Raw genomic sequence first — 115,343 nt, forward strand, 5'->3', positions numbered from 1 at the left:
GTTCCTCCCCTGCCGGAAGCTTGCCCCCGTGATCGGCCTTGTAGCGGTTCACCTGACGCTGGACATCATTAACCTTCTGTACAGTGACGAGATCCATCAGCTTCACAACAGGAGCAGTTTCCTCATCGAGAATCAGAAAATAGGAATTTCCGCCCTTTTCAAAGGCAGCTGACGGAATTTCCTCTAAATACCCCTGCTGGCGCAGTTTTTCAAGGTCAACCACGAACTTCTCATAACGCGGTGTGGCCTCATCGCTATTAAGAATAGGCAGCAGCCCTTCCACCTGCTGATAATCATCAACAGCCGCCTGAACGCGCCTGACGCTCTCCCTGCTGCTGCTTCCCGGCTGCATCTGCTCTTCGGGATACATGCAGCCTGCCAGTACAGAAAGCAGCAGGATGATTCCTGCAAGCAGCCCTAGTCTTGCTCCTTGCCTATTCACTCTCCTGGCGAGTTTCACAGCTTCCGCCCCCCGTCGTTCAATCGCTGAAGGCTCCAATCTTCAGCATCTTATCAGTTACTACCATAGCTCGTCCCTTTCACCACGGCGTGCAGCTTCCAGCCTGCGGCGTACAGCCGCTTTGAGCGGGTCTTCGGGAACACTGACGCTCAAATCGCTGCAGACGGCAGCCTGGCAGGCCAGACGGACGCCTTGCTCCAGCAGGCTGCCCAGCTTGCGCCGTTCGGCCTCACCGGGTGGGCGCAGCGCTCCGGATTCCTGCTGTTCCACAGTCACCTTGCACATCAGACAGGCGGCTTTACCTCCGCAGCGTGTAGGCAATACCACTCCGGCCTTGCGGGCAGCCTCCAGCAGCGATGTCCCATGCTTAACAACCGCTATTCGTTCCTCGGGCAGAAAAGTAACCTTATATCCATTTTGCAGCTTCATCCTACAGCTTCCTTCCCTAGCTATGTTTCAGGCATTGCATTTTTGTAAATGCTTACATAATTGAAGCCGCTCCGCTGAGCAGGCCGATTAACATGATAACAAAGGCAACTATGGACAAAATGGCTCTAAGCACGCCTTTCGTCTTGCTGCGGGCAAAGGTGATCAGAAACACAGATACTCCCATGATAAGTATCGCAATAAGAGATAACCACATCTTCGTCATCGGATCCATAGCTGAGCCGCCTCCTGCCGTTTATCTTTAATTGCGAATATTATAGCATGAACATTATATCAAGAAACCTATAAAGTCCATCCCACAGCAAAAAAAGAGCAAAGACCCTGGAATCTGCTCGGACTCCAGGTCGTTTGCTCTCCGCAATATGAAGAGAAATACTATTTTTTCATTAACATTTTCATCAAAGACTCCATTGTGCCGGAGTTTGTGCCGCCTTTTTTGACAGCACTAATAATCTCCTGCACAGTAGCCTCGCTGACCGGCACCTTCGCCATGGCTGATACCTGCTTGATTAACTGGCGGAGCTGGGCTTCATTCTGCATGGTTCCCGGCTTGACCGTACTGGCCAGCTTTTTAACCGCACCCGGCGTTATATTCTTGCCTGCCTTTTTGTTGATGGCATTTAATGCATCTTTGGAAAAATCTCTGTCCACTCTTCTTCCCTCCTCCGTCAATCCCCATTACAACATATGAGAATCGCCGGCAAAAGGTGAACAGGATCAGGAATGCCACTGCTCCCAGGTTTCTTGTGAGATGGCTTCCATCTCCGTCTTGCGGTCACGGCCCATCAAGGCTTCTACTGCGCTGCGGGGTGTTCTTCCCTTGAACAGCACGTGGTAGATCTGGTCGGTAATCGGCATCTGCACGCCCAAATTCAATGAAATCGCATAGGCCGCCTCCGTCGTACGGATTCCTTCTACAACCATGCCCATGGAATCCAGTACTTCAGCAAGCGGTTTACCTTGTCCCAGCATCCAGCCTGCACGCCAATTACGGCTATGCTGGCTCGTTGCCGTCACGACCAGGTCACCGAGTCCAGCCAGACCGGAGAAGGTCAACGGGTTCGCCCCCAGCTCGACACCGACGCGGGAAATTTCAGCGAGTCCGCGGGTCAGCAGCGCTGCTTTGGCATTATCTCCGAAGCCCAGACCATCTGACAAACCGGCGCCAAGGGCGATAATATTTTTTAGAGCTCCTGCCAGCTCTACCCCCAGCTGATCGCGGTTGGTATAGACACGGAAATCGTTGTTAATGAACAGTCCCTGCGCGATGGCAGCCCGTTCTTCATCAGCCGATGCGACAACAACCGTTGTCGGACAGAGACGGACCACTTCCTCGGCATGACTGGGTCCGGAGAGGACCACAATCTGCCCTTCACTGCACCCCAGCTCTTCGGAAATTACTGTCGACATCCGCTTCTTTGTTTCTGTCTCAAAACCCTTCGTGGCATGAATACAGAGCATATCTTCCTTCCAAAAGCTCTTTAAGCTGCGCGCTACTTGACGCATACCGGATGACGGTGCAACAATTACTACCGCTTTGGAACCGTCCACTGCTTTTTCCATGTCTGTAGTGGCAATGATGTTCTTTGGTAAAGACACTCCCGGTAAAAAGTGTTCGTTCGTATGCGCCTCATTAATCTCGGCAGCTTGCTCAGGCCTACGTGTCCATAGATAAACTTCCGAGTGGTTAGCCGCCAGCACAGATGCCAGCGCAGTTCCCCAACTGCCCGCGACCAGCACGGTTACTTTATCAGACAACGCGATTCCCCTCCTTGACTTTGGAGCCGATTTTATTCTCTCTTCCCTGAGAGATCTTTACAATATTGCTGCGGTGCCGCCAGAAGGCAAACACAGCGATAATCAGGCTGCCCCAAAGCTCAGGAGCTGTAAATCCGGTAAACAGCAGAAAGACCGGAGTAAGCGCCACAAAAATAAGTGAGCCGAGAGACACATAACGGGTGAACACAATAGCCAGGATTGCAATAATGCCGGCAGTCAGCGCAGGCCAAAAGCAAAGTGTGGCCATCACGCCGATGGTCGTTGCAATCCCCTTTCCTCCGCGGAAGTGAAAATAAAGCGGCCAATTGTGCCCGATAATGGCAGCAATACCGCAGGCGACGGCCACCCAGCCTCCCCAGCCGCCAGCCCAGGTTCCGAGCCAGACCGCAGCAATTCCCTTCAGTACGTCCAGAACCAGCACCAGTATGGCCGGTCCTTTCCCCATCACTCTAAGTGTATTAGTAGCTCCGGCATTCCCGCTTCCATATTGGCGGATGTCAATCCCCTTGAGCAGCCGGGCAAGCAATACACTGAAGCTGACAGAGCCAAGCAAATAGCTTACAACGATAACCAGAAGTTCAAACGCCACTACTCTTCTCCCCTAACCTTCGTTTTCGGATTTGCGCCGCGTAAAGAGACGGATCGGTGTACCTTCGAAATTGAACGCTGCACGGATTTTGTTCTCCAAATAACGTTCGTAGGAGAAATGCATCAGTGACGGATCATTTACGAACACAACAATCGTCGGCGGCTTCACCGCAACTTGGGTTACGTAGTTGATGCGCAAACGGCGTCCTTTGTCCGTAGGCGGAGGGTTAATCGCTACAGCATCAGATACTACATCATTAACCAGATGCGTCGTAATCCGCAGGGCATGCTGCTGGGCAACATGCTGTACAACCGGAAGCAGCTTCTGAAGACGTTGTTTCGTAAGTGCTGACAAGAAAACAACCGGAGCATAGGTCATAAACAGGAAATGGTCGCGGATCGTGTTCTCAAAGTTCTGCATCGTCTTATCGTCCTTCTCGACGGCATCCCATTTATTCACTACGAAGATCGAAGCTTTCCCTGCATCATGGGCATAACCGGCAATATGCTTGTCCTGGTCGATAATGCCTTCCTGGCCGTTGATGACAACAAGTACTACATCAGCCCGCTCAATCGCACGCATGGCACGCATGACACTGTATTTCTCTGTAGTTTCATATACTTTGCCGCGTTTACGCATACCCGCTGTATCAATCAGGACATACCGCTGTCCATCCCGTTCAAAAGGAGTATCGATCGCATCGCGTGTAGTTCCGGCAACATCACTGACTATAACGCGTTCTTCACCGAGAATAGCGTTCACGAGCGAGGATTTCCCTACGTTCGGGCGTCCAATTAAAGCAACACGAATCACATCTTCATCGTATTCTTCATCTTCCTTTTCCGGAAGCTTTTCAGTAACCGCATCCAGCAGATCGCCGATTCCGGTACCATGGCTGCCGGAAATACCGATCGGATCGCCAATTCCGAGGCTGTAGAATTCATAGATGTCTTCCGTACGCTTCATATTATCCACTTTGTTGATCGCCAGTACGATCGGCTTGCCGGACCGGAACAGAATCTGCGCTACCTCTTCATCTGCATTCGTAAGACCGCTTTTCGCCTCACACATAAAGACGATGACATCCGCTTCCTCGATCGCCAGCTCCGCCTGAACGCGGATCGATTTCAGAATCGCATCTTCACCGTCAATCTCAATTCCTCCGGTATCAATTACACTGAAGGATTTACCGTTCCAATCGGAAACGCCATAAATCCGGTCACGGGTAATCCCCGGTTTATCTTCTACAATGGCCAGTCTATCACCAATCAGCCTGTTAAATATCGTCGATTTCCCGACGTTAGGCCTGCCGACAATGGCCACAACGGGTCTTGCCATATTCATTCCTCCTGTCTTCCTTACGTATTTCATCATAGCAAAAAACAATTCAATTGGAAAACACAATCGGCGAACCCCCGAATGAGGGCCCGCCGATTACTTTACCCGGTATGACACCAAATATAAGACACATAAGTCACCCTATGCGGTATCCTTATATTTCTGTGTAAACATAAATTAAGGGATTAGTTATTGCCCTTGAATTTGTCCAGCTTGTCGCCGAAACGTTCAGCCAGAGTGAAGCTGAGGCCTTCGTTGCTGAGCGAAACGTTAGGATTGTTCAGCACTTCTTTAGGCGCTCTGTCTCTGCTCTCTCTGCGTTCAGGTCTAGCCGTAGGAGCCGGAGCTTCTTCGGTTTCCTTGATGCTGAGGCTAACACGCTTCTCGGATGGATTGAAGTCCAGAACCTTCACTTGAACTTCTTGTCCTTCTTTGAGAACTTCATGCGGAGTGCCGATGTGCTTGTGGGAGATTTGCGAGATGTGCACAAGGCCTTCTACGCCTGGAAGCAGCTCAACAAATGCGCCGAAGTTTACAAGGCGTTTAACTTCACCTGTTACTACATCGCCAATGTTGATTTTGCCGGCAGCGGAATCCCAAGGTCCTGGAGCAGCCGCTTTGATGCTGAGGCTGATTTTGCCTTTTTCAGGGTCCACTTTAAGGACTTTAACGCGAACTTTGTCGCCTTCAGATACAACATCAGATGGTTTTTCCACGTGGTTCCAAGCGATTTCGGATACGTGAACCAGACCGTCAACGCCGCCTACATCAACAAATGCGCCGAATTGAGTCAGACGTTGTACTGTACCTTCGATGATTTGTCCTTCGGACAGCTCGGACATAATCTTTTGTTTGTTGGCTTCGAATTCTTCTTCCAGCACTTCTTTGGCAGACAGAATAACCTTGCTGTTCTCGCGGTCCAGTTCTTTCACTTTCACGCGCAAGGTGCGGCCTTTGTAGTCGCTGAAATCTTCTACGAAGTGACGTTCAACCATGGATGCAGGAATAAATCCGCGAGCGCCAACGTCAGCCACAAGGCCGCCTTTGACAACATCAGCCACAGTAACTTCGAATGCATCTTGGGAAGCAAAATACTTTTCAAGATCTTCCCATGATTTTTCGCTGTCAACCGCACGTTTGGAGAGCACAAGGCTTTCCTTGTTGTCGTTGATGCTGACTACTTTGCATTCCACTTCTTGTCCAACTTCAACCGCTGCAGCAGCGTTGTCCAGCTGTACGGAAGAAAGTTCGCGAATCGGAATCACACCGTCGTATTTATATCCAATGCTTACATAAGCTTGGTTATCTTCGATTTTGACGATTGTTCCTTTCACGGTATCGCCTTTTTTCAGAGAAATGATTTCCAAACCTTCTTGGCTAGTCACTTCTTCTTCATTGCTGGCAACAGGCACAGTGGATTCCACAGTTTCCGTTGCTTCTACGGTTTCGTTGTTCTCAACATTAGCCGCAGCTTCCTGATTTCTTGTTTCTTCAGACATGTGATTACCCTCCTCGATTCAAAACCCCATTTATTTAAACCCGCGTAGCGCAGAGTTCAAAACAATCATTACATGTAATACCACTTGTATTTTTAAGTTAGTATGTTCCAAAAAATAGCGGTTATGCCGTTATTCCTCAGCATTCGTAAAAAGCTCAAAGCTAACGGATTTATTTCGTACTGGGCCTGCCGGTCTTACTCATCTCATGGATCCGTCCCATAATTACGTCGGTAACTTCTTCAAGAGATTCGCTGCCTGCTCCGGCAAATGAGCTGAGATCAATGGGTTCCCCATAAATAACGGTCATTCGGCGGAATGGCTTATAAGAACCGATAATAGCGGCCGGAACAACTGCTGCGCCGCTGCGAAGCGCAAAGCTTGCTGCGCCTTTCTTAGCAACGCCGGAATCAGAGTTACGCGTTCCTTCCGGAAAAATGCCCATAACATGTCCGCTGCGAAGCGTATTAAGGGCCGTTTTAATGGATTCTTTGCTTACGCCGCCACGTTTGACAGGAAAAGCGCCCAGTTTGTCTATGAGCCAGCCCAGCACCGGAACCTTGAATAGTTCGGCCTTGGCCATATACTTGACCTGACGTTTCAGCTTAATCCCAATCGTCATCGGATCGAGCAGGCTGATATGGTTCGCGCAGAGCAGTACCCCGCCCTCCTTTGGCACATTTTCTTTCCCCACAATCTTGAGCGGGAACAGGATGGCATAAATCAAGCGAAGCAATCCACGGCAAATAACATAAATCATGAATGATTTCTCTCCCCGTTAACATGAGATCTGCAGTGGGAGACAATAGCTTCCACGGCTTGATGGATATCCATATAGGTCGTGTCAAGAAGAATAGCATCCTCTGCACGGCGCAGCGGCGAAATCTCCCGTCCTTCATCAAGACGGTCACGGGCTGCAATATCGTGTTCAAGCTGCTGGAGAGTCACTGTTTCCGCATCTTTCAGCTCCTTGTAACGGCGGAGGGCACGTTCCTCCACACTTGCCGTCATGAAAATCTTCACTTCGGCATCCGGCAGTACGGTCGTACCGATATCGCGGCCGTCCATGACTACCCCTTTGCGGAGTGCCATCTGACGCTGCAGATGACTGAGTCTGGATCTTACGCCTTCGAGTTTCGAATACTGCGATACTTGACCGCTGACCTGAAGACTGCGGATATGTGGGGTTACGTCTTCCCCATTAATAAGCACCTTCTGTACATCTTCCTCCGGAATAAGCTCAATCACCATATCGCGGACGAGTTCATCCACCTTATCATGGGCTTCCGGCGGTATGCCTTCACGGAGCATATACCAGGTAATTGCGCGGTACATAGCACCCGTATCAACATAAATGTAAGACAGCTTGCGTGCTACCAATCGGGCTACAGTACTCTTGCCTGCCCCGGCAGGTCCGTCGATGGCGACGTTAATTCTGTCGTTAGTATGTGTCCCCTGCCTATCCAACGGGGCATTCCTCCTCAAACACTCTTTCGTCCGGAAAAACGGCAAAGCCGCATATTTCCAGGGACTTACTGATATTATCAAGAAAAAAGCAGGCATTGCCTGCGACTTATAAAATTATACCACAGTTTGGAACACAGTGCAAAACAGCATATGCCGCTAAACGCATACAAACATCCGGTAAAAGGGTCAGCGGTTGCGGAAATCAAACTGCCGTTCAAAGCAATAGCGGATAATTTTTTGCCGTTCAGCATCAGAAATGGACAGGAACTTCAGCATAACGAGACTGCGCCCGTTTTCCAGCGGCTTCATCCGCACAATTTCCCCTTCAAAATTCGCATGCTCCATGCTGCCGTTGCGGTAAGGAAGGAGCAGCCAGCAGCTGAGCTTGTCGGAAACCGCAAGCTTAACCTTGGCGTCGCTGAGAAATGAAGTTCCCCCGCCCCCGATATCATCGGTCCGGACGAGAAAACGGCTGCCTAGTGCATCTTTCACAGCGAGCTCAAGCTCAGCGTTAACGCGCAAAAAACTGCGGCGCTGAATTTTGAAGATGGATTCCGCTTCCGGCTTGCGAATCCGGACCATACGGATCACATCTTCTTTAAATCCGATAACATGAGTATTGAAATAATTCTTAATCCCGCCTTCAGTAATAAAGTATACGGAGAGCTCGTCACCCATAAACAGCTTTTTAAGCCGTCCCTTATCCACCTGCATCGGAATTTCAATCAGAAAAGCATCATCTTCCATATCCGCGATTCTGGATCGGTATTCGATCTCCGTTTCCGCCGGGTCACTGGAAGCTACCTGTATGTATAGATGTTCATTAATTTTGGGATACAAACCTGTCACCGCCACAAAGTTAGTAAGTTAATCTGTTTTTGATTATAGCATGGCCTTTTGACACCGGGTTAGTAAATATTATAAAATTTCAGAATTTAAAACAAAAACAGGAGGGGCTCCTCTAGGGAACTGACCTCCTGTTTAATTAGAACTTATTTATCCTGTGCTCCAGAGGAAGTACGCACCTCTTCCACTGCCTCTTCATTTCCATCCGCAGCATTCAAATAAATCCGGTATTGTGAACCGTTGATTTTGCCCCCGAATTCATACGTAAGAAGCTCCACAGCATCTTCATTTTCAATCCAGGCCAGACGGTGATAAAGCTCTTTGAATTCCGGGTTCAAGTGTTTTCTGGCCTCTGCAAGCGATAGGCCGGGTTTGGGGATTTCGCGCTTTTCCTGATGTTCTTTGACAAAGTCGCTCGCCTGGAAACCAGTAGGATCCCCCGTATCCAGTGCAACCCGCACCGTCATTTTCTCAGGATAGATCAGCACACCGTTCTGGCTGCTCACAAAAGTCAGGTTCCCGAGATTATCATAACGGTCCGCACTGACTGCGGTCATTCCCGGATAACCCTTTTTTTTCAGGAATTCGCCTGCTTTGGTTACCGCCTGTTTCATCGAGACTTTGGCCGGTCCGACCTCGCGGTTATCATTATACGAAATCAGCAGCCCGCCTTCTCTTGTAAAGTCCATGCTGATCGGCTGCTGATGATCGGGGCTAGACACCATAGCCGTAAATGAAGCCCACTCGGTGCCTTTTCCGTTCTCACGGACATCCACCTTCTCATTACCGCCGATGTCGGCAAACTTCACGGCTTTTGCTTTGATTTCCTCTGCAGTAACCGGCTTGCCCCCGAGTTTCTTCACGGAACGTTTGTCATAAATGCTGGCCACGGATGGCCCCCAATCCAGTTCGGGATAGGCTGCAACCCGTTTATCCACTGTTTTAAAACCGTCAATAATCGTATTATCCTCGGCTTTTTCCTCAGTCGCGAGTGCAGACTCCACATCCATCCAGCGCAGCTTATTGCCAATAACCTTCTGTTGCACTTCCTGCAAATCCTTGGAGATTTCGCCGGAATTTTTATAGAGCGCCTTGAGGTTTCCCAATTCGGCTTCTGTCAGCGGCTTTTTCGTGAAGTCACGGACAGCAGCTTTATAAGAGAAGTTGGCGATCTTCGAAAGAAATTCCTCCGTCTCACTGAACGGCAACAATGTAAGCGGAAGCTGGTTGATCTCATTCTGTGCCTCACTGGTTAACCGCCATACATTAACGAGGCCTTTGCGGTGCATTCCGTTCGAGGAAGAGTTCACTGCAAGGGTATTACCGAGTTCACCATGAAGCCGCTCCACGTGAAAAGAAAGATCATGGAAGGCTCGCTGATACTGATTCTCCGCTTTGATTAGAATTGAGTTTTTCTCCTGGTTCTCCTGATATCCCCAGACCAGCGCTCCTACCAGCAACAATGCGGTAAGCGGGAACATTATGGCACTTAATCTTTTGTACATAGGGCTGCAAGACTCCTTTCGGTAGCTTATTGCCGTTAGTTTGACAATAACTGAGAAGAGTTATGCACCTTACTGGCCCCCAAAAAAAAGAGAATACTTCCAGAGCCTCCGGTTCAGGCCCGTTCTTCAATCTCAAAACCGCTGCTGCTGCTGCACAGGCACTGCTTGAAGCCGGTCTGTATCACTCCGTGCTCCTTGTTACCTCTTAATATGTAGGTTTCACCACACTGCTTGCAGACAATCCGCACTTTTACACGCAAAAAAGACACCTCTCTCCTCTCTGGAATTCCTTGCTTACGGAACTTTCCGGGTAAGATTAAGTGTGTCCATCTCATTTATAGGTTAACCTCTTCCTCACGCTTCAAAAAACGGAACGGGGAGCGGCTGTTGGCCAGCGCCACCTTTCCCATGCCTCCATACCATAATACAGCCATCAGAGGCACGATAAACCATATCCAGTAATTCGCTGTAGTACTTAGTATAAAGTCATAGATTCCATGCCACAGCCAAGGCAGCAAGAGCGAGACTAGCAGGACTCCCCGCGTTCTGTTCCCCCTCGAGAACTTGGCTCTGCCCATGTGATATCCCATAATAACTCCGAACATCGCATGTCCCGAGACCGGCAGCAATGCCCTCATAAACATTGAACCGATAGAAGCATGGCTGTACCAGGCATACATTATATTCTCAATTGTTGCAAAGCCTAGCGAAATCGCTACGGCATATAGTATTCCATCATATGGCTCGTCAAATTCGGTATGATTGTAAATCATATGGTACAGCACAAACCACTTCAAGCATTCCTCCACTCCTGAAGAGATGAGGAAAGAATCGACATAGGGACCACCACTCAGCCCCAGCACCATGCCCCTCTGAATGATCATAACCGGAAAAACAATCAGCAGGCCGAGCAAAAATACCTTTATGACCATATGCAGCGGTTCCTGATCATACTTATCTTTCAGATAGAAAAAAGTCAGCAGCGCAAGTCCCGGTGCCACTGCCGACGTAATGACCGATAACAAAAGCACCGAATAACCTCCCCGAGCTTATCTCTCCTATCTGTTACCGCTGAACCCGGCGGTACACAGGAAAGTCATATTTCAAAACTAGAGGAAAGGGCCGGGCGCAGGCCCGGGCTCTCCTCAACCGCTTATTCCTGGCGCTTAAAATGAGTGCACAATAACTGGATTGCATTCTCAGCCATTACGGTCTTTCCGTATTCATCCAGAACAGCTTCTGTAACAGGGGACGAATCCCCGAACTCCGACAATACGGCTACAATTCCCGTAAGGACATTCTCTTCATATTCCTTCGGATCGAAGTAGAGGTACCATTTATCGTTATAAGAATACAGTTTTCCCTGGGAAGTAATATTGCCGATGAGCACATGAGCCGCTTCAACCAAAACTTCAAAATCGCGGAATGCATACACAATGGAGTCGCTTTGTTCTAGAGTAACTTCCATTTCGTAAATCTCTTCAGGCATTTCTTCTTCCCCGGCTCCACCGTACTGATGGTGATCATATTTCCCCCGGGTCACAATAACGACCATACCTTGCGCGGGCAATGCGAACACTTCCACGGCAAGCGGACCTGTAGCGTCAAAACCAAGTTCACTGTACGCCTGGTCCATCATTTCCGTAAAAAGGTCATGCACCTTGGGAACTTCCTGCCACATATCTTCCTTCTGGATGCCCCGCTCGCTCAGGTCGTCAAAAGTGAGGAAAATCCGTATCTTATCTTGACCTAATCGCTCTATTCTCATGACAGGATCCTCCTTTTGCAAGCTCATTTAATATTAATGTATGATGAGTCCCGAGTAATGAGCCAAAAATGGTTACTATGTATGTATGTTATCATTTTGGCGCTGTAAATGCACGTAAATAAATATTTTTATGACCCATTTATTCGCGCTGTCTGATAAAAAAAGAATCATTTTGCGGATGGAATCATCCCCAAAATGATTCTGCAATGTTGCTTTGCGGTTACAAACCGGGTATTGCTGTATGAGTTTCTTTAAGAATTTGCTCTACTTCATGTTTTACATCAGGGTTACTGCGGATGAAATCCTTCAGCAATTTAAGATTGGATTCCTTGGATTTAATCGCAGACTCCTTCTGGTCGGCATTGCTGGCAGCCTTATGCTCAGCTTTCTCATTGGCGCCGTCCGTTTGGGTGCTGCCGAATCCGGTCATCGCCATACCCATAATTTTGTCCCGTGCCTTCTCCCCTGCCCCCTGCATCTGGCCGCCCGGCTGCAGGAGCGAGGACATCATGGTACTGCGTTTTTTGGACATCATCATACTGGCGGCTGCACCCAGCATCACTCCGCATAGAAATGACGAAGTATTCATATCTCTAACCTCCTTGTATGGTAAAATCATGCTTAGTGTTCGCGGAAAGATTCCGGCTCATACAGCCAAACAACAAGAAAGCGAGATGAAAAAAGTGGGTAAAGCAATATCAGCACTCCTACTGGCAACCCTACTGCTGTCTGCTTGCAGCGGCGGGAAGAACGGGGACACTACAGGGAGCAGTGTAATGCCATCTGCCAGCGCTAACCAGGAAGCCTCAGCAGCACCAGCTGACCAGGGTAAGAGCCCTGCAGCACCAAGTCCTTCTCCTTCTCCAACCTCTGAAGGTACCGGAGGAAATGAAACAGCAGCCGCAACGGCTACTTCCGAAACAGGCGCAACGGCCCAGCCCAGTGAAGAACCGGCTTCAGCAGAAATCCCACTGCTGTACCATATGAACAAAAATTACGACATTGTCCCAAATGAAGAAGGAACAAATAAAAAAGTGGTCCTGCTTACCTTTGATGACGGTCCTAAGGAAGCGGATATGATTAATTCACTGATCGACACGCTGGATAAACATCAGGCGAAGGCAATCTTTTTCGTGAACGGCTACCGGGTGAAGGAGCATCCAGAACTGCTAAAGCTGATCCACGACCGCGGTGGCATTCTTGGGAACCACAGCTGGGATCATATTGTCCTGAAAGATAAATCGTACAGTGAAGTAAAGAAACAGATCGAGAATGTGCAGACTATCGTGAAGCAGGTAACCGGCGAATCCCCGGTATTCTTCCGTCCGCCGCACGGTGCAGGCGGGGATGTCGGTAAAAAGGTAGCTGCGGAGAACGGCCTGCTTTATATGACCTGGTCTGTCGGATCGCTGGATTGGGAAATGAAAGAGAAGGAACAGGGAAAAACCGATACACTGATTAAAAATGTGACAGGTCAGCTTCACTCCGGCAGCAATATACTGATGCATGAGCTTCCATGGACTGTAGAGGCACTTGACAAGCTGCTTACCACCCTGGAAGGCAAAGGATACAGCTTTGTCGACCCGCGAAGCATTGAGCTGAAGATGCGCTAAAAGCATAAAGTACTTATACTCCCCAAAAAAAGGGATCCCAGGCACTATTGCCCGGGATCCCTTTTTTACGTTTACATTAGGGTATGAACAAAACTCGTTGAAAGGGGAACACCCAATTTATTCATAAAATATATGGCTCAAGGCTTCAAGTTCAAGCCCTGTCCTGTCCTAGACGCAGCGTCAGCACATGAATTTCTGCAGGACTGCGCCAGCGGATCGGGAGATGTGCTGTACCGAAGCCGCGGCTGATCAGTAGCTTGGCATCAGCTCCGGTTCCATCTTCCCGGGGAATGCTGTATTTGCCGGCATTATATGTACGATAGAACGGATCGGTATGCATTTGCAGGCCAAACGGAAGAACAACCTGGCCGCCATGCGTGTGCCCGGCAAGGACAAGGTCTGCAGGAACGGAGGACTGCTTCGAGAGCCACAGCGGATCGTGCACAAGGATGATCCTGCAGTATGGTACAGCAGATAAAGGAGCAAGCGGTAGTGGGGCATACTTTCTCTTGCCCCCCTGCTTAGGGAAATCCACACCTGTCAGCAGCAGCTTCTGCCCTTTCCGTTCGAGAAAGACGTTCTCATCCATAAGCAGTCTGGCTCCGCTGCCGCGGATAATATTATCTACAAGTAGCACCTTTGCCTTATAGTCATGATTGCCATGAACGGCATATACAGGAGCAATGGAACATAGTAAGTTCATATTATCAGAAAGACGGCTTAGCGAATTCCCTTTCTCAGTGATGTCGCCGCCCAGGAATACGGCATCGATCTCCCCGCCCAGGGACGCCTGCAAGGCTTTGGGAAGCAGTCTACGGTGGATATCAGTAATAAACAAAATACGGAAGCCGTCAAATCCTGGGGGCAAAGCATCCAGGACTATTTCCTCGGCAATAATTCTATGCCTGAAAGCGGCAGCTAACATTATTGATCCAAAGATGCAAAGCGCAAGAACAGCAGCTGCCGCTATAGCTGTCATCCAGGCGGTTACCATAACGTCCTCAGCTCAGGTGCGCCTTCAATTCCCCACCATACAAGCGATGCAAGCAGCAGGACAAATATAAAATACAGCGAGTTGACGAATATTTTACTCAGGCGGACGCGTTCAGAAGGATAGCTCTGGGAACGGGAAGGCGTATCTTCCGGCTCCTGAGTTGTCTGGCGGTTTCCTGCAGGTTTCGGTGAAGCTGCCGCATATTTCGCTTTTCTGGACAGCGTTCCAGGCACCGGGACAACCGGTTCATTCTGCGCAGTGGCTGATAGGGTTGTACTCATTGCTTTTCCCCTCTTGAGTCGAGGCTGGCCTTTGCCATTATTTGGTTTGCTGCGGGATTTAACCCGGCTTAATTCCTCGCTCATGATTCCCTCCTGTAGCGGATCACTAGCCCTGAGAACAGATCGATCAGGAAATGACATAATATCGGTGCCCACAGGGTTCCTGTGTGGATGTAAATATATCCCAGACCATAACTGCTGAGGAACACCCAGCCGGTCGGAATAAAGTGGCGCAAATAACGCACATGAATCACTGCAAACAGAATGCTTGTCCAGTAGGGTCCGAATGAGTGCTGGATAGCTCCCCTAAACAAAAGCTCTTCGCATACGGCCACCATGGCCGCGATGATGATGATGTGCCAGAGCGGCCTGCGGCCGAATAAAAGATCATTTATGCCTCCATCATCCATGCTTTCTTCCGGTACGATATGGGTTAACAAAAAATCCACAATCAGCATAATTCCAGCTAAACCAAGGCCCCAGAGCACAAATTTGGCGCTGCCGGGAAAATTTAATATGTCAAACGGATTTCTTTTCTGCAATAATATCCATATCAAACCGATAAATAAGGTAAGCCCCTGTGTAATATAGAGATTGAGCAGAAGCAGCTTATCAGTAAGATGCTGAGGGTCGGCCTTTTTGATTTTGATATCGCCAAATTTAAATTTTTTCATGGTAACCTGCCTGTTCTAAATTGTTTTTACATAAGATAATTTCCCTAGAAGAAGGAGCACTAATTATGAATAGCCGTACCTCCCGCACTCAAATGTTGTATACCCTAAGTTTTCTATTTTTCCTGATTTGCGCATTTGCCGCATTTTTCACGGGAGTGAAGGTTGGAGCTGACAAGACAGAGGCAAAATATTCTCATCTAAACGATGCTGAAGGGGCGGTGGAGGAATTCTCCGGCTCATACCAGCAGCAGGATCTTGTTACTTTCTATCATAACGTATTTTTGCCTTACCGGGAATTCAAGCGGAATTGGAACAATGAAGTAGAAAATCTCGCACGCAGCACGGATGCACGTGAGAACGCGGCAACACTGAAAAATCTCAGTATCCTGGCGGACAAGCAATATGACAAGGTCAGCAAGGACTCTCTGTTCACCAGTTCACCACTTTTGTTTCAATCCCAGCTTAACATACTTAAAAGCCTGACGCTCTTCTCCCAGGCTTCGAGCAAGGTTACCGCAGGGACATCCGGCGCCGAAACTGCCAAAGTACTGAAGAACGACACTTTTACAGCAAGTGCTATTAAATTCGGGCTGCTCGGTCAAAAAGACTTCTACGATTCCATGCTCAAATGGGGTTCCAAAACGAACAGCATCATCCCTGCTGAGCCCGGGGAGCTCAAAACGCTGTCCTTCGTAGCTTGGAAAAAGATGCCTCTCCTGCTCAAGAACTCGACTATCGCGAATATTATGCTGAACCGGAAGATATACGGCGGATACGATCCTCAGGATATTACAGCGAAGATCGATGACATGATCTATTCCGGCACAGCCAGCTCACTGAAACTGAAGGACGTCCAGTCTTCGGTCACCCTGTTAATTTCAACGGGCGCTGTACAGGAGCAGGACTTCATGAAATGGCGGGAACAGTACTATGGCAAGGAAATCATGCCGCAGCTGCCCTTCTTTTATGAGTAGAACCAGCTATTGCATCATAACGAAAAATGAAATTCACTTCAAGGCGGCCCGGCGAATAAGCCTATTGACACATCTGGCATCACCATGTTACATTATGAAAAATTAATCACGCAAAACCGATGAAGGAACAAAGATTCTGGTAGTCTTCAGAGAGCCGGTGGGTGGTGCAAACCGGTGGCGGACAGAATTTTTTAGCGCTCCTGAGATATTGTATCGAACGAATAGTAGGTGCAATCGGATCATCTCCGTTATCAGTGTGGCCTTTGCAGGCCAATGAGGCTGCTTCTTAACAGTTGCAGTGAATTAGGGTGGTACCACGATAACTCTCGTCCCTTACTACGGCAGTAGTATGGGGTTGGGGGTTTTTTTGTTACCCATATTTATGATTTTTGGTCTAAAAGCCCACTGTCCGTGTTTCTGGTGTTCCTACATGCTTTCTCTTTTATGCGACAGCGCGTTACTCTGTTATTTTGACAATGCTTTACAACTGTTATTGAGTAATCTGGTACTGTGGACTGCCTCATGAGGGCATCCTTAGGCATATTAAGCTTTCTAACTTTTAAGGGGGATAAGAAACCATGTTTAAAGTATTAGTATCGGATCCGATCAGTGATTTGGGCATTCAGCAATTGATGGACGCAAACGATGTAGTTGTGGACAAGAAAACAGGACTGAGCGAAGATGAACTGATTGCCATCATTGGCGAATATGACGGTCTGCTTGTCCGCAGCCAGACGACGGTTACAGAGAAAATAATCGCTGCCGGCACCAACCTGAAGGTTATCGGCCGTGCCGGAGTCGGAGTTGACAACATCAAGCTGGAGGCGGCTACGCAGCGCGGTGTCGTGGTCATTAACGCCCCGGACGGAAATACAATTACAACCTGTGAGCATGCATTCGCCATGATGATGGCACTGGCGCGCCACATCCCGCAGGCTTATGCCAAGACGATTTCCGGCGTGTGGGATAAGAAGACCTTCCTTGGCGTAGAGCTGCGCGGCAAAACATTAGGTGTTCTCGGTATGGGCCGCATCGGCAGCGAAGTAGCTAAACGCGCTAAAGCGTTCGGCATGAACATTCTTGCCTACGATCCGTTCCTGACCCCTGACCGTGCGGAGAAGCTGGAAGTAAAACTTGCTTCCGTTGACGACATCGTCCGCGGTGCGGATTTCATTACCGTACACACTCCGCTCACTGCCGAAACCCGTCATATGATTTCCCGCCCGCAGTTTGAAGTTATGAAAAAGGGAATGCGTATCATTAACTGTGCCCGCGGGGGAGTCATTGATGAAATGGCACTCGTTGAAGCAATCGACAGCGGAATTGTTGCCGGGGCTGCCTTCGACGTATTCGAGAAGGAACCGCCGCAGGCCGATCACCCGTTCCTGTCCCATCCTAAGATCATCGTAACCCCGCATCTCGGTGCCTCAACCGTAGAAGCCCAGGAGAACGTAGCCATCGACGTATCGGAGCAGGTGCTGCACATTCTGCGCAACGAGCCGTTCATCAATGCTGTTAACATTCCGCCGGTTGCACCAAGCGTAATGAATAAGCTCCAGCCATACTTCACCCTCGGCGAGAAGCTTGGCAGCTTCGCTACACAGCTCACACACGGTGCGATCAGTGAAATCACTGTCGAATATGCCGGAGATCTCTCGGACGTGGATACACAGCCGCTGACCCGCTATATTGTTAAGGGTGTGCTCTCCCGCCACTTCGGCGGCGATGTCAATATCGTCAACTCCATGCATTTGGCTAAAACCAGGGATGTTAATGTAATTGTTACGAAATCCCCTAAGACCAAAGGCTTCACTAACCTGATTACCGTTACTCTGAAAGCAGATCCGGACGAGGAACGCCTGGTAGCTGGTACCCTGCTGCAGGGATACGGCGAGCGTATCGTCCAAGTGAATAAATTCCCGGTCGACATTGCTCCGGAAGGCCATCAAATTCTGATCTCCCACAACGATAAACCGGGAATTATCGGTCTCGTCGGCACATTGCTGGGTGAAAATGACGTCAATATCGCATCCATGCAGGTGGGACGCAAAATCGTCGGCGGTGCGGCAATTATGCTTCTGACCGTCGACAAGGCAGTACCGCAGCAAGTCCTGGTTAAGCTGGCCGGATTGCAGGAAATTAATACTGCAGAAGAAGTTATTCTGCTGTAGAATCTTTTAGCAAATAAAAAACGCCCGTTCGGAATGCGGCTGGATTGCCGTCCATTCCAAACGGGCGTTTTTCTTTATTCAGGGACGTGAAAGACCGGCACTCTGCGTCCGTCAATATCCGTGAATCCGTATTTCTCCGCCAGTTCCCCTACCTGCAGTGGAATTCCCGTCAAAGCCATCTTATCAGCATCTGCGGCCAGGGCCACTACTGCCCGTCCTATATACGCCGTAGATTCACTTGACTTCAGTTCCTCCACCTCCTGCCAATGTGCCTCGTCTGTACCAAGGCTCTCCAGCACCAGCTCGGTCCGCATCCACCCGGGTGACAGCGGAATAACGGCAATTCCGTCCGCAGCGAGTTCAACAGACAATCCGTAAGCCATGCGAACCAGTGCATTTTTGGCCAGATCATAATATAAATTACCGATGTATTTATAACGGTCCCAATAGGTGGTGTGAATAATCAGTCTCCCGCCGTCCTGGCTGCTGCGCATCAGCGGAATCGCATAATAGTTAGTCATCAGCTGCGCCCTGACACCAGCATCGAACATATTCCCCCAGTGCTCTGTCGGCAGCTCCCAGAACGGTTTGCTGTCGATCGGGAGTTCATTACCGCCCCATACATTGTTGACCAGGATATCAAGTCTGCCCTGCTCTTCGGCGATCTGCCGGACAACACTCTCTGTCTGACTATCCTTAGTGTGGTCACAGCGGATAGCCGCTCCCTCACCTCCACTAAGGAGAATCTCATTTATCACACTGTCTACTGTCCCTTTCCGGCGCCCTTCCTGCTGGGCACCGGAACTTCTGCCGGTTAGATAGACGTAAGCGCCCGCTTTGGCCAGTTCCATCGCGATCCCCCGCCCTGCTCCTCTGCTTGCTCCGGTAACCAGTGCTACTTTTCCCCGCAGATTTGTCAACATTAATTCGCCCCTCTCCATTTTCAGTCCTTAGTATTGTTTCTCCGCTTTCGTTAATTATTGTAACGCTTATATATGACACCAATTGACATATATATGTGGTACACTGAAAAAAACGTTTTAGGAGAGGAGTGATTTAATGAGGGCAGACCGCTTATTATCCATAATGCTTCTGCTGCAAAGCCGAGGCAAACTCAGCTCACGTGAGCTTGCACGTATGCTTGAGGTCTCTGAGCGGACCGTTATACGCGACATGGAGGCGCTCAGTTCCTCCGGAGTCCCTGTGCTGGCAGAAAGAGGACGCGATGGCGGCTGGATGCTTGCTGAAGGCTACAGAACTTCCTTGACAGGAATGAAGCCGAATGAGATTGGCTCTTTGCTCCTGACAGCAGATGCCTCAATCTTAGAAGCGCTGGGAATTCAGGATGATTTCTCTTCTGCTGTCCGCAAACTGGAAGCAGCAGCCAAACCTCAAGACTCTCCGCTCCAATTTCTGAGTTCGCGTATCCATATCGATGGTGCCGGATGGCATCCTTCCGGTGAGTCTTATCCTTTCCTTACATTGCTGCAGGAAGCTATCTGGGAGAACCGGAAAGTATCGCTCACTTACAGTAATGGCGATGAATGCACGGTTAGGCTGATTTCTCCGCTCGGACTTGTGGCCAAACGCGGTGTCTGGTATGTCGTTGCCGAAACCAGCAATGGAATGAGGACCTACCGGGTTTCCAGAATCACCGATGCCCAAATCACCCGCGATATGTTTACCCGGCCGCAAGGATTTGAGCTGGCCCGCTATTGGGAGGAATCCACAGCCTCCTTCAAATCAGGGCTGCCCCGCTACCCTGCCACCTTGCTGATCTTGGAAACTGCACTAGCGTCTCTTCAGCAGGAACGGTATGTATCCGTCACAAGCATCGAGCCGTCCTTCAAAGCCGGCTGGCTGACAGTCCTTGCCGATTTCCAGACACTGGAATCCGCCTGCAAAATTATATTATCGTTAGGACAACATGCTCTGGTTACTGGGCCTCAGGAACTGATTGACAGTGTGATAACCAGCTTGCGGGAAACCATTACTTTATATGAAGAAAGAATGCAATACCCCCTTCTTTAGACATGCTTAATTGATGATTTATGTCAGTTCTTACAATAGACTGATCCCCCGTTAATCACCTATAATATTACAATACACACCATATTTTTTAGGGGGAACTTTATTATGAACTGGTTGACCAAGCTTCCGTTAAAACAGAGAATTGTTGCCGGTTGTTATCTTGTCGCTGCATTATTTGCTGTCCCGGTTTTAATCACAATGGTGATTATGGGCAAAATCATTCTCGGCATCGTGCTCGTTGCCGCATTGGCCGGCCTGACTTATCCTCTTGCGCGCTATGTTGAGAGAACGCTTACATCCTCTTTTGACGATATCTCCAATGTAACTCACACGATTGCAAAAGGTGACTTCACTCTTAGGGCAGACGAAAACGGATCGATGGGAGAGGTCAGCCGTTCCTTCAACACTATGATAGACAAGCTGAAGAAAATTCTGACAGAGGCTTCACAGATCACCCGCCATGTAATGGACGCCAGCAGAGGCATCGAGGATAAGAACCAGAACCTAAAAATAGTAATGGCACAGGTTGCTTCTTCTTCCAATGAACTGGCCCAGGGGGCGAATGAGATCTCCGTGGATATTGCAGATATGACGGATTCGATCAAGGATATTGAAATCAAAGTCTCCAACTATACAAGCTCTACCAAGGAAATGAATAAACGTTCTATACATACGCTTGAACTTGTCGAAAAAGGCAGGCTGTCCGTTGACACCCAGGCAGAAGGTATGCGCAAAAATATTGAAGCCACGAACAAGGTGGCCAGCACCATCGAGACGCTCTCACAAAATGCCCGCGGCATTTCGATGATTGCTAAGAGCATTACGGAAATCGCCGAACAGACCAATCTGCTGTCGCTTAACGCCTCGATTGAGGCTGCACGTGCGGGTGAGCATGGGCGCGGTTTCGCCGTTGTCGCTCAGGAAGTACGGAAGCTCGCTGAAGAGTCCACTTCCTCCACCAAAGAAGTCTTCGGTCTGGTCCGCAGCATTGAAGCCGATATCAAGCAGGCTGTGGAGAATATCGCAATCAATGAAGAAGTGGTTCAAGTACAGAATGAGATGATCGTCGAAACCGCACATATTTTCTCGCAAATTGTTCAAAGTGTCCAATACATAACCGAACAAATCGCTGCCTTCTCTGCGGAGAGTGACCTCATGCTGGAAAGTGCGCTCAAGATCTCCAGTGCCATTGAAAATATATCCGCGATCACCCAGCAGACTGCAGCCGGTACTGAAGAAGTATCCGCAGCCATGAACGAGCAGATTAACGCCTTGCAGTCCGTTGCCGAAGAGACCGATAAAATGACCCAAGCGGTCTTCCAGCTGCAAAAAACCATTCATATTTTCAAATTTTAGTTCACTTAATTTTACTGCTGCCGCTTACCTTAAGCGGCAGTTTTTTTGTGGCGTTACCCTCCGCATAATTTGATTTATTCATAGAAGTACTGACGATAATGCTTTTGCACTTCTCCTCTGCAGCTCCTCTTCTTCTTAATCATAACCAGTACTTCTCCCTTTAGGTCTTTTCCCCCATTTAATCTAATTCACCTCATGAATTTACAATTACTATATATAAATAGTTCAAATAGCCCATTTCTTTTTTAGTTTTGGAAGCTTGCCCCTATGTTCACTAAGCATTCAAGTAGTGGTTAGCATTTGCATTATCAGACATTTTTTTCATTATATATATCCTGAATAAAGTTCTGCAATTCGTCAATTTCTGATTTTTTCCGCAGAAAATATATTGACAAAGATAGAGTTGAAAATATATTGTAAAGTAAAATTATCCAATGAAAATTTAAACAATAATTGGCAAAATTCTCCGAAAGGGAATGACGCAAAGCCATGGATCTACAGTCTCATTTTATCGGGACCAGGACAGCCAGGTTGCCTAAGAGCCGGAACGTTTGAGATTCCTTACGTTCTAAATGACTATTTAAGCAACCGCCTGTACTCCCTGAGTACAGGTTTTCTATTTTCGCAAGATAAATACACAATGGATAGGGTGGAGCTTTTGAAAACAGTCGCAGATCATATGGCTGAGGCACTACGAAACCTCGGTGTAACACATTCCTTTGGTATCATCGGCAAATCTATATGTCCCGTTGTTCTCAAAATGGTTGATTACGGCATTGAGTTTATTCCAGGAAGACATGAATCAAGCTCCGGATTCGAAGCCGCCGGCTATGCTCTTAAAACCGGTAATCTCGGGGTAGCCTTCGGCACCTCGGGACCCGGCGGAACGAATCTACTTACTGCTGCAGCCCATGCCAAGGCAAATAACCTCCCTGTTCTGTTTATTACCGGACATCAGTCCATAAAGGAGCTGGGGATTCCCCAGTGCCAGGATTCCTCATCCTATCTGGCAGATCTGGCGGAGATGTTCAGACCCGCTACGCTATTCAGCAAGCTGGTAGAACGCGGCGATCATTTTAGTACCATTTTTAATCATGCTGTCTCTATCGCCCTAGGCGGTCAGCGCGGACCGGTCCACTTATGTCTCCCCTTTGATGTCCAGACCGAAAGGCTCGAAGAGTGCCGAATTGTGATTCCTGAACGCGAGTCACTCATCAGCATTGCTAATTTCGAGCGGGTAGTTTCCGCCATTAATAAGGCCTCTAATCCCCTTATTATCGCCGGTAAGGGCGTGAACCGTTCCGGTGCCCACCAGGAGCTTGCGCAGCTGGCTGAAACGTTCAATATTCCTGTGGTTACTTCTCCCGGGGGCAAGGGCGCCATTGCCTGGGATCACCCGCTGTATCACGGCCCGGTCGGTGTGGGTGGCTGCAGTCATGGTGATGATTTGCTGAATAGCAGCGACCTGTATATTGTACTTGGTTCTCGCCTCAGTGATATGACCATCTGTAATCTTAAGGCGGAGAATCACCCGGCTACCCTGATCCAATTCGATGTCGATCCTACTTATGTCGGTAAAATTCTGAACTCACAGACTATCCCGGTTAGCGGTGATGTACGTGACAATCTGGCTTACTATCTGGAGCATATCGATAGAGACACTATTAAAAAACATAAAACAAAAGCCGATGTTCATTATGCAGAAGAATTACCAGTACTGCCTAAACTTTCACTTGCTTCGGTAATGAGTACTTTTAGTGACATGATCCCATATAACAGTTTAGTTTTTGTGGATGATGGCAGCCATGGCTTTAATGCCGTGAAATGGTACAACGTGAAGAAACCCGGCAGCTTTATCTTCGATGCTTATTTTGCCTGCATGGGCAATGCCATCGGTATGGCTATAGGTGCTAAAGTTGCTGCGCCGGAAGAAACGGTATTCTGCATTACCGGTGACGGCTGCTTTATGATGCTTGGCGCCGAAATAAACACCGCAGTGTGCAAGAACATCCCGGTTATTTTTATCGTGGTCAACAACATGCAGCTGGACATGGCTCTAAAGGGTATGGAAAAAACAACCGGCAGAATCGATGGCACAATCTTCGAAGTTCCGATGGACGCAGTGAAATTCGCCGAATCACTCGGAGCGACCGGCTACAGATGCGAGACAGCTGACCAATTCTCTGCAGCCGTAAATGCTGCGGTAGAATCCAACCGGGTAGCTGTTATTGAGCTGCTGACCGACCGTGATGAAATGCCTCCAACGGCCCACCGCACCTTAAATCTCGACTAACCGGATTAATCGGCACAGCTCAACTTGTCATATTCTTTCGTGATGCTATCAAATTTCAGGAGGTATCTTCTGTGGAAAATACGGTTAACAGCGGTCTAAAGCACTTCTCCAATCTGTCCGGCGACTATGGCGCCAAAGCTCTGGCTCCGATTAAAGAGCATTTTCCGGAATTGGCTGAGTACATCATGGGTAATGCTTACGGCGACATTTTTCAGCGCACTACGATCGGTTCTGACTGGAAGGAAATTGCCGTCATTTCCTCTCTGATCACCATGGGGCAGTTTGAGCAATTAGGGGTTCATTATGTGATGGCGCTGCGAGTCGGTATGACCGTAGATCAGATCAAGGGGATTTTGCTACATCTGGTACCGTGCGTCGGTGCTCCGAGAGTCATTTCCGCCTTTAATGTCCTGCTTGCCACACTCGAAGAAATCCAATAAATTGATTTGTGGCACTTTAATGCATGATTCGACTTTTTTCTTGCACAATTGAGAATATTATGGTTATATTAAGGCAAATTATCCCATTACCTAAAGTTTGTTGTCGAAAACCGGCTTAAAACTTCTAGTTTTTGGATATATAAAAAAGCCGACCAATGCTGGCCGGCTCATATTTTGCAGAAGACACACACATTCAATTTTGGGAGAGATGAGCACATGGGTAAATTTATTTTGAAAACCGATTCTGTTAACAAGATCATTAATGTCGAATTAGAAGGTACCTTCTCCAATGAGGACGGCCTTAAATCGATTCAAGCTTATCAGCAGACGGTCAATCCGATCACACCCTCTGAATATGCTCTGCAGATCGACTGCAGAAAGCTAAATGTTACTGCTCCAGATGTTGTGCCGCTGTTGGAAGGCTGCTTCATCATGTTCAAAGCAGACGGTTTCGAAAAAGTAAGCCTGACCCTTGAAAACAATCCGATCCTCAAAATGCAGCTCGCCCGTCTTGGCCGCAAAGCAGGACTAGAAAACCTGGAAATCACTTCGATCGTTTAAGAGCATCACTCCACTAACTTTACAGGAGGGCTACCATGGCCGGAATACGTATTAAGGATATTGATATCTATCATCCAAGTAAAAAGATTGATAATGACTTTTTCATACAGCATTTTGACGAAAAAGGTATAGATATCCGCGGACTCCTGACAGCTCTGGGCCGTGAGAGCCGCTATAGTATTGACAACGAGGAAGAGAATTCTCTGACTATGGCTTTTGAGGCAGCAAGCAATGTACTGGACAAGACGGGCCTTACCGGTGCTGACATTGATCTTATCGCTTATGCCAGCCAGACTCCTGAATATATCTTTCCTACGAACTCGCTGATGATTCACCGGCTGATCGGCGGCGCTTCCCACACTATTTGTATCGACAGCAATGCGAACTGCGCCGGTATGACCGCTTCAGTGGAACAGGTAAGCCGCCAGATGATGGCTAACCCGAGAATCCGCCGGGCACTGGTTATCGGCTCGGACCATGTGGCTCCGCATGCCGACAGGAATGATCCGGTCTACTACGCCAACTTCGGAGACGCTGCTGCCGCAGTGATCCTCGAGCGTGATGAGAATTCCGTTGGCTTCATCGATTCCATATACCAGACAGACACCTGCGTCTACGGCAATTCGATGTTCCCTGCAGAAGGCATGGCGAATCTTGGCCGCCGAGGGGTAGGCAAAGGAGAGTTCAACGTAAAGTTCATTCCTTTTGACGACTCCATTTGTGTGGATGCAGCCTCCGAGTCTATCAATACACTCCTGAGTGATAACGGGATCGCTCCTGAAACCATTAAAGCGGCATGCTTCTCCCAGTTATCCCTGCCGAATATTCGTGCCGTATCTGACAAGACCGGTATCGGCAGCGACGCAGCCGTCTATATCGGCGATGAATTCGGCTATACTTCGACGAGCAGCCCTTTTGTCGCTCTTCATAAAGCGGTGACTACCGGCAAGATTGAGCGGGGTGACAAGGTTCTTTTCTGGACAGTCGGCGCCGGCTGGCAGAACGTAGCCTTTGTGATGGAATACTAAGCACTCATTCATTGAACTAACTAAAAAGCAACCTGAAGGCTAGCTATACTAGCCTTCAGGTTGCTTTTTGATTAAGTCAGAATTATAGACCAGCGTAATGCATTTTCAGTCGCAATACTGCTAACCCCGGCCTTCATGCTTCTCCCAGCCCATCGTCCGTGACACAGCATCCTTCCAGGCGTCATAGCGGCGTTCCCGCTCTTCTTCACCCATCCGGGGCAAGAAGTCCTTCTCGGCCTTATTGAAGCTCTCCAGCTGTTCCCTAGACCATATCCCGGAGGTTAGCCCTGCCAACAGTGCAGCCCCGAGCGCTGTCGTCTCAGCGTAGGTCGTGCGGGTCACCTCACTGCCGAGAATATCAGCCTGAAACTGCATCAGCAGGTCGTTGCGTACAGCACCGCCGTCTACACGCAGTCCCGTCAGCGGCATGCCGGCATCTTTCTCCATAGCGCCGATAACATCGCGCGATTGGAAGGCCAGCGATTCCAGAGTCGCCCGGACCAGATGGCCAGCTGTTGTGCCCCGGGTCAGCCCAAACACAGCTCCACGGGCATACATATCCCAATAGGGGGCTCCAAGGCCGGTAAAGGCAGGAACGACCACAACGCCTTCACTGTCCACAACTTCAGCAGCCTTGTGCTCCGAATCTGACGGCCCTTCGATCAATCCCAGTCCTTCATGCAGCCATTGTACGGCTGCTCCGGCTACAAACACACTGCCCTCCAGCGCATAATACAGTTCATCCCCCATCCCCCAGGCAACAGTGGTCAGCAGACCATGCTTGGAGGCAACGGGCTCAGTTCCTGTGTTCATCAGAATAAAGCAGCCTGTTCCGTATGTGTTTTTGGCACTGCCTGCCTCCAGGCAGGTATGACCGAATAATGCAGCCTGCTGATCGCCTAGCACAGAACAGATAGGAATCTCCGCACCCAACCACCGGGCCTCAGCTGTACCGAAATCGCCGCCGGACATCCGCACCTCAGGCAGCATGAGGCGGGGAATCCGCAGCTGTTCGATAAGCTGCTCGTCCCATCTACGCTCATGCAGATTGAACAGCATGGTCCGTGAAGCATTCGTAACGTCTGTAGCGTGCACAGCGCCTCCTGTGAGCTTCCAGATAAGCCAGCTGTCAATTGTCCCTGCCAGCAGCTCTCCCCGCTCAGCACGTTCCCTGGAACCTGTCACATGATCTAAAATCCAGGCCAGCTTGGTAGCCGAGAAATAGGCATCCACGACCAGACCTGTCTTGCGGGCAATCTCAGCGGCCAGGCCTTGACGTTTGATCTCTTCACACTGCTCTGCCGTTCGCCGGTCCTGCCACACGATGGCCGGATAAATCGGCTCTCCTGTGGCCTTGTCCCAAATCAGTGCGGTTTCGCGCTGATTGGTGATGCCGATACAGGATATTTCTTCAGCCGTTATTCCGCTTGTCTGAATCGCATCTCTGGCCGCTGAGAGCTGACTCTCCCAGATTTGCTCCGGATCATGCTCCACCCACCCGGGGCAGGGAAAGGACTGCTTAATCTCATATTGCCCCTGGGAAACCATTCCCGCCTGCTGATTAAAAAGGATGGCCCGAGAGCTGGTGGTGCCTTGGTCCAATGATAAAATCATGACTAGATGCCTCCTATACGTTCCACGATGAACAAGATTAAAGTTGTCCTTTCAACAAAAAGCACCTCTGCAGTCAGAGGCGCCGTCAGTCTTGGTCTGAATTTACTGTTTTTCGACAGGAAGTCTTAGCGTAAAGGTCGTGCCTTCGCCAAGTTTACTGGTGGCAAAAATCTGCCCGTGATGCGACTCGACGATATTTTTAACAATCGCCAGCCCCAGCCCGGTGCCTCCGGATTCTCCGCGTACCCGCGCCTTGTCGGCTTTGTAGAAACGTTCGAAGATAAAGGGCAGATCCTCCGGATGAATTCCTGCGCCTTCATCCCGGATCGCTATCTCCAGATAGCGGCGCCCTTCTAGTACCGCAGAACCGGTGATGATTGAGATATGTTTGTCCGCAGGGGTATGCCGGAAGGCATTATCCAGCAGATTGGTCAAAACCTGTTCCAGCTTATCTACATCCGCCGATTTAAGCAGCAGAGCACTTTCTGTCTTATGGAGCTCAAGAATGATGTCCCGCTCCTTAGCACGCACGGAGAATTTGCGGTAGATCCGCTCGAGCAGTTCGTCCATATCCACCTGTGTTTTATTCATATCCGTATGCCCCGCTTCCATCCGGGCAAGATCCAGCAGGTCTTTAACCAGCCGGCCCATCCGCAGCGATTCATCATGAATAACCTGCACAAGCTCACTGCTCTCCTCCGGCGAGGAGGCCATACCGTCCAGCAGTGCTTCGCTGTAACCCTGCATCATCGAAAGCGGTGTGCGAATTTCATGCGAGACATTCGCTACAAAGTCGCGGAGCATTTTCTCAAGCCTTACTTCTTCCGTTACATCGCGCAGCACAGCTACAGCACCACGGAGATTCCCCTCCGAATACAGCGGAGCCATATGAACGGACCACACGCCTTGCCGGACATGCACATTGGAGCGCTGGTCTCCTCCCTGGCTCAATGTACTAAAGAAGAGCGGCCGGAGCGGAAGAGGGACTGCTCCTGCAGCTCCGACATGCAGATCCTGCTCAGCATCGCTATCTTCCTCAAGGTCCTGCTCCAGATCCCCCCAGGCCTCCAGCAGCTTCTGTCCATGCGGATTCGTGAGTATGATCTGTCCTTCAATATCAAAAGTAATCACGGCGTCGGTCATACTGCGCAGAACACTGGACAGATGCCCCTTCTCGTGATTGAGACTGCGGATATTCTCCTCCAGCTCTTCAGCCATGTGATTGAATGAGGTGGCCAGCTGGCCGATTTCGTCGCTGGTCCGAAGCGTCAGCCTCGTGCCGTATTCGCCGCGGCGGATATTGTTGGCCGCTTCAATCACCTGCTGCATGGGCTGGGTAATCTTCGTAAACAGGAACAACGCAAAAAACGTTGTCAATGAAAACCCGATCATACAGGTATACATAAATAAACGCTTGATCGCCCCGGAATTGGCGAAATTGCTGTCGATATAAGGCAGCAGGAACAGCCCCAGTGTAATGAGCACGACGGCAACAAGGCAGATGATCGTAACCCACAGCTTGCCGACAAGGCTTCTCCAGAAGTTCACTTATTTAGGTACCTCGAGCTTGTAGCCTACTCCCCATACCGTGGTGATCATTGCTGCCGATTCCGGTGATACTTTATTCAGTTTCTCACGAAGCCGTTTGACATGCGTGTCCACCGTACGTAAATCTCCGAAAAACTCATAATTCCAGACATCCTTAAGCAGTTCCTCACGGGAGAAAACTTTGTCCGGCGAGATTGCCAAATAATGAAGCAGCTCATATTCCTTCGGAGTCAGACTCACTTCCTGGCCGCCTGCCGTTACGCGGTGCGCATCATGCTCAATAATGAGATGAGGGAATACAATATTGTTGCTGGAATTGCTCTCTTTCGATAAAAACGCTGTAGCCGAAGAGCGGCGCATAATCGCCTTGACCCGGTAGATCACTTCACGCGGACTGAATGGCTTAACGACATAGTCATCTGCACCCATCTCAAAGCCCTGCACCCGGTTAATCTCTTCACCCTTGGCAGTCAGCATCAGGACCGGAGTCGATTTGACGCCTCTGAGTCTCGTCAGCACTTCGATCCCGTCGATACCCGGCAGCATAACATCGAGCAGGATGAGGCCGTAATCATTAGCCGTTGCTTTGCGCAAAGCGATTTCGCCATCTTCCGCCTCGTCAATTTCGTAGCCTTCTTTTTCAAGATACATTTTCAGCAGGCGGCGAATACGTTCTTCGTCATCCACCACCAGAATTCTATTCAAATGCTCTGCCATTAACAACAACCCCTTCATCAAATACAGTTGAACGTTACCCTAGTACGTACTAGATTCCTGTGCTGCAACTGCGAATACCGTATACTCAGTCTGTCCCCGCATAAGAATGAAGCCCGGCGATGACCAGATTTACACCTACAAGGGTAAACATTACAACCAAAAAACCCAATACGGCGAGCCATGCGGACTTGCGTCCCTGCCACCCGCGGGCCAGCCGCAAATGGAGATATGCGCTGTAGAACAGCCAGGTAACAAGCGCCCAGACCTCCTTGGGGTCCCAGCCCCAAAACCGGCCCCAGGCAACCTGAGCCCAGATCATTGCAAAGATCAATGCCCCCAGCGTAAAAATCGGAAAGCCGATGGCAATCGCCCTGTACGTAATTTCATCAAGATCATTCTCGTCAATTCCGTCCAGTACCGGATGAATAGCCTTGCCCAGCGGTTTGCGCATAGCAAGACGAAGAATTCCATATAGAATGAGACCGGAAAGCAGTGACCAAATAACGGTATTGAACTTTCGTCCGGCATTAACGCCATTCATCCATGAGGGTGCTTCGAACAGCGGCTGTTTTATTCCAAGAAACGACTGGAAAACCTCTGTTTCGCTATGGTAAGGTGCCACAATCGGCGGCATTTTATAACTCACTTTCTCTATTGTACTATCTTCCTGCCCGGAGCTGTCAATCGTAACGTTGCTGCGGACAAAAACAGATTCGTATCCGGCACCGCGAAAGGCAAATACACTCCCGAGAAATCCAATTATAACAATGATTGAAAAGAGAGTAAATTCAACCAGCCTCTGCTGCTTGCGGTCACTCCGCTCCTTGCTCTCAAAATTAACAGTGCGCAGTAAGTACATCAGTCCGGCGGCAAAACCGACGGCGAAAAAGGATTCCCCGAGCGCAGCAAGCGTGACGTGGATATTCAGATAAATGGATTTCAATGATGGAATCAGCGGCTGAACCTCCTGCGGAAATACCGCCGCATACGCCATCACTATAATAGAAATTGGAACTGCGAATACCCCTAGAATGATTTTGCGGTAGATGGCAAAGATCACAGTAAACGCCACCATCACCATCATTGATAAAAAGGTCATGAACTCATACATATTGCTGACGGGAATATGTCCCGAACCCATCCAGCGGGTAATGAAATAAGCGAGATGGCAGAGCAGCCCTACGGAAGAGGCGATAAAAGCGATTCTTCCCCAGCGGGCGGTATGCTCCTCCGGCTTCCTGCCGGACCACCTGCGGCCCATGATGGCGATCGTGAACAACATAAATGCACCGCTGTATAAAAAGAATGCGGCTATAAAGACATCACTGCTGAAATCGAGCAGGCTCATGCCAGACCTCCCCCGTTGTCCAATGATTTTTCATCGACTATCACGTCTACCTTGTACAGAATAGATACGATCTCACGGCGGAAGCCGAACCAATTCTTGTTAGTGTGCCCTCCAAGGACAAGCTCACCGTTCTCAAGATTCAACCAAATGCGTCTATGCTGCCAGTAAAAGCCCAGCACGAGTCCAAGCATTACGATCCCTGCACCCACCCAGACAAACGGCATCGCCCGGTCTACACGGATATTGAGATAAGTTGTGGATTCAGCAAAATCAACATCGCTCATGCCCTGCACCTCAAGCTCCAGAAAACGTCCGCTGCCGCCCAGCTTGTCATTGATAGCCTGCTGCTGGAACTGCTCTTTATCCACCTGTTTCGGAAAATAAAAATATTGCTGCCCCTCCGCCGGCAGATCCGGCCCCGTAATGAGGAAGAGGAATGCGGGCGCATTCGGATAAGGCGATTTGGAGACCGGCTGTCCCTCATCGTTTAAGCCGAAATCCATATACTTTTCTTTAAGCGAAAGGGTGTAAGGCCCGGACTGAAATGTGCGCTGCGGGTTCTTCATATCAAGCTTGAATTTGCCATACCCTTCTCCGGTGGTGCTGTTAACGAGCTCCGGCTGCACGGAACGCAGCACAGGGGTCAGGTCATAGTCAAACTGATACGCTTTCAAACCTTTGTAGCTAAGCGGCGAGTTCACCCGGATGTCATGGACGGCAACTTCTGAAAGCTTAGGCTCCTTGGACGGGTCGGTACAGTCTGCAGTACATTCATAGAGCACGGCCTTGGTCTCATACAGCTTGGGCAGAACTTTTTTGCCGCGGAACTCCTCAGGCATTTCTTCATCCGTATAGAATTCAACGGTGAACTTCTCGTTCTTCAGATAATACGTTGTATCCGGAATCTTAGTAACCTCACCCTGCGGAAAGGCAAGATGCTGGTCCATGTTGAGTCCCGGCAATCCTCTCGCCAGTACGGCGAGCAAAAAAATAATCAGACCGATATGTATTACATACGGCCCCCAACGGCTAAAGCGGTGTTTCTCGGCCAGCAGTGCGCCTCCGTCCGTCTTGACGCGGTAGCCCTTTTTCTTCAGCGGCTCACTTAGCCGGGCCACCCAGACTTCCGGTTCCTCCTCCACCTTCGTTACCAGCACAACCTTCTGGCGGGTCAGGAACTGGCGGTGCTTGCGGATCTTCTGCCGGGTCAGCGCCTTATATAGCGGAAGGACACGGTCCAGGCTGCAGATGACCAGTGAAGCGCCAATCATCACAAGCAGCGTTACAAACCACCAGGATTCATAGGTGTGCGAAAGGCCGAGTCTATAATAAATATTCCCGGCTTTTCCGTACGTTTCTTTGTAATAGGTTGAGGCATCAATATTAAGAAAGGTGCTCTCCTGGGGGAAAATCGTGCCCAGCATGGAACCCAGCAGAGTCAGTACAATCAGGTAAATCGCTATTTTAACAGAAGAGAAAAAGTTCCAGACCAGATCGATGATCCCCGGGTTCACACGCTGTGAACGTCGGGCGACACCGTCATAGCGCATTTCAAGATTATCAACAGACTCGCGGTCCTTCTCATCCAGCGGTTTGCCGCAGGCTTCACAGAGTACGGTACCTACCGGATTCTGATGGCCGCATTCACATTTGGTATTGCTGATCAGCGGCTCCCGCCCGTTCATGGGTTCACCAGCTTTCCGATTTGCCCGTCAAGCGAATCCAGATCGAGCTGCCCGATATGAATGCTGTCCACTTTCCCCTTAGTATTAATGAAAAAAGTAGTAGGCAAAGGAGAAACGCCATAACTGCGGACAGCGCTGCGCCCGGAGTCCATGACAACCGGGAAATCGATGTCAACCAGCTTGACGAAATTCTCCACCGTCATCTGGTCTTCGCCGACGTTCACTCCAATGACTACAACCCCTTGATCCTTCCACTTCTCCCACTGTGCCTGCAGAGCAGGCATTTCCTTCACGCAAGGTCCGCACCAGGACCCCCAGAAATTAAGCACCACCGACTTGCCCTTATACTCATCCAGCGTATGGGTCAAGCCGTCAAGGCCAAGCAGCTCAAAGGATGGCGCTTTACCACCTTCCCTGGGCTTTCCGTCTCCCCCGAACACCGAGGAACCGATTGCATAACCTCCAAGCAAAAGTATTACTGAAAGAATTACGATTTGAATCGGCTTTCTCGCTTTGCCCACACGCGAAGCCCCCTTCTGTGACGCAACTCATACTTTAGTTGTCAGGTGTGAACATCCTATGAACATTATACCGAATATTGTCACAGTTTTAGGAGAGGGAATTGTGAACTTTATGTGTCTTTGCGTGTCGTATTTGCTTTTAGCGCACCAGCCTTAGCAATTTGCTGCAGATGGTTAATTTCATCCTTGGTCAGATGGCGGTAGGAGCCGCGCTTAAGATTCTGCAGCAAAATGTCCCCGAAGGAAATCCGTTTCAGCCGGATCACGGGGTGGGCAATCGCTTCGAACATCCGGCGTACCTGACGGTTGCGTCCTTCATGAATCGTAATACTGATGACGGATTCTTTATTGACTTCATCCACATCCTTGTATTCCACTTCCGCCGGAGCGGTCATACCGTCCTCCAGCTTGATGCCCGCCTTAAGCTTGTCCAGAGCTGTTCCGTGCGGTATACCCTTGACCGTGGCCAGATACGTCTTCGGCACGTGATGCTTCGGATGGGTGAGCAGGTTAGCAAACTCTCCGTCATTCGTCAGCAGCAGCAGCCCTTCCGTGTCATAATCCAAACGGCCTACAGGATATACGCGCTCATTGATGCCCTTCAGATAATCTGTTACTACCTTGCGGCCCTTGTCATCGGATGCGCTTGTGATCACGCCTTTGGGCTTGTTGAACATGATGTAGATTTTATTCTCGCCCCGGATCAGCTTACCGGCCACTTTAATAATATCTTGTTCGGGGTCCACCTTCGTGCCAAGCGTAGTTACGAGTTCCCCGTTGACTTCCACTTTACCGGCCAAAATCATTTCTTCACATTTGCGTCTGGACGCAACACCTGCTTGCGCCAAAATTTTCTGTAATCTTTCCATTTTCGACTACTCACCTCAGGTTAATGATAACCATCAGCGGGATAAATCACAAGTTCATTCCATGGAAAAAATACTCCCGGGCACGAATTACTATGCGGTTCGATGAGCAAAGGGGATATTTCATAACGTGCAGCCAGCTCCAAAATGAGCTTACCTGCAGCAAACAGCTGTGCTTTGCGGCCAGTGAGCTGCGAAACTTCTTCTTGCTCCCCGTAGTTCCCCTCCAGACAGACATGGATGTGATCCGGGTCTGTTAACAGGGGGCCGGCGTAGATTTCGCCATCCTTGGCCACCCAAAAGTCAAATCCTTTCCCATTAATGGACGGACAGCGGGAATGATGCAGTATGAACCCTTTATATTCCATCGCATGGGCCTCCCTCCGTGTTGCTGCAATAGCATATGATTAGGGAGAGGGCGGGGTGACGGAAGGTTTTTCAGAATACGATCTGATGGGCTGCTGTCGTAACTGCGGGGATGTTTGGACTTCCGGCCGCTGTTGTCTGCAGATTTCTTGAATTTGTACCGCTGTTCGCAGTGGAAATCTGCAGACAAAGGCGGACGCTATCGCTCCTACAGTTCCAAAATCCCCTCCGTTACTTTTGCCCATCCGCTGCGCTTGAAGACAAAAGCAAACCCTCACCCCGCGAAGGGTGAGGGCAGAATAGAGCAAGCAGCTCGGAGCGCTTGACGGGGGGGCACGCACCAAGCGGAAAAACTCCATCTAATTCAAATTTATTTTGCTCAGGTCAAACAGGTAAAGGAGAGAAATAACCGAGCTGAATATACGTCTGTCTGCGAAAAAGCCGAGTCCTGCCGAGAAAGCCACGGCTCCGCAAAAAACATTTATGAAAATCAATTCACTCCGGCCAAGAAATTCTGCGTTGAATAATAATAACAAATAATTCAGTGCTGAAAGCAGCACCCATACTCCGAGAATACAGCCAGCTTTTTTCATGAGCCATCTTCTGTTAACGTCCCATTCTTTCTCCAATACATCTGCCGCGAAATTGAATAGATAATATAAGACTCCTGCATAACAGGCCAGCAAGATAAGAACAAACTCCATGCTTCCATCCCCTCATTGTAAACGTGCTCTGGAACGGGTAATTCCTTGATAACTGATTCCCCATGACCTTAACACATTTCTGCAAATCCTGGAATAAAGCATTCCACATAAAAACTGGTGTTCAAATACCCCAGAGGGAGTTATCCGAACACCGGTATACAAACTTGCTAGAGGATTCCTGCGGGGTGGGTGCAGGGTGAAGCCAGCCTTACTCTACAACCTCTCCCAGCCCTTCCTTGACCATCACATCCTGCAGTGCGCTGAGCGCTTCAGCAGCCTGGCTGCCTTCCGCAATTAGGCTCAGGGTATCTCCAGGCTCCAGTCCTAGCGACAGTACGCCAAGAATCGATTTCAGGGTAACCTTCTTGCCGTTGCCTTCGGCGAAAACCTCGGTATCTTTGAATTTTGTAGCTGTATTGACCAGCGCGGTAGCCGGACGGGCGTGAATTCCGTCTTCATCGATGATTTTGAATGTCTTTTGCATAATAGGTTCGCTCACTTTCTTCAATTAGAATAGTTTAGGCTAATACAGTATATAGAAGCTCTTGTTCCTTCACGGAGGTACGGCCTGCGGATTTGATGGAATTGTACTCCTGAATATTCGTAATAATGACTGGTGTAATGGTGCTGTAGCCCGCCTTTTCGATCTCAGCCAGATTGAATTCCATCAGCAGGTCGCCGACGGCTACCTTTGTTCCAGCTGTAACCTTAGGCGAGAAATGCAATCCTTTCAGCTTCACTGTATCAATACCGATATGAATCAGCATCTCGGCCCCGTTGTCACTGACCAGACCGATGGCATGCCCGCTCTTTGACAAGGAGAACACTGTGCCGCTGATAGGTGACACTACCCGCCCCTCAGAAGGTTGAACCGCAAAGCCTTTACCCATGATTTCTTCTGAGAATGCAGGGTCATTCACTTCGCTGAGCGGCTTAACTTCACCCTTAATCGGGCTGTAGATGGCTTCGCTTACCTTAGGTGCGTCTTGCGGTTCCAGTGCGGCTGCACTAACGGATACATTACCGGGAGCAGGTACAGCTGGAGCTGCTGCTTCTGTTGCTACAGCCGCCTCAGGCTCGTCTTCAAAGCCCATGATGTAAGTTGCAATTGCCGCTACAGCAATACCAATGGCAAATCCGATCAGAGAATAGACAAACGTTTCGCCAATAACCATCGGAATCCCGGACAAACCGGCCAGACCGCCGATAACATAAGCTTTTACTTTAAACATACTCAGGAACGCTCCGCCAACAGCTCCACCGATCAAAGCGCCGATGAACGGTTTTTTGAAGCGCATATTAACACCATACATTGCAGGTTCGGTAATTCCCATCAGTGCAGTTACACTTGTAGAAAGAGCCAACGGTTTGAGCTTGCTGTTTTTTGTTTTCAGATATACCCCAAAGGTTGCACCGGCCTGGGCAAAGTTAGCCACCATCATAATTGGAATGATGTAGTCATATCCAAGGCTGGCAATCGAGGCAATCATAATTGGAATCAGCGCGTAATGCATGCCTGTAATAATCAGCAGGGACATCGTACCGCCGAGCAGCAGGCCTGCAAACAATCCGGTATTATCAAACAGCCAGGAAATCCCGTCGGTCAGGCCATTACCGATAATAACGCCCAGCGGACCTACAGCAATCAGTGTCAAAGGTACAATTACGAGCAGAGTAACGGTTGGAACAATGATCAGCTTGAGCGAAGCATGAGTAATTTTATCTACTGCTTTTTCCACATAGGAAGCCAGCCATACCGCGATGATAATCGGAATAACGGACGAAGAATATGTTGCGGCAACAACCGGCAAGCTGGCAAAGGTAATCTTATCACCTGAGCCCAGCAGCGTTGTTACCGTCGGATGCAGAATAGCAGCACCGATTGCAGCGGCAATATACATATTGCTTCCCAGCTTACGGGCGGCACTGACCGCCAGAATGATCGGCAGGAAGTAGAATGCGCCGTCGCCGATAGCCGAAAGAATGACATAGGTTGAACTCGTGGTGCCCATCCATCCCGCTGCTACCAGGATAGCAATGATCCCTTTGATCATCCCCGCACCTGTAATCGCCGGCAGAATCGGAGTGAAACTTCCTGAGATAAAATCGAGTATGCTGCTCAGCACATTCTTTTTCTTTTTAGCACCCGCATCAGCGGAACCGGAGCTTACTTTTCCGTCGGGAGCTCCCGACATATTCTTCACAAGCTCGTTATATACGACCGGCACATCATTACCGATGATGATCTGGAACTGGCCCCCGTTGATCATAACGCCCATAACGCCCGGTGTCTTCTGCAGCGCCGCTTTATCAGCCCGCTGATTATCATTGAGGTTGAAGCGCAAGCGGGTCATGCAGTGGGTAACCTGGTCAATATTCTCTTCGCCGCCCACCAGCTGTAGTATTTCTTTGGAAAGTGCTGTCTTATCCATTATATTATGCTCCTTCAATTCTGAGTTTTGGGGTAACAAAAAAACCTAAACACCGCGTATTGACGCATTCTTGCCGTCCATACATTCAGCGCTTAGGTTTTGCCTGCTTAAAGTAACAATCCCATTCAGCCATTATTCTGTTTTCTCTTCGTTTCGGACAATCCGTTCAATATGGATGGTCATATACAAGATTTCTTCCTTAGACAAATTACGTTTGTAGATTTTGCGGGTGTAATCCGCAATTTTCACTGCGCAGGCATGTGCTGCCGGATATTGAACGCTGACGAGGTCATGCAGGGTATGATCCATATCCTTATCATCAATCGGTGTTCCCTGAACCACCCGCTGGGCAAAAAACTTCAAATGCGTCAGAAAGCGGTAGTAGCTTAAGGATTCCTCATCCAGCTCAATCATAAAGCTGCGTCTTACAATATTAAAGATGTCCTTCACAATATTGGTAATGCTTACGGTTTCGCGCATTTCTCCATTCAGCTGGGCATTCACCAGATGCATGGCAATGAAAGCACACTCGTCTTCCGGCAGAAGCACACCCAGCCGGTCTTCGATAATTTGCAGCGCTTTAAGGCCGATCGAGAATTCTTTACGGTACATTCTCCTGATCTCCCACAGCAGTGCATTCTTGATTTGCAGCCCCTGACGGTAACGGTCGATGGCGAAATGGATATGATCCGTCAGTGAGATATAGATGCTGTCGTGCAGCTTCTCACCCAGCACCGTCTCCGCGTAGCGGATCACTTCATCAGAGCATTCCACATATTCCACCTGAATGTCCGACAGCAGTGTCATAAGCTTTTGTGAGACTTCTTTGTTATCCAGTGAGAACACCTTTTCAATCTTGTCCTCATCAACACGATCGCCGGTATGCTTCTTGAAGGCAATCCCCCGTCCCATAATGACCAGTTCATTCTGGCTGGCGTCCATTACAGTTACAACATTATTGTTGAGCACCTTCGCAATTTTCATTCCATCACCTTACACCGTCAGAGTAGTAAAAAGGCAAAACCAAAACAGGCTCGAAATGCCGGTTTCTGGTTTTGCCTGATAAGTACAGTAACAATCCAGTTATTAGTTTTCCTTGTACAAGCATATTAGCACATTGTCTGCAGAATGACAACGCTCTTATGAAAACGGTTTATCCCCTGAAACTTAATCAGCTTATAATACTTCCCCGTTAGTCTCAATGACCTTTTTATACCAGTCAAAGGAATCCTTCTTGCTGCGATTAAGTGTGCCCTGTCCCTCATCATTCCAATCAACATAAATAAATCCATACCGCTTGGACATTTCCGAAGTGGACATGCTGACCAGGTCAATTGGGCCCCAGGCTGTATAGCCAATCAGTTCTACACCATCCTTAACCGCCTCTTTCATCTGGATGATGTGCTGCTTTAGGTAATCGATCCGGTAATCATCGTGGATGGAACCGTTAGCTTCGACACGGTCGATCGCCCCTAAACCGTTCTCTACAATAAACAACGGCTTCCGGTAACGGTCATACAATGTATTCAAAGTAATGCGCAGGCCGACCGGATCGATCTGCCAGCCCCAGTCGGAAGCCTGCAGATAAGGGTTCTTCACCCCGCCGATCAGGTTACCGGCAGTCGCTTCGCCTTCCGGTCCTGCCGTTACAGTCAGCGTCATGTAATAACTGAAGGAGATGAAATCAACGGTGTGTGCAGCCAGAATTTCATCATCCCCGGGCTCTCGCGCAATGACAATGTTATTTTCGGCAAAATAGCGCTTCATGTAGCTTGGATATTCCCCGCGGGCATGCACATCGGTGAAGAACAGGTTCATCTGGTTCTCCTGCTGGCTCTTGCGGACATCTTCAGGATTGCAGGTATGCGCATAAGATTCAATGCGTGCCAGCATGCAGCCGATCTGTGAGCCGGGAATAATCTCGTGGCCCAGCTTTGTTACCAGTGCACTCGCTACAAATTGATGATGTAGAGCCTGATAGACGGTCTGCAGTTTGTTCTCCACTTTGTCGGCCAGGATGCCGCCGCCTGTATACGGGCTGAACAGCATAACGTTGATCTCATTAAAGGTCAACCAGTATTTTACTTTATTCCGGTAACGGGTGAATACGGTTTCGGCATACTTCACATAGTGCTGGATGACTTCGCGGCTGGCCCATCCGTTGTATTTCATAGTCAGGCCAAGCGGAGTTTCATAATGCGATAAGGTTACCAGCGGTTCAATGCCGTATTTAAGCAGCTCGTCAAAGACATTATCGTAGAACTGCAAGCCTGCTTCATTCGGCTCCGCGTCATCCCCGTTCGGGAATATCCGTGCCCAGTTGATGGACATCCGGAAGACTTTGAAGCCCATTTCCGCAAACAGGGCAATGTCTTCTTTGTAACGGTGGTAAAAATCAACACCTTCCCGTTTGGGAAAGCGCTCACTGTTGTCGCCGGCAAGAATCTCCGCAATGCGCTCCGAAGAAATCTCCATGGAGTGATCGCCTTTACGCTGCGCCTTAGGTACATAAGCGATCATATCCGCTGTGGACAAACCTTTGCCGTCCTGATCAAATCCACCCTCAAGCTGGTTGGCAGCCGTAGCGCCGCCCCACAAAAAATTGTGAGGAAATCCTGTGTTTGCTGTGAACATGAATATACCCTCTTTTCTATAATTTCATTATGATATGGCCAGAAAACAAGAAAAACCTAAACCGTTGGGAAATCCATTCGAGCTCTTCAAGAAGAAGTCAAATGATTTACCATCAGTTTAGGTTTTGCCTGGCACGGCCAGTAACAATCCATTAAACGATGAATTTAAGGATTATTTAGTTAAAACAATCCTAACACAGCATTTACGAAATTTCAAACATTAGCTCTAATTTGTTCTAACCAAACGCCAGCATACATATGGCGATAGCTGCGATAAAACCGACAATATCGGAGAACAAGCCGACCTTAAGTGCGTACCGCCCGTTGCGGATGCCCACAGCGCCGAAATAGACGGTCAACACATACAGCGTAGTGTCTGTGCTGCCCTGGATTGTGGAGGCTATCATGCCGATCAGTGAATCCGGCCCGTGGACGCGGATGAGGTCTGTCGTATAGGCAAGCGAGCCCGTGCCGGTCAGCGGGCGGAGCAGGCCAAGCGGCAGCACCTCGGGCGGCACGCCAAGCCCCTGCAGCGCCGGTGCGATGAATCCCATCAGGAAATCCAGTGCGCCGGATGCACGGAACACGCTGATGGCGACCAGCATGCCGACAAGATGCGGGATAATGGCAATGGCGGTCCCGAAGCCGTCCTTGGCGCCTTCCACGAAGGACTCATAAACAGGAACCTTGCGCGTAAAAGCATAAAGCGGAATGAATGTGATCATGACCGGAATCGCCCAGGCCGATATGAGGCTGATTAGCTGGAACAAGCGCGGCTCACCCTTTCATGGAGGAATGCGGGAGGGCCGGCCCCCCTCTGGCTGAATCCTTTGGCCAGATCACCGGCGGCTTCGGCGGCCTGCGCAGCAGTGTCAGTCGGCGGAACAGCCTGTCCGCAGCAACCGCTGCCAGCGTTGCCACCGCCGTTGCAGCGAGCGTTGTGCCGACAATACCGGCCGGTTCAGCCGAGCCGTAGTTGAGCCTGATCGCAATCAGCGTGGCCGGAATGAGTGTAATGCTGGCAGTGTTCAGCGCCAGCAGCGTGCACATCGCCGGAGTAGCAGTCTCCTTATCAGGGTTCAACGTCTGCAGCTCCTGCATCGCCTTGATGCCCATAGGTGTTGCTGCATTGCCGAGACCTAGCAGATTCGCACTCATGTTTGAGAGTATATAGCCGATAGCCGGATGGCCTTTCGGCACATCCGGGAACAAAAAGCCGACTACCGGGCCGAGCAGACGGGCGATTTTACGCAGCAGGCCTGCATCCTCCGCCACCCGCATCATCCCCATCCAGAATACCAGTACACTGATCAGGCCGAAGCTTACGGTAACTCCGCTTTTGGCGCCGTCAAAGACAGCTGCCGTGAACTCATCCATACGGCCGTTTACGGCAGCGAAGATGAAGCCGATCACGATCATCGCCAGCCAGATTCCATTAATCATGCTGTTCCCCTCCCCCTCCGCTTTCCGTGTTCCGACTATTTCCCCATTTGCAACAGCGCACGCAGCGCACTGCCCAGCGCCTGCAGCCAAGTGTCTGCAGGATATGCAGCGGCCCCGGCCGGAGTGTATCGCTTCATATATAAAGATTGCTCCGGCGGAAGCTTATCCGGCGTATAAACCGGCACCCGGCCGATCTCCTTCCCGCCGAGCTGCAGCACCAGCGATCCCTTCAATCCAAAGCTGCTGCGGGCATCAGTCCCGCCAGAAGCGCCCGGCTGCTCATTCAGTACGAGCTTCGTGACAATCCTGGCTTCTTCACCTTGTCCTAGCGGATAAGCGAACTTCTTTGACGTTACGAAGCTGTATCCGCTGATGCCTTCCCCGCGTTCAATTAAGGTTTTGAGCGGATAATGGTTAAAGCCGAAATTGAGCAGCGCCGCATGGTCATTCCAGTCGTTGCCGTCATTCAGCGTAACTGCTACCAGCTGCTGCCCGTTACGGGTAGCGGAGCTGACCAGACACCGCAGCGCCTTTTTGGTATAGCCTGTCTTCACACCATCAGCACCTTCATAGAGGCGCAGCATTTTATTTTTGTTGGCCCATTTGTAGTCCCATTTCTCATACGGATTGTCGGCTGTCTTCTCCTGGGTCTTCACAATCTCCTTAAACACAGGATTATGCAGCGCGTACGCGGTCAGGACGGCCAGATCATTGGCGCTGGAATAATGTCCTTCAGCATCCAGCCCGTGCGGATTGGCAAAATGCGTATGGGTAAGTCCAAGCTCCTCCGCCTTGGCATTCATCAAATAGACGAAGCCCTGTTCTGATCCGCCGACATGTTCGGCAATCGCAGTCGCCGCATCATTCCCTGAACGCAGCATCAGACCGTAGAGCATATCCTCCAGCTTCATTTCCTCTCCCTGCTTCAAGTACAGTGAAGAGCCTTCTTTGGCAAAAGCATTCTTCCCTACTTTGACCTTAGAATCCAGATCCCCATTCTCTATGGCCACTATGGCAGTCATGATTTTGGTCAGACTGGCGATCAGCATGGGTTCATCCCCCCGGCTGCTGTAAAGAATCCTGCCGGATTCCACATCAATCAGTGCCGCCGCCCTGGCATGAGTTGTGATAGAGAGGTTCTCCGCATGAACCGGATAAATTGGAGCGCAAACCGCCAGCAGTGTGCACAATATCAAGATTAACGACAACCTAAAGGTTAATGTCTTCATGTTCATCCTCCGGCTTCTGATCAGATCTTAGTCTTCCGCAATGAAATATCATCTATGTTGTACAAGTGTATGCATCATGGGGAAGAGGTATGTCCTCCGCTTGTACAGCACCCATACAAAAAGGGACACCGCCCGCAAAAGGCGATATCCCAATTTTTCAACGTGATCTTCTAGTGGGTGGATGAATTCAAATTAACTTCTTTTGCATTAACGGTTGTTTTCGCAACTGGAGGAGCACCCACTACCTCTGCGCCGACAGGTGTACCGTTTTGAAACATATTCTGGATTTTGTCGATCAGGTTTGGCGTAGCGTCAATAATTTTCTCGAACAGATGGGTCTGATTATCCAGCGGCACAATATGTACCCCTTCTCTGCCCACTACGAGAAACGCGATTGGACGGATCGAAACACCGCCCCCGCTACCTCCTCCGAAAGGAAGCAATTTGACCCCGCTTCCGCTGCCGTTCACACCAGGAGCGTCATCTTCCACCCGGTAATCACTGCCGCCTGCGGCAAATCCAAACGCCACTTTACTGATCGGCAGAATAACACTGCCATCCGGTGTTTCCACTGGATCTCCGACAATCGTATTGACATCCACCATACCCTTGATATTTTCCATCGCCGTCTGCATCAGACCTTGGATCGGATGGTCACTCATATTGTTAGCCTCCTTTGAATTCTAGGGACTTCTAATTCTTTCACAGGTGATATCATCCCCCATGGGCACCATTTGTATGTAAGACGTTTCTTCGGAGGAGATTTCCCGCTGGGAGCTCAGTGTTTTTGCCTCAAAAGCTTAATCCAATGGGATAAACCGCCTTTAACTTCGGAAATACGGCGCAGCAGCAGCACACCGGCAAATAAGGCATATGCAACAGACAGCTTCCCGGTACAGACAGCTTCTGTAGAATAGCACAGCTCATCCCGGAAAACCGGCACAACAAACATCCGCGGACGCTGCTGCAGCCGGACAAACTGTGACACCCAGCCCACTAGACTCCACTTTAGCCCCCAAAGTGCGCCTGTTGCCGTGGCTGTGTATGCTGCATCACCCAGCGAAAAATCCGTTGACCAGTCGAGCTTGGTAATCTTGACATGGGACAAGAGACCCTTGAGCCATTTCATCAAGCCCCGGGTTGCCCGCAATGCCTCTTTCAGATCGTCCGCCCATTCCTGCACCGTTTCTTTGTTGATCTGTCCTTCTGTATCAGAATCTTGCCGGACTGGGGCGATTCCGCTCTTTTCGAGCTTCACCTTCACCCCGCGTTCTATTCCTTCAAAAATTAGCTTTGGCAGCTCATAATGGAATTTAACCAGCCCAAACAAGGCTCTAATGTCAAATTCCACGCGGTCATCCTTACCGAGTCTGCATAGTCGGAAATGAAAATGGATAGAGGAAGACAGGGCGAGTACAATCACAAACAACAGCACGGCCAAGGGTATAACAAGCCATAACGTCACGGATTAACCTCCAAGCAGCCTTTTTATAGGAACACTTGGATTAGTATGGCAAAGTCGGCTGGAAAAAATTCGGGACGATCACAAAATTCCCAAACAAAGTGAAGCCCCGGCTTCGAAGGTTATACGGGCACTTGAGGGGGAACCTGAAGCAATACAAAAAACCGCTGCTCCCTAAAGGAACAGCGGCAGAAAAATATAAGTTCGTATTCCGGCTGGCCTGCCTAAGGCTGCTCGACATCGTCGAAGGTTAACTGGCTGTCCAGCTTGTTGAACAGGAGCTGCGTCTCTTCCTCAAGGCTGTCGGAAGTATCAAAGCTCGACGGCTCCGGCAGTTCCTTCAGGCTGGCCAGGCCGAAGCTGTCCAGGAATGACTTGGTCGTACCATACAGTATAGGGCGGCCAACGGCCTCTGCCCGTCCAACCTCATGAATCAGATCCTTGTTGTTCAGCGTATGAATCGCCCGTTCGGACTTTACTCCGCGGATTTCTTCAATCTCCACCCGGGTAATCGGCTGACGGTAAGCCACGATAGCCAGCGTCTCCAGTGCCGCTTGAGACAACGAGGATCTTGAAGGCGAGTACGCCAGGCGCTCAAAATACGGCGCATGGTCAGGCAATGTAGCCAGCCGGTAATTCCCGGCAATCTGCACCACCTGCAGACCGCGTTCCTGTGAAATGTAATCGTCCTTCAGCTCTTCCAGCGCTCTCGTTGCAAGATCCGGGCGCTGCTCGGTAATCTCGGCAATTTGACGGGCAGACAACCCCTCATCGCCGGACAGGAACAGCAATCCCTCAATAATCGATTTCAGCGTTTTGTAATCCACTGAACTCCTCTCCCCCTCTCCACTCCATTACAATGTCATCAAATAATTTCTCCTGATAGCAAAATATTGCCTTCATTTTCATCAGCTCCAGAATTGCCAGGAAGGTCGTTACGATCTCATGCCGGTCCATGCTCTCATGCAAAAGTGCAGAGAACCGCAGCCTGCCGCCCATCCCTTTGCGCATCAGCGCCTCAGATACATCCCGTATCCGGTCCTTCACCGAAATTTCGTCACGGGTAATCCGCTGATACGACGATCTTCTGGCTGCCTTGCTAAGCGCTTTGCGGAATGCGGCAATCAGATCAGACGTATGCAGCCCTTTCAGGGTGTTGTCCACCTGTGTCGGCACAAAAGGCCCTAAATCCTCAGGTTCCTTCGTAAAAATAAGGCTGCGCTCACTCTCCATATCGAGCAGCTGCACGGCAATGCTCTTGATTTTCCGGTATTCAATCAGCCGTTCCACCAGCTCTGCACGCGGATCATAGCCGTCATCCTCGTAGTAATCGAAATCCTCGATCTCAATGACCGGCGGCTTCGGCAGCAACAGCTTGCTCTTGATAGATAAGAGGGTAGCCGCCATTACGAGAAACTCACTGGTAATATCCAGCTCAAGCTCCTGCATCGTCTGCAGGTATTCCATGTACTGCTCGGTAATCTCGCTGACCGGAATGTCCTGGATGTCGATTTCCGCTTTGTCAATCAAGTGCAAGAGCAGATCGAGCGGACCTTCGAACGTCTCCAGCTTATACAATACAGTCACGCGATTTCCTCCTGCTAAAAAAAGTAAAGTGCAGCGCCGCTAAATGGACGCTACACAAGTAGAAAGATTTTTTATAGAACATGCTTTCTTCTCATACTTATAAATAAGCACGATTGTGACTGATTCGTCAAGAGGCTGTCTTACTTAAACAGCTTGTTCAGGTTAGCCATCTCGATGGCGGAGGTAGCTGCATCCCAGCCTTTATTACCCGCTTTGGTTCCGGAGCGCTCAATCGCCTGCTCGATATTCTCAGTAGTCACGACACCGAAAATGGTCGGAACGCCTGTCTTAAGATTGATTGCTGCTACGCCTTTGGCAACCTCGTTGCACACATAGTCATAATGTGTAGTAGATCCGCGGATAACGGTGCCGAGGGCAATTACAGCATCGTATTTGCCGCTTTCGGCCATTTTTTGGCAGATCAGCGGGATTTCGAATACGCCCGGAACCCAAGCCACATCCACCTCATCGTCGGCAACACCGTGGCGTTTGAATGCATCCAGGGCACCGGAAAGCAGCTTGCTGGTAATAAATTCATTGAAACGTCCTACAACTACACCATATTTCAAACCCTCAGATACTAAATGTCCTTCAAAATAATTCGGCATTGTGTTCATCAACCCTTCATGTTTAAGTTAGTAGTTTATGGTAAAAGTTAAGCTTTCGAATCCTCATTTTGTTCAATGTTGTCAAAAGTCAGCAGATGGCCAAGCTTGGCCTGCTTGGTATGGAGATAATTGGTGTTATCCTTATTCTCCGGCATCTGGATCGGCACGCGCTCCACAACCTCAAGACCATAGCCTTCCAGCCCTTTTATTTTGCGCGGATTGTTGGTCATCAGCTTAATCTGGCGGACGCCTAAATCCTTCAGGATTTGTGCACCGATGCCGTAATCCCTCAGATCAGCCGGGAAGCCCAGCTTCAGGTTGGCGTCCACAGTGTCCAGCCCTTCTTCCTGCAGCTTGTAAGCCCGCAGCTTATTGATCAGGCCGATGCCTCTGCCTTCCTGGCGCATGTAGAGCAACACGCCTCTGCCCGCAGCTTCAATCTGGCGCAGCGCCGCTTCAAATTGCGGGCCGCAGTCGCAGCGGTGGGAATGAAAGACATCACCGGTGAGGCATTCGGAATGCACGCGCACCAGTACCGGTTCTTCACCGGAGATGTCGCCTTTGACAAGGGCAACATGCTCCTTATCGTCCACCTCATTCGTATAGGCAATGGTCTGGAAGTCGCCGAAGTCTGTCGGAAGGTTCACCGATACTTCACGGTTGACCAGATGCTCCTTCTCATTACGGTAATGGATAAGATCCTTGATGCTGATCAGCTTGAGATCATGCTTCTTCGCAATTTCGACGAGATCCGGCAGACGGGCCATGGTACCGTCAGCCTTAACTACTTCACAGATGACACTGGCCGGATAAGCGCCGCACATGCGGGCCAGATCGACCGCAGCCTCGGTGTGGCCGGAGCGGCGCAGCACGCCGCCTTTCTTGGCTATCAGCGGGAACATATGGCCCGGTCTGCGGAAGTCTGACGGTTTGGCATTAGGGTCCATTAATGCTTTGATGGTCATGGAGCGCTCACCGGCTGAAATACCGGTAGTCGTATCAATATGGTCAACCGATACGGTAAAGGCGGTGCCGTGATTGTCGGTATTATGGGTAACCATAGGCTGTAGATCCAGCTCTTCTGCCCGTTCCGCAGTAATCGGCACACAGACCAGACCGCGGCCCTCCGTGATCATGAAGTTGATGACTTCCGGAGTGGAGCGTTCGGCCAAGGCGATGAAGTCCCCTTCGTTCTCCCGGTCCTCGTCATCCACCACGATGATTACCTTGCCGCGCATCAAATCATAAATGGCATCTTCAATCGAGTCCAAGACGCTGTCTTGCTTGTCATGCTCGCTCATAGTTCTGTCCTCCTGATGACTCTACACTGGCCCGCAGGCCGCTGTAAGCCTATTTCTTATTTATACAAACCCGTTCGCCGCCAGGAAATCATGGCTGATCCGGGAACTGCTCTCTTCTTCCTCACTGCCTGCTCCCCTGTAATGAAGGAGATGATCAACATATTTGCCGAGCACATCGCATTCAATATTAATGCTGTCGCCCGGACGTTTATGGTTAAGCACCGTTTCTCCAAGCGTATGGGGAATGATGGAGACGGTGAATGCTGATGAAGTCGTGTTTACCACGGTAAGGCTAATCCCGTCAATTGTAATGGAGCCTTTAGGGATAATGTATTTGAACAGGGAGGTCTTATCCGGCGTTATCTCGAACACAACTGCATTCTGGTCACGCTTCACGCTACGGATCTCCCCCGTACCATCCACATGACCCTGGACGATATGCCCGCCAAAGCGCCCGCCTGCGGCCATGGCCCGTTCCAGATTCATTTTGCTTCCGCTACGCAGCTCCTTCAGATTGCTGTTGCGGTAGGTCTGCGGCATGACATCAACGGTAAAAGAATGCTCGCCGATCGAGGTCGCCGTCAGGCAGACACCATTGACGGATACGCTGTCGCCGATTTTCAGATCACCCATAATGAGCGATGCGCCGATATTCAGCACCATCATCTCACCGCCGCTGCTGACGCCGCGCAGCACGCCAACCTCCTCGATTAATCCGGTGAACATGTTATCCCCTCCTAAAAGTTTTGTTGCTTTTGCTTCATTGGAGATACTTCTTACAAAACTCGCTTCGGAAGCATTCACTGCTTCCTAGCGGACCGGAGTCCCGCTGATACAGACATTATCCCCGAGCACTTCAACTTCCAATCCCTCCAGCATGACCGCGTCCTTCATGAGCTCCACGCCGGGGAATTCGAAGGTTCCCGCAGCCTGGCTCCCTCCGCCGACAATCTTCGGCGCGAAGAATAACACTACACGGTCAACCAGCCCGCTCTCCAGCATCGAGCCGTTCAGCGTTCCGCCGCCTTCAAGGAGAATGGAGCTGATCTCCATTTCGCCAAGCGCAACCATGGCGGCCTGCAGATCGACCCGCGGCCCTGCGCCGCTGACAACAACGGTAACGCCTGCTGCCTCAAGCGCAGCCTTATGGGCCGGATCAGCATCAGCTGTGGTGACGACAATTGTCGGCGCCTGGCCGTCAGTGACTACTGCCGATTCAAGCGGAATCCGTAAGGAGGAATCAATCACGATACGGATCGGATGGAGTCCGGGCACTTCCATTCGGGTCGTCAGTGAGGGATTATCGGCGATGACAGTATTGACACCAACCATTATCCCCTGGTGACGGTGCCGCAGCGTATGTACAATTTCCCGCGCTTGTCCATTTGAAATCCACTTGCTGTCACCCGTCTTGGTGGCGAGCTTGCCATCCAGTGTGCTTGCACTCTTAAGAGTCACAAACGGCTGCTTCGTCAGAATATACTTGATAAACTTCTCATTAAGCCGCAGCGCTCGGCTGCGCAGCAGCCCCACTTCAACTTCAATGCCTGCTCCGCGCAGCATTTCGATGCCCCGTCCCGCAACCTGCGGATTCGGGTCCTCACAGGCAACGACTACCCGTGCAACGCCTTCATCAATCAACCGCTGGCTGCAGGGCGGCGTCTTACCATAATGACTGCATGGCTCCAGGGTGACATAAGCAGTGCTGCCCTGCGCCTTACCGGCAGCCATATTGAGAGCATGGACCTCGGCGTGGCCGGTTCCCCTCTGCAGATGCGTACCCAGGCCGATCACAGCCCCGTCTTTTACGACTACACAACCGACAACCGGATTGATGCCGGTCTGTCCCTGCGCTCTTTCCGCCATATCCAGTGCAAGTGACATATAAAACTGGTCGTTCATGATATCCATGATCTGCCTCCAATCCTTACCAAGTATCTAAATGCCATCCAGCCATATAAGCTGAACTCAAGAATTACCTAGAGGCAAAAGCAGCGGAGGGGAAGTTTGGAACTGTAGGAGCGATAGCGTCCGCCTTTAGATTTGGATTTCTACCGCGAAAAGCGGTTAAATCAGGAAATCCAAATCTAACAGCGGCCGAAAGTCCAAACATTCCCCGTAGTCTGCGTTCGATGCCGGATAGTCAATCAAGAGTTCAACTTATATAAAAAACAGAAAAACCCGTCTCAATCTCCAGGCGGAGTTCAAGACGGGATATACGAGAGTTTACCGGAAATTCTAATAAATTGTGCGTAAATAAGCACCTTCACCTTTTCTTTGTGAAAGTTCGCACATAATATTTTGAAACACGGCTGTACGCCTGCCACCAGGTGGCAGAACGTCGATCTCTCCTTCTTCCATCCAGACTATACTGTCGGTCCCGGAATTGCACCGGGTCCACCGTTCGTATGAACCATACGACGCGGGTAGCGGACTAAGCACTCTAAGGGCTATTAAAGCCATTATTTAGTGACATCACCGCCGGTAGGGAATTACACCCTGCCCTGAAGGATCAAACCAATATGAAATTAATAATCGACTTACTGACTAAAATAAAGTTAGCACTATACGCTAAAAAAAGCAAGCGTATCATTTACGCCTGCTTCATTCTTAGCTTGTCCATATTGGTTCGGAACGCAGATATGTAACGAGCCTCTATACTTCCCCCTGCTTGCCCGTTCTCAGCAAATCACGGATTTCCGTCAGCAGAACAATTTCCGGATCAGGGACAGGCGTCTCTACTACCTCGACTTTAACAGCTTCCTTGCGTTTAAATCGGTTCGCCACCTTGATTACCATAAAGATCGAGAAGGAAATAATGAAGAAGTCAATCACACTCTGCAGGAATACACCGTATTTGACTGTTGCATCCAAATAAGTAAATGTTATATTTTCCAGGTTCTTCCCGCCGCTAATCAAGCCCATCAGCGGCATGATTATGTCTGCCACAAGTGATGAGACAATTTTGCCGAATGCAGCTCCAATGACTACTGCAACGGCCAGGTCGAGCACATTGCCCTTCATGGCAAAGCTTTTAAATTCTTTCCACATGTCGTTCCCTCCAATAGTTAAATTTTAAGTTATTATAGCATCAGCACTGTGAAAGACCAATGAACTCTTGGTTGAAGCCTGCTCTCTTTTAATTATGCAGCTCCCGGTATGTATCCTCGATGAATTTCCTGTGTACAGAAGGCGGATAATGCTGCACCCGTTCGAATGCAATCTGTGCTTGCTGGCGCGCCTCTTCCATCTTCCCTTGTCTGGCATAGATTCTGGCTTTATAGGCATACGAGGTGAACACACTGGCCCGGTCCAGCGGATGGTAGGCGTGATCCGGCAGCGTAACCTTTGACAACACCGCAAGCGCTTCCTCATCCCTTCCCAGATGATAGAGTGCAGCTCCGGTCACAAGGCAACCGCTGGATGCATATATGCTTTCCCTAGCCTGAAACTTCTGTCCCATTCGTAACGCATCCTCGTACCTCCCCTCCGCGTTAGCCTGTCTGATCTCAGCCAATTCAAGAAGCTGTACCGACAGCTCATCCTCGGTAAACTGCACAAACAGCCGCGCCTTATTCAAGTATGTTTTTGCTTCCTCCAGCTTCCCCGACATTTGGGCAAGATTGGACAACACGCGGTATAAATGATCTGTTAAATAATACACTCCTTCTTCGCGTGAGAGGGCAACAGCCGCCAGTGCGGCTTCCCGGCTCCCTTCGTAATCACCCAGAGCAGATAAAGAAACGCTCTCTGCATAATGTAGGTCGAGCTCGAAGAGAAAATCATTGCCGACTTTTTTGCTGGTATACTCCTCTCTGACCCGGAGTATCAGTTCCAGGCTCTCCTGGTACCGGCTTTGGGTGAACATGAGAGCATAGGCCAGATACTGTACTTTGGCACTCTCCACAAATAAGCCGAACCGCTCGTATATTTCAACTGCCCTGGTGATCGCATCAATCCCTCCGTCTGTCCCTGTATAAAAACAGGCATTTACATAGAACTCCATCAGACGCGCTGCATCCACGGTCATCGGAAGCTTCCCGTCCATAAGAGGCTTTACTGCAAAAATAATCGACTGGTAGTTTTTTTGCTTGAACTTAGCTTCGATGTCGCGGACCATGCGGGCCAGGTCTAGACTCGTGCCGTCTTCCAGGAAATAACCCGCATCTACGCCAAGCCGCTTAGCTAATATTTGCAGACTCCGCATGGAAGGCAGTGCACGGCCATTTTCAATTTGGCTGAGCATACTTTTGGTCATAGCCTCTCCGGCCAGCTCGCTCTGGGTAAGCCGCTTTGCCTTGCGGAGCTGTTTGATTTTTTCTCCGATCATCTGTTGGGTTGTTGTCATAGGGTGGCCCATCCTTCTATCCGTCTTGATCTCAGTATAGCTTATTATAGAGAGCGAGAAACAAAGTTAAATTAAATTAAACTTATTGTTGCGATTTCATGGAATTGAGCATATTATAAGTTTAATATAATTTAACTTTATAAAGAGGTGGATGGTTTGAAAACGAAAAAAGGATATTTCGCCACTCCAAGCAGCCGTAATATGCTCCTGTTCTTTACCGGCAAGCTCGCTTCGATCCTAGGCTCCGGAATGTATACCTTTGTGGTGGGATTGTATATTCTGAAACTTACAGGCTCGGGAAGCAGCTTTGCCGTTACCATGATCTGCGGAATGCTGCCGCGGATTGTGCTTGCGCCCTTCGCCGGTGTGATGGCAGACCGGATGAACCGCCGCCGGTTGCTCATATACTCAGACCTTGCGGCCGTCCTGACTCTGCTGCTAGCCTTTCTGGCGGTCTCCCTGGGTGGAGTTATGCTGCTGCCCATCTATACCTCTCTGGTTCTGCTGTCCGTATGCTCCACCTTCTATGGAATCTCCGTCTCCTCCTCCCTGCTCCAGCTCGTCGATTCTCAGTATATCCAGCGCGCCGGCTCTCTCAACCAGATGGCTGGCTCCATTGGTAATCTGCTTGCACCTGTTCTTGGGGGCATGCTGTATGCTATCGTCCCATTCAAGCTCTTTATGCTGCTGAATGCGGCAGGTTTCACCATTTCTACCCTGATGAGCTGCGGACTCAGGTTCAAACGAGACCCGGAGCTAACGGAATCCGGCCGATCTGCAGATCCTGCTACCCAAAGCCATGCCGGGCGGGATCTATCGAATATGCTGGCAGAACTGCGCAGCAGTCTTACCGGCGGTATCTCTTATGTGTTTAAGCAACCAGTAATCCGGGCTGTCCTTATTATCGTGTTCTGGGTCAACTTTTTCGTGGTATCGCTGAACGTCGTGCTACCCTTTGTGGCTGTGGAGAATCTGTCCCTCTCATCCGGCCAGTACGGGACCCTGAATGCCATGCTGGCTGCAGGTATGCTGGTCATGTCCCTTCTGCTGAGCGTCCGCCGCCAAAGCAGCAGCCCGGCTCGCTCCCTGATCCGGGGGCTGGCGTCACTCGGTCTGCTGTTTATAGCTATGGCGCTGCCGCTGATATTCTCCTTCAGTACCGGCTCCGCCTTCATGTTCCTGCTTGTGCTGATGTTTCTGATCGGCAGTACGGTCATGAATATTAACATCCCTATTCAAGTGTATTTGCAGCAGACGGTGGAAGCGGATTACCGCGGAAGGGTGTTTGCCGTTGTTGAGACTGCATCGGGGGCAATTGCACCGGCAGGAATGATCCTGTATGGACTGCTCGTGGACCTGCTTCCAGCTGCGTTTCTCCTAACGGCCTCAGGATTGGCAATTTTGCTCGTCACTTTGCTTGGACGAAGAGGCCTAAAGAGCGGCAGTGAGCTGGAAGCCCATCAGAACCGGGAAGCCGAGGTACAGGTTCATGCCTGAGCGGCAACTGCCGTTTGTTAAGAAAAAGATAACAAAAATAGCACGCGGCAATATTCTGCCGCGTGCTATTGGATTTGCTGATCATGAAGTCAGCTGAATGTCTTGCCGGGTTTTACTGGTTCCGGTTCCTTCTGAATACCCGGTTTAGTATAAACCCGACTACAATCAGCCCAAGCCCTGCCAGATAAATCGGCATTGGACTGCTCTCGCCCGTCTGTGGCAGCCTGCCGCCGCTTGCCGGATCAGTCACCGTTCCCTTTGGAATATCATCTTCATCGATATCGACTTCCCCAAGCGGGATATCGTCATCGATAACTGTTTCATCCGGAGCTGCCGTTGCAGTTGCCGGCGGTGTTGACGGTCCAGCTGAGACTACCGGTGTTATCGCCGGCCCGCCAGGGATGGCATCATCATCAATAATCACTCCCGGAATCGGGGAGCTGGTTGGGAAAGGCGTGCCCCCCGGAAGCGCAGGTGATGGTGAAGCTGCTGCAGACGTTGTGGGTGCAGGTGAAACCTCTGCAGACGTTGTCGGTGCCGGAGAAACCACCGGCGATGCGGTTGCCGATGGAGACTCTGTCGGCGTTGTTGACGCTGTCGGTGCTGCAGTTGGTGTAGCAGTCGGCACTACTGGTGTATTGTACACCGTCAGATTGACGCCAGCGACGGAACTAATTGTAACAGGATACTCTCTTATATCCAGTACATATCCGCTCGGGGCTGCAGTCTCAATCAGGATGTAGCTGCCCAGCCAGATATTATTGAATACTGCAGTGCCTGCCGCATCTGTTGTACGGGTGTTGACCAGGACCCGTTCTGTGCCGTTAAGCCGGTACAGCTCAAATGTAGCACCTTCAAGCACCTTTTGGCTGTTCTGTGCATCCAGCTTTTTGACGGTCAGCATACCTTTAACTCCGCTGCCTGTGCCTGAACCGCTGGAGACACCAACGATCACTTCTGTAGTCGTAGCCTTCTCAATCAGGACGTTGTTATTTCCGCTGAATTTCACCTCGTTTACCAGCTTGTCGCCAGTATTCGCCACAATCAGTGACTGGTATTCCAGTACATAAGCGTAGTCGATAGCCGAAGTAAAGCTTAATTCGAAGCTTTGTTTGCCATCAGCATCAGCAATCACTTTCAGGGTATAGTCAGTACCTTTTGTTAATTCGGCACTGCTTTTCGTTACATCCCCGTTTGCTGCTACCACAGTACGATAGAGATGGAAGGAGTCCGGCAGCAGTATTTGATTCGTGCTTGGTGTATCTGTGATTTTAGCATCCTTCACATGGGACTGGGTCCGGTTAATGGCGATACTCCAATTCACTTTATCACCATTTTGCAGGCCGCTCTTGAATACATACTCACCGCCATGCGGAATGTTCACGGAAGCGGTCAAATCTTTGGATTTTCTCGTAGTATAATCCAGCAATTGGGCTGTATTGACAACAGTGCTGTCAATCAGCTGTCCTGCAAGGCTGGTTTTAAAGACAACAAAATACGGTTTATTGATGCTGTCCGTAAATACAAACCTGTACTCATTGCCGTTGTTGACCCGGTAACTATAGGCGTCTGGGGCCAATTCATTCCCTTTCGTATAGTCCCCGTTGGCATTCAGATTCATCTTATACACCTTGAGTGATCCTGGAACCAGTGTCTGCCCGGCTGTCAGAATGTCCGAAACAACAGGCTCTATTACCGCAATACTCGTATAATTGACACCTATAGTCCAGGTTATTTCTTTGGTTGCCGCATCATAAACTCCGCTCTTGAATCCGTTGTTCTTATACTCTGGGCGGGGAATAAACAATCCGTTCGCACTGGCCGTCCGTTTGCCTTCAATATCCTTCCAATCGACCGTAGCCGTGTTGAGGAAGTTATCGGCATTCCCCATCAGCGAGGCACTGCTGAATTGTGTAGTATAGCCGATCGTATAAGTACCGGTAATCGTTGATTTAAATATCACCTTAAATCCGGTATTCCATCCGGCATGCGGCGCACTAGATTCATTATAGTCCAGCGTATAGGCCGAGTTATCAAGCACCGCTCCGCTGCTATTTCGCACAACCAGTGAACCCGGTATAAACTTTAATCCGCCCTGCGGGAAGGTATCCGTCAGTACAACTTCCTTCATCGGATAATTGTCACCGTTCAGAGTGATCTTCCAGTTTACCGTCTGTTTCGAATAATCCACTCCGGACAGCGTTTTATAAATAATAGCCGGACGAATCAATTGAGTAGCTGAAACGCTGTAGGTACTGTCTGATACTGTGTTGGTAATTGTAGTATCTTTATATACCCGGCCCTGTGCCTCAGTCTTATACTCAATAAGGTAAGCGGAGGATATGCCGTTCAGGAACTCCAGTTTGAAGCCCGCCTTCTCTACTCCGATAATACCGGTTAGCGTATAGTCCACATTCTCCGCCAGAGCCGTACCCTTCGTAGCTTTTCCCGTAGAATCAAGTGTTACCGGATATACCGTAACCGAGTCGGTTATCAGCCGCTGTGAATCATCGAATAGATCTGTCAGCACAGCACTCTGCTGCGGGATAACCCTCTTGTTATAATTGTATTCGATCGCCCAAGTGGTAATATGCTTACCCCATTCGTAATTGAGCGCCTTTTTGTTCAGGCTTCCGCCACGCTGCACAGCAACTGTTGCTGATGCGCTGACAGGATCACGTCCGTCTCCGGTAAATGTAGCCGTGTTAGTGTAGCTGGCTTCGTCACCTGTAATTCCAGTGGAGTAGGCGATCCGGTATGCTCCGTTTAGCACGGAATCCGTGAAACGGACGATCAGCGTGCCCCCGGTTACCTCAGCACTGTATCTGCTGGTATCAATCAAGTTACCCTGCAGGACTGTTCCATCCAGCTGTACGTTCAGCTGATAGACAGCGAGGGTAACCGTACTATCCAACGACAGTCCAGCAGGAATAGGATCGGTAACCACGGCATTCTGAACGGATTCCAGTTTCTTGTTCACATCGACTGTCCAATCGATATGGTCCGCGTTGAAGCCGCTGGACACACCATTCTTGGCAATGGTAGAACTGACCTCCGGCCTGAATTGCACCGTCACAGTCTGTATAGCTCCCTCAACCGGGAACAAAATCTGCTCGACCGTACTGCCGTTCAATTGGGTGCGGTCAAATTTTGTATTAACCCGCAGCGTCCCATGGACATTGCCATGATTCTCAATGTAATTATTGAAGGTCATGACCACCTGATGTGTGGATTGGCTGATCGTAAAATCACCGACCTGCCCATCATCCGACACTAGCGCTCCGCTGATGTCATTGAACAGCTGAAACTGTCCGGGAAGCTGGAAGGTAAAGGTATCTCCGGCAGTGTAGCTGTGTCCGTCCGGAAGTGCCCAGGTATAATCCAAGGTTACCTTGGAATTAACATCATACACACTGTCCGTAACTGTGTTTCCGTCCGGCCCGTAGACTGCCATAGAAACACTGGTAATGATGTTCGTTTCATGATCAATGGCAGCAGCTTTAACCTGTGACGTGAATCCGATGCCGTAGGCATATTGCACAAAAAGCAAAAGAATCACAATGGCCAGACTTACTTTTTTTCTCATCATTCCCCGGTAGCCCCCGTTTCTGAAATTATAAATTCCGCCCAAAAGCCAGTTATGTATGTCGGTACTCCGCATCCATCTTATGTCAGATTGCAGAATTCTCTTCCTTTTCTGGTCAGCTTGAGCGTTATATACTTATATCACCGAAGTATAGATCTTTAGAATCAGATTATGTTTAAAATAAAATAATTATTTTTGGGGAATATGTTCAATATCCGGGGGGAGAGAAAATTGTGAACCTTACTACCTTTTTTGGGCGGATGCATGCGACGGATTTCGTCATGTTTTCCTTGCCGCATCTCATTGCTCTGGCTTTGGTCGCTTTAGCTTGTCTGCTGCTGTTCGCCTCGCGGGCTGCACTTCTTTCCCGCCCTGTTCTCAGGGATACTGTCCGCTTCCTGCTGGTCATTGTTCTGCTGGCTTCGGAAGGCGGGCTGCATCTTTGGTACCTATCTCAGGACATTTGGACCATTAAGCATTCACTTCCGCTGGAGCTGTGCGGAATCACGCTGCTCTTATCCGCGATCATGCTGCTTACCCGCAGCCGGCTGCTCTATTCCTTTCTTTATTTCGCCGGCATCGGCGGCGCTTTTATCGCACTGCTCACACCTAATCTGGTCTACCCGTTTCCACATTTCCGCTTCCTGCTGTTTTTTACCGCCCACGGAGCCATCGTGCTGGCCTCCTTGTTCATGACCTGGGCCTATGGCTTCCGGCCGGACTTAAGGTCACTGTTCTTCACCATGGGCTGCCTCAATATGATCGCCGCCTGCGTCTTTGCCGCGGATAAACTGCTGGACACCAACTACATGTTCCTGGCGCATAAGCCGGATACCTTGTCTGTACTCGATTATTTCGGCCCCTATCCCTACTATCTATTGGTCGAAGAGATCTTTGCGTTCGTGATCTTCCTGCTGATGTATCTGATCTTTTTCAAGCTGCCCGGGCACTTCAGCTCTCTCCGCAGCCGCAGAAGCCGGAATAGTTAATTCTATAAAAAGACAGCACCCTGCTGGTCTAAACCCGCAGGGTGCTGTCTGAAAAATAAAAGAGGGCGGTTCACCCGCCCTCCGAAATCCAATCCTTACGCTTCGATGATTTCCACCGAAGTCATTTTGTCGCGTCCCTGGAAGCTGTCAACCAGCTCCATGCCTTGTACGACTTTACCGAATACAGTGTGTACTCCGTCAAGGTGCGGCTGTGGTGCGTAGCAGATGTAGAACTGGCTTCCACCTGTGTTTTTGCCGGCATGCGCCATAGCCAGCGTTCCGCGCTCATGCTTGTTAGGGTTGATCTCACAGTTGATTGTGTAACCTGGACCGCCGGAACCTGTACCGTTCGGACATCCGCCTTGAGCTACAAAACCAGGGATAACACGGTGGAATACCAATCCGTTGTAGAAACCGTCCTTAGCCAGCTTCTCAAAGTTGGCTACAGTATTTGGAGCATCCTGTTCGAACAGATCGATCAGCACTACGCCGCCGTTTTCAAGAGTAATCTTCGCTTGCTTTGCCATATGTAAATGACCCCTTTCAAAATAACAGATGTAGAACACTTTTATTAGTTTACTATGAATTCACGCACAAAGCAAAGCCAGCGGGAGTGTTTCCCGCTGGCTTCATGCACATCTTCTTAAACTGCGGTTTTCGGCAGGGCAGTAATTATTTCGTAACAGCCTGCTTGGCAATACGCTCGGGTACAATATCGTTGGCTACGATGTCATGATGGGACTCGCGGCGCACAACCAGATCGCTCTGTCCATTCTGTACAAAGACCACAGCCGGACGACGAATCCGGTTGTAATTGCTGGCCATCGAATAATTATATGCACCGGTGCAGGCCACTGCAAGCAGATCTCCGCTCGCAACCTTAGGAAGCTCCACGTCCCAGATCAGCATATCACCGCTCTCGCAGCATTTTCCGGCAATGGAGACTGTTTCTTCATTGGCTTCCGTAGCACGGTTAGCCAACAGCGCCTCATACTTGGATTCATAGAGTGCAGGGCGCGGATTATCTGTCATGCCGCCGTCAACAGCCACATATTTACGGACTCCCGGAATCTCCTTATTCGTTCCCACGGTGTACAGCGTAGTGCCGGCATCACCGACGATGCTGCGGCCCGGCTCTACCCAGATCTGCGGCAGCGAGCTGCCGATTCCGCTGAAATGTGTCTTCACCGCATCCGTGATGGCCGCAACATATTCAGAGACCTGAAGCGGCGTATCGCCTTCCACATAACGGATACCAAAACCGCCGCCGAGGTTGACGACAGGGAAATCAATGTTCAGCTCTTCCTTCACTTTGCGGGTGAAGTCAGCGATCCGTTCAACCGCAAGCTGGAAGCCCTCGGTTTCGAAAATCTGTGAGCCGATGTGCGAATGAACGCCAAGCAGCTGCAGGTTGGCTTTGTCCGCAGCCTGCTGCACCGCAGCATAAGCGGAGCCGTTGCCGATATCAAAGCCGAACTTCGAATCGGTCTGGCCGGTCGAAGCATAGGCATGGTGGGCATGGGCTTCAACGCCCGGCGTTACGCGCAGCAGCACATTTACGGTCACTTCTTTGCTGGCAGCAATAGCTTGCAGGAGGTTCATCTCCACCAGGTTGTCGACCACGAAGCAGCCGATTCCCGCTTCAATCGCCATTTCAATCTCATCCGGTGTCTTATTGTTGCCATGGAAGTGAATGCGCTCCGCCGGGAAGCCGGCCTGCAGGGCTGTATACAGCTCTCCATCCGATACTACATCCAGTGACAAGCCCTCTTCATCGGCCAAACGGCACATAGCCATGATTGAAAAAGCTTTGCTGGCATAGGCTACCTGAAATCCGAGTCCGGAAGCTCTGAAGGCATCCATGTATTCGCGGCAGCGGCGCCGGATTAATTGCTCGTCCATTATATATAGCGGGGTACCATATTCCGCCTTCAGTTCGGTTACATCACATCCGCCGATTTCCAAATGACCGGCATCATTAATTCGGCTCGTCCCGTGTAAAAACATTGTTCAGTCCTCCAATTTCTGTGGAATATCTCGATTCCAACCTGTCTATTATATGTTATTCAGCCCCGCAGAGTTCTAAAATTAGGCAGATTACTTAAAACTCATTCCTTACAAGGGCTATTTAGTGTATTCAGTATAGCAGACAGAGGGAACGCCATAGAATGGACTAATTTGCAGTTGATTTGTATTTTTGTGCGACTATTGATCATTCTCCTGAACGGGCGGCATCCGGGTATTATCTCTTGTTTTGTTGAAAGAAGGCCTTGTTTTGGCGCTGAGCACAGGCTGCCGTACGAGAATAGCACCAAAGGCTTTTGCATTAAACGGTATAAACGGCCACAAATACGGGGAGTTGTACGACCGGTGAAGGGTCAGCAGTACGATAAGCAGTGTAGTACCGATCATAAACCCCTGCACCTGGAACGCAGCCACCGCGAGCAGCAGCCCAAGCCTGACGATCCGGTTAGCCAGCCCCAGCTCATAGCTCGGCGTTGCGAACATCCCGATGGAGGCCACCGCCATATACAGCACCACTTCATTGACAAAAAGTCCGGTCTGTACGGCGATATCACCCACCAGTATCGCAGCAATCAGACCCATGGCTGAGCCGAGCGGCGTCGGTGTATGCACAGCTGCCATCCGCAGGAGATCGACCCCAAGCTCTACGATCAGGAACTGGGCCAGGAGCGGGATTTTGGCCATTTTCTGTGGTCCGATAAAGTCGAGCATAGCCGGCTTCAGCTCCGGATGAATAACGAGCAGCATCCATAAAGGGAGCAGAAACATGGAGGCGAATACGCCGATGAACCGCACCCAGCGCAGATAAGTTCCCATGAACGGAGTCTGCCGGTTCTCCTCTGCATGCTGGCAGAGATCAAAGAACGTCGTCGGCAGGACAATAACGCTTGGCGAGGTATCTACAAAGATGACCAGCCGGCCTTCCAGCAGATGCGAAGCTACAGTGTCTGGACGCTCTGAATAACGGACCAGCGGATAAGGATTCCACCCTCTGCCCACGATTGCTTCTTCCAGCTGCTTGTCCGCCAGTGGTATGCCGTCGATGTCGATGCTCTTAATCTTGTCAGTGACAGCCTTCACCTGCGTCTTGTCCACGATGTCATCAATATACGCCACACAGACATCAGTCCGCGTCCGGCGGCCTACCTGGTGCATCTCATATTTCAGTCCGGGGTCGCGGATTCTTCTGCGTACCAGCGCCACGTTGCTGAGAAGGGTCTCCGTAAACCCGTCACGCGCACCGCGCACTACCCGCTCAATGGAGGGCTCATCGGGACTGCGTGAAGGATACGAGCGGGTATCCATAATGATAACCTGTGTCTCCCCTTCAATGAAGAACACGCTCATGCCCGACAGCACCTTGTTGACGCTCTCGCTCAGCAGATCACCTTTTTCCACCTGCACATGGGGAATGTATTCGCTCATGAAGCTGGCAAGCACATCAGCGGATATATCGTCAGGTGTCAAATAGGTCAGCCGTTTCAGAATTTCGTCAATGATCGTATCCTTGGCGAACCCGCTGATGCAGAGCAGTGCAGCCCTGCGGCCGCCAAAGGACATTTCCCTGAATACGATGTCAAAAGAGGAGCCGAGTCCCAGCACCTCTGTCAGGGTAGCTTTCGTATCCTCCAGCCGCACGGGAATTTTGTCATTTCCCTGCCAATAAATAATCGATTGCTCCAGGGAATCTGAGTGCTCAGTATCGCGCTTCTCCTGCAGCGGATCGGCCTTTTTGGGTGCCTGTGACTGAGCTTGCTTTTTGTCGGTCTTGGACTTCTCGGCCTGATCCTTCAGGCCCCCGGCCTCCGCTTCTGCCTGCTGCTTGCCTTGTTTATCTATCCCCGGATCCTCAGCGGATTCTTCCTCCTCCGTTTCCGGATCATCTCCGAATAGTCTGGCAAAGAACCCCCTTTTGGCAGGTTCCGGCTCCTCTGTTCCCAGCTCGCTTGACGCCTCTGCATCCTGCTTCTGCCCGCCTGGATCCATATTTTCGTCTTGTTCACTGTCGGCTAATGCCTTACTGTTTGTCTCCGGATTGCCTTCCTCGTTGCTTTCAGCACCCTCCGGCTCCTTTGCATCTGCCTCCAAACTTTCTCCGGTATCAGAACTGCCTTGGACCTCCGGCTCTTCTTCCTGCTGCGAATCCGGTCCCTCCTGATCCGGCGTCCCTGCACCATTCGAAACCTGCAAATCGTGATCGCAATAACCGGTCGCCCCGGCATCCACACCAATATCTGTCCCAAGCTCAGCGGAGGCCTCAGCATCCTGGTTGCCGGATGTTTCAGTCTCCAACGGGATGTCCTCTGTTTCTGAATCGCTGTCTAACAGTGTGAATATATACTCCTTCTCGGACTGTCCGCTGCTCTGTCCACTTGCGGATACCTCGCCAACACCGGATAAATCCGGTTCAGCCTCCCCTCGGGGCGAAGCTGAGCGATCCCCCGGCGGCCGGTCCGCTTCCGTGTCTGAACTGCCCGAAGCTTCTGGCTCCGCTTCCTGCTTCGGCTCTTCGTCTTCTTGATCCGGTGAGCGGTCTCCGGCTGTAGAAAGGTCTCCTTCTGGAACAGTTTGCCCATGGTCAAGCAGCGCGCCCAGTTCTTCCGCTGCTTCCGCTTCACCCGGCGGGCTGTCAAGAGAGCTCTTGTCTTCGGAGTCTGCCTGTTTAGCTTTAACATGATCTTTATCATCAACGTGATCTCCACTATGAATATACCTTACCACTCCATAACCTCCTCAAGTTCAATGAGCTTAACCCACAACATTCCACTCCCGGCACTGGTCAGCTTCGGAAGCCCTGGTTTACCGCTGGTATACAAACCAGTCAAACATAGAGCCCGCGACCTTCCCGCATACCATCGCCATCAAAAGGCCAAACAGATAATGGGTCATGTACAGACGTTTAGCCAGAATGGGCAGCACGTTCAGCACTTCTGTCAAGGCGGCTGCCAGCATTCCGACAAATATTCCGTCAAGCAGCCCTACACCCAGTTCTGCTAAAGGACCGGCGTAAATTTTCCAGTTCCAGAAATCACTCATGGTTCCAAGCAGCGAGCCGCCTATCATCGCACCTTCGTACCAGTGCACCTTGTCATAGGAGGATGTCAGCTGGGCCAGACGGGGCACCATATCCAGCACAATAAACAGGGCAATAACCCCTCCGCCTACCGCAATTCCTCCCGCAACCCCAAGCAGCAAATGCAGGCCAAGTAGGATTGGCGCTGTCATGAGGAATCCTCCTTACGCCCGGACGGTTCAGTACCGTTATTCATCTTGCTGTATTCTTCATGCACAACATAGTGATCGATATTTTTCTGATACAGGAACATTTCCACTTCCAGCGGGGTCGGCTCCTCATTCCATTTTTTCTTGAACAGATGATTGAAAAAAATCACCATCCCAAATCCGATCCCCAGTGAATAGGCAATCTGGAACATGTAGGGATGCTCATCCCGCCGTCCGGTCAGCATCTCGACTACCCGGATGTGCACCTCCTGCATGTTGACATCGGCATGGAAATTCATAATGGTCAGCGCCGATCCGAAGAACAGCAGCAGCCATACAAGCACGAACAGGGCAACCGATGGCTTGCGTGCCTCGACCGGCCCTTCAATCTGCACAATGGTCCGCCCCTCGCCAATCGGCTGAATATCGGCATCCGGCACAAGCTCCTGAATGCGGGGGATGATGGTCATCAAATCGATCAGAATCAGATTCCCGTCGCTTTGCTCCGGCTGGAGCAGCAGAATTGAATACAGCGGCTCACGCAGCTGCGGCTCCGCAATCAGATAAGCCACATCCCGCAGCGTGACCCCCCGCCCCTTAGGCACCGACAAGCGGTTCTTAAGCTGTATGTAAATTACGGGTGCTGATTGGCTATTCATCTCCGTGCACCTCCTGCCAGAATAACGGTAGTATGGGAGAAAAGCCTTATTTTTACTCCCCAGCAGCAGATTTCATCTTGGATGTATTCGTACGCTAGGTGCTGATTCACCTCCTCCGGCAAACCTGCGGCAGCGCAAAAAGGCAGACCGGATCATTTCCGGTCTGCCTTATCTTACGAAACTAATACCTGTATATTCGTTTAAACATCCAGTGAAGCCAGTGCCCGTCCCTCATAATCGAACAGGGTGAGGTTGGACCAGTTGTTCGCATGGCCGACGGACCACTCGTGCTGTGAGGGAATCCAGGCCGGTTCCCAGTAATAGCAGCCGATGCCCCTACCTTGCCTTGTACGGTGAATCACTTCGTGCAGCTCCCGCAAGTATGCAGCTTGTCCCTCTACGGTCGCCGGATAACCTTCATGCAGCTGCTCTGCTTCCTTCACAATAAGCGGAAAACCTTCCGGTCCAGCCAGTGTCCACGGATATGCGGTTTCCACCACAATAATATCTTTGTCATACCGCTGTGCCAGGTCGCCCAGATTCTGCTCCAGATCAGCCAGAGTACCGTGCCACCAAGGGTAGAAGGAGAGCCCGATGACGTCGTACTCTACGCCGCGCTCCTCGAAGCGGTCGAAAAACCTGCGGCTGGCGTCATTGTCTCCGCCCCGGTCAATATGGATCATCACCGGCAGCTCCGGCGCGATCTCCTTGGCTCCGGCAATCCCGGCCTTCACCAGTTCGGTAAAACGGGTCCACTGCTCCTGCGTATCATATTGGCCGTCTACCCGGCCCTCTTCCCACAGGAAGCCCGGTGTGATCTCGTTTCCGATCTGCACCATATCGGGCAGCGTCCCCTGATACTGGAGGGCCTCCAGCACTTCCAGTGTATATTCATAGACAGATAAGCGCAGCTCCCCGAAGTCGAGTCCCGTCCAGATTTGCGGTTTCCACTGATTCGCCGGGTCGGCCCACTTATCCGAATAATGAAAATCGAGCAGGAAGCCAAGCCCGGCCGCTTTAATCCGTTTAGCCATGACGAGCGTCCGTTCCAGATTACAGAAGCCGCCGGGCGGATCATTCCAGATCCGCAGCCGGATAGAATTCACACCGCTGTCCCCGAGAATCTCCAGAAGGTCTGCGGCTTGTCCGGCCCGCCGGCCGGAGCCGTACCTGAAGACCCCGCCTCCTTGTTCAATCTCATCCAGAAACGAAACATCCATTCCGTTGATATAAGCTCCTGTCATCACCCACTACTCCTTCACTGAGCCGAGTGTCATTCCTTTTACAAAATATTTCTGCAGGAACGGATAGACCAGCAGGATCGGAGCCGCTCCGATAAAGATCTGCGCTGCACGTACCGTGGTCTGCGAGATCAGCTCCATTTCCTTCGGATTAATACTCATGGAGCTCATATCCCGCTGGATAATGACGGTCTGCAGGAATGTGGCAAGCGGAAACTTATCGGAATTATTCATGTACAGCAGCCCGTCGAACCAGGAGTTCCAGTGGAACACCATACTGAACAGGGCAATCGTCGCAATGGAAGGCAGCGAGATCGGCAGATAAATGCTGAACAAGGTGCGGAAATGATTCGCCCCGTCGATCAGTGCGGCTTCCTCCAGCTCCTTCGGTACACCGCGGAAGAAGTTGAGCATCAGAATAATCAGGAAGGTGTTAACGGCTCCCGGCAGCACCAGGACCCAGAAGGAATTCATCAGGCCAAGCTTCTGAATAACGATATAGAACGGGATCATCCCGCCGTTGAATACCATGGTGAATACAAACAGCCAGGAGTAAATCGTCCGGCCTTTAAAGGCCGAATTGTCTTTGGACAACGGATAAGCCGCAAGGAACGTAATGAGCAGTGTAAGTGCTGTTCCGAGAACCGTACGTTGCACCGAAATCCAGATGGAATGAAGAAATACAGGGTTATCGATGGTCTTTTTATAGGCTTCCACCGAAAACTGCTTCGGCCACAAGCCGACCAGATTGGCATCTGCCGCTGACTTGGCGCTGAACGAAACCGCAAGTACATGAACGAGCGGAATGATACACATGACAGCCAGAATAATTAGAAAACAGGTATTAAGTACGCTGAATACGCGGTAGCCTCTTGTTTTGTAATACATAGGTTTCCCTCTTTCCCGGTTGATTTAGAAGATGCGGTAGCCCGCCCATTTTTTAGCCAGCTGGTACGAGACCAGAATCAGAACCATGCTGATCGCAGACTTGAACAATCCAATGGCTGTCCCGAAGCCCATCTCGCCGTTTTGGATCGCTGTACGGTAGACGAAGGTGTCGATAATATCACCCTTTTGGTAGACCAGCGGGTTGTACAAGTTAAAGATTTGGTCAAAGCCGGCATTGAGCACGTTCCCGAGCGCAAGCGTACCTACTACCACAACCATCGGAATCAGGGATGGCATCGTGATGAAGCGGGTCTGCTTCCAGCGGTTCGCCCCGTCGATCTCCGCCGCTTCATACAGTGAAGGGTTGATGCCGGCAAGCGCCGCCAGGAAGACGATGGTATTATATCCGAATTCCTTCCACACATCTGTCAAAATAACCGTAAAGCGGAACCAGTTGTTATCCCCGAGGAAGAAGATCGGCTGCACCCCGAAGTTGCCGAGAATCTGATTGACAAAGCCGTCCGTGGACAGCAGGTCCAGCAGAATCCCGCCGAGAATAACCCAGGACAGGAAATGCGGCAGATAAACCAGTGTCTGAATGGTACGCTGTACGGCCAGCTTGCGGACCTCATTCAGCATAATCGCGAAAATAAACGGTACAAGCAGATTGAAGATCATCTTCAGCACCGCAATGATCAGTGTGTTCCAGATCACCTGCATGCTGTCCTCACGTTCAAAAAGATACCTGAAATTATCAAGGCCCACCCACTCCGAACCGGAGATATGCAGCCATGGTTTGTAATCCTGAAAGGCCATTACAATGCCGCCCATCGGGATAAAGCTGAACAGAATCAGCAGTATCATCGCAGGAATCAGCATTACATGGAATTGCCAGTTTTTTCTTAGTGTTCTCATCCTTTAAGCCCCCAACCTAGTCGATTTCTTCTGTCTTCATAATCAAATTATAGCAACGGTGAAATGGGGCAAGTAGACAGCAAAACCAATATAAATGGTACAAAAGCAATGTCTTTGTCCTATCCGCGGCGGCCCGCGTTACATCCTCTTTCCCCGGAAAAAAGCAAACAGGACCGCCTCCTGCTGGCGGAAATCTCCGCCGCAGGAAACAGTCCTGTATCTGTCTTAAGCTTGTAAGTGCAGCACTTATTTTACGCTGTCATACCACTCGTTAACTTCTTTGGTAATCTGCTCGCCGCCGCCTGCATTCCAGGTAGTGACGAAGCTGTCGAATGAATCCAGCGGCTGTTTGCCGTAGATGATTTCGTTAAATGTCTGGTTCTCGATTTTGTTCAGATAATCCAGCTTCGCTTTCATGGTTTCCGTAGTCGGACCGGTGAACATGTTCTTGAACGATTTGTCTTCCTGCTGCAGCAATACCTTGGCAGCCGCAGGTGTTCCTTTACCATAGTTAACCGCTACATCCTTCTCAAGTCTGGTTGTTGGCTGAGCGCCGTTAGCCAGGTTAAGAAGAGCCTTCATCTGGGCATCAGGAATACGTGCGCCGTCGCGTACCAGCAGGTAACGGACACTGTTCACATAGCCGCCGCTGATCTGATCATTAGCGACCATTTTGCCGCTTGCATCCAGTTCATAGTCGTAGCCGGCGAAGAGGCCGTTGTCCAGTTCGCTGCCCGGCTGCGGGTTAGCGAAATTGTCGTACAGGTAGTTCTCATACGTAAAGAACGCTTCCGGATTCTTCATTTTGGTGCTGATCAGTGTAACACCGTTGGTGAACTGTGTACCATGGCGCATTACAGTTCCGTCCGGTCCGGCCGGAATGTTGATTGGTGCCCAGACAGCATCCGGCACGTTCTTCACCGTATCCTGGAGCGGCCAGCCGCTCATCCAGTAAGGTCCAGGAATAATACCGGCTGTTCCCGCAACAGCAGGCTCCGAGGTTTTGTTCTCATCCCAAAGCGCGGCTTCCTGCGGAATGTAGCCTTTGGCGAGCCAATCCTTCAGCTTCTCGAGACCTTGCTTCATGCCGGCGTTCACGGAGCCGTATTCCAGCTTGCCGTCAGCCGCTACATTCCACTGCTGCGGAAGGGTTCCGTAAGCGCCGAAGATCCAGGAAGGATCACCCATCCAGGTGTTCATGCTTGTCTTGAAGCCGATGCTGAGCGGAATCACTTTGTCCGGAGCCAGACCGTCCGGATTCTGGTTCTTGAAGGCATCCATTACCTTCTCCAGCTCATCGATGGTTGTCGGTGCTTTCATGTTCAGCTTATCCAGCCAGTCCTGGCGGATCCATAGAATGTAATCGTGGTTATATGCGTAATCGAGAACCGGAAGCCCCATTTTCTTGCCGTCGCGGCTGTATTGGTTCCAGACATTAGGGTCCTGGGCCATCGCTTCTTTCCATGTCTCAGAAGCATATTGGTCGAACAGTGTGCCTACTTCCCGGTACATTCCGGAATCAATCAGGTCCTGGGCGATAGTGGAATCGCCGGTACCGATGGTAACTACATCAGGCATTTCCTGCCCGGAAGACATCGCCAGACGCAGCTTCGTGCCGAAAGCGCCATTCGTATCCGTAATGGACCAGAGCGATTTAATGTTGATACCGAATTTCTCCTTGGCCCATTTGGTGGAGACGTTATTCTCAATAGTTTCACCGTTCTTGAATTTCAGCTCGGGGTCAACCCCCCAGACGGTGGTGATGGTTACTTCAGGATCATATTTATCCTTGTAGGCGTTTTCAGTTTCTGCCGGTGTATTGGCGGCATTACCGGAAGCGTTATTTCCTCCGGCTGCATTATTATTTCCTGAGCAGCCGGCGATACTGCTTGCCAGCAGTACGCTCATGCCCAGGAGCGGCAGCAATTTTTTTGTCTTCATGCTTCTGTCTTCCCCCTTGAGATTCCTTAAGTATTGGTGATGTCTTCATTATAGGGAACAACGGTTTGCACGAATACGTCATTAAAACAAGGTTTCTGCACCTTTGCCAACCTCTATCCGTCCCGGAATTCATTTGGAGTCATCCCGTAGTGCTTTTTGAACATTTTACTGAAATATTGCGGATTCTGGTAACCCAGCTCTGTTGTAATCTCATAAATCTTCTTATTGGTGTTCTTCAGCAGGTAGAGTGCCCGCTCCATCCGCATGCGGATGATATAATCGCCTAACCCTTCACCTGTCTCGGCCTTGTAAATTTTCGACAGATAGACCGGGTGAAGATAGACATGATCGGCAATCGTCTTGACCGACAGATCATGGCCGGTATGATTGCCCACCAGTTCATGCACCTGCTTGATTATATAACTCTTCGTATACTGGTCACTTTCCGAGAGCTCCTTCTCCAGCTTGCCTAGCATATCAAGCGCCCAGTCCTGCAGCCGGTCAAAAGAGACGATGATGCTCTGCGTAAGCAGCGGATCCAGCGCATACTGGTCGATCTGTGAGATGAATTGGCCGCCCTTATGAGCAATGTACATGAAGGCATTCGTGATCGACAGAAACACTTCATACAGATGCTCTCTGGAGAATCGGGCGCTTTTCATATCCCGGAACACATCTGTGATCTTCTCACGGGCAGTATCCCACTGCTTCGATTCCAGCAGATGAATCAGTGTGGGCGGACGGTACAGGCTCTCCAGCGATTTAATAGCCACCTGCTCCTGGATATGTTTGTCTTCCAGGAATAACACCGAGCCCGCTTCGTTGTGTGCTGCCAGATACATAGAGCTCAGTCCGCTGCGGTATGCAGCCGGCAATCCTTCCGGGAACGCAAACCATTCCGTTACAATCAGCGAAATGTCTCCCTTGAGATAATTGCTTACACTCGCCCGGAAGCTGTCAATTATATCTTTAAGCATCCGCTGGCGAAGGGTTTCATATTGCTCCGATAGCCCGATAAGCTGCTGCATTTGCGCATTCGGCTCTACCAGCAGAATCAGGCAGTCATGCGGCGCTTTGCAGAACCAGACACGGAAGCTCTCCTTGAACAGCTCTTCGGCGATATTGCCGATTGCATATTCCATCAGCGAGATGGAATGATGATCCATGGCCGTATAATGCTTGCCGAGCTGGATCATCAGCATCGCCGCCTGTGTCTCCGTATCGAATGCAATTTCGTACTCCGCAAGCTTGGCAGCCAGCGCCCGTTCGGACATGACCCTGCCCAGCAGCAGATCATGCATCAGATTGGCGCGCAGCACACTGTAGCTGGCTTTGCGGTTATACATCAGCATATGGTATTTATCATGGGCTTCCCATTCATCCCTGAGCGACTCAATCGCGCCGGATATACTTTTGATGAACTCGTCGTCGCTGACCGGCTTCAGGATATAATCGAAGGCCTGAAGCTGAATGGCTTTCTTGGCATACCCGAAATCGGAATATCCGGTCAGCAGGATGCTGCGGAGATTCGGCCAGCGTTCGCCTGCCGTCTCGATCAGCTGCAGTCCGCTCATTCCCGGCATGGAAATATCGGTTACAAGGATATCGATGTCCTGCTGCTCCATGATCTCCAGTGCTGCCGCACCGGATACCGCCTGGTGCACCTTGTATACGCCGATCTCTTCCCACGGGATCGTCTGGGCTATACTCTCTGTTACATAAGATTCATCATCAACGAGCAATATTTCAATCATGCTGTTCCCTCCCGGAAATCTTCTCTGTGTCTGTATTGCTCTCCGGCAGCTGCCATTGCAGCGTTGCCTGCAGTCCCCCGAGCGGCGAACGCGCAAAGTGCAATCCCGCTGCTTCGCCGTAGCGCAGGCGCATCCGCTGATGAACATTCCATACTCCGCAGCCCATTTCTTCGTCCATGGCGCTGCTTAGTTTCGCTTCAAGCTCTTCCATCGCTTCCGGAAGCATCCCCTGCCCGTCATCCTCCACGGTTAAGGTCATTGTTCTGCCGCTGCAGGAGCCGGTGATCCGCAGGACGCCTGCGCTGGCCAGCGGCTCAATGCCGTGCAGCACTGCATTCTCCACCAGCGGCTGCAGCACAAGCGGCGGAATCTCCAGCCGGCGCATCTGCGGCGGTATGCTGATGGAATACTGCAGCCGGCTCATCCGCATGTTCTGAATCTCCAGATAATGAGTTACGAATTCGATTTCTTCCGTCAATGAGACAAGATCTCTTTCCTGCCGGGTTGTATATCTGTAATAACGGGACAGGTTATGCGACATGCCGACTACGGCCTCACGGTTGCCCAGCTTCGCCATACTCGTTATAAAAGAGAAGCAATTATAGAAGAAATGCGGATTAATCTGGGACTGAAGCTGCTTCAGCCGGGCTTCCCGCACATGGATTTTTTCCATCAGAACATTCTCAATCAGCTCTTGAGTCTGCTCTACCATATTGTTGAAGCGGCCTGAGAGGAAGCTGAATTCATTTTTCCCTTTAATCCCGACCCTGACAGAATAATCACCCTGCTTCAGCCGCTGGAACCCGCCAACCAGCTGGCGGACCGGTACCTGCACCTGAACATACAAGATATAGGCGACCAGACAGCTCATCAGCAGCAACGCCCCCATCGAGAAATAGAACAGCCGGTTGGACTTATGGATCGGCTGCAGAATATCGGACAGCGGCATATAGTCAATCAGATACCAGCCCATTTTGTCGGAGTAGACGATGTTGACGCTATAGGATTGTCCGTCCATCATCAGTGTCCGGTTCTCGCTCCCGTTCAGCTGCTCCTGCTCCAGCCGTTCCACCAGCTTATCCGCCAGCGGCTTGTCCGCGCTGCGGTTGAAGATCAGTCCCGTTCCTTGCTTATAGTAGAAGGGATCCCTCCGGCCGTCGCTTTTGAATTTATCGAGCATGTCTTCTATATTCTGGCTGTCAAACTCCACCTTCATAATCGTAGCCGCCCGCTGCGGTGAGAACTCCGATGAATAAGGGGTGAACGAATACCAGGAGAACAGGAAGCGGTCCTCATACTGGTCTGCAATCCGCTCAACATGCCAGCCGGACTTCACTTCCCGCTTCAGCTCCTCATCCTTATAGGGCTTCGCATCACTCTCCGTAACTACCCGGTGAATGGCCGGCGAATAGAGATAAAGCTTGCTTTTCCAATTCGAGGAGCTCTCCTGGATGCTGAGTTTCGTCTGAATTCGCTTCACCAGATTGATAGCGTCCAGATTCAAGTTCTCCGTTGGAAGAGCCGTATCCTTAAGGCTGAGAATATCGGGATCATGTATCAGCAGAATCGGCCACGAGGACAGCAGCTCCATATTCGTCTCCACCTGGTTCTGGAAAAAACTGAGCTGGTTGTTGTTCGAGGTATTAAGCTCGCTGCGCAGTACATCGGTGGTGGTCTTATTGGAATAGAAATAGAGTATCGTAATAGGAATGAGCATAATGACCATAATACTCACGATTTTGCTGAATAAATTATATCTGTACATTGTTCTTCACATCCTGCGCAATTGTCGTAGCTCTTATTGTACAAAGTTTATCCGGGGAGACAAGGGCAAATACTGGAACTCCGCAGGACTGCCCTGCTTATCTGCACACTTCTCCATTACAATTGTAAACGCTTCATAAAAGGTGTCATACAATACTCCCGCAACATTTCAGCAGTTTTTGCAGCTTTTTTTCAGATGAACTTCATGACACACAAAAAAAGAGGATACCTCCACAGCCGTAACGGCCGCTTAGAGACATCCTCTTCCAGCACAAAGCCCTGGGGTCACTCCCCTCAGGCGTCTACCATAAGCTCTTACTTCAGCACTGCCTGTGCCTGCTTGCTCTGCTGATTCGAAATAAAGAACAAAGCCGTCCAGATCAGAGCAAAGCCGACAAGCTGCGGAAGAGTCACAAGCTGATGGTAGACAATCCAGTTGATCAGAATCCCGGTCATCGGAAAGCTGAGCTCAGCCAGCGTTGCAAAAGAAGCTTTAGTGGTATTTAGTCCTTTATAGTACAACAGCATACTGAGCAGTCCGGGCAACAGCGCCTGCAGCAGCAGGTTGATGGCAATTGCCGAAGTAGTTCCCCATCCGCCATTCACCTGCCAAGGAGCACCCTCAAGTGAAGTGATGGTGAACAGCAGCGGCAAAGCAAGAATGAAGCGCAGTGAAGTTACTGTCTCATAACTCATCGAGCCAAGCAGATAACGTCCCATCACGGTAGATCCGCCCCATAGGGCAGCTGCCCCCATCGCCATCAGACTGCCGACGCTGATAAAGCTGTTGACATGTCCGAAAGGTACGGTCCAGCCAAAGGTCAGCAGGTAGGTGCCCGCCAATGCCAGCACGATAAGCGGTCCGAAGTTTCTCGGCAGACGTTCTTTGAGAATCATGGCAGCCAGCCCGATAGCGAATATCGGCTGAAGCTTCTGCAGCAGCAGTACTGCATTCAAATCTCCGCTGGAAAGGGCCTTGGTGAACAGGATGGTAGCTACAGCAGAGCCGCCCCAGGATACAACCATCAGGGCTCCAGCCTGACGCAGCCGGATTTTTTTGAGTTCAGCACGATGGCGCCATAGTACTGGTGCAGCTGCCAAAAAGAGCACCACATGCTCCAGCAGTACAATCTGCGAAGAGGTCAACGATTTGAGCAGGATAATGCGGAACAGCGGATCGACGCCCCATAACGCCGCTCCCAGGACTACCAGCCAGAACCCGCTGCGGATCGGTGCAGTGCGCATACCTGTTGATGAAGCCGTAACATTACTCATAATTCCATTCTCCTTGTCGATACAAACCCTCGATAAGAGACCAAAAAGCCCCCGATCTGCCCTGTTAAAGGGGCAATTATCGGGGGCCATTTTCAATAAAGACATCAGGAATACACCTGTCGCCCTTATCTTATGATCCTCTCCCATCCGGACTTTACCGTCGGCTCTGGATTGTCACCAGATCAGTCAATTCCGCTGCAGGCAGCAGAATCGAGTCGCGGGCTTAGTTCGCTTTGAACATCACCGCCGGTCAGGAATTTCACCTTACCCCGAGAATCTTGTATTCCGTTATTTTTTTCACAATCTCAGGATAACTCCGTTCTGCGGTTTCGTCCAGCCCTTTTATGAAAAAAATGCATTTTTTTCATTGAATAAAGCATTGTCCTATCATTTCCAGCTCTAAAAATGGAAGAAAATATGAATTCATTAAGATATAATAAAAATAGCTTATTTATCCATATTATTGAATACAGAAAGAGGGCCGCTGTGAAAAGACCATTTTGGTTAAGCTTAGTGCTTTCGATTGTAGCCGTAGTCCCTATTGCTATTGCCGCTTTTATTGCTTATTTCTTCATTGCACTGCTGGGCGGGTTCAGGTTCTATGCTCCGCTTGCCGTTATTGTTGCCATTGCACTCGCCGTTTATAGCGTCTTCTCTATCTTCGACTGGTTCACCCCGCGCACCCGAGGGATTGCTTTTGCCTGCTTCGCCGGCTTGTGTCTGCTCGCAACCGGCGGCTATGAGCTGCATAAGGCCTATGTGAACAGCCTCGCGGAAGTGAGCGAGCACGAGATATCTTTGGAACAATACCAGCCCTTCCATCCGGAATCCAAAATCGCTGTGCTCGGGCAGCCTGCTTCCTACCAGATTAAAGATAAGGTGCCCCGTCTTGACGGAGCAACGGCGCTTTACCCGCTGTATTCCGCATTTGTTCAGGCCGTTTATCCCAAAGGCAGCTATGATCTGCACAATTTCAACAATCAGATTGTGTTATGCTCCTCCACCTCTTATGCATATCAGCGACTGATTTCCGGGGAGACGGACATTATTTTCGCCGCTGCCCCTTCGCTTTCCCAGCAAAAAGAGGCTAAGCTGGCCGGCAGGGAGCTTGTGCTTACCCCCATCGGCCGCGAAGCCTTTGTCTTTTTTGTCAATAAGCGTAATCCGGTGAACGGGCTGACCACAGAGCAGATCAAGGACATCTACTCCGGGAAGCTCACCAACTGGAAGGATGCCGGCGGCAGAAATGACCGGATCAGAGCCTTCCAGCGTGAAGAGAACAGCGGCAGCCAGACGATGCTGCAGAAAATCATGAAAGACCGCACACTGATGACCGCACCGCATGAGGATGTTATGGATCTGATGAGCGGCATTATCAGCCAAACATCTAATTACCGTAACTACAAGAACGCCATCGGCTTCAGCTTCCTTTATTATGCCTCGGAAATGAACCGGAGTGATGATATCAAGCTGCTGGCCATTGACGGCACCGAGCCGAACAAAGACAGCATCAAGAGCGGCACATATCCATATACCGTGTCCTTCTATGCCGTAACTGCCGGCACCCCGAATCCTAACGTCCAGCCGTTTCTTGATTGGATTGTATCACCGGAAGGTCAGGAGCTGGTCTCCAAAACCGGTTACGTGCCTATAAACTGAGGGAGTGCGGTTAATGCACAAGCAGCAGATCCCATTCAAGGAATCTGCTGCTCTGGAGTAAAAATTATGCTGAACGCACCCTACTATTCTGGCTGCTGCACATCATTCAGAGCGGCAGCCTGCGGGGTTGTAGCCTGCGCCGATAACAGCCGCTTGCGTTTCTCCCGGTCCGGGTCAACCTGTACACGGGTCTCCTGGTCAAAGATCAGGGTAGCGCGTTCGCCCGGCACGTAATTCGGCCAGGTTAAGCCAGGGGCTTCAGGGCTGCCCCTGTGGGCAAAAGCCGTCCATGCCCCGAGCATCCGCTCCGAGACAGCCGCCATCTCCTGGCTGACGGACAGGCCGTACTGATGCAGCAGCTCTATCGTATTAAAGACATAATAGATTTCCGCGCCATGGATAGCCTTATCCAGTACCGGATGGCCGGGGATCGTCCAGTCGAACCGGTACATCCAGACAGGAGCATGCGGCAATTGCTGCTCGGCGAAGGCAATGGAATTGTCCCAGAAATACAGGTCAGTCAAAAGGGCTGCCTGTCCTTCCCAGTTCTTAGGATAATGGCTGGCAAGCTCCGCCAGATTGCCCGCACCCATCAGCATTTCCAGTGCCTGGAGGGACTGATCAAAGCTTGCTCCCTCGCGGTCTCCCCGGAAGAATAGGTTTCCTTCATGCAGATTTGTTCCGATCAGCAGCGGAATGCCGCTGGCTGCTCCCGCCGCTACTGCTTGGGACGGCTCTACCGGCAATGTCTCCGGATCGATGGCCGGCTGGAAGAACATGCTGAGCGAATCGCCGGCAAGTTTATAGGCCATCCGGGCAGCGGCGGCCAGAATATCCTCTGCCGGCGCCGTATTCAGCAGCGACAGGTCACCGCCGGGAGTTAGCCCGAGCTCCGCCAGAAAAGCCCCGCCAAGCTCCGCACTCTGCTGCGGCTTCAAGGTCTGCGCTGCACCGCTCTGCATAATGGCCCCGGCAAACAGCCCCTTGGCGGCAGGCATCGCCAGCAGGGCGGCAATGCTCATACTGCCTGCCGATTCGCCGAAGACGGTGACCCGCCGGGGGTCGCCTCCGAAGGCGGCAATGTTGTCCTGCACCCATTTCAGTGCAGCAATCTGATCCAGCAGGCCGAGATTGGAATCATACCGGCCGAACGGCGACAGATGCAAAAATCCGAAAGGCCCCAGCCGGTAATTTAACGTAACTACAATGACTTTGCCGGCGCTGGCCATGTTTGCCCCTTCGAACATCGGCTGGCTGCCGGCCCCTGTGATAAAGGTGCCCCCGTGAATCCAGACCATGACCGGCAGAGCTTCTGTCACTTCCGCCGGTGCCCAGACATTCAGGTAGAGGCAATCCTCCGAATAGACCGGCTGCGTTCCGCCAAAGCGGATGCTGCTAGAGCTGGCAGGCTGATGGGCGACCGGTCCGAATTCCAGCGCCTCCCGGACGGAGTCCCATGGCTCCGGCGGCTGCGGAGCGCGGAAGCGCAGGTTCCCCACAGGCGGAGCAGCAAAAGGAATTCCGCGCCAGACGTTCACTCCGCCGCTTTGTGTCCCCTGCAGTTTTCCATATATAGTATCCGCAACGGGTCTTGTCATTTTGGATCATCCTTTCGTGCTGTTTTCCTTATCTTCTTCTATCTCTTGATATAGTCCGGAGCGGAACCGGAACCACTGAAAGAGGTGGGTCACAATTACTTTGAACACCGCATAACCCGGAACAGCCAGAATGATGCCGAGCACGCCGAACATTTTACCGGCAAAAATAATTACAAAAATAATGGTAATCGGATGAATCTTCAGCGATTTACCCATGATCTGCGGGGAGATGAACTTGCCTTCAATCAGCTGAACAGCGGTCCAGACAAAGACCATCTTCAGCAGCATAAAAGGCGATGTTACCAGCGCCACAATCAACGCAGGCGTGATGGCAATAGCGGGGCCCAGATAGGGTACTACCGCCGTACATGCCGCCACGATCGCCAGTACCAGCGAATACTCCAGGCCGATGATCAAATAACCGATATAGAGCAGTGCACCGATACAGCAGCTGACAATAATCTGTCCGCGGATATACGAAGCCACCTGGCTGTTCATTTCCTTCATCACCATACGGGACTGCGGCTGCAGGCTGTTCGGGATGAATCGCATCAGATAGTCAGGCAGGCGTTTGCCGTCGCGGAGCAGATAGAACAGGATAAACGGTGTAGTCACCACCGCTAGAATAATCTCCGTCAATGCACCTACGAAATTTCCGACCCCGTTCACTGCATTATTGAGAAAAGTTGTGGCCCAGGTCGTCACCTTGCTCGTTAAATCGCCCACATCGGTGCCCACGCCCACATTCTCCTGAATCCGCCCGAACAGCTCGCTGCCGGTCAGATCAATGAATTCCTGCTGGATCTGATCGCTGTATTTCGGAAAATTATCAATCAGGCCAATCAGCTGGGTACGGAGGATCGGGATCACCGTCAGCAGAATGAGTGTGATAATTCCCGCAATAATCAGGTAAAGGATTACAATACCATAAGCCCTTTTTACCTTGCTCCGTTTCTCCAGGCGGTCTACCAGCGGATTCAGCAGATAATAGGCGATCCCGGACAGCAGCAGCGGCGCAGCTACCGTATGCAGCAGAACCGATAACGGTTTGAAAATAAAAGGCACCCTGGAGAACACCAGAATATTGATGCCTACCAGCAGAATAATCAACAGCGATACGACAAATTTATTGTTCAAAAAAAACTTTTTAAACCGTTCCGGCCATACCTGCAGCCTCTCCATGACAATGCTCCCCCCTGACAACGAACCCTTTTCTAAAAGTGTGATAAATTGCACTTGGTAATAGCATAGTCAACGCAAGGGCTGCAAGTCAAATTTTCAGAGGGCCATTTTTCCCGATGAATTTCTGAACAATCACTCATTCAAATTTGATTTCAGCAATTTTGCCGGCCTGCACAAAACCGATCGACTGGTAGACCCTGTTCGAATCCGGGTTCTTGCCGTCGGCAAACAATACCGGGGTTAAACCTTCCGCCAGAACCTGTTCGCACAGCTCAGATACAAGGATGCTGGCATACCCGTGTTTACGGAACTTACGGGAGGTGTATACATCATTAATCCTGCAGAGCCTGGCGCTGCGGTGAACGGTCTTTGCCATAGCTACAGGGGCACCGTCCACCATCCAAAGATACAGATTCCCGGTACGGACTGCTGCATCGGCATGTGGCAGATAGTGTTCTACCGGCTGTGACGTTCCAAAAGCATCCCAGGCAAATCCTGCTGTAAACTCTGCGATAACCGGGATATGGCTGGTCTCGGCCTGCACCAAAGTTCCTTGTACACCGCTTGGCTTCCTTACCTCTGTACATTGATAAGATTCCAGCAGCATATAGGTATGATAAAGCTTCCCGCGTATTGCGCAATACGCCCCCGCAAAGATTCTGGCCGTCTGCGGCTCTGCAGTGATTCCCGGAAAATCACTGTCCGGCAGCTCCTCCAGGCTCTCTATCAGCTGCTCTATCAGCCTGATACGCTGTGCCGGCTCAAGCTCGCCCGAAACCCATAACCAGGGACTGTACCCTTTTGACTGGACGAACAGCAACCGCCTGTCGGTAGTTGTCAATCTAAGCGCGTCCGGGTAGTCAACAATGTTGTGAATCAGACTATGCTGTACCTCGTTTTTCATAAATTCCGCACTGTGCAGCACTGCGTCCCCGACTGCAAAACTCTGAAACATTAGAACCCCTCCCTATATCCTTTTCTTTCTATCATAATCTTCATTCTGGTAAAAATAAACAACTCCTCCTGCGATTATTCACAGGAGGAGCTGTTAAAAATCGGTTATTAAATTGTCATTATGTCATAGATGATGCTGCACATCCGGCAGGTACTGGCTTAATGTTGCCCATTCCTGCATCTCTTCTTCCGCCCGCCGCCAGATCAGATTACGCAGCGCCGGAGCCCAGCAGCTGTAGTGATCATTGGTGTAGCGTGTTCTAAGCAGTATCGCAGGAACTTCCAAAACGGGATACTCTGTAGCCAGATAATGACTAAGCCCCAGAAATACATTCCCTTGTTGTTGCGGGCCGGAGAAATGAACTGTACTCCTCCCGTCAAAAATACATTCTTGCTGCAATCTAGCCGTACTGCTTACCTTGTTCATCTGAAACCAATCCAGTGTCCCCCTGCTCCGCCGCCGGAGCAGATCCGCATAATAGACAAAATAACCAAAATCATCATTCCAGTAACCCGGTCCCTCGAGACAAGCTCCGTCAATGCCAAAGCCCTGCAAGTAACATTCCAGGCCGGACTCCACTTTAATAAGAATATCCGCTAGTGTTTCCTTATCTTTCACCAGCAGCAATGCTGCAGCACCGATTGAGCCTGCACAGACTGCGGACCCGTGTTGCGCTACAGTCTCCCAGTGATAGGGGCCGGAGGTAAGATACGGGGCGATCAGCCTCATATATACTTCATCTCTAACTCTTGCCTGCAACAGCGCAGGCAGGCGGTCTCCCAGCAGGCAACGGATCTCACTGAGCGCAAAACCGGTCTCCGCCGAGAATAAGTCTATCGTTTCCATTACACCCTTTTCGCTCAAATGTGCCGGCAGACACCAGGTATATTCCCCGCAGACCGACCAGAGAATTTCACATACAAGCTTGAGATGCTCCTCCTGTTCAGGCTCCAGCAGAGACAATAAAACAGCCGTGTTCAATATTTGCCGCCGCTGGAAATAGACCCGCTCATATTCCAGCCTTGATCCGGTCTTGGCAAAACTGGTGAACAGCGAATACGTCACTTCCGGAATGGGAGTATTCCGATGAGCCTGCCCTGCTGCCCGCAGCCCTGCAATCTCGTCCCCATACATGGGGGATTCGCGGACTTTCCTCCAGAATGCTGTTTGGTCTCCGTCCGGATAGTATAGCCGTTCATCCGCTTTTTTCATCGAAGCAATGATCTTGAGCAGTTCAGACTTTTGCATCTTACTCCGCCTTTCCTGACATGCCGTGATTTACATCTTCGGTGAGCCCCCAGAGCATTTTGTGAGCACAGGTTTTAATAGCAACATACTGTTTTAACATTTTCATCCATTTAAAATTTATTAAAAGTTGTGTATATTATATCAGCGTTTTTTCCGATGCTGCAATAGTTTTAATTGGATGTTTTATGACATTGCGTGCATTATGAGGTTCATCCGCTAAAAGCAAATAAGATACCGCCAGAATAGTTGACGGTATCTGCTGAAGTCTCTGCAGGAATAACTTATTTTTTCTTCTTGCCTTTTGTGCCTCTCTCGGCAGCTGCAAGGAATTGGCCCTCATAAGTATAAACGACGTTGTCCTCGAGCCGCTCCCCTTCGAGCAGCCTGCGGACCAGTGCCTTGCCCAATTTCGGAGTGATCTCTTTATACCACACACCCTCCGGATAGGAAATCACCACGCAGGAATCCGAGCATCTTCCGTTGCAGCGGGTAACCGTCGTATGAATCAGTCTCCCAGCCCCCTGCTTCTCAATTTCATCCTCTATCGCTTCAGCTACCTCTTCGCCTTTATGCTTCCTGCAGCTGCTGCCGCCGCAGATAAGCAGATGATTTACCGTTCCTTGCAAATTCCAGGTCGTCACGGACTGCCCCTCCCTTCTACTCAACCATTAATACCCTGTTCATGAATCATTATAAACTCTACGCATCTGCCGGAATACCGTAAATAACCCTGCAGCGGATTCGCAGGGGTAGTGGGCATTTCTCCTGCTGTTTTCCAGGGCATCAGCGGCTTTTTTATCTGCAGCTCCAGGATTCATGATTACCCTACCCATTCACTGGAGATAATATCTTTAGTTTATTTGCTGAAGGTTCATTTCTGATTAATGAGGAGGACTTTTCTATGAAAATGACCGGGATCTATGTTATACTCGCTTGCTTAACCCTGGGGATGATTGTCACTGTGGACGTTCTATCCGGAACCAGTCTGGCCAGTTCGTTACATTCGCTCCGTGTCGTGTTTGACACTACCACCTTTCAGGAGTCCTGCATCATGATTCTTTTCGCGGCCCTGCCTATTATCTTTACCGTTGCCGACAAATTCAAACAGAGCAAATCCCCCCGGAAGTAACCTTAACCTTATTTGTACAATCCGAACCTGCGCCGGAAGCGGTGCACCAGAAATAATAGAATGGGAATAACAGCACACATAAAAGGCAGGATATACTTAAGAAAAGCTACCCCGTCCTTCAAATGCATCGGGTAATTCTCCGCACTGACAAATGAGCTGAACAACACTACAACTCCAACAGGGATCACCAGCTTGCGTGGTTCCTTGACGTTGAACAAATCCGCTGCAATCGACACCGCCGCATAACAGTAGATTGACATTTTAAAAAAGACGCCAATAATCAGCGTCAGGATAACAATGGCATCGAGCCGCTGAATAAAGTTAGCCACATTGACTAGTGTGATGGTGGTAAACATCGGGAAGGTAGTCCGGCTGTATATATCCATTCCAAGCACAGACATTTCAACGGCATGCGTAAAGCTGAGCAGAAAAGCGCTTAAGGCCATAGCACCTATGCCTGTTTTCTTAACCTTGTTTCTGGTACTGAAGTGAGGCAGGATGGCAGTGAAGCAGACAAGTTCACCATACGGAAAAATCCAGATGCTGGGATAGGCGGAGCCGAGTGCCTCCAGCCACTCCCCCGGGTGTATGGGAAAGAGATTCTTTAACTGGACCAGCCCGGAAATAATCACAACAAAGTTTGAGACCAGCCCCATAATGACTATCAGCCAGAAATAGATCTCTGCGGTTCTGGAGAAGACTTCAATCCCCTTATACAGGATATACATTACTGCAATGACCATTATGGAGTTGATTATAAAGATAGGTGTTCTGTCGTAAGTTGAAGAGATCAGCAAATCACCTGCCTCCCGCAGATTTCGGGAACCGTTATACATGAGGACCGGCAAGTATAACAGACTAAGCGGCCAACCGATCCATCTCCCCAGAATCTTTCGGGTATAGCCGCTAATCACCAGATCAGGAAATTGCCGGTACAAATCAGCAAAAACCAAATATAAGAGGATGCCGCCCGGCAGAGCCAGCAGAATCGAGATCCATACCGCATGTCCGCTCTCCAGACCAATTGGAACGACAACCGCCGTTCCAAGCTCGAACAGAACAATCATGGCAAACAGTTGAAATGGACCGATGACTTCTTTTCGCATGAAACGGCACCCCCTATTCCTCTCTAGACGTTCATTATCTTTTTTCCACAGGGATGTAAGGCTTGAGTCTCATCCCTGTACCGCGGATATAAGCATCCACTTGGAGATCCAGCTCTCCTTCAGCAAAAACGGAATCCCAGTCTTTTTTCACAGTCTTCCATAATTCCGGATGTGTACGCTTCAGCTCGTTGCCAAAGTTAAAGATATCTGCCTTCTTCTCTTGCGCAGCTTTCAAAGCCATCTTCACCTCGGAAGCGGTTTGCTCCGCAAGCTCTTTTTTAAGCTTCTCCAGCTCCTCTTCCTTGCTTAAATCCACGAAACTGCCGGCTTCGTTGATGCTTCCCTCTTCACGGATATGGATATGAAAGACCGGCTTTCCCTCCTGGAGATCTATCTTTACAGCAGTCTTGGAATAAAATATATTTACAGAGATATCCTCTTTTCTATCCGGGGAATCGATGTTCACATTAGTTTCTTCAAGTTTATCCAGCAGCCACTGAGTGCCTCTGGACTCCGGCCCGTTCAGCCAGCTGATCAGCTTGCCATTCTTAAAAACACCAAGTCCGCTCATATAGGAACCGGCCAGCGGATCCGTTTGTTCCAGACTGCTTTTCTTCATTCCTTCTTCTGCATTGCCAATAACCCGAATACCATTGATCGTAAAATCACCTTCACCTGTAATTCCGTTAATGATTTCAAAAACGTCAACCTTCCGGTTCTCACCCCACACTCTGGCCGTATTCTGCGTCTTCTTGACTAAACCCGTAGAGGGCAGGCTCTCCAAGGTAGTTAAGATTTTAAGCACTGAAGCAGCATCTGAATTTTTGGCGATTAGCACCGCTGAATTCAAGCGCAGTTCATGTGAACGTTCAAAGATGTCAAATATATGCTCAACCCCGCTTCGCGCAAGCGACTCACCGATAATCAACAGCTGGGTATGGGCAAAAAACAGCTGCCGGGTCGTCCGTCTGGAGGCTTTGCGCAGAGCGCCAAAAACCGTCGTATCCTTTTCGGTAATGACCATAACCGGTGGCCGATTGCTGGCAGCACCGGTAGTTGGGGCCGATGAAGACGGGTTGATAATTTGAAAAGTTACACGGTACCCATCTTCATCATCCAGTTTATCCATTCCGATCCCGCTCACAATCGCCAGATCATTCAGTTCTCTGCTATTCCAGCAGCCGGTCAGCAGGACTGAAACGCCTAAATAAAGGGCAAGCAGCCCAAGCAGCTTAGTTCTCATGAGGGTTATCCTTGCGGATCTGAGCAGTTGTCCCTGGAACAGAGCTCTTGGGGTTCACCAGCCGCCGGCGGATTTTCATGAAATGCAGAGGGGTCCGCAAAAAGATATCCTTCTGGTCCCCTGCTGCAAAAGGGGCTACCGGAGACATATAGGGTACTCCTAAAGAACGCAGGCTGCACAGATGGGCAATCAGGATCAGCCCGGTAATCGCAATGCCGTACAGTCCCATATATGCTGACACAAAGGTGATAACGAACCGGAGCAAACGTATAGACAGCGCCATATTGAAAGCCGGAGTCGCAAAGCTTGAGATCCCTGTCAGCGAAACGACAATCACCATTGCAGGAGATACGATACCGGCCTGGACCGCCGCCTGTCCCAAGACAAGCCCGCCGATAATCGATACGGTCTGGCCGATCGGAGAAGGCATGCGGATCCCGGCTTCGCGAATAATTTCAAAAGTGACCTCCAGCAGTAGCACCTCGATCACCACCGGAAACGGGACCCCTTCCCGCTGAGAGGCTAAGTTGATCAGCAGAGGGGTGGGTATCATCTCCTGGTGGAAGTTCAGTGCTGCGACAAAGATAGCCGGACCAAACAGCGAAACAATCAGGCACATAAATCTGAGCAACCTGATCAGTGAGGACACATCATAGCGCTGATAGTAGTCCTCAACCGTATGAAAAAACATAAAAAAGGTGGCTGGCGCAATCAGAACAAACGGCGTTCCATCTATGAAAAGAGCAATTCTTCCTTCCAGCAGATTTCCGGCTACACTGTCCGGCCGCTCTGTATTAAATATCGTCGGAAATGGTGAGTACTTGTTCTCTTCAATCAGCTGCTCAATGTACCCCGATTCCAGAATAGAGTCCACATGAATCTCAGACAGCTTCTTTCTGAATTCCTGAAGCATTGCTTCATTAGCTAAACCATGAATATGCACAATCGACACATCCGTTTTAGTTACTGCTCCGATCGTTAACGTTTCGATCCACAAATTGGGGTTTTTAATCCGTTTCCGCACCAGGGACAGATTCGTGCTCAGTGATTCTGTAAAGCTGTCCTTGGGACCGCGGATATTCACTTGAGTTGTCGCTTCAGTAACGGCTCTTCCTTCACCGCCGCTGGTACTGACACTGAGCGCCTTGGTGAGGCCTTGGAAGAGAAGCATCGTATCACCGGACAAGAGCCCCTCCAGGAGACTATTCTGGTCTTCAACTATCTTTTCTTTGCCGATACTTAATGCCTTCCCCTTGGCAAAAGAAAACCGTTCCAGCGCAGTTGCCGCAGATTCTGCCTTTTCCTGCAAGGAGTCAAATGATAGGGCATGTGTAATATAGTCCTCTACCCGCTCCATATCGATTAGACCGTTAATATAAACAGCAGCCGCATGGCTTTCGTGATCCAGTGATTCATAATTACGTATGATCAGATCAGGGCTGTTTCCAAGTTTGCTCTGGATTTGCTTGAGGTTCTCTTCGAGATTCTCAAAGATCGGCGGACTTTGCTTTTTGCCATTAGCCATCTCTGCTGGTTTGGATTCTGTAGTCTGTTTAGGCATCCTCAGCACCTCCCGTATTACTATTCGCCCGCGAAACTTTTTTTATGCAGCTTATGGAATTTGGGATACGTGGGAGGTATGAAAAAAGACTGCCGGTTTGTAGAGTAAACTACAGGCGGCAGCCTTAAATGTCCTGCGGGTAATTGAGTGTTATGGTTCGTCAGAATAATTGTTTAGTGCTCGTCGGTTACGCCGAGGGCCCTATTCTTCTCTTTGAACCGGTCATTATGGGAGGACACATATGCCGCCTTAGGCGCATCAGGATCCATATACAGCTTGGCGCTGTTGAGTGCCAGAACCGCATCGGTAAACGTGCCGGCGATCAGCCGGACCTTGCTGCTGTAATCAACGAAATCCCCGGCGGCAAAAATGCCCGGCAGATTCGTTTCCAGTCTTCCGCTGACATTGGCGCACCAGTCCCCCATATCAAGTCCCCATTCACGCAGCGGACCGAAGTCGCTTTTCAGGCCATGGTTAACAATCACTGCATCGACTGCAAACTGCTCCGTTTCACCAGATTCAACATGGCTGATGGTCACCTGGTCAATCGTCTCACCGTTCTTGCTGTGCAGCTGGCTCACCGAATACGGCACACGCACTTCAACCGATGAGGCCTTCATGCGGGCAATATTCTTCTCATGTCCGCCGAACTGCTCTCTCCGGTGCACAATAGTGACACTTGCAGCAACTCCCTCCAGCTCATTCGCCCAGTCCACTGCCGAATCGCCTCCGCCGGAGATCAGTACATGCTTGCCGCGGAACGGCTCCAGCTCCTGCACGGTATAGTGCAGGTTAGTTACCTCGTAACGGTCCGCTCCCTCGATCTCCAGCTTGGCCATCTGCAGGATGCCGTAGCCAATCGCCAGAATGACGGTCCGGGTCCAGTGTCGTTCCCCCGTGGAAGATGTCAATATGTACGTCCCATCCTCCTGGCGCTCCTGCCGGGTAATCTGCTGCCCAAGCACAATCGTCGGATCAAAGGTGCGTGCCTGCTGCTCCAGCTGCTTGATTAATTGACCGCAGAGGGTCGGTGTGATTCCACCCACATCCCAGATCATCTTCTCCGGATAAATCAGCATTCGTCCGCCCAGCTCATCCTTCGCTTCAATCAGCTTCGTTTTCAAATCTCTCATACCGCTATAAAAAGCTGTATACATGCCTGCGGGCCCCCCGCCGATAATCGTCACATCGTATAATTCCAGTTGATCACTCATATTGTTCCCTCCGGATTTCACTTGAAATTGATTCTCATTATCATTGTAATATTGTAAATGAGAATGGCACGGTTTGGCAATGGACAAATCCAAGCGGGCCGGCAATGCCACCCCATGTGCAAATCTGTATACACAAAAGCCCCGGTACGCTCTAGTTCAATAGAGAAGTACCGGGGCTGTTTTGAGGTTATCTGATTAGCTATTTTGCAGTGTGCCGCCGAATATTTTGCGGATCATTCCCTGCATTTTGCCGATATGGGGAACAAAGGGACTTACATCATAAACATAACTAGACTGGGTCACCAGCTGCGAGTAAATCTGAAACAACACAGCCGCCAGTTCCTTATCGATCTGCTTATCCTGCCGTGTCAGTATATATACCTCATCAAGCGCTGCATACAGCTGGACAAAAGCAGGTTCGTTAATGATTTTCCGGCGCAGAGATTCGATGATATCGCTTGCTAGTGTTTCTATGATGATAGTGATTGCATGGATCTTCTCATTCATCCGCAAATCCTCCTGGTGCGATAAAGTAGATGAAGACTACTACAATCATATGTTCATTATGACTTCAACAGACCAGACGGATCTTCCCCTTCATTCATTGCCATTTATCTTGTATAGTCCTCATATTCATTCCGGCCGTTCAGTTTATTGTACGTATACTCGTCATTCTTCAATTTATAGATTTGCCCCATGCCGCCAAATACGAACAGCAGCACAACGATCAAAGAATAAGCATACGTAAACTTACCGAAATAGAAGCAAAGCACGATAGATATAATGATCATCAGCAGCAGTCCCAGTCCGATTCTGGACAGTATTTTTCGCATCGCTCAATCTCCTCTCAGAGAAAATGTGTTTATTCCTCAACTCCACCATAGGAGAGAATATGAATCCCCATTTCTAAGCCTGTAAGGGACAGCTGCCGGATCGTTTCCGCAGAAAGATTGAATCCTACCTGCCCAAAATTAGATTGAAGATAAGTATTTAGGATGACGTTCTGGTACTTTTGCTGCAAATAAGCAATCTCCTTTTGAAACGGGGTTAGCTTCTGGAGCAAAAGTACAAGGGCTGCTTCATCAACACCGTCTCCCTGAAATTTCTCCTGTAAATGCCAGCTATCATAAGGCGCTACAGTACTTCCTCTTTTCAGCTTCTCTCCCTTTTTGATAACCGAGCTGGGAGGGGTATGCAGTAATGTGCTGATTTCGCCAAAATCCAAACTATCATCATAAATACTAAATGAAAAGCTGCCGGTCATCCGTACTCCCCCTGTTTTATTTACTTTTTAACAATAAACCATTAGAACTCCATGGTCATCTCCTCGTATCTGAAAGCCATAACACACTAGCCTCTTTTCTTCCTATTGATACCATAATTCTTCCAGATTGTCTGCTATGGAATTAACGTGCCAACTCTTGCATTATCCAAGTTATGTAATATACTCTACAGAATAGACAAGAACACGGAGGCCTTAACATGCAACCTGTATTCGAAACCGAACGATTACGATTACGCCCGTTTGAACTAACCGATGCCTGCACTGTGCAGGAATTAGCCGGTGATGTTGCGGTGGCGAGAACCACCTTATCTATCCCCCATCCTTACACGCTCGAAGCGGCAGAGCAGTGGCTGACAGCATGCATTGGCAGAAAAGATGAGGGCGAGGGTTATCCTTGGGCAATGGTAATTAAGGACAGCAACCAGCTAATCGGCTGTATGAGCCTCAATATTACCCGGCCGCATAATCACGGCGAGCTTGGCTACTGGATCGGACAACCTTACTGGGGATATGGGTATGCTTCTGAAGCGGCACAGCGCCTGGTCCGGTACGGATTTGAGGAAATACATTTAAATAGAATCTGGGCAGCGGCATTGTCCAAAAACCAGGCTTCCTGGAACGTGATGAGAAAAACCGGGATGACGCTCGAAGGGGAATTCAAACAGCACATCCTTAAATGGGACCAATACGAGGATGTCGTCTTTTACGGAATGACCAAAGGAGATTATGAGCAGTTGACCAAGTAAACAATCTAACGGGGAGCGGATGATTAATGAATAGAAGACCGTATGGTAATACAGGGAAATCCGTATCCGAGATCGGATTCGGTGCATGGCAGCTCGGCAAAAGTCAGGATTGGGAGGCTATGTCTGAGACTACAGCCATCGAACTGGTCCATGAGGCGCTTGAGCGCGGGATGAACTTTTTTGACACCGCTCCCAATTATGGCCTGGGTACAAGCGAAGAGCGGCTCGGCAAAGCCCTGGCTGGTAAACGCAGCAGCGCTGTCCTTAACACGAAATTCGGCCATGCGGCGGACGGCCGTACGAATTACAGTGCAGATCAGATTATCAGGTCCGTTGAAGGCAGCCTGCACCGTTTGCAGACCGACTATGTGGATTCCGTGCTGATTCATAATCCGCCGTTCGACATGCTGGACGGGAAATACGGGCACTATGAAGAACTAGAAAAGCTCAAGGCCGCCGGCAAAATCCTTACTTACGGCGTTTCAGTCGATTCTGTCCCGGAAATGCTGGAGGTCATCAACCATACCAAGATCGGCGTAATGGAAGTAATGTTCAATATTTTTTATCAGGAAACGGCCGAAGCCTTCAAGCTCGCCCAAGAGAATAATATCGCCCTAATCATCAAAGTCCCGCTGGACTCCGGCTGGCTCTCCGGCAAATACAACAGTCAGAGCACTTTTTCGGGAGTCCGCAGCCGCTGGTCACCAGATATTATCCGCAAGCGTTCAGCACTGCTGGAGCGGATCAGGTTCATCACCAATGAAGAGACAACGATGACGATGGCGGCGCTGAGATTCATTCTTGCCTACCCGGAAGTGACGACCGTAATCCCAGGGGTCAGAAACAGCACTCAACTGGCTGAGAATATCGCAGCCAGTGATGGGGCGATGCCGCAGGAGCAGGTGAAGAAGCTCCAAGAGCTGTGGGAGCAGGAGATCCGGGGGCTGGAGCTGGGGTGGTGAAGCGAGCTTACAAATTATGAGGCTCAATGTTCAAACTCTGCGGCCTACTCTCTCATTGCTTACACACGTAAAACAAGCAACATGTTAAGGCTCTAGATTTAAAATACAACATTCCCGTTCGTTTGCGGGCACGATGTATCTTTAAAGTTTATTATAATTAAAACCGGGTCGCAGCATTCGTTTGGTTATTGCTCCATATTTAATTAACAAAGGATTTTGCGGTACTTTGGTAAATCCCTTGTGAAGTGATTTGAACTCACTTTCTTGACTTACCTTGAATCTTTAGCGGCTTGGCGGTTTTGAATCTGGTGACATTGCCGCCCGACTCTTTCGGCACTGGGTGGATAAAAAAGACCTTGAGGATTGCCGCCCTCAAGGTCAATTAATATCTTATGAGTCTGTGCTGACTAGATTCTACCTAATGCTCTATCAGCTTCTATTTGAAGTTGTATCTTTTTAGTTCCCATGTATTTTTGTGCAGTCCCTAGAATCGATCTGTCATTTCCGAGTATTTCCAAAACCGTAACTGAAAACACGTTCTTTAGTTGCGCATCTTCGCAATTAGATACTTCTTCAAAATAATTAAAAATACTCTCTAGGTCGTGTCTGAAAACTCTTCATTGAGTCAATCTGAAAATGGCAGCTACGTATACAAAAGCCAGGAATGACTTGGCCAACTTATCGTAACGAGTAGCCACACGGCGAAAGTGTTTGATTTTATTGAAAAAGCACTCCACTAAATGGCGTTCTTTGTAGCGAAACCAATCGACTTTCCATGGGTTTGTAGTTTCAATTTCTTGAGGGATGTTGAAAGAACAGTCAACGCGCTTCCGACAGAATCTGCCACATAATAGTTGCTGTTTATGGACTGAGTCACACTTCCCGGATCAATGGTATTGTCCTGATAGGCGGCCAGTTCACTGTCCGATGTGGAGATGAAATGGGTAAGAAGCTGCTTGGCTTCCGGGGACAGATTATTGTAGATCTCTTTATTCTCAAGGTTTATTTCTTCTGCTGTTATGGGCTCAGCATCCGCGCTAAGACCAGCCTCAGGTGCGAAGAAGAGAAATCCCGGCGGGTATTGGAACGTTAAGGATGCAGAGGTGTCTTGCGCTGCAGAATCTGAAGCAAACGCGGAAAAGCTGCAGTTGAAAAATAGAGTAAATGCTAGAAGAATGCCTAAACCGTAAGCCCAATTTTTCTTAATCCTAATGTTCTCCTATTCATATAATTGAAATCAAAAGCAGGCTAATCCATTCTTGTAATATGAAAATGTTCAGCGACAACATAAAGGGAATGTTCTGCATTAACGAACAGCAGGATTTGTTCCGTTCCTGTATCGGAGTGGATAATCGGATAGGACTGGAGCGTAACCTGCATGGACTCCTTTTCCAGCACCTTGCGGTAAATATCTGCAATTTCCTGAGGCCCAGAGGTAAGTGAAATAAGGCCTTGAGTGAAACCTGGCTGAACAGGCAGAAAATCATGAATTCTATTAACAGCATTATATTTTTTTAGAAAATTAGAAAGTTCTTCAAAAAGCTGACCATAAATTTTTTCGTTTTCCGCTATCTTTTCTGGACCTAAAATCCAAAAGTAGGGTTTGTTGTATTTAAATAAAACCGGATGATCTCTCAAAATACGCAAATAAAGAAATGAGCTGCTGATTCCAAGGTTGTTTTCACGTACATCCTCGCAATTAATGCTCCAGGAGGCATGCTTTCCTACAGTTCTTCCGTAAACCTCCTTGTACATGGTTAGGGTGAGGTGCAAGTCGTTGTCTACCCGTACGGCTTGATCAATAGAGAAATACCCCTCACCTTCTGTTAATTCATCTAGTGCATCAATAATTTGTTGAATCAAATAAATAGCCTCCTTGTTATGAAATAGAACTGACATTGCTCAAATCCGTTATCAAGCATCCCTCATCCCGACATTAAGTGAATGGAATAAACTTGTGCAAATATAATAAATTAGGAATTGTCTGAAAAATTTAACTGTTCAACCGTTGATGTGCTTATAGTAGATGCGTTGAAGTACCATTGTAAAGTTCATTTACTATACTTCTTAAATCTCCATTTTGAACAGCAGATAACAATTTTTCTCTATTGGAACCAGTAAATTCAGGCATTTTGCCTAAAAGATTAGTAACACTATTTATACTACAATTCTTATTCTATTATCATACGTGTACTCCGTATCCTGCAAATCAGTTAAAGATATTGTACTTTCATTAATCCGGTTTCCCCTCCCCGCTGTGAGAAAGACTTTTTCAATAATAACCTTTAAGAAAATTCCATATTTTCATTACTTATCCCATTTCGGATGACTTAACGCAAAAAAGACATTGAAGTCCGGAGCCCTTCAATGTCTCTTATCGAAAACTGCTATTACATTGACGACTATCCCAATTGTATCTTTTTTCTAACCATACTAACCGCTTCACTCACTCTCACCCAGCCGCACATAATAGGTCTTATACCCTTCATCGCCAATCTCCAGACAGTTCATCTGCTCACCGTAAGCGCAGCCGCCGTCTATGCCGATCTTATCGCCAAGCGGGCTAAACCAGATTCCGGGATTGTCCTGGAATTCAAAGGTGGAGGTATGGCCGAACACGACTGTCTTGTCGGTACTGGTTACCGGATGATTATAGAACGGCTCTCTGATCCAGATAAAATCATAATCCTTCTGTGTCTTCCAGTCCGAAAGCGTTGGGTCGATTCCCGCGTGTACAAACAGATGATCCTCCGTCTCATAATAGAGCGGCAACGAACTCAGGAAATCCAGGTGACGCTTATAAGCCTGTCTGATCCAGTGTTTGATCCGGATGTACTCCTCCCAGCCGTGATCCTGCTGCACAAAATCCGCGTCTGCTCCCACGTAGCTCATGAGGGTATGGAAGCCGCCATTGTTCAGCCAGTGTATATCCAGCTTGTCTTCATCATCGCTGAGCAGCGCGTCACAGGCCATTTTGTCATGATTGCCCTTCAGCACGACAGCACCCCATTCCTCTTGGAGGGACATGACCTGCTCGACAATAGCTTTGCTGTTTGGCCCCCGGTCCACATAATCGCCGATGAGTATGAGTTTGTCCTGATCCGGAATATAATTTACTTTGCGCAAAAGCGCGTTGAATTCCCGGTAACATCCGTGGATGTCACTGATCACTAAAGTTCTGATGGTTTTCCCCTCCCTGCCCATTGATGACTGTGTTTCAGAACCTATATTATAACATCAAAAATCACAGCCTGACCGGCATTCGTGCAGAGCTGTCCCAGCGCCACGGTACAGAGTGTCCCTCCAGATGCAGACCGCCGTACCACACATCAATGCCTTGCACCGTCACCCGGTCCGCTGCTCCATTCAGTATCTGCTCACCAAGTGCTGTCATTGTCACCTTACGGTTCAGAAAGTCCGGGACGCGGCGAAAATCGAAGTTGTCTGCAGCCAGTGTACCGTCGATCATCAAGAGCGGCTGTGCCCCCTGCACCATTCCCCAGAGATATAGCCAATATTCGAGATCACCCATGCCAAGCACATGCAGAGTGTCGGTTACTTGCCGGAACAGCTCCTTAGGCGTATCCGCTCCCCTGCGCACAGCCTCAAGAGTCGTTTGCTCCACGAGGCCAAGGCCATTGTCCACAGAAGGCAGACGCGACAAGTGGGCCTGAAATGCAGCATAGGCAAAAGGCAGTGCGGATGCCTCCAGTTCTTGTCTCCTAAGCGCGAGCAGATTAGCCATCTGCATCGGATCTGGATTAGCATAGGCCTGCCACAGTTCACTGCCCAGCTCCAGTTCCTTCTGTCCGATGCTCCGCCAAGTCCCGGACAAAGTCTTAAGCTGCGCCGGAGTCAGCTGGCCCAGACCGTGAAACAGCTCAATGCCGGGAAACTCGCCGATGCAGAGCAGACTTAGCTTAGTGCTGCCCAGCTTTTGCCCCTTGAAATAGTGCAGCAAGTAAGCCAGCATGCTCTGATCGAACAAATCATGCTCGAACCACAGCACCACTTCATCATAGCGGTTAACCCCCCGCAGCTTCTCTTCCTGCTCCGCACAGGCTGCCAGATATTCTGCTGACGAAATGCCCATCGACTGTTCGAGCGATTGTGCGCGTATCATACGCTCAGCTTCACCGGCAGGGTTCACAAAGTTCGGCCCTGCTGAGTATACCTCTCTCCACACCAGCACATCCCCCGAAACGATGCCCTGTTTCAGCATATTGCCTACGGAATCCCCATTTACGATATGCAGCATATTCCCGCCTCCTTCATATAGGTTGTTGAACATGGAAGCAAGGTTGATGACGGGGAGTGCACCTCTCAGCTTACGCCGTCCGTCGAACAGCCTTTTTTTCAGCGCTGACACTGGAATGTCCAGATAATCGGAGATTTCCTGCAGGGAATAGCCGTAGAAATAAAACAATTGCAGCGGCACCCGCAGCTTGTCGCTCAGGGCTGACACCGATTGCTGCAGCACCAGTGCACCTTCCCTCCGCTCAGCGATTTCTGCGACACCTGCCGACTCTTGAGAAATGTGCATGGCATCATTCAAGGGAAGCATCGCCTGTCTCTTACGCCTCAGCGACCGCTGGCATTGTCTCACGACAATCGTCTTGAACCAACCCGGAAACGCAGACGGCAGCTGCAGCTTGCCGATATTGGTATAAGCTTCGAGGAAAGCCTCCTGCACAGCATCTTCCGCCAGATGAACATCGTTCAGCATGTCATAAGACACCGCAAACGCCATCCCGCGAAAATGCGCCATCAGCTGCCCAAATGCCTCAGCATCTCCTTCTTGTACCTCTTCAACCAGCCGCGTTACCATACCGGACCTCTTTTCACATGTTCTTAATCTTAAGTGCCGTGATGGGGGTGAAAGGTTACAACCTGTTCGGCCTATTCTGTAATAAAAACAAAACCCCGGAGAGTCTCCCCAGAGTCATAGCATCTATAGTGTACTGTCAGGTGCATACCTTTTCACTTCCGAAAAATCATCCGTTCTCTTTTTCAACCTCTTCCGTGCTGTAGTACTTTTTTAACTTAGTGATGACTTCTTCGGGAATAGCACTCTTGAAGTTTAGGGACACTAGCTCGTTGATTGCCCGATTTATGGGGAACTCTAGTTCATTTGAATAATCCTTCATCTCATCCGTGAAGCCTGCAATACAAATGCCGTAACTCCGTTCCCCCCAGACCGCCCATTTCATAGAAGGAGGCATCCACACGAAAAGCTCGGAATTATGTAAAATCGCGTCAGCCGGGCTCTCCTCCGGACCTTGTCCGATCATATTCCAATAATCAGCAGCGGTAATGTCTTTTGGAATAATACATCAGTTGTACTGAGCAAATTCCTGATAATAATAGTTTACAGGATGTGGATCTAAGACGGCCATCAGAATATTGGAGTCACCAGAAAGTGCCATAAGCCGCTCCAGCTCATTCCAAAAAGAAAAACTCATAACAGCATCGAAGTCGAATACTTTTATCCGCTTAAAGGGGAGTTTGAAAATCTGTTCCGGCAGCCGTTGTTCCCACTCAAACACCGGTTGCACCATATGTAATGCATCATTAAATTTCTTAGTATCCTTAATATAATTCAGATTCATTAGTCAGCTCCAATAACTCGTAATTACCCGTTCTGAGCCGTTACCGGATTAACCGCAAAGATAGAATGAATGTTGCCTTCTGGATCTGCGAAGAACCCTGTGGTGTGCCCCCAGGACATTGACTTTGGAGCTGTAATTTCAGTTGCCCCTTTTGAAACCACCTCTTGATACATCATGTGGACAGCATCTGGAGATTCACATTCGAAATTAAGTTCGAAGGCTTGCCCTTTACGCTCTTCTAAATAAGTATGGTGGTCATTCGTGTTTTCCGCCATTAAGGTTGTTGAACAAATCGCAAGACGAATACCGCTATTTACAAATTCAGCATAATGGTTCTCTTCAATGACCGTCTCAAATCCCAAAACATCACGATAAAAGCTAGCTAATTTAGGTACATCCTGCGCCAAAACCGTAAGTCCCTCTAATTTCAATCTCATGTGCTGAACTCCACCTTTTCTATGGTTTTTTGTTCATGATTCTCCAGATCCATAAAGAATTCGGTCAACTATAATTCTGAAAAGCTCAAAATATCTTTAGTAATTTGTGAAAATAACTCCTCTGTATTTGGAAAATATCTTGTTTTAATCAGATAAACCCTGTCACTCACAATCTCTTCTGCAAAAAAATCATACGTCAAATCGGGTAGTATGGAAATAGACGCCATATGACTTGACTGTTGAAAGAGCATACTCCAGCTTTGCTTTCTCATAAAAAATCACATTTTCGATTACAATATTCCTGTCTAACTCAGCGATCAGCTTATTTATGAATTGTTGTATGACAATTAACACTCTTAATCCTCCAATCAACTAAACCCTCGGTCTTGTATTAACGTACTTCCAGCCAGATTCATTGCCACTGCTAATTTGATTTGATTCACTTTGCTTAACCTTAATCTATATTGCGGTACGAGTAGAATTGATTTAATGATCGGATTCTTTTGTGCTAACCTGGGCATTTCTATGTCTACAACTATAGAATCGTTTATGAGAATTTTGTAAAAATCCTCCTCTTGCTCAGGAATCCAATGAAGGATGTAAGCCGTCTCCAACCCCGGAAACTTTTCACGAATATATGTAAGAAAGGCTGCCTTATCCGTATCTTCAAAAAGGGTCTTATTAGATAAAATTAGCTGTTCTCTTAAAGCTTGCTCAGTTCGGGTCCCAACAAGTTTCACTTCATTTCCCCCCAGTGAGATCATACAACCAGCTTCAATCAACCAACTCCCGTCAACATCAGTGATTTTGCAAAAAAGAAAGAAGCAACCTTCTTGCATGTTCATGATTCTCCAGATCTATTGAGATCGACGGATAGCTGGACAGGCTTGTTTTGATAAAAGAATATTGCGGGAAGCGTTCGAAGAAACTCTTTTTTAATAGCTCAAGTTGCCTATCGGGAATTCCAGCGGTATGGTCATTTACAACATAACTAATCGTTCCAGCAATCAGCGCACAGTATTCACTGAAATCTGCATTAAAACATTCATCTTCAAGCTGCGCGAGCGCCTCTGCATGATCTTCCTTCAACCTCATGGAGTCCCTATAGGGAAAAGAACGGCTCAATTGTGTCATGTACATCTGTGCTAACTCCTGAACGATTTCCGGTTTATCCGACACGTCCATATCTCCAACTGATCCTCCCCACACCTTGGGCTGCTCCAGCAAAAACCAGCAATTCACTTCATCATATCCTGTGATTTGCGCTTCAACCAATAAGCCCTTACTGATATTAGCTTGTTGTGAATGTGCAGCACATTCAGCATAGTCGGCCAGCCCAAGCGCCTCTTTATCCGGTATACTTACGATCACTCCTTGGGGATATAGAACTTCAAGATAACCCATGATTGTTGTGCCTAGAGGCAGCGTCTTCTTATTCTCAAGCCAGCGTGGCTGCTGCTCAGTAATCATCTCATCCCACACGGCTTCGAATGCTTCCTTGGGAATTATTTCCAGATCGGGATCATCCAAGGGTAACTCATGTTCCGCCAGGAAAAATTCGTGTTTTTTCACATTGGAGATCTTACTCTCTTTGCCTTCCTCCAACAACATCTGTCTATAGGCTATGCCTTCGTCATCCACTTCGAAGTACCATTTCTGCTTGTCTGATTGCTGCAGTAAATAAATCATGGGATCGTACTCCTCTTATCGAAGGCTTGCCTTTTTCACCGGGATTAATATCCTCGAATGTTCAAAAATATGGACATCATATGAGCTATCTAAGCTAACATCTATATATCCAGGTGCCAGAGAAAATGTCCGCACTTCATTGCTGTCCTGAACCCAAACTTTATCACTAGCTCGATATTGCAACTCCCGCTTAATGATTGTGACCGCTCTTTCGTTATAGCCCTTAAAAATGTCTTTAGTCACGTTGTAAAGATCCAGTCCAGCAATAAGCATTAAGTAAAATGCAAAGAGGGATATCACATAAACAAAGATCTTCTTCCACCATTGATCGGACCTTGAAGTATTCCGCTTAACTGCCAAGGGATATTCTACAACAAGAAGATAAAAAACGATTAGAATTGGGAGCATCTTATACAATAAAATCCTTTGTTCATACGAATTGTACTTAACAAGTATAGTTATGATCCCGGCACTGAGAATTACTATAAAGAAGATCCTCAACTGGTTTCTTATTTTGATATGCATAACATTTTTCCTAACTAGGTTAGAGTTGGCGTTCACTTAAGTTATCCTTAAGACGGATAGCCGGGATCTGTAAACAATTTCAACATCTACCCGGCATTCCCCTGCTATTAATTCGTCTTTCCCGGCTGTATCCTTATTCTCACTCTCACTAGTAGGCATAAGAAAACCTCGAGAGATTTCCCTCAGGGTTTAAGTACAGTTAAAGCTTATTAGATCAACGGTAATACCGGTCCCGGTATTCCTGCGGCGTGCAGCCCTCGTTTTTCTTAAACTGATAGGTGAAATACGCAGGGGTCTGGAAGCCGATCCGCTCAGAAACTTCATAGATTTTGATGGTGGGGTCCTGGAGCAATTCCTTCGCTTTTTTCATCCGCAGGCTCTTGACGAAGTCGGAGATGGTCTGCCCGGTTTCTTTTTTGAAGAGAACACTTAAATGTCCTGCGCTGATATGAAACATATCCGCCAGCTGCTTGACCGTCATACTATCCGGCAATTGTTCTGCGATATAGGAAGCAATGCGGTTAATCAGATGATGCTGCTGCAGGGTCCGTTCTTTACGCGCAAGTCCGAAGGCAGAGTCAATATATTCTAGTATGATGGCTTTCATCACAGGCACGGTTTTGCATTCCAATATCCGGTGCAACGCCCGGTTGCTGAGATAAGTGACGGCCTCCACATCGTTCCATAATTTGCGTGTAAACTCGCCGACCAGGCTGATGCTGAAGGACTGGATATAGGCGAAGGAATGGCCCTTAGCCTCCATCTGCTCATACGCCGTGCCGACTTCCCTGGCCAGCAGTACCGGATCATCGCCTTCCGCCAGGGAGAGCAGGCTAGGCAGCATGATTTCCCGTTCTCTTACATCTTCATACGCCTTCCGCTCCATTCTCCCCACATGCAGCAGCAAGCCGTTATCGCTCTGGCGGGCATCGGCGACCGTATATTTGATCTCCCGGTAGAGCTGCCCGGTCTCCTCCCATTTCCGGCCTTCTCTGCTGATTCCGACGGTAACGGAAACCTGATACGTATTTCGCATGTAGTCTTGAACGAAGGTCATTTGTTTGTCGAGCAGCATCCTTTTTTCAGAAGTCGGATTGACCAGAATGGCTGCCACCCCGTCGGGTTTGACCGCTGCCGCCAGCATGACCCCCATATCCTGCAAAGATATAGCAAGAGATTGCTGAAGCGCTGAATTCAACATCAGCCGGCTTCTGGCCTCCCGCACGGAAACGTTAAAATCATCGAACACAGCTACAATCAGCAGAATTCCATGCGTTAGGCGCGGAAGATTAAGCAAATGCGCCCAGGATGACAGCACCCCCGCCTCCATCGGCTCATCTTCCAGCAGCTCATAAACAAACGACTCCTTCAGCAGCTCCCTGCTGTCTGATACCATGGTCTGCAGATGCAGAGTCTGCTCGTTGATTTGCTTGATGTTCTCGATGGTTTGCCGGAAGGCGGTTAACTTACGCTCAATCTCACCCAGCTTAAGAGGTTTGAGCACATACCCCTGCGCTCCCACTTCAATAGCATCCTGAGCGAATTCGAACTCATTGTAGCCGCTTATAATTAGAATCTGTATTTCCGGATGGATGATTCTTGCTTCTCCTGCCAGTTCAATCCCCGTTATACCCGGCATGGTAATGTCGGTGATCAGCACATCTACCCGGTTATCATGCAGCAGCGGAATAGCCTCTTCACCTGTTTCTGCGGTTAGCGGGATGGCATAGCCAAGTTTCGTCCAGGGGATATGCCGGATTAATCCCTGGATATGAGACGGCTCGTCGTCCACAATAAGTGCTTGCAGCACGTTTTATCCCTCCCGGAAAAGCTCTGGTTTGTCCGTACAGGCAGGCAGCTCAATGGTGACCAGCGTACCTTGTTCAGGTGTGCTATTGATCCTAAGCTTGCCGGCGTGGCCGAAGTATAATGAAAGGCGTTCGCTAATGTTCAGTAATCCGAAGCCGTTGCCCTTTCCGGCCTTCTCACCTTTTTGGATAAGCGTCAGTGTGTCCGGAGCAATGCCGATGCCATTGTCGTTTACCTGGAAACGGATCATCTGATCGTGCCGCTGAATGGAGATGACTATACAGGCACCTGGCCGGGTAAATATACGTCCGTGAATATAAGTATTCTCCACGATTGGCTGCAGGATCATTTTGATGGAATAGAGCTCCATAACGGATTCATCCAGTTCCCATTCCACCTGGACGCGACCCGGATAACGAAGCTGCTGAATGTCAAGATAGGCCCGCACATGCTCAAGCTCATTCCTGATTAGCGTAACATTGGATTTGTTATCAAGCGCGAACCGGTAAAAGGTAGTCAGCGCTTCAATAGCCTCCACCTGTACCTGATCACCCTGATCCAGCGCCCGCCACTGAAGCAGACTTAGTGAATTATAGATGAAATGAGGATTGATCTGTGCTTGAAGCGCCTGGAATGATGACTCTTTCTCCTTTAATTTGGCACTGCTTAACAGTTCAAGCAGACTGCCAAGCCGTCCCGCCATCTGATTGAACATGACCTCCAGATCCCCGACCTCGTCCCTGCTCCGGCTCTGAAGCCACACGTTAAAGTCACCTTCGGCGATATCGCTCATCCGGTTGCTTAATTTACGGATTCGCAGCACGACGTTCTTGAGTACGATCATGACCAGGAACATGGACAGGAACAGGAAAAATATTGTTATCCCAACAATACTGTATACCGTTGTGGAGGATTGCTGCTCCATTTTACGCATTTGGACAAGCGCAGCGATTTTCCAGGCTCCGTTTAATTGCCGGACTGCAAAATATTCACCATTGTCCGTAATCACTTCAGCGTTCTCATCTCCCGGCCATAGGCTGGAGAGCCCGGTTGATGCAAGCGGCTTGCCAATCATGGTCCGGTCAGAAGCTGCAACCACCCGGTCATGCTCATCTAGGAGAAACAGGCTTCCTTCCCCGCTAAAGGGTCGGTCCATCAGTTCGCCGAATACGCTGTTATAATCCAGCAGCATATAGATGGCACCAAATACATACCCGCTTGCATTTGTTATTTTCCTGGACACAATCAGCTTGGGATTCTCCCCGGGGATGTCAGACCATTGCAACGCAACTGGCGACGCCATTACCCTTTCGTACCACGACTCCTCATCTCCCCCGGGGAGCGGACGGACGGACGGCTTCCAGAGAAGTCCCCCATCTTCGATCAGTGTTGGATTGACATGATAAATCCGGAAATTCTCGATCCCGGTCAAATAACGGCTCATCACCTGGAATGACCGGTCCACATAATTCACGGAAGCAAGCTGGTCCTCCCAATTCTCATAGGTCCAGGACAGCCTGGAGATCAGTTCCCCGTCCGTTCCGGTCCGGTTGACGAGCAGATCATAGCTTTGTTTTCTGAAATCAATGCTCTGTGCTGTTTGCCGGACAGCTTCGTTAATGGTGAGCATGTAGTTGGATCTGACATTTTGCAGCGCCAGGTAACCTGCTCCGATGCCCAGAATAACCGTAGGGATAAACACAACCAGTCCATAAAAAACGACTATTTTCCGGCGTAGATTCATGGTGCGGGTCATCCGGAGGATACGTCTCTCAAGCCAGCGTCGCAATGTACATCCTCCCATCTTTTCCCTAAAAATCACACGCAATAAACCGGAAAGGGAGCCTCCCTGTGTACAGGACTGCTCCGCTTTACTTAAGTTCAGTTTACCTTGTTCCGTCCGGACCGGACAAGCCTCAGCTCTATTTGCCCATCGCCTGATACAGCTCGTTCCACTCCTGCTTCAGCTCGCTCCAGTGTCCGCGTTTTTCCAGAGCAGAAGTGAAATCACTCCACACCTTTTCGAACTTGTCATCACTGCTTGCCATCAGCAGCTTGGCGCGGTATTCCTTATAGACAGTGTCTAGTTCAGGAGCATACTTCTCCCAGACACCTCCGGCTTTGGCTTTTACCATATCATAGTTTTCGGCTACGCGGGTTGCTCCCATTTGTCCAATCTGCTTGGAGAATTCACCGGTCTTCGCTCCTCCTGCATGAACATTCTCCGAGGTCCACCAGGCATACCACTTATTGCTGTAAGTCGAAGTCATATACAGTTCTGGCGTCAGCTGTGCTTTTTTGGCAGCATCGCCGGAGTTGCGCAGCTCTTTGTATTCAGGATCAATGAACGTCCATTTTCCATATGGCTGATCCACCCAATCCCAGTACTTCCCTGCCGGCCCTTCGTTCACGACCATGCCCTGCTCCGGTTTCGGGGATAAGGTATAGTCATAGAACTTCAGGATGGCGTCCAGATTCTTCGTTTTTTTGCTGATGTACGTGTCATCACCGGGATAAGGATTGATCACTTGCGTCGTGCCCAGTTGGGCCACACCATCCACTTTAGGGAACGGAATCGGCTTATAATACCATCCGGGTCCGGTTGGACCGTCAAGAACCTCCCATACGGACTGGTTGAAGTTCCAGAAGCTCCCGATATTCATCGCATAGCGGCCGCTTTTATTTTTCTCCACATATCTTTCACCTTTATCAGTAAGCGCTTCGGGATCAATCAGCTTCTTTTGATACAGGCTGTTCATCCACTTGTAGGCGGCCTTGAAGCCCGGATCGTCATACATGAAAATATAGTTGTCACCGTCTTTGCGGACCGGGGTAACACCGCCGGCAGAAGCAACGGTCACACCGAAAGCAGACAGTACTGTATACTCGTCGTTCTTATCTGTAAGAATCCCCAGCGGCAGAAGCGCCTTACCGGATTCATCCTTCAGCTGAGAGGCCTTCTCCAAGTAGCTCTCTACCCCGGCAAGTGTGGTGAGATCCGCCTCCTTCATTCCCGTCTTCTCCAGAATATCCGTACGGATAAACCATGCATTGGAGGACCAGCCCGGCCATGGATCAGCAGGATCTATATCGAAGTAGGAAGGAATGGACCAGATATGTCCGTCTGCATCCTTCATCTGATCAAGATAAACCTTGGGAATCGCAGCCAGACCCGGATATTGTTCAGGCATGTCAAAATACTGTTCAAGCGGCATAATCAGATTGGATCGCTTCATGGCATCATCGACAACCTGGCTTCGCTGGAAAATCGCCGCATCGTCAAACCCGCCTGTATTCAGCTTAAGATTTAGCGCGGTAGCAGCATCCCCTTGTGTTGCTTCCAGCTTCACATCGATTCCCGGTTCCTCTGTTTTCCAATATTGTTGAATAGAACTGTCATTATTAATGGTTGCGGTCCAGCCCAGCCATAGCTTGAAGCTGTTAGAACCCTTCGTATCTGTCTTAGTATCCGCAGCTGCCGAGCTTGTTGCTGCAGCGTTATCCGCTCCTGTGCTGTTCTGCCCTGCTGAATTACTGTTGCCGGAGCAGCCTGCCATGAGGCCAAGTGCAGCCGCCAAGGTTAGCGCCAGCGCACTTTTCATCCCGTTTTTTCTAATATCCATTTGGTTCATCCCCTTTTCATCAAGTCACTTGGTATATGAAAGATTGCTTATACCCGCGGTTATCCTTTGACCGAGCCAATCATCACACCTTTGACAAAATATTTCTGCAGGAACGGATACACCAGCAGAATCGGCAGCGCGCTGATCATAACGGTAGCCATTTTGACGGACATTAGCGTAATATTACTCATTGAACTGCGTGCGAGTGCCTCCTGATTCTGATTGGAGCTTAGCACGGAGGACAAGTCCTGCGCGGTCAGCAGCTGCTGCAGAAAGGTCTGGACCGGAATCAGATTCTGGTCGTTGACATAAAAGGCGCCGGAGAACCAGTCGTTCCAATGACCAACAGCCGTGAACAACCCCAGCGCGGCAAGCATCGGCTTCGAGAGCGGCACGATGATCTGCAGCAGAATCCGGAAAGGTCCGGCTCCGTCCAGTTCTGCACATTCGATCATTACCTCCGGAATCCCCTGGATGAATTTCTGCATGACGAACATGTTCCAGACGGAGAACAGGCCGGGGATTACATACACCCAAAAGGTATTGGTCAGTCCGAGCTTGAACAGCTGGATATAGAAGGGAATCAAGCCGCCGTTAAACAGCATGGTAATAAGAATATACGTTAGAATGCCGTTACGGAAAGGCAGATGTTTGTAAGAAAGGCCGTAGGCCGCCATAATGGTAACCGCCAACCCGCCAAAGGTTCCAAGAACCGTTCTTCCAATGGTAATCAGATAAGCGTGGCGTATCACCGGATTGCCGAGCACAATTTCATAATTGATCCAGGTGAACGAACGCGGCCAGAGATACACTCCTCCTTTTGCCGCATCCGCCCCGGTATTGAGCGAAATCGCCAGCATATACAGGAATGGATAAATGACGCTAACGCACAGCAGTGCCAGCAGGAGCACGATAATCCATTGCCCCGTACGTTCAAGCACAGTGACTTTCATCGGTTACCACAGCCCCTCTCCATTGATTTTTCGGGATACTGAGTTCGTCGTCAGGACCAGAATGAGGCTAATGACCGATGAGATCAGCCCGACAGCAGTCGCCACACCGAAGTAACCCTGCTGCAGCCCGTTGCGGAGCACATACGTATCCAGTACATCGGCAACCTCCTGATTCGCCGAGTTCATCATCGGATAGATCTGGTCCATCCCTACGGTAATCAGACTCGGAATACTGAGGATCAGAACGATTGAGATGGTCGGCAGAATGCCTGGCAGTGTAATATGCCGGATCTGGGCCAGTTTCCCCGCCCCTTCGACCTTCGCCGCTTCATACAGCTGCGGGTCAATCGTTGAGATGGCTGCCAGATAGAGAATCGTGTTCCAGCCGACCTCTTTCCACAGACCGCTGGACACAATCATGGGCCGGAACCATTCTGTAGAGCCGAGGAAGAAGATCGGATCTCCGCCCATCTTCGTGATCAGATCGTTGGCGAGCCCACCGTCTAGCGTCAGAAAGGACTGGAGAATATACGCCACAACAATCCAGGAGAAAAAATGCGGCAGATAGCTGACCGATTGCACAAACCGTTTAAACGCCGAGTTTTTAATCTCGTTAATCATCAGCGCGAGCAGAATCGGCAGCGGAAAGCCAAAAATAAATTTCAGCACAGAAATATAGAGAGTGTTCTTAACCACCTTCCAGAACTGCTCCTCATGGACAAAAGCGAAATTCTCCAGCCCGGTCCAGTGGCTTCCCCAAATCGTCGAGCCGATCGCAAAGTCTTTAAAGGCAATTTGAATCCCCGCCATAGGGATGTAGTTGAATAAAAACAGCAGGACAACGGCAGGCAAAATCATGACATACTGCCAGCGGTATTTGAGCATCCTTGCGACCATATGATCCCTCCTTATCTATACACTCATTCTACTTTTGATCCCGGAGCAGGAGTATGGTACAACGATTAGATTTTGATCGTTTTGATTCGACGTTGGTTGTAAGCGGTTGCAGAAAAATATAGATAAATACAACTCGGGCAGCGTTCCTCCTGCGATAGAGAAACGCTGCCCGAGTTGTAAGGCCACTGAATTATTCTGTTATTAATCCCCTGACAAAATCAGCACATTCCCGCACCAGCTTATGCATCTGCTCCGGCATCACACACCGTTTTTCCAGCACCGGCCTTTGCCAATCAGAATCTTTAATTATAACTACCGCGAATTCTTTCCGGTACCAGCCTAGGTCCAGCACATATGAATCATCGCGGTAGGCAACCTGGAAAATGTCCTCCTGATCCAGAAATTTCGTTCCATCATAAGTAACAATTCCCGGGGAGAAATCAATGTCGTCGAACATTTGAGTGTATGGCTCCTTTGGTTTTATTCATGATTTTCCAAGCAAAGCCTGGTTTATCCCTCTCTTTATTAAATCGTTCCTCAATATACATTTGTACGGGATACTCTATAGAATAGAATCTTTTGCAAGTTGATTCACTCTGTGTAATACATCCACAATTTTATCTTGCACTGACTCTGCAGTTTTATCTTCTAAAGTTAAAAGCTGCAGCAACACATTTATCGCTTGCCTAAAGCTAACCGGACTTGATCCCACTAAGCCGTGAGCGCCGGTATCAATTACTATCCTACCTGAAGGCAGCAGGACATCCGGGTCAGCAGACAGCTTCTGTATCTCATCAATAACCGCATGTATATATTCCTCTGGAATTCCGCATTTGATCACATCTGGCTGTAAAGCAATCACATCATCAACAATCAAATCATCATCGAAGCCAATCTCAGCCTGAACAACCAGTACACCATTATCAGACGGAAAATACGAAACACCGATATTTGCGTAATTACTCACCATACGGGCTGCTAATACCAGTTCAATAGTAAGAGCACAATGGGCGTGGTATGTATAACTTTTTAGAGGAAAAGATTGATCGACCCTACCCTTGGAGCGATACGGTCGATGTGGATATTCATTCAGCCATACACGGCCCCGTTTATACGCGCCTAAATCCTCGAAATTCATAAGCATTGATTTCATCCCCTATCCAATGACACGATAGATAATTGCAGGTATGGACTCCTTTTCACTTGAGGCTTGCTCCATTATAGTTCAATTCTTTATAGTTCAATTCATCATTTAGAAATGCGTTCGGCTACCTCTACCGCTTTCAATATAAATTTACGCACCTCACTGATCGACTGAGTTCTTTTGCAGTATATTGGATTCCACCAGTCATCATCCTTCACAACAACCAGTTTGAAGCTACCTTCTTTAAGGTTAAACTCTGGATACCAACCTAAATCTAAAACAAAATCATTGTAAACCACTTGAAGTATATCTTCTTTAAATGACCACAATTGTTCAGAGTAAGGGATATTAGCGATAATCCCTACTCTCAAAAGATTCTATCATAATGCCTTCCTCCCATGGACTGTCTATACCAGTAATATCTATTTTTCTTCTGACAAAAATATATCTTTTAGTTGCTTTTCAAATTTTGATTCTTTTTCACCTTTGTCTTTGGAGGTCACAATGAAAATATTATTTGTTTCAATTGCAACAACCTCACTATCAAAATATTCTTTCTTGAATTTTTTTAACAACCCCTTTTTCTCTTGCGCTAAATCATCCCCATCATTAAATTCATATACATGCAAAACTTGGTAGGTAAGTGGTAATAATAGTATTACCTGTTCTTTTACGACCTTGTTCTTTAACGAATTTGGGATCGGAGCTTGAGATTCTTTAAAAATAATTTTGTTTTTCTCTAACAAATTCATTACATCATTAATATTCATTTGAACAGTTACTCCTTTATTGTTAGAATCACAAGAAATTAAGATCAAAAATGAGATCAGAACAAAAATACTACTCCAAATTTTGTAGTTGCTCTTCATAATTTTCTAAAGATTTTCCCAGTCAATTTTCAAAAAACTAATGACCAGAAAACCTTCCTCCTCCCCTGCCAGATGAAGAACCGCCTGTATTTACAAAGTAATGATCAAATACTTTGAAGAATGCATTGCTGTTACTGACTTTTTCACGCTTCCAGGTTTTATTATTATCTACATAATAGTATTGAGTATAATATATTTTTCCTGGCGAACCCCATATTATTTGCATATACAGATCAGGAAAAATTATCCCCGTGATAGGTTCTGTCTCACCTTCCATATCAATTAATTTTATATCATTAATTGAAGTAAACCAGCTGCCCCTTATTAAGTTAGGATCTGATTGTTGATACTTTTTCAATTGTTGTTCCGCGCTACTCCCCATAGGCTTAACATCATAAATTTCATTGCCCTGAACTATATCTATTTCCCCACTAGAAACCCTATATTCCAGTGTAGGCATAACATGGTTTGGATCCAAGTAATACAACTTTGTTGCCACTAATATTTGTGAAATTTCGTGAAAAGAGGTATAAATACTTAATCCAGCACCTCCATTTTCTTTTATAACCGCCTTCACCAAATCTTCTGTTGAGATTTTACTACTTGCATATTGGTGAAGATAATCATTTAACTTGTCTACCTTCATGTGACCACTAGGGTCTAAATAACTTAACGGATTATTTTCCACATACGTATACAAATTCTGACTCAGCGGATTATCAATCTGCCCCTCATACGTATCCTAGTTTATAAAGCGACTATTCTAATTAAAGAGGACGGTGACTGATTTCCAATCGCCGCCCATCCAGATTATATCATCCTGCTTGTGGTATGGATACTTCTGGGATTACATATGACGCTTGGGTTTTCATCATGTAGTAGATAACATTGACTAGCTTCCGCATGATACATACAACGGCTTGCTGTTTGGTTTTTCCTGCCGCCAATCTCTGCTCGTAGTAGGCATGGAAGTAGGGGTTGCGGGGTACTTTCGTAGAACGTGTAACGAGAAGTTGTCGGATGGCAAGAGATTTAATGATGTCATGTAAAACTCTGTTCCCTTGCTTGCTTTTGTAGTTTCTGACCTTATTCCCTGAGCCAACGATAATAGGAGCGATTCCGGCAAATCGAGCAAGTTTATCAGGAGTAGCAAAGCGGTGAATATCGCCAATCTCTGCAACCAGTTCCGCCGCAGTTACAAGGTCAATGCCTGTCATGCTTTCCAGTTGGAAACCAAGCTCTTTCATTAGCCCCCTGATTTCTTCTTCGACCCGACCCAACTCCCTTTTATAAAAGCGGATATTCCGAACAAGTCCTTTGACAATGAAATCCCTTTGATCTTGGAAATCTCTTGTGGTGTCCCCATCCTCAGCTACAAGAATTAGAATCTGCTCTGCCTTCTTAGTTGACAACCCGTTGTTACTCAACTTACGGAGATACTTCGCCAGTTCCTCCACCCCGACCCCTGACAAATGATTCGGGGAAGGATATTTATGCCAAAAGGCTAAAGCGGTCTTCCCGTCAATTTCCGAATAGAACTTTTTATAACTGGGATAATGATAGCTGAGTTGCTGATGAAGTCGCTTAACCACGTTGATTAAATTCTTGGATTGCCAATTTCGTTGAGTGACAAGCTGACTAATTGCCCAGAATAGATCCATCGGCTTGGCATCCGGTAGGTTGTAAAGTTCATCCCGTACAACCTTTGCTACACATTCTGCATCCCATGAATCCGACTTCTGTATGGTTACGTGACTCTTACGTCTGCTGTTTGCCAGTTTCGCATTGACCTCCTTCACGGAGCAACCTTTTTCAGTCAAGTAAACTGCTAATCCTCTGCCATAGCCGCCTACATCTTCTAACCCATAAACCACGGACATACCCTTTTTAGTGTGTTTCTTTACTTCCTTTTCAAGTAACGGGAAGGCTGTCGGCTTGTTATCGAACTTAATTTCTCCTAGCTTCCGATTCCAACAATCGATAATGACTGCTGTATGATGCTGTTTGTGTAGGTCAACACCTACATAGACTAATTTATCCGGTTGTATCATGCTCTCTCACTCCTAATTTTCGTTTGAATTTGAATGGTTACTGATGGGTTGAATCCTGATCGTAGTACCCTAAGAAGACTAATCGTCAACCCATGAGTAACCACCCAAGTGGATGGTTAGAACCATAGTGGTAAAACAGGTCGCATCCTCAGTTCGAGCGGACAAGCCGCAAAGATACGTTAGCGAATCCTGATTCACCTTCTATGTTCCAGACTAGATGAGTGCTTGGTGAAGCCCAACGGCTTCGATGTTTCCATAACGATAAGTGCCTTGGTAAAAGTCTCTACGGTCTAAAATCCGCTTCACTTGTACTTTGGTGAATAACTTTCCTTGTTGAGTAGTAAAACCTTCTTGATTTAACTGTGACGCTAGTTCAGATAACGTCCCTGCAGGGTGCTGTTCCCTTATGTCAAAGAGCCGACGAACGATTCTTGCCTGTGTTTCATTGACTACAATGGACTTCTGTCCCTTTTTGGCGTTGTAACCAAATGCCGCCCGACCTCCGGCATAACCCCCTTGCTCCGCTTTCTGGTTACGTCCTCTGCCAAGCTTTAACGCAATTTCTAACCTCTGATACTGGTCAAGCAATTCCATGAGTCCATTAATCAAGAAATCACTTGGGTCTTTCTTATGAATGCTGTAGGTCGGTTGTTCAATGCTTTTTACATCTACACCGTACCTCTTGAACTCTCGATGAACCAACACCTTCACGATGTCAGACCGCCATAAACGGCTTGTATTGAGTACGACAACTGCGTCATAGGTTCGGGTGGATAGAGCTGATAGCAGGCTCTGAAAGCCAATTCTGTCCACTTCAAGAGCATCCTCATCCACCTTCGCTCCACTGATGCCCTCATCTGTAAAGACGTGTTTCAAGTCCCATCCTTGCTCCTGACAATACGAGCGGATTTCAGCTTGTTGATAGGCTAGACTGTAACCATCCTTGGCTTGTCCACTTGTCGAAACTCTTACATAACCGATTACATTCATGCCGTTTCCTCCCCGTACGTTACGATAATTCAGATTTACGTAACGCACTTGAGTTATGTAACTTATATGGGTTACATTATATAACGCATGTGCGTTTCACGCAAATCATTTTTGTGATATAGTTGAAACGTGAAGGAGAGAGGTAAAATGCCAATCAGAATCCGTCTAAAAGAGATATTAGCCGAAAGGAACATGTCCCAACGGGAACTAGCTCGGCTAATGAATGTTCGACCCAATACAATCAATCGGCTTTGCCAAGACAACGTGACTACTGCATTTTTCGATACATTAGAGCATATCTGCCGGACGTTAGACATTAGCCTTCATGATTTGCTTGTTATGGAAGATGAGTAGCACAATGTCGCACCCGTACCGCCATCTATACGGCTCGCAGAGCCATGCTGTCGGGTTTACACCAATCCTAGTCCAACTTATGTTAAAAGCCTGTAAAAGCCTTCTATGCGTCCTCAGAGGTATTAAGCGAGCCGCCCGAAGCGACAGGGCGGAGCGACCGCGAAACTCTATCTTTGATTCTTGAGTAAAGTATCCCATGTGAAAGAATTGCTCTTGAGAAAAACCGCCGCCCTCCGTAGGAGTGGCGCGCAATCAAGGATATTCTTTCAAATCTTCTTTACAGGTATGGATACAAAAAGGTTTATAGTATTTATTCTATATACAAACCAAAATTTTGTGATTGAGAAGATGCTCAAACCAAATATATGGGGCTGACAGTCCCCTCAATCCAAAACTTTGGGGCAATAAACCTCATTTTCTTTGGGCTTTAGCGGTTGCTCTAACACTGAAACAGGGCGGCTCTTTACGATGCAGTTCCGTCTAACAGCTGTGCCTGTCGTTCGATTTTATTACTCAGTTCCGTACACAAGTCCAGTATGATGCTGTGATAGTTGACCAATGAAAGCATCCCCATCTCATTCGTCGCCGCATTGCGTATATCTTGCTGTATTCGTTTCGCATACGACTCATAGAAGTCCTTGTGCTTTATCGTTGGCAAGACTGCCGTAACAACAGCTTCCCGAAACAAATCTTGCTTGTCTCGATAGACTTCCTTTTCCAAATCTTCCATTTGCTCTAACACCACGTCATAGTTGGACTTTGTATAGACATGGCGAATGAACCCATGAATAGCTTCCGACAAGACGAGATAGGGGTTCAGTGCTGTATTCAGTCGATAGAAGTTCCGCCGCCCACGTCGTTGAACCTCAATAAACTGTTTCTTCTGCAACTCCTTTAACTTGGAGCATACCGTATTCTCGCTAAGTCCTAGATGCAGAGCCATCACTTGCTGATTGATGGCATACCACTCTGTGATTCCACGTTTCCGTCCTCTATCCAACATGCCCCACGACACAAGTTCAAGCAGTACATTGACCGCATTGCCGTCCAAAAAGAAACAGCGGCGGATTTCTTGTGGAACTTTCGCATAAAACGTCGTGTTGGCTTCATGAAGCATTGTCGCTTCCTCTCCGTCGGGCTGTTCTGCACATGTATTTCGGAACAAACCTGACTGTAGTTCCTCCCAATTCGTTAATTTCATGTCCATCGTTGCTTTCCTCCCCAAATTTTGACTGAGTGGGCGGCTAGCCTAACCACGTGACCTACTCTTTATGTAAACTGCTCGTCAGCAGAGTTCTTTCTTACGCTGTAACAATCGCTGTAAAGGTCAGTTCAGTTGCGGACAGAATCAATATGCTTCGAGTTTGCCGCCCTACTATGAATTTCGTGCTATCCATACAAGAAGATGCGACTTCTGACCATTTCACCCTCCCTATCGAGACAAGATATTGTACAGTTGCGGCTCAAAATAGAAAAACCTCAAGAAAGCGAAGATAACAAAAAACAGGTCAATCATGGTAGTATCTGACCATAATGAACCTGTTAGATGTAATGTTGAATCGTTAATTAGGTTATAAAATTAAAGCATTTACGTGCGTACAGACATATTAGAGGAATATCATACGGGAGTGATGAGGGTTAAGTTCTTTCAAAATGTGCCGCCCGTTTCATTCGGCACTGGGTGGGGGATAGCTAAATGAACAAAAGAAACCACATGGAGTATCAATCACATGTGGTCCTAACTAAATTAGTTTAAATCCATCAATCCCAAAAAAATCACACTAGTCAATCGGCCATGGCTCAATTGTTTTCACTGCACTTAACGGAATTAACAGTCGTGTATCATCATGATCTTCCTCAGGCATTATCACTATAGTATTGTTGAATGAATAATAACTAATATACATTCCTATTACATGTAAATTATCAAGAAATGTTATCTTAATATATTTATCTAAATAATTCTCCATAAAAATCTCTTGTTTTTCCATGATACCCCTCCTAATACTACAAGTAACTTCCATCTCAAGCCTGCAAACAAATTTCCGTGTCCAAAGCTGAAGTACAAGAGAATTGTCATCTCTCATTTTAATCATCTTTCAGGTAATCATGTTCATTAATGGAGCCAACGAGCTATAGTTTTTATTGCACTTAGCGGAATGAAAAGACGTGCATCATCATCTTCATCTTCTGGCACTATGACTATAACATTGTTAGAATAATAATAATCAACATAAGTTCCCGTTACATGTAAGTTATCAAGAAATGTTATCTTGATAACTTTATTTATGTAACCCTTCATAAATATCTCTTGATTCCCCATTAAAAACCTCCTAAATAATATCTGGTTTCATGTCGTCAAAAAAGTATATTCCTTCGTTTGTCCAAACTTGAACGTCATATCTGAACGGTTTGTCTTCAAAATAATTGTACAACTTATTACTTAGATTGATGATATCTATTATTTCGAAATCAACATTGTCAAATGTTAAATCGTATATAACAACATCTGCCCCTTGCTTCTCTATCCCTTCTTTAATTGCATTAAATGCACTACTTAGTTTGAACTTACCTGTTTCAGGAAAAGCTGTCTTTAATTCAACCTTGTAATAGCCGTTTATTAAAAAATCATATTGATTTGATATACCCTTAGCCTCTGGGTTTAGATAAACATCTTTCCCCATTTCTAACAATAATTCAACGACATATTTCTCATGTTTCTTGTTTTCTTTATTTAATTCTTTTTTTTCTTTATTGGTCTTATAAGTCAATAATCCCCTACATACAAATGTGTTATCTGGATGATATTCTGAAAAAGTTATTCCAAAAAATGCAAGTGCGAGATTATCGTCAACTCTCACTTTAACATTACCGCTTGGATCATTGAACATTAGAGGGTTGTTTTCCACGTAAGTATAAAGATTCTGACTCAGTGGGTTTTCAATCTGCCCTTCATACGTATCCTCATTTATAAACCGCCCGATACTCGGATCATAATTTGATGAGTTAGAACCTTTATATTATCGGGATAACTAATAAAATAAAGAAGTTGGCCAATTATGGTTGTACTACTCTATAAATGCTCTACTTATTCGACACTAAAGTAACGGCTGCTCTCAAGACCTTATGACAAATCTTTTAATAGATTATGCTTTGTTATTTTATCTACTGATACACTCAGACTCAAACATTGATTATTCATCCTTAATCACTATTCGATCTGTCCCCATATATTCCCGGAAAAAGTCGATGTCGAATAATTTACCTTGGGTATTAGTATGCTTATACTCTGTTTTCTTCAAATGTGCTAATCTGGTACTTTCCGAGTTAGTGACATCGTAAGGGACTGTTTCGTTATAATCAAAGGTTAATGTAATTTTTGAACCTTTCTCAGCGACAATGATGATTGATGCATAAAAGTCATTGAGGAAGGAGAGATTTCCTCCACATCTACAAACCACGTCCCCCTTTTTTAGGAGTTACCGCCAGCTATGAAAGTTCCTCCGCCCTTTAAAGAAATCCCCTTCAACCAGTTCAAAATCTGCTCCTTTGACTTTCTCTATCCGGATCTTCATTATCCCATATACGTAAAGCGAATCATCCTCTATATCAATGCCTTGACTGATCATCTGATCCTTAAATTGAAAAATATTCACAACTGAATTCAAAAGTTCGAACTCGTATGTACCCCTAATATCGCTTGGGAAATTAAGAAATACAGTTGGAGATGTTTCATCATCCCTGCCTAATACTGCATCAAATTCTTCATTACTAATATCCAGAGTAATTATCATATTAATTCCTCACTTTCTTATTTCAACTGCCCACTACTTGCAGAGGAATCAGTAACCAGCAGAACTTCATAGGGACAATCATACCAAAATATCCCAAACAAAAAAACCGCCTCTCCCGAGGCGGCTCTGCACCGTACCTTATACTGCACCCGTCACTTTACATCATCATACTTAACTGCTAACCCATATTACTATTTGCCGCCGCAAGTAGAACAGCCAGCACCGCGCTCTACTGCGCAATCTGCTCACGAATGTTCGCGAGGATCTTCTTCTCCAGCCTCGACACCTGGACCTGCGAGATGCCGAGGCGGCTGGCGACTTCGGACTGGGTCTGGTCGCGGTAGTAGCGCAGGTAGACGATCAGACGCTCGCGTTCGGTGAGTGCGCCGATGGCCTCGCTCAGCGCGAGCTTGTCGAACCAGCGTTCCTGCG

112 protein-coding genes, 2 pseudogenes, 3 riboswitches and 1 other annotated feature (2 of these 118 only partly in view) are annotated in these 115,343 nt (G+C 49.0%); of the genes and pseudogenes, 17 read left to right on the forward strand and 97 right to left on the reverse strand.

Annotated features, from left to right (window positions below):
* From QU597_RS18685 to QU597_RS18760, 16 genes are all read right to left on the reverse strand, one after another.
* Positions 1 to 460 carry the 5' portion of a YphF family lipoprotein gene (locus QU597_RS18685; RefSeq protein WP_310829329.1) on the reverse strand. The gene continues 281 nt to the left of window position 1, outside the view, so only the first 460 of its 741 coding nucleotides appear in the window; it begins with the start codon at positions 458 to 460; its stop codon lies beyond the left edge, outside the window.
* Between the two features lie 60 nt (positions 461 to 520).
* The gene (locus tag QU597_RS18690) at positions 521 to 889 is read right to left on the reverse strand and encodes a 2Fe-2S iron-sulfur cluster-binding protein (protein ID WP_310829330.1); all 369 of its coding nucleotides are present in this window, start codon (positions 887 to 889) and stop codon (positions 521 to 523) included.
* Positions 890 to 941: 52 nt separating this feature from the next.
* Positions 942 to 1,121, reverse strand: coding sequence for a DUF2768 family protein (locus QU597_RS18695; RefSeq protein ID WP_054941370.1), 180 nt, complete (start codon positions 1,119 to 1,121; stop codon positions 942 to 944).
* Between the two features lie 161 nt (positions 1,122 to 1,282).
* Complete coding sequence (locus QU597_RS18700; RefSeq protein WP_054941371.1) at positions 1,283 to 1,558, reverse strand: stage VI sporulation protein F; 276 nt, start codon at positions 1,556 to 1,558, stop codon at positions 1,283 to 1,285.
* A gap of 66 nt (positions 1,559 to 1,624) precedes the next feature.
* Complete coding sequence (locus QU597_RS18705; protein WP_310829331.1) at positions 1,625 to 2,665, reverse strand: NAD(P)H-dependent glycerol-3-phosphate dehydrogenase; 1,041 nt, start codon at positions 2,663 to 2,665, stop codon at positions 1,625 to 1,627.
* Positions 2,658 to 3,275 carry a glycerol-3-phosphate 1-O-acyltransferase PlsY gene (gene plsY / locus QU597_RS18710; protein ID WP_054941373.1) on the reverse strand — a complete coding sequence of 206 codons (618 nt, stop codon included), beginning with the start codon at positions 3,273 to 3,275 and terminating at the stop codon, positions 2,658 to 2,660. The genes QU597_RS18705 and plsY overlap by 8 nt, the downstream gene beginning before the upstream one ends.
* A gap of 12 nt (positions 3,276 to 3,287) precedes the next feature.
* The gene (der, locus tag QU597_RS18715; protein WP_054941374.1) at positions 3,288 to 4,613 is read right to left on the reverse strand and encodes a ribosome biogenesis GTPase Der; all 1,326 of its coding nucleotides are present in this window, start codon (positions 4,611 to 4,613) and stop codon (positions 3,288 to 3,290) included.
* A gap of 185 nt (positions 4,614 to 4,798) precedes the next feature.
* The gene (rpsA, locus tag QU597_RS18720) at positions 4,799 to 6,112 is read right to left on the reverse strand and encodes a 30S ribosomal protein S1 (RefSeq protein WP_310829332.1); all 1,314 of its coding nucleotides are present in this window, start codon (positions 6,110 to 6,112) and stop codon (positions 4,799 to 4,801) included.
* Positions 6,113 to 6,281: 169 nt separating this feature from the next.
* On the reverse strand, positions 6,282 to 6,869 hold the full coding sequence (locus QU597_RS18725; RefSeq protein WP_310829333.1) for a lysophospholipid acyltransferase family protein: 588 nt from the start codon (positions 6,867 to 6,869) through the stop codon (positions 6,282 to 6,284).
* Positions 6,866 to 7,576, reverse strand: a complete 711-nt coding sequence (gene cmk, locus QU597_RS18730; RefSeq protein ID WP_310829334.1) for a (d)CMP kinase — start codon at positions 7,574 to 7,576, stop codon at positions 6,866 to 6,868. The genes QU597_RS18725 and cmk overlap by 4 nt, the downstream gene beginning before the upstream one ends.
* Positions 7,577 to 7,762: 186 nt before the next feature.
* Positions 7,763 to 8,416 carry a flagellar brake protein gene (locus QU597_RS18735; protein ID WP_310829335.1) on the reverse strand — a complete coding sequence of 218 codons (654 nt, stop codon included), beginning with the start codon at positions 8,414 to 8,416 and terminating at the stop codon, positions 7,763 to 7,765.
* A gap of 152 nt (positions 8,417 to 8,568) precedes the next feature.
* Positions 8,569 to 9,927 (reverse strand): germination protein YpeB, encoded by a 1,359-nt coding sequence (ypeB, locus tag QU597_RS18740; protein WP_310829336.1) that lies wholly within the window; start codon positions 9,925 to 9,927, stop codon positions 8,569 to 8,571.
* A 113-nt stretch (positions 9,928 to 10,040) separates the two neighbouring features.
* Positions 10,041 to 10,187, reverse strand: a complete 147-nt coding sequence (locus QU597_RS18745) for a hypothetical protein (RefSeq protein WP_206100857.1) — start codon at positions 10,185 to 10,187, stop codon at positions 10,041 to 10,043.
* 75 nt (positions 10,188 to 10,262) lie between these two features.
* Positions 10,263 to 10,958: a glutamic-type intramembrane protease PrsW gene (prsW, locus tag QU597_RS18750; protein ID WP_310829337.1), complete on the reverse strand. Its 696-nt coding sequence runs from the start codon at positions 10,956 to 10,958 to the stop codon at positions 10,263 to 10,265.
* Between the two features lie 122 nt (positions 10,959 to 11,080).
* Complete coding sequence (locus tag QU597_RS18755) at positions 11,081 to 11,695, reverse strand: genetic competence negative regulator (RefSeq protein ID WP_054941380.1); 615 nt, start codon at positions 11,693 to 11,695, stop codon at positions 11,081 to 11,083.
* Positions 11,696 to 11,915: 220 nt separating this feature from the next.
* Positions 11,916 to 12,284: a hypothetical protein gene (locus QU597_RS18760; RefSeq protein WP_310829338.1), complete on the reverse strand. Its 369-nt coding sequence runs from the start codon at positions 12,282 to 12,284 to the stop codon at positions 11,916 to 11,918.
* Positions 12,285 to 12,471: 187 nt separating this feature from the next.
* On the opposite strand from QU597_RS18760, the gene QU597_RS18765 reads away from it, so the two are divergent.
* Entirely contained in the window at positions 12,472 to 13,308 is an 837-nt protein-coding gene (locus QU597_RS18765) for a polysaccharide deacetylase family protein (protein WP_370656196.1), read from the forward strand.
* Positions 13,309 to 13,459: 151 nt separating this feature from the next.
* On the opposite strand, the gene QU597_RS18770 is transcribed toward QU597_RS18765, so the two are convergent.
* From QU597_RS18770 to QU597_RS18780, 3 genes are read right to left on the reverse strand one after another with little or no spacing between them, the layout of a single operon-like run.
* Positions 13,460 to 14,302, reverse strand: coding sequence for a metallophosphoesterase (locus tag QU597_RS18770; RefSeq protein WP_310829340.1), 843 nt, complete (start codon positions 14,300 to 14,302; stop codon positions 13,460 to 13,462).
* Positions 14,296 to 14,667: a hypothetical protein gene (locus QU597_RS18775; protein WP_310829341.1), complete on the reverse strand. Its 372-nt coding sequence runs from the start codon at positions 14,665 to 14,667 to the stop codon at positions 14,296 to 14,298. The genes QU597_RS18770 and QU597_RS18775 overlap by 7 nt, the downstream gene beginning before the upstream one ends.
* Positions 14,664 to 15,257: a CPBP family glutamic-type intramembrane protease gene (locus QU597_RS18780; protein ID WP_310829342.1), complete on the reverse strand. Its 594-nt coding sequence runs from the start codon at positions 15,255 to 15,257 to the stop codon at positions 14,664 to 14,666. Before QU597_RS18780 ends, QU597_RS18775 begins: the two co-directional genes overlap by 4 nt.
* A 65-nt stretch (positions 15,258 to 15,322) precedes the next feature.
* On the opposite strand from QU597_RS18780, the gene QU597_RS18785 reads away from it, so the two are divergent.
* The gene (locus QU597_RS18785; protein ID WP_310829343.1) at positions 15,323 to 16,231 is read left to right on the forward strand and encodes a hypothetical protein; all 909 of its coding nucleotides are present in this window, start codon (positions 15,323 to 15,325) and stop codon (positions 16,229 to 16,231) included.
* Positions 16,232 to 16,341: 110 nt separating this feature from the next.
* Positions 16,342 to 16,568 (forward strand) — a binding site (T-box leader).
* Positions 16,569 to 16,809: 241 nt separating this feature from the next.
* Positions 16,810 to 18,402, forward strand: coding sequence for a phosphoglycerate dehydrogenase (serA, locus tag QU597_RS18790; RefSeq protein WP_310829344.1), 1,593 nt, complete (start codon positions 16,810 to 16,812; stop codon positions 18,400 to 18,402).
* A 74-nt stretch (positions 18,403 to 18,476) separates the two neighbouring features.
* On the opposite strand, the gene QU597_RS18795 is transcribed toward serA, so the two are convergent.
* Complete coding sequence (locus QU597_RS18795) at positions 18,477 to 19,325, reverse strand: SDR family NAD(P)-dependent oxidoreductase (protein ID WP_310829345.1); 849 nt, start codon at positions 19,323 to 19,325, stop codon at positions 18,477 to 18,479.
* A 136-nt stretch (positions 19,326 to 19,461) separates the two neighbouring features.
* Between QU597_RS18795 and QU597_RS18800 the strand changes: the two genes are divergently transcribed.
* The 6 genes from QU597_RS18800 (at position 19,462) to QU597_RS18825 (ending at position 26,111) form a co-directional block, all read left to right on the forward strand.
* A complete protein-coding gene (locus QU597_RS18800) occupies positions 19,462 to 20,433 on the forward strand; it encodes a helix-turn-helix transcriptional regulator (protein ID WP_310829346.1) in 972 nt (323 codons plus the stop codon).
* Positions 20,434 to 20,538: 105 nt separating this feature from the next.
* Entirely contained in the window at positions 20,539 to 21,789 is a 1,251-nt protein-coding gene (locus QU597_RS18805) for a methyl-accepting chemotaxis protein (RefSeq protein ID WP_310829347.1), read from the forward strand.
* A 445-nt stretch (positions 21,790 to 22,234) separates the two neighbouring features.
* A riboswitch (cyclic di-GMP riboswitch) is annotated at positions 22,235 to 22,328 on the forward strand.
* A 110-nt stretch (positions 22,329 to 22,438) separates the two neighbouring features.
* Complete coding sequence (locus tag QU597_RS18810) at positions 22,439 to 24,082, forward strand: thiamine pyrophosphate-binding protein (protein WP_310833356.1); 1,644 nt, start codon at positions 22,439 to 22,441, stop codon at positions 24,080 to 24,082.
* Between the two features lie 71 nt (positions 24,083 to 24,153).
* Positions 24,154 to 24,522 carry a carboxymuconolactone decarboxylase family protein gene (locus QU597_RS18815; RefSeq protein ID WP_054941389.1) on the forward strand — a complete coding sequence of 123 codons (369 nt, stop codon included), beginning with the start codon at positions 24,154 to 24,156 and terminating at the stop codon, positions 24,520 to 24,522.
* 216 nt (positions 24,523 to 24,738) lie between these two features.
* Positions 24,739 to 25,083, forward strand: coding sequence for a hypothetical protein (locus QU597_RS18820; RefSeq protein ID WP_236331723.1), 345 nt, complete (start codon positions 24,739 to 24,741; stop codon positions 25,081 to 25,083).
* Positions 25,084 to 25,118: 35 nt separating this feature from the next.
* Positions 25,119 to 26,111 carry a 3-oxoacyl-[acyl-carrier-protein] synthase III C-terminal domain-containing protein gene (locus tag QU597_RS18825; RefSeq protein WP_206100869.1) on the forward strand — a complete coding sequence of 331 codons (993 nt, stop codon included), beginning with the start codon at positions 25,119 to 25,121 and terminating at the stop codon, positions 26,109 to 26,111.
* A 120-nt stretch (positions 26,112 to 26,231) separates the two neighbouring features.
* On the opposite strand, the gene glpK is transcribed toward QU597_RS18825, so the two are convergent.
* The 25 genes from glpK to QU597_RS18950 form a co-directional block, all read right to left on the reverse strand.
* Complete coding sequence (gene glpK, locus QU597_RS18830; protein ID WP_310829348.1) at positions 26,232 to 27,725, reverse strand: glycerol kinase GlpK; 1,494 nt, start codon at positions 27,723 to 27,725, stop codon at positions 26,232 to 26,234.
* Positions 27,726 to 27,827: 102 nt separating this feature from the next.
* Positions 27,828 to 29,273, reverse strand: coding sequence for an ATP-binding protein (locus QU597_RS18835; protein ID WP_310829349.1), 1,446 nt, complete (start codon positions 29,271 to 29,273; stop codon positions 27,828 to 27,830).
* Entirely contained in the window at positions 29,274 to 29,990 is a 717-nt protein-coding gene (locus QU597_RS18840) for a response regulator transcription factor (RefSeq protein ID WP_020427515.1), read from the reverse strand.
* Positions 29,991 to 30,075: 85 nt separating this feature from the next.
* Complete coding sequence (gene ccsA / locus QU597_RS18845; RefSeq protein WP_310829350.1) at positions 30,076 to 31,338, reverse strand: cytochrome c biogenesis protein CcsA; 1,263 nt, start codon at positions 31,336 to 31,338, stop codon at positions 30,076 to 30,078.
* Positions 31,335 to 33,023, reverse strand: coding sequence for a cytochrome c biogenesis protein ResB (resB, locus tag QU597_RS18850; protein WP_310829351.1), 1,689 nt, complete (start codon positions 33,021 to 33,023; stop codon positions 31,335 to 31,337). The genes ccsA and resB overlap by 4 nt, the downstream gene beginning before the upstream one ends.
* Positions 33,020 to 33,544 (reverse strand): redoxin domain-containing protein, encoded by a 525-nt coding sequence (locus QU597_RS18855; protein WP_054941395.1) that lies wholly within the window; start codon positions 33,542 to 33,544, stop codon positions 33,020 to 33,022. Before QU597_RS18855 ends, resB begins: the two co-directional genes overlap by 4 nt.
* 110 nt (positions 33,545 to 33,654) lie before the next feature.
* Positions 33,655 to 34,413: a pseudouridine synthase gene (locus QU597_RS18860; RefSeq protein WP_236331736.1), complete on the reverse strand. Its 759-nt coding sequence runs from the start codon at positions 34,411 to 34,413 to the stop codon at positions 33,655 to 33,657.
* A 20-nt stretch (positions 34,414 to 34,433) separates the two neighbouring features.
* Positions 34,434 to 34,778 (reverse strand): peptidoglycan recognition protein family protein, encoded by a 345-nt coding sequence (locus tag QU597_RS18865; protein WP_310829352.1) that lies wholly within the window; start codon positions 34,776 to 34,778, stop codon positions 34,434 to 34,436.
* 910 nt (positions 34,779 to 35,688) lie between these two features.
* Positions 35,689 to 35,964: an HPr family phosphocarrier protein gene (locus QU597_RS18870; RefSeq protein ID WP_310829353.1), complete on the reverse strand. Its 276-nt coding sequence runs from the start codon at positions 35,962 to 35,964 to the stop codon at positions 35,689 to 35,691.
* Between the two features lie 34 nt (positions 35,965 to 35,998).
* On the reverse strand, positions 35,999 to 37,912 hold the full coding sequence (locus tag QU597_RS18875; protein ID WP_310829354.1) for a beta-glucoside-specific PTS transporter subunit IIABC: 1,914 nt from the start codon (positions 37,910 to 37,912) through the stop codon (positions 35,999 to 36,001).
* A 132-nt stretch (positions 37,913 to 38,044) separates the two neighbouring features.
* On the reverse strand, positions 38,045 to 38,896 hold the full coding sequence (gene licT / locus QU597_RS18880; RefSeq protein ID WP_310829355.1) for a BglG family transcription antiterminator LicT: 852 nt from the start codon (positions 38,894 to 38,896) through the stop codon (positions 38,045 to 38,047).
* Positions 38,897 to 39,088: 192 nt separating this feature from the next.
* The gene (locus QU597_RS18885; RefSeq protein ID WP_310829356.1) at positions 39,089 to 40,546 is read right to left on the reverse strand and encodes a glycoside hydrolase family 1 protein; all 1,458 of its coding nucleotides are present in this window, start codon (positions 40,544 to 40,546) and stop codon (positions 39,089 to 39,091) included.
* Positions 40,547 to 40,781: 235 nt separating this feature from the next.
* Positions 40,782 to 41,270, reverse strand: coding sequence for a spore maturation protein (locus QU597_RS18890; RefSeq protein WP_236333198.1), 489 nt, complete (start codon positions 41,268 to 41,270; stop codon positions 40,782 to 40,784).
* A gap of 52 nt (positions 41,271 to 41,322) precedes the next feature.
* Positions 41,323 to 41,988, reverse strand: coding sequence for a nucleoside recognition domain-containing protein (locus QU597_RS18895; RefSeq protein ID WP_310829357.1), 666 nt, complete (start codon positions 41,986 to 41,988; stop codon positions 41,323 to 41,325).
* Between the two features lie 35 nt (positions 41,989 to 42,023).
* Positions 42,024 to 43,217: a D-alanyl-D-alanine carboxypeptidase family protein gene (locus tag QU597_RS18900; RefSeq protein ID WP_310829358.1), complete on the reverse strand. Its 1,194-nt coding sequence runs from the start codon at positions 43,215 to 43,217 to the stop codon at positions 42,024 to 42,026.
* Positions 43,218 to 43,387: 170 nt separating this feature from the next.
* The gene (gene ytfJ, locus QU597_RS18905) at positions 43,388 to 43,879 is read right to left on the reverse strand and encodes a GerW family sporulation protein (protein ID WP_310829359.1); all 492 of its coding nucleotides are present in this window, start codon (positions 43,877 to 43,879) and stop codon (positions 43,388 to 43,390) included.
* Positions 43,880 to 43,995: 116 nt separating this feature from the next.
* Complete coding sequence (locus QU597_RS18910) at positions 43,996 to 44,682, reverse strand: DUF2953 domain-containing protein (protein WP_310829360.1); 687 nt, start codon at positions 44,680 to 44,682, stop codon at positions 43,996 to 43,998.
* Positions 44,683 to 44,903: 221 nt separating this feature from the next.
* Positions 44,904 to 45,506 (reverse strand): SMC-Scp complex subunit ScpB, encoded by a 603-nt coding sequence (scpB, locus tag QU597_RS18915; RefSeq protein WP_206100881.1) that lies wholly within the window; start codon positions 45,504 to 45,506, stop codon positions 44,904 to 44,906.
* Positions 45,475 to 46,266 (reverse strand): segregation and condensation protein A, encoded by a 792-nt coding sequence (locus QU597_RS18920; protein WP_206100882.1) that lies wholly within the window; start codon positions 46,264 to 46,266, stop codon positions 45,475 to 45,477. Before QU597_RS18920 ends, scpB begins: the two co-directional genes overlap by 32 nt.
* Before the next feature lie 140 nt (positions 46,267 to 46,406).
* Positions 46,407 to 46,874 carry a 6,7-dimethyl-8-ribityllumazine synthase gene (gene ribH / locus QU597_RS18925; RefSeq protein WP_054941407.1) on the reverse strand — a complete coding sequence of 156 codons (468 nt, stop codon included), beginning with the start codon at positions 46,872 to 46,874 and terminating at the stop codon, positions 46,407 to 46,409.
* Positions 46,875 to 46,921: 47 nt separating this feature from the next.
* Positions 46,922 to 48,175 (reverse strand): bifunctional 3,4-dihydroxy-2-butanone-4-phosphate synthase/GTP cyclohydrolase II, encoded by a 1,254-nt coding sequence (locus tag QU597_RS18930; protein WP_054941408.1) that lies wholly within the window; start codon positions 48,173 to 48,175, stop codon positions 46,922 to 46,924.
* Positions 48,176 to 48,235: 60 nt separating this feature from the next.
* The gene (locus QU597_RS18935; RefSeq protein WP_206100884.1) at positions 48,236 to 48,901 is read right to left on the reverse strand and encodes a riboflavin synthase; all 666 of its coding nucleotides are present in this window, start codon (positions 48,899 to 48,901) and stop codon (positions 48,236 to 48,238) included.
* An 84-nt stretch (positions 48,902 to 48,985) separates the two neighbouring features.
* Entirely contained in the window at positions 48,986 to 50,086 is a 1,101-nt protein-coding gene (gene ribD, locus QU597_RS18940) for a bifunctional diaminohydroxyphosphoribosylaminopyrimidine deaminase/5-amino-6-(5-phosphoribosylamino)uracil reductase RibD (protein WP_310829361.1), read from the reverse strand.
* Between the two features lie 434 nt (positions 50,087 to 50,520).
* A riboswitch (FMN riboswitch) is annotated at positions 50,521 to 50,691 on the reverse strand.
* Positions 50,692 to 50,830: 139 nt separating this feature from the next.
* Positions 50,831 to 51,226, reverse strand: coding sequence for a large conductance mechanosensitive channel protein MscL (mscL, locus tag QU597_RS18945; protein WP_310829362.1), 396 nt, complete (start codon positions 51,224 to 51,226; stop codon positions 50,831 to 50,833).
* A gap of 88 nt (positions 51,227 to 51,314) precedes the next feature.
* Positions 51,315 to 52,523 (reverse strand): helix-turn-helix domain-containing protein, encoded by a 1,209-nt coding sequence (locus QU597_RS18950; RefSeq protein ID WP_206100944.1) that lies wholly within the window; start codon positions 52,521 to 52,523, stop codon positions 51,315 to 51,317.
* Between the two features lie 156 nt (positions 52,524 to 52,679).
* On the opposite strand from QU597_RS18950, the gene QU597_RS18955 reads away from it, so the two are divergent.
* On the forward strand, positions 52,680 to 54,020 hold the full coding sequence (locus QU597_RS18955) for an MFS transporter (protein WP_206100945.1): 1,341 nt from the start codon (positions 52,680 to 52,682) through the stop codon (positions 54,018 to 54,020).
* Positions 54,021 to 54,132: 112 nt separating this feature from the next.
* Here QU597_RS18955 and QU597_RS18960 read toward each other — a convergent pair whose 3' ends face one another.
* Positions 54,133 to 57,609 (reverse strand): collagen binding domain-containing protein, encoded by a 3,477-nt coding sequence (locus tag QU597_RS18960; RefSeq protein WP_310829363.1) that lies wholly within the window; start codon positions 57,607 to 57,609, stop codon positions 54,133 to 54,135.
* Positions 57,610 to 57,839: 230 nt separating this feature from the next.
* On the opposite strand from QU597_RS18960, the gene QU597_RS18965 reads away from it, so the two are divergent.
* The gene (locus tag QU597_RS18965) at positions 57,840 to 58,595 is read left to right on the forward strand and encodes a YwaF family protein (RefSeq protein WP_310829364.1); all 756 of its coding nucleotides are present in this window, start codon (positions 57,840 to 57,842) and stop codon (positions 58,593 to 58,595) included.
* Positions 58,596 to 58,690: 95 nt separating this feature from the next.
* On the opposite strand, the gene QU597_RS18970 is transcribed toward QU597_RS18965, so the two are convergent.
* The 12 genes from QU597_RS18970 to QU597_RS19025 form a co-directional block, all read right to left on the reverse strand.
* Entirely contained in the window at positions 58,691 to 59,122 is a 432-nt protein-coding gene (locus tag QU597_RS18970; RefSeq protein WP_054941416.1) for a peptidylprolyl isomerase, read from the reverse strand.
* A 145-nt stretch (positions 59,123 to 59,267) separates the two neighbouring features.
* The gene (lysA, locus tag QU597_RS18975; protein WP_310829365.1) at positions 59,268 to 60,602 is read right to left on the reverse strand and encodes a diaminopimelate decarboxylase; all 1,335 of its coding nucleotides are present in this window, start codon (positions 60,600 to 60,602) and stop codon (positions 59,268 to 59,270) included.
* Positions 60,603 to 60,800: 198 nt separating this feature from the next.
* Complete coding sequence (locus QU597_RS18980; protein WP_370656278.1) at positions 60,801 to 62,606, reverse strand: spore germination protein; 1,806 nt, start codon at positions 62,604 to 62,606, stop codon at positions 60,801 to 60,803.
* A gap of 813 nt (positions 62,607 to 63,419) precedes the next feature.
* Positions 63,420 to 63,845, reverse strand: a complete 426-nt coding sequence (locus QU597_RS18985) for a stage V sporulation protein AB (RefSeq protein ID WP_310829366.1) — start codon at positions 63,843 to 63,845, stop codon at positions 63,420 to 63,422.
* Positions 63,842 to 64,501: a stage V sporulation protein AA gene (locus QU597_RS18990; protein WP_310829367.1), complete on the reverse strand. Its 660-nt coding sequence runs from the start codon at positions 64,499 to 64,501 to the stop codon at positions 63,842 to 63,844. Before QU597_RS18990 ends, QU597_RS18985 begins: the two co-directional genes overlap by 4 nt.
* 200 nt (positions 64,502 to 64,701) lie before the next feature.
* Entirely contained in the window at positions 64,702 to 65,745 is a 1,044-nt protein-coding gene (locus QU597_RS18995; protein ID WP_310829368.1) for a glycoside hydrolase family 53 protein, read from the reverse strand.
* Positions 65,746 to 65,751: 6 nt separating this feature from the next.
* A complete protein-coding gene (locus QU597_RS19000) occupies positions 65,752 to 66,630 on the reverse strand; it encodes a carbohydrate ABC transporter permease (protein ID WP_310829369.1) in 879 nt (292 codons plus the stop codon).
* A gap of 24 nt (positions 66,631 to 66,654) precedes the next feature.
* Positions 66,655 to 67,545 (reverse strand): ABC transporter permease, encoded by an 891-nt coding sequence (locus QU597_RS19005; RefSeq protein WP_310829370.1) that lies wholly within the window; start codon positions 67,543 to 67,545, stop codon positions 66,655 to 66,657.
* Between the two features lie 246 nt (positions 67,546 to 67,791).
* Positions 67,792 to 69,486, reverse strand: a complete 1,695-nt coding sequence (locus QU597_RS19010) for a type 2 periplasmic-binding domain-containing protein (RefSeq protein ID WP_310829371.1) — start codon at positions 69,484 to 69,486, stop codon at positions 67,792 to 67,794.
* A gap of 113 nt (positions 69,487 to 69,599) precedes the next feature.
* A complete protein-coding gene (locus QU597_RS19015; protein ID WP_310829372.1) occupies positions 69,600 to 71,240 on the reverse strand; it encodes a response regulator transcription factor in 1,641 nt (546 codons plus the stop codon).
* Positions 71,233 to 73,005 (reverse strand): sensor histidine kinase, encoded by a 1,773-nt coding sequence (locus QU597_RS19020; RefSeq protein WP_310829373.1) that lies wholly within the window; start codon positions 73,003 to 73,005, stop codon positions 71,233 to 71,235. The genes QU597_RS19015 and QU597_RS19020 overlap by 8 nt, the downstream gene beginning before the upstream one ends.
* A gap of 314 nt (positions 73,006 to 73,319) precedes the next feature.
* Positions 73,320 to 74,279, reverse strand: coding sequence for a DMT family transporter (locus tag QU597_RS19025; RefSeq protein ID WP_310829374.1), 960 nt, complete (start codon positions 74,277 to 74,279; stop codon positions 73,320 to 73,322).
* A gap of 131 nt (positions 74,280 to 74,410) precedes the next feature.
* Positions 74,411 to 74,560: riboswitch (FMN riboswitch) on the reverse strand.
* A gap of 205 nt (positions 74,561 to 74,765) precedes the next feature.
* On the opposite strand from QU597_RS19025, the gene QU597_RS19030 reads away from it, so the two are divergent.
* Positions 74,766 to 75,938: a PstS family phosphate ABC transporter substrate-binding protein gene (locus tag QU597_RS19030; RefSeq protein WP_310829375.1), complete on the forward strand. Its 1,173-nt coding sequence runs from the start codon at positions 74,766 to 74,768 to the stop codon at positions 75,936 to 75,938.
* Positions 75,939 to 76,021: 83 nt separating this feature from the next.
* Here the strand turns inward: QU597_RS19030 and QU597_RS19035 are convergent, their stop codons facing one another.
* The 5 genes from QU597_RS19035 to QU597_RS19055 all read right to left on the reverse strand — a co-directional run bounded on the left by QU597_RS19035 (position 76,022) and on the right by QU597_RS19055 (position 81,562).
* Positions 76,022 to 77,536 (reverse strand): carboxylesterase/lipase family protein, encoded by a 1,515-nt coding sequence (locus QU597_RS19035; RefSeq protein ID WP_310829376.1) that lies wholly within the window; start codon positions 77,534 to 77,536, stop codon positions 76,022 to 76,024.
* A 6-nt stretch (positions 77,537 to 77,542) separates the two neighbouring features.
* A complete protein-coding gene (locus QU597_RS19040) occupies positions 77,543 to 78,718 on the reverse strand; it encodes an AI-2E family transporter (RefSeq protein ID WP_310829377.1) in 1,176 nt (391 codons plus the stop codon).
* Between the two features lie 136 nt (positions 78,719 to 78,854).
* Positions 78,855 to 79,673, reverse strand: a complete 819-nt coding sequence (locus tag QU597_RS19045) for a GNAT family N-acetyltransferase (RefSeq protein ID WP_310829378.1) — start codon at positions 79,671 to 79,673, stop codon at positions 78,855 to 78,857.
* A 123-nt stretch (positions 79,674 to 79,796) separates the two neighbouring features.
* Complete coding sequence (locus tag QU597_RS19050) at positions 79,797 to 80,921, reverse strand: hypothetical protein (RefSeq protein WP_310829379.1); 1,125 nt, start codon at positions 80,919 to 80,921, stop codon at positions 79,797 to 79,799.
* Between the two features lie 281 nt (positions 80,922 to 81,202).
* Complete coding sequence (locus QU597_RS19055; RefSeq protein ID WP_310829380.1) at positions 81,203 to 81,562, reverse strand: (2Fe-2S) ferredoxin domain-containing protein; 360 nt, start codon at positions 81,560 to 81,562, stop codon at positions 81,203 to 81,205.
* 260 nt (positions 81,563 to 81,822) lie between these two features.
* Between QU597_RS19055 and QU597_RS19060 the strand changes: the two genes are divergently transcribed.
* Entirely contained in the window at positions 81,823 to 82,050 is a 228-nt protein-coding gene (locus QU597_RS19060) for a YczF family membrane protein (protein WP_310829381.1), read from the forward strand.
* An 8-nt stretch (positions 82,051 to 82,058) separates the two neighbouring features.
* Here the strand turns inward: QU597_RS19060 and QU597_RS19065 are convergent, their stop codons facing one another.
* The 7 genes from QU597_RS19065 to QU597_RS19095 all read right to left on the reverse strand — a co-directional run bounded on the left by QU597_RS19065 (position 82,059) and on the right by QU597_RS19095 (position 88,438).
* Positions 82,059 to 83,156 (reverse strand): GerAB/ArcD/ProY family transporter, encoded by a 1,098-nt coding sequence (locus tag QU597_RS19065; RefSeq protein WP_310829382.1) that lies wholly within the window; start codon positions 83,154 to 83,156, stop codon positions 82,059 to 82,061.
* A 34-nt stretch (positions 83,157 to 83,190) separates the two neighbouring features.
* Entirely contained in the window at positions 83,191 to 84,399 is a 1,209-nt protein-coding gene (locus QU597_RS19070; RefSeq protein WP_310829383.1) for a Ger(x)C family spore germination protein, read from the reverse strand.
* Complete coding sequence (locus QU597_RS19075; protein ID WP_310829384.1) at positions 84,389 to 85,960, reverse strand: spore germination protein; 1,572 nt, start codon at positions 85,958 to 85,960, stop codon at positions 84,389 to 84,391. The genes QU597_RS19070 and QU597_RS19075 overlap by 11 nt, the downstream gene beginning before the upstream one ends.
* Positions 85,961 to 86,133: 173 nt before the next feature.
* Entirely contained in the window at positions 86,134 to 87,174 is a 1,041-nt protein-coding gene (locus tag QU597_RS19080) for an NAD(P)/FAD-dependent oxidoreductase (RefSeq protein WP_310829385.1), read from the reverse strand.
* A 195-nt stretch (positions 87,175 to 87,369) separates the two neighbouring features.
* Complete coding sequence (locus QU597_RS19085) at positions 87,370 to 87,681, reverse strand: hypothetical protein (RefSeq protein ID WP_310829386.1); 312 nt, start codon at positions 87,679 to 87,681, stop codon at positions 87,370 to 87,372.
* Positions 87,682 to 87,785: 104 nt separating this feature from the next.
* Positions 87,786 to 88,007 carry a hypothetical protein gene (locus QU597_RS19090; RefSeq protein WP_310829387.1) on the reverse strand — a complete coding sequence of 74 codons (222 nt, stop codon included), beginning with the start codon at positions 88,005 to 88,007 and terminating at the stop codon, positions 87,786 to 87,788.
* Positions 88,008 to 88,036: 29 nt separating this feature from the next.
* Positions 88,037 to 88,438 (reverse strand): DUF4279 domain-containing protein, encoded by a 402-nt coding sequence (locus tag QU597_RS19095; RefSeq protein ID WP_310829388.1) that lies wholly within the window; start codon positions 88,436 to 88,438, stop codon positions 88,037 to 88,039.
* Positions 88,439 to 88,656: 218 nt separating this feature from the next.
* Here QU597_RS19095 and QU597_RS19100 point away from each other — a divergent pair, with 218 nt between their 5' ends.
* Both QU597_RS19100 and QU597_RS19105 read left to right on the forward strand, forming a co-directional pair.
* Positions 88,657 to 89,205 (forward strand): GNAT family N-acetyltransferase, encoded by a 549-nt coding sequence (locus QU597_RS19100; RefSeq protein WP_310829389.1) that lies wholly within the window; start codon positions 88,657 to 88,659, stop codon positions 89,203 to 89,205.
* A gap of 26 nt (positions 89,206 to 89,231) precedes the next feature.
* Entirely contained in the window at positions 89,232 to 90,167 is a 936-nt protein-coding gene (locus tag QU597_RS19105) for an aldo/keto reductase (protein ID WP_310829390.1), read from the forward strand.
* A 617-nt stretch (positions 90,168 to 90,784) separates the two neighbouring features.
* Here the strand turns inward: QU597_RS19105 and QU597_RS19110 are convergent.
* Positions 90,785 to 90,922: pseudogene (locus QU597_RS19110) on the reverse strand (IS5-like element ISSoc13 family transposase); the annotation flags it as partial.
* 185 nt (positions 90,923 to 91,107) lie between these two features.
* Between QU597_RS19110 and QU597_RS19115 the strand changes: the two are divergent.
* Positions 91,108 to 91,260: a hypothetical protein gene (locus tag QU597_RS19115; RefSeq protein WP_310829391.1), complete on the forward strand. Its 153-nt coding sequence runs from the start codon at positions 91,108 to 91,110 to the stop codon at positions 91,258 to 91,260.
* A 155-nt stretch (positions 91,261 to 91,415) separates the two neighbouring features.
* On the opposite strand, the gene QU597_RS19120 is transcribed toward QU597_RS19115, so the two are convergent.
* The 20 genes from QU597_RS19120 to QU597_RS19215 all read right to left on the reverse strand — a co-directional run bounded on the left by QU597_RS19120 (position 91,416) and on the right by QU597_RS19215 (position 110,763).
* The gene (locus tag QU597_RS19120) at positions 91,416 to 92,030 is read right to left on the reverse strand and encodes a hypothetical protein (protein ID WP_310829392.1); all 615 of its coding nucleotides are present in this window, start codon (positions 92,028 to 92,030) and stop codon (positions 91,416 to 91,418) included.
* A gap of 579 nt (positions 92,031 to 92,609) precedes the next feature.
* Positions 92,610 to 93,371 (reverse strand): metallophosphoesterase family protein, encoded by a 762-nt coding sequence (locus QU597_RS19125; RefSeq protein ID WP_369698825.1) that lies wholly within the window; start codon positions 93,369 to 93,371, stop codon positions 92,610 to 92,612.
* A gap of 40 nt (positions 93,372 to 93,411) precedes the next feature.
* Positions 93,412 to 94,995: a sigma-70 family RNA polymerase sigma factor gene (locus QU597_RS19130; protein ID WP_310829394.1), complete on the reverse strand. Its 1,584-nt coding sequence runs from the start codon at positions 94,993 to 94,995 to the stop codon at positions 93,412 to 93,414.
* A gap of 166 nt (positions 94,996 to 95,161) precedes the next feature.
* A complete protein-coding gene (locus QU597_RS19135; RefSeq protein WP_310829395.1) occupies positions 95,162 to 95,377 on the reverse strand; it encodes a hypothetical protein in 216 nt (71 codons plus the stop codon).
* A 123-nt stretch (positions 95,378 to 95,500) separates the two neighbouring features.
* Positions 95,501 to 95,776 (reverse strand): hypothetical protein, encoded by a 276-nt coding sequence (locus tag QU597_RS19140; protein ID WP_310829396.1) that lies wholly within the window; start codon positions 95,774 to 95,776, stop codon positions 95,501 to 95,503.
* A gap of 23 nt (positions 95,777 to 95,799) precedes the next feature.
* Positions 95,800 to 96,213 (reverse strand): VOC family protein, encoded by a 414-nt coding sequence (locus QU597_RS19145; protein WP_310829397.1) that lies wholly within the window; start codon positions 96,211 to 96,213, stop codon positions 95,800 to 95,802.
* A 368-nt stretch (positions 96,214 to 96,581) separates the two neighbouring features.
* Positions 96,582 to 97,058 carry a hypothetical protein gene (locus QU597_RS19150; protein ID WP_310829398.1) on the reverse strand — a complete coding sequence of 159 codons (477 nt, stop codon included), beginning with the start codon at positions 97,056 to 97,058 and terminating at the stop codon, positions 96,582 to 96,584.
* The gene (locus tag QU597_RS19155; RefSeq protein WP_310829399.1) at positions 97,012 to 97,902 is read right to left on the reverse strand and encodes a YxiJ family protein; all 891 of its coding nucleotides are present in this window, start codon (positions 97,900 to 97,902) and stop codon (positions 97,012 to 97,014) included. Before QU597_RS19155 ends, QU597_RS19150 begins: the two co-directional genes overlap by 47 nt.
* A 739-nt stretch (positions 97,903 to 98,641) precedes the next feature.
* Positions 98,642 to 100,237 carry a response regulator transcription factor gene (locus QU597_RS19160; RefSeq protein WP_310829400.1) on the reverse strand — a complete coding sequence of 532 codons (1,596 nt, stop codon included), beginning with the start codon at positions 100,235 to 100,237 and terminating at the stop codon, positions 98,642 to 98,644.
* A gap of 3 nt (positions 100,238 to 100,240) precedes the next feature.
* Positions 100,241 to 102,025, reverse strand: coding sequence for a cache domain-containing sensor histidine kinase (locus QU597_RS19165; protein ID WP_310829401.1), 1,785 nt, complete (start codon positions 102,023 to 102,025; stop codon positions 100,241 to 100,243).
* A gap of 133 nt (positions 102,026 to 102,158) precedes the next feature.
* Positions 102,159 to 103,859, reverse strand: coding sequence for a type 2 periplasmic-binding domain-containing protein (locus tag QU597_RS19170; protein WP_310829402.1), 1,701 nt, complete (start codon positions 103,857 to 103,859; stop codon positions 102,159 to 102,161).
* A gap of 59 nt (positions 103,860 to 103,918) precedes the next feature.
* Positions 103,919 to 104,812, reverse strand: a complete 894-nt coding sequence (locus QU597_RS19175) for a carbohydrate ABC transporter permease (protein WP_310829403.1) — start codon at positions 104,810 to 104,812, stop codon at positions 103,919 to 103,921.
* A gap of 3 nt (positions 104,813 to 104,815) precedes the next feature.
* A complete protein-coding gene (locus QU597_RS19180; RefSeq protein WP_310829404.1) occupies positions 104,816 to 105,709 on the reverse strand; it encodes an ABC transporter permease in 894 nt (297 codons plus the stop codon).
* 190 nt (positions 105,710 to 105,899) lie between these two features.
* The gene (locus QU597_RS19185) at positions 105,900 to 106,166 is read right to left on the reverse strand and encodes a hypothetical protein (protein WP_310829405.1); all 267 of its coding nucleotides are present in this window, start codon (positions 106,164 to 106,166) and stop codon (positions 105,900 to 105,902) included.
* A 105-nt stretch (positions 106,167 to 106,271) separates the two neighbouring features.
* Positions 106,272 to 106,853 (reverse strand): hypothetical protein, encoded by a 582-nt coding sequence (locus QU597_RS19190; RefSeq protein WP_310829406.1) that lies wholly within the window; start codon positions 106,851 to 106,853, stop codon positions 106,272 to 106,274.
* Positions 106,854 to 106,957: 104 nt separating this feature from the next.
* A complete protein-coding gene (locus QU597_RS19195; protein ID WP_310829407.1) occupies positions 106,958 to 107,224 on the reverse strand; it encodes a hypothetical protein in 267 nt (88 codons plus the stop codon).
* A 51-nt stretch (positions 107,225 to 107,275) separates the two neighbouring features.
* The gene (locus QU597_RS19200; RefSeq protein WP_310829408.1) at positions 107,276 to 107,623 is read right to left on the reverse strand and encodes a hypothetical protein; all 348 of its coding nucleotides are present in this window, start codon (positions 107,621 to 107,623) and stop codon (positions 107,276 to 107,278) included.
* 136 nt (positions 107,624 to 107,759) lie between these two features.
* Complete coding sequence (locus QU597_RS19205; protein ID WP_310829409.1) at positions 107,760 to 108,368, reverse strand: hypothetical protein; 609 nt, start codon at positions 108,366 to 108,368, stop codon at positions 107,760 to 107,762.
* 169 nt (positions 108,369 to 108,537) lie between these two features.
* Positions 108,538 to 109,773 carry an IS110 family RNA-guided transposase gene (locus tag QU597_RS19210; RefSeq protein ID WP_310829410.1) on the reverse strand — a complete coding sequence of 412 codons (1,236 nt, stop codon included), beginning with the start codon at positions 109,771 to 109,773 and terminating at the stop codon, positions 108,538 to 108,540.
* A 213-nt stretch (positions 109,774 to 109,986) separates the two neighbouring features.
* Positions 109,987 to 110,763 (reverse strand): recombinase family protein, encoded by a 777-nt coding sequence (locus tag QU597_RS19215; RefSeq protein WP_310829411.1) that lies wholly within the window; start codon positions 110,761 to 110,763, stop codon positions 109,987 to 109,989.
* Positions 110,764 to 110,910: 147 nt separating this feature from the next.
* Here QU597_RS19215 and QU597_RS19220 point away from each other — a divergent pair, with 147 nt between their 5' ends.
* Positions 110,911 to 111,117, forward strand: a complete 207-nt coding sequence (locus tag QU597_RS19220; RefSeq protein ID WP_369698826.1) for a helix-turn-helix domain-containing protein — start codon at positions 110,911 to 110,913, stop codon at positions 111,115 to 111,117.
* A gap of 463 nt (positions 111,118 to 111,580) precedes the next feature.
* Here QU597_RS19220 and QU597_RS19225 read toward each other — a convergent pair whose 3' ends face one another.
* From QU597_RS19225 to sigF, 6 genes and pseudogenes are all read right to left on the reverse strand, one after another.
* Positions 111,581 to 112,324, reverse strand: a complete 744-nt coding sequence (locus QU597_RS19225; RefSeq protein ID WP_310829412.1) for a BlaI/MecI/CopY family transcriptional regulator — start codon at positions 112,322 to 112,324, stop codon at positions 111,581 to 111,583.
* Between the two features lie 574 nt (positions 112,325 to 112,898).
* Positions 112,899 to 113,108 carry a hypothetical protein gene (locus QU597_RS19230; protein ID WP_046504801.1) on the reverse strand — a complete coding sequence of 70 codons (210 nt, stop codon included), beginning with the start codon at positions 113,106 to 113,108 and terminating at the stop codon, positions 112,899 to 112,901.
* Between the two features lie 125 nt (positions 113,109 to 113,233).
* Positions 113,234 to 113,440, reverse strand: a complete 207-nt coding sequence (locus tag QU597_RS19235) for a hypothetical protein (RefSeq protein WP_310829413.1) — start codon at positions 113,438 to 113,440, stop codon at positions 113,234 to 113,236.
* A gap of 537 nt (positions 113,441 to 113,977) precedes the next feature.
* A pseudogene (locus QU597_RS28830) lies at positions 113,978 to 114,113 on the reverse strand (RHS repeat-associated core domain-containing protein); the annotation flags it as partial.
* 483 nt (positions 114,114 to 114,596) lie between these two features.
* Positions 114,597 to 114,911, reverse strand: coding sequence for a hypothetical protein (locus QU597_RS19245; protein WP_310829415.1), 315 nt, complete (start codon positions 114,909 to 114,911; stop codon positions 114,597 to 114,599).
* Between the two features lie 229 nt (positions 114,912 to 115,140).
* Positions 115,141 to 115,343, reverse strand: partial view of an RNA polymerase sporulation sigma factor SigF gene (sigF, locus tag QU597_RS19250; RefSeq protein WP_039875115.1) — the 3' portion only. It continues 553 nt past the right edge of the window; the window shows 203 of its 756 coding nt (coding positions 554-756); its start codon lies beyond the right edge, outside the window — the gene reads right to left on this strand; the stop codon is at positions 115,141 to 115,143.

The organism is Paenibacillus pedocola (genome assembly GCF_031599675.1).
GTDB lineage: Bacteria > Bacillota > Bacilli > Paenibacillales > Paenibacillaceae > Paenibacillus_AQ > Paenibacillus_AQ pedocola.

Excerpts from the sequence above, each read along its gene's own strand:
- QU597_RS18690 (WP_310829330.1), bottom strand. The coding sequence starts at position 889 with ATGAAGCTGCAAAATGGATATAAGGTTACTTTTCTGCCCGAGGAACGA.
- QU597_RS18695 (WP_054941370.1), bottom strand. The coding sequence starts at position 1,121 with ATGGATCCGATGACGAAGATGTGGTTATCTCTTATTGCGATACTTATC.
- der (WP_054941374.1), bottom strand. The coding sequence starts at position 4,613 with ATGGCAAGACCCGTTGTGGCCATTGTCGGCAGGCCTAACGTCGGGAAA.
- rpsA (WP_310829332.1), bottom strand. The coding sequence starts at position 6,112 with ATGTCTGAAGAAACAAGAAATCAGGAAGCTGCGGCTAATGTTGAGAAC.
- QU597_RS18725 (WP_310829333.1), bottom strand. The coding sequence starts at position 6,869 with ATGATTTATGTTATTTGCCGTGGATTGCTTCGCTTGATTTATGCCATC.
- ypeB (WP_310829336.1), bottom strand. The coding sequence starts at position 9,927 with ATGTACAAAAGATTAAGTGCCATAATGTTCCCGCTTACCGCATTGTTG.
- QU597_RS18755 (WP_054941380.1), bottom strand. The coding sequence starts at position 11,695 with ATGAGAATAGAGCGATTAGGTCAAGATAAGATACGGATTTTCCTCACT.
- QU597_RS18760 (WP_310829338.1), bottom strand. The coding sequence starts at position 12,284 with ATGAATACTTCGTCATTTCTATGCGGAGTGATGCTGGGTGCAGCCGCC.
- QU597_RS18765 (WP_370656196.1), top strand. The coding sequence starts at position 12,472 with ATGCCATCTGCCAGCGCTAACCAGGAAGCCTCAGCAGCACCAGCTGAC.
- QU597_RS18770 (WP_310829340.1), bottom strand. The coding sequence starts at position 14,302 with ATGGTAACCGCCTGGATGACAGCTATAGCGGCAGCTGCTGTTCTTGCG.
- QU597_RS18775 (WP_310829341.1), bottom strand. The coding sequence starts at position 14,667 with ATGAGCGAGGAATTAAGCCGGGTTAAATCCCGCAGCAAACCAAATAAT.
- QU597_RS18780 (WP_310829342.1), bottom strand. The coding sequence starts at position 15,257 with ATGAAAAAATTTAAATTTGGCGATATCAAAATCAAAAAGGCCGACCCT.
- QU597_RS18785 (WP_310829343.1), top strand. The coding sequence starts at position 15,323 with ATGAATAGCCGTACCTCCCGCACTCAAATGTTGTATACCCTAAGTTTT.
- serA (WP_310829344.1), top strand. The coding sequence starts at position 16,810 with ATGTTTAAAGTATTAGTATCGGATCCGATCAGTGATTTGGGCATTCAG.
- QU597_RS18795 (WP_310829345.1), bottom strand. The coding sequence starts at position 19,325 with ATGTTGACAAATCTGCGGGGAAAAGTAGCACTGGTTACCGGAGCAAGC.
- QU597_RS18800 (WP_310829346.1), top strand. The coding sequence starts at position 19,462 with ATGAGGGCAGACCGCTTATTATCCATAATGCTTCTGCTGCAAAGCCGA.
- QU597_RS18805 (WP_310829347.1), top strand. The coding sequence starts at position 20,539 with ATGAACTGGTTGACCAAGCTTCCGTTAAAACAGAGAATTGTTGCCGGT.
- QU597_RS18820 (WP_236331723.1), top strand. The coding sequence starts at position 24,739 with ATGGGTAAATTTATTTTGAAAACCGATTCTGTTAACAAGATCATTAAT.
- QU597_RS18825 (WP_206100869.1), top strand. The coding sequence starts at position 25,119 with ATGGCCGGAATACGTATTAAGGATATTGATATCTATCATCCAAGTAAA.
- glpK (WP_310829348.1), bottom strand. The coding sequence starts at position 27,725 with ATGATTTTATCATTGGACCAAGGCACCACCAGCTCTCGGGCCATCCTT.
- QU597_RS18840 (WP_020427515.1), bottom strand. The coding sequence starts at position 29,990 with ATGGCAGAGCATTTGAATAGAATTCTGGTGGTGGATGACGAAGAACGT.
- ccsA (WP_310829350.1), bottom strand. The coding sequence starts at position 31,338 with ATGAGCCTGCTCGATTTCAGCAGTGATGTCTTTATAGCCGCATTCTTT.
- resB (WP_310829351.1), bottom strand. The coding sequence starts at position 33,023 with ATGAACGGGCGGGAGCCGCTGATCAGCAATACCAAATGTGAATGCGGC.
- QU597_RS18860 (WP_236331736.1), bottom strand. The coding sequence starts at position 34,413 with ATGGAAAGATTACAGAAAATTTTGGCGCAAGCAGGTGTTGCGTCCAGA.
- QU597_RS18865 (WP_310829352.1), bottom strand. The coding sequence starts at position 34,778 with ATGGAATATAAAGGGTTCATACTGCATCATTCCCGCTGTCCGTCCATT.
- QU597_RS18870 (WP_310829353.1), bottom strand. The coding sequence starts at position 35,964 with ATGCAAAAGACATTCAAAATCATCGATGAAGACGGAATTCACGCCCGT.
- QU597_RS18875 (WP_310829354.1), bottom strand. The coding sequence starts at position 37,912 with ATGGATAAGACAGCACTTTCCAAAGAAATACTACAGCTGGTGGGCGGC.
- licT (WP_310829355.1), bottom strand. The coding sequence starts at position 38,896 with ATGAAAATTGCGAAGGTGCTCAACAATAATGTTGTAACTGTAATGGAC.
- QU597_RS18885 (WP_310829356.1), bottom strand. The coding sequence starts at position 40,546 with ATGTTCACAGCAAACACAGGATTTCCTCACAATTTTTTGTGGGGCGGC.
- QU597_RS18890 (WP_236333198.1), bottom strand. The coding sequence starts at position 41,270 with ATGATCACATTCATTCCGCTTTATGCTTTTACGCGCAAGGTTCCTGTT.
- QU597_RS18895 (WP_310829357.1), bottom strand. The coding sequence starts at position 41,988 with ATGATTAATGGAATCTGGCTGGCGATGATCGTGATCGGCTTCATCTTC.
- QU597_RS18900 (WP_310829358.1), bottom strand. The coding sequence starts at position 43,217 with ATGAAGACATTAACCTTTAGGTTGTCGTTAATCTTGATATTGTGCACA.
- ytfJ (WP_310829359.1), bottom strand. The coding sequence starts at position 43,879 with ATGAGTGACCATCCGATCCAAGGTCTGATGCAGACGGCGATGGAAAAT.
- ribH (WP_054941407.1), bottom strand. The coding sequence starts at position 46,874 with ATGCCGAATTATTTTGAAGGACATTTAGTATCTGAGGGTTTGAAATAT.
- QU597_RS18930 (WP_054941408.1), bottom strand. The coding sequence starts at position 48,175 with ATGAGCGAGCATGACAAGCAAGACAGCGTCTTGGACTCGATTGAAGAT.
- QU597_RS18935 (WP_206100884.1), bottom strand. The coding sequence starts at position 48,901 with ATGTTCACCGGATTAATCGAGGAGGTTGGCGTGCTGCGCGGCGTCAGC.
- ribD (WP_310829361.1), bottom strand. The coding sequence starts at position 50,086 with ATGGATATCATGAACGACCAGTTTTATATGTCACTTGCACTGGATATG.
- mscL (WP_310829362.1), bottom strand. The coding sequence starts at position 51,226 with ATGTGGAAAGAATTTAAAAGCTTTGCCATGAAGGGCAATGTGCTCGAC.
- QU597_RS18950 (WP_206100944.1), bottom strand. The coding sequence starts at position 52,523 with ATGACAACAACCCAACAGATGATCGGAGAAAAAATCAAACAGCTCCGC.
- QU597_RS18960 (WP_310829363.1), bottom strand. The coding sequence starts at position 57,609 with ATGATGAGAAAAAAAGTAAGTCTGGCCATTGTGATTCTTTTGCTTTTT.
- QU597_RS18970 (WP_054941416.1), bottom strand. The coding sequence starts at position 59,122 with ATGGCAAAGCAAGCGAAGATTACTCTTGAAAACGGCGGCGTAGTGCTG.
- lysA (WP_310829365.1), bottom strand. The coding sequence starts at position 60,602 with ATGTTTTTACACGGGACGAGCCGAATTAATGATGCCGGTCATTTGGAA.
- QU597_RS18980 (WP_370656278.1), bottom strand. The coding sequence starts at position 62,606 with ATGGATCCAGGCGGGCAGAAGCAGGATGCAGAGGCGTCAAGCGAGCTG.
- QU597_RS18985 (WP_310829366.1), bottom strand. The coding sequence starts at position 63,845 with ATGACAGCGCCAATCCTACTTGGCCTGCATTTGCTGCTTGGGGTTGCG.
- QU597_RS18990 (WP_310829367.1), bottom strand. The coding sequence starts at position 64,501 with ATGAATAGCCAATCAGCACCCGTAATTTACATACAGCTTAAGAACCGC.
- QU597_RS18995 (WP_310829368.1), bottom strand. The coding sequence starts at position 65,745 with ATGACAGGAGCTTATATCAACGGAATGGATGTTTCGTTTCTGGATGAG.
- QU597_RS19000 (WP_310829369.1), bottom strand. The coding sequence starts at position 66,630 with ATGTATTACAAAACAAGAGGCTACCGCGTATTCAGCGTACTTAATACC.
- QU597_RS19005 (WP_310829370.1), bottom strand. The coding sequence starts at position 67,545 with ATGAGAACACTAAGAAAAAACTGGCAATTCCATGTAATGCTGATTCCT.
- QU597_RS19010 (WP_310829371.1), bottom strand. The coding sequence starts at position 69,486 with ATGAAGACAAAAAAATTGCTGCCGCTCCTGGGCATGAGCGTACTGCTG.
- QU597_RS19015 (WP_310829372.1), bottom strand. The coding sequence starts at position 71,240 with ATGATTGAAATATTGCTCGTTGATGATGAATCTTATGTAACAGAGAGT.
- QU597_RS19020 (WP_310829373.1), bottom strand. The coding sequence starts at position 73,005 with ATGTACAGATATAATTTATTCAGCAAAATCGTGAGTATTATGGTCATT.
- QU597_RS19025 (WP_310829374.1), bottom strand. The coding sequence starts at position 74,279 with ATGAGTAATGTTACGGCTTCATCAACAGGTATGCGCACTGCACCGATC.
- QU597_RS19035 (WP_310829376.1), bottom strand. The coding sequence starts at position 77,536 with ATGACAAGACCCGTTGCGGATACTATATATGGAAAACTGCAGGGGACA.
- QU597_RS19040 (WP_310829377.1), bottom strand. The coding sequence starts at position 78,718 with ATGGAGAGGCTGCAGGTATGGCCGGAACGGTTTAAAAAGTTTTTTTTG.
- QU597_RS19045 (WP_310829378.1), bottom strand. The coding sequence starts at position 79,673 with ATGTTTCAGAGTTTTGCAGTCGGGGACGCAGTGCTGCACAGTGCGGAA.
- QU597_RS19050 (WP_310829379.1), bottom strand. The coding sequence starts at position 80,921 with ATGCAAAAGTCTGAACTGCTCAAGATCATTGCTTCGATGAAAAAAGCG.
- QU597_RS19060 (WP_310829381.1), top strand. The coding sequence starts at position 81,823 with ATGAAAATGACCGGGATCTATGTTATACTCGCTTGCTTAACCCTGGGG.
- QU597_RS19065 (WP_310829382.1), bottom strand. The coding sequence starts at position 83,156 with ATGCGAAAAGAAGTCATCGGTCCATTTCAACTGTTTGCCATGATTGTT.
- QU597_RS19070 (WP_310829383.1), bottom strand. The coding sequence starts at position 84,399 with ATGAGAACTAAGCTGCTTGGGCTGCTTGCCCTTTATTTAGGCGTTTCA.
- QU597_RS19075 (WP_310829384.1), bottom strand. The coding sequence starts at position 85,960 with ATGCCTAAACAGACTACAGAATCCAAACCAGCAGAGATGGCTAATGGC.
- QU597_RS19080 (WP_310829385.1), bottom strand. The coding sequence starts at position 87,174 with ATGAGTGATCAACTGGAATTATACGATGTGACGATTATCGGCGGGGGG.
- QU597_RS19085 (WP_310829386.1), bottom strand. The coding sequence starts at position 87,681 with ATGAATGAGAAGATCCATGCAATCACTATCATCATAGAAACACTAGCA.
- QU597_RS19090 (WP_310829387.1), bottom strand. The coding sequence starts at position 88,007 with ATGCGAAAAATACTGTCCAGAATCGGACTGGGACTGCTGCTGATGATC.
- QU597_RS19095 (WP_310829388.1), bottom strand. The coding sequence starts at position 88,438 with ATGACCGGCAGCTTTTCATTTAGTATTTATGATGATAGTTTGGATTTT.
- QU597_RS19100 (WP_310829389.1), top strand. The coding sequence starts at position 88,657 with ATGCAACCTGTATTCGAAACCGAACGATTACGATTACGCCCGTTTGAA.
- QU597_RS19105 (WP_310829390.1), top strand. The coding sequence starts at position 89,232 with ATGAATAGAAGACCGTATGGTAATACAGGGAAATCCGTATCCGAGATC.
- QU597_RS19115 (WP_310829391.1), top strand. The coding sequence starts at position 91,108 with ATGGGTAAGAAGCTGCTTGGCTTCCGGGGACAGATTATTGTAGATCTC.
- QU597_RS19125 (WP_369698825.1), bottom strand. The coding sequence starts at position 93,371 with ATGGGCAGGGAGGGGAAAACCATCAGAACTTTAGTGATCAGTGACATC.
- QU597_RS19130 (WP_310829394.1), bottom strand. The coding sequence starts at position 94,995 with ATGGTAACGCGGCTGGTTGAAGAGGTACAAGAAGGAGATGCTGAGGCA.
- QU597_RS19135 (WP_310829395.1), bottom strand. The coding sequence starts at position 95,377 with ATGAAATGGGCGGTCTGGGGGGAACGGAGTTACGGCATTTGTATTGCA.
- QU597_RS19140 (WP_310829396.1), bottom strand. The coding sequence starts at position 95,776 with ATGAATCTGAATTATATTAAGGATACTAAGAAATTTAATGATGCATTA.
- QU597_RS19145 (WP_310829397.1), bottom strand. The coding sequence starts at position 96,213 with ATGAGATTGAAATTAGAGGGACTTACGGTTTTGGCGCAGGATGTACCT.
- QU597_RS19150 (WP_310829398.1), bottom strand. The coding sequence starts at position 97,058 with ATGAACATGCAAGAAGGTTGCTTCTTTCTTTTTTGCAAAATCACTGAT.
- QU597_RS19155 (WP_310829399.1), bottom strand. The coding sequence starts at position 97,902 with ATGATTTATTTACTGCAGCAATCAGACAAGCAGAAATGGTACTTCGAA.
- QU597_RS19170 (WP_310829402.1), bottom strand. The coding sequence starts at position 103,859 with ATGGATATTAGAAAAAACGGGATGAAAAGTGCGCTGGCGCTAACCTTG.
- QU597_RS19175 (WP_310829403.1), bottom strand. The coding sequence starts at position 104,812 with ATGAAAGTCACTGTGCTTGAACGTACGGGGCAATGGATTATCGTGCTC.
- QU597_RS19180 (WP_310829404.1), bottom strand. The coding sequence starts at position 105,709 with ATGGTCGCAAGGATGCTCAAATACCGCTGGCAGTATGTCATGATTTTG.
- QU597_RS19185 (WP_310829405.1), bottom strand. The coding sequence starts at position 106,166 with ATGTTCGACGACATTGATTTCTCCCCGGGAATTGTTACTTATGATGGA.
- QU597_RS19190 (WP_310829406.1), bottom strand. The coding sequence starts at position 106,853 with ATGCTTATGAATTTCGAGGATTTAGGCGCGTATAAACGGGGCCGTGTA.
- QU597_RS19200 (WP_310829408.1), bottom strand. The coding sequence starts at position 107,623 with ATGAATATTAATGATGTAATGAATTTGTTAGAGAAAAACAAAATTATT.
- QU597_RS19205 (WP_310829409.1), bottom strand. The coding sequence starts at position 108,368 with ATGAAGGTAGACAAGTTAAATGATTATCTTCACCAATATGCAAGTAGT.
- QU597_RS19210 (WP_310829410.1), bottom strand. The coding sequence starts at position 109,773 with ATGATACAACCGGATAAATTAGTCTATGTAGGTGTTGACCTACACAAA.
- QU597_RS19215 (WP_310829411.1), bottom strand. The coding sequence starts at position 110,763 with ATGAATGTAATCGGTTATGTAAGAGTTTCGACAAGTGGACAAGCCAAG.
- QU597_RS19220 (WP_369698826.1), top strand. The coding sequence starts at position 110,911 with ATGCCAATCAGAATCCGTCTAAAAGAGATATTAGCCGAAAGGAACATG.
- QU597_RS19225 (WP_310829412.1), bottom strand. The coding sequence starts at position 112,324 with ATGGACATGAAATTAACGAATTGGGAGGAACTACAGTCAGGTTTGTTC.
- QU597_RS19230 (WP_046504801.1), bottom strand. The coding sequence starts at position 113,108 with ATGGAAAAACAAGAGATTTTTATGGAGAATTATTTAGATAAATATATT.
- QU597_RS19235 (WP_310829413.1), bottom strand. The coding sequence starts at position 113,440 with ATGGGGAATCAAGAGATATTTATGAAGGGTTACATAAATAAAGTTATC.
- QU597_RS19245 (WP_310829415.1), bottom strand. The coding sequence starts at position 114,911 with ATGATAATTACTCTGGATATTAGTAATGAAGAATTTGATGCAGTATTA.